This is a genomic window from Dialister micraerophilus DSM 19965, from assembly GCF_000194985.1.
GTDB lineage: Bacteria > Bacillota > Negativicutes > Veillonellales > Dialisteraceae > Dialister > Dialister micraerophilus.
This window is the reverse complement of record NZ_GL878519.1, coordinates 81,575-196,917: the sequence shown is the minus strand read 5'-3', so window position 1 is coordinate 196,917 and position 115,343 is coordinate 81,575. Positions and strand designations below refer to the sequence as shown.

The 115,343-nt window shown below is 30.5% G+C and carries 110 protein-coding genes, 1 tRNA gene, 1 other RNA gene, 3 pseudogenes, 2 riboswitches and 2 other annotated features (1 of these 119 cut by a window edge); of the genes and pseudogenes, 106 read left to right on the top strand and 9 right to left on the bottom strand.

Translation table 11 applies throughout. The features are described from left to right. Window positions 1-530 precede the first annotated feature (530 nt). The 16 genes and pseudogenes from HMPREF9083_RS00975 (at window position 531) to dapA (ending at window position 13,049) form a co-directional block, all read left to right on the top strand. A complete protein-coding gene (locus HMPREF9083_RS00975; RefSeq protein ID WP_035062536.1) occupies window positions 531-1,586 on the top strand; it encodes a M24 family metallopeptidase in 1,056 nt (351 codons plus the stop codon). A gap of 12 nt (window positions 1,587-1,598) precedes the next feature. Next, a complete protein-coding gene (gene efp / locus HMPREF9083_RS00970; RefSeq protein WP_007554321.1) occupies window positions 1,599-2,159 on the top strand; it encodes an elongation factor P in 561 nt (186 codons plus the stop codon). A gap of 7 nt (window positions 2,160-2,166) precedes the next feature. Continuing rightward, window positions 2,167-2,514 carry an Asp23/Gls24 family envelope stress response protein gene (locus HMPREF9083_RS00965; RefSeq protein ID WP_007555507.1) on the top strand — a complete coding sequence of 116 codons (348 nt, stop codon included), beginning with the start codon at window positions 2,167-2,169 and terminating at the stop codon, window positions 2,512-2,514. A gap of 15 nt (window positions 2,515-2,529) precedes the next feature. Beyond that, the gene (locus HMPREF9083_RS00960; RefSeq protein WP_007555506.1) at window positions 2,530-2,871 is read left to right on the top strand and encodes an Asp23/Gls24 family envelope stress response protein; all 342 of its coding nucleotides are present in this window, start codon (window positions 2,530-2,532) and stop codon (window positions 2,869-2,871) included. Between the two features lie 9 nt (window positions 2,872-2,880). Next, entirely contained in the window at window positions 2,881-3,282 is a 402-nt protein-coding gene (gene nusB, locus HMPREF9083_RS00955; RefSeq protein ID WP_007554428.1) for a transcription antitermination factor NusB, read from the top strand. Continuing rightward, on the top strand, window positions 3,275-4,231 hold the full coding sequence (locus tag HMPREF9083_RS00950) for a tRNA (adenosine(37)-N6)-threonylcarbamoyltransferase complex transferase subunit TsaD (protein WP_007555504.1): 957 nt from the start codon (window positions 3,275-3,277) through the stop codon (window positions 4,229-4,231). The genes nusB and HMPREF9083_RS00950 overlap by 8 nt, the downstream gene beginning before the upstream one ends. Beyond that, window positions 4,209-5,270: an exodeoxyribonuclease VII large subunit gene (gene xseA, locus HMPREF9083_RS00945; protein ID WP_007555503.1), complete on the top strand. Its 1,062-nt coding sequence runs from the start codon at window positions 4,209-4,211 to the stop codon at window positions 5,268-5,270. The genes HMPREF9083_RS00950 and xseA overlap by 23 nt, the downstream gene beginning before the upstream one ends. An 11-nt stretch (window positions 5,271-5,281) precedes the next feature. Then, window positions 5,282-5,545: an exodeoxyribonuclease VII small subunit gene (gene xseB, locus HMPREF9083_RS00940; RefSeq protein WP_007555502.1), complete on the top strand. Its 264-nt coding sequence runs from the start codon at window positions 5,282-5,284 to the stop codon at window positions 5,543-5,545. Continuing rightward, window positions 5,502-6,356 carry a polyprenyl synthetase family protein gene (locus tag HMPREF9083_RS00935; protein ID WP_007555501.1) on the top strand — a complete coding sequence of 285 codons (855 nt, stop codon included), beginning with the start codon at window positions 5,502-5,504 and terminating at the stop codon, window positions 6,354-6,356. The genes xseB and HMPREF9083_RS00935 overlap by 44 nt, the downstream gene beginning before the upstream one ends. A 17-nt stretch (window positions 6,357-6,373) precedes the next feature. After that, the gene (locus tag HMPREF9083_RS00930) at window positions 6,374-7,204 is read left to right on the top strand and encodes a TlyA family RNA methyltransferase (protein ID WP_035062533.1); all 831 of its coding nucleotides are present in this window, start codon (window positions 6,374-6,376) and stop codon (window positions 7,202-7,204) included. Then, entirely contained in the window at window positions 7,201-8,061 is an 861-nt protein-coding gene (locus tag HMPREF9083_RS00925) for an NAD(+)/NADH kinase (RefSeq protein ID WP_007555499.1), read from the top strand. Before HMPREF9083_RS00930 ends, HMPREF9083_RS00925 begins: the two co-directional genes overlap by 4 nt. A 108-nt stretch (window positions 8,062-8,169) precedes the next feature. Next, window positions 8,170-8,625, top strand: a complete 456-nt coding sequence (argR, locus tag HMPREF9083_RS00920; protein ID WP_007554435.1) for an arginine repressor — start codon at window positions 8,170-8,172, stop codon at window positions 8,623-8,625. A gap of 10 nt (window positions 8,626-8,635) precedes the next feature. Further along, complete coding sequence (gene recN, locus HMPREF9083_RS00915; RefSeq protein ID WP_007555497.1) at window positions 8,636-10,312, top strand: DNA repair protein RecN; 1,677 nt, start codon at window positions 8,636-8,638, stop codon at window positions 10,310-10,312. Window position 10,313: 1 nt separating this feature from the next. Then, window positions 10,314-11,099, top strand: coding sequence for a 4-hydroxy-tetrahydrodipicolinate reductase (dapB, locus tag HMPREF9083_RS00910; protein WP_035062531.1), 786 nt, complete (start codon window positions 10,314-10,316; stop codon window positions 11,097-11,099). An 11-nt stretch (window positions 11,100-11,110) separates the two neighbouring features. Further along, window positions 11,111-12,146: pseudogene (locus HMPREF9083_RS00905) on the top strand (aspartate-semialdehyde dehydrogenase). Between the two features lie 18 nt (window positions 12,147-12,164). Next, window positions 12,165-13,049, top strand: a complete 885-nt coding sequence (gene dapA / locus HMPREF9083_RS00900) for a 4-hydroxy-tetrahydrodipicolinate synthase (RefSeq protein WP_007555492.1) — start codon at window positions 12,165-12,167, stop codon at window positions 13,047-13,049. Window positions 13,050-13,116: 67 nt separating this feature from the next. On the opposite strand, the gene fba is transcribed toward dapA, so the two are convergent. Further along, window positions 13,117-14,049, bottom strand: a complete 933-nt coding sequence (gene fba / locus HMPREF9083_RS00895) for a class II fructose-1,6-bisphosphate aldolase (protein WP_035062528.1) — start codon at window positions 14,047-14,049, stop codon at window positions 13,117-13,119. Window positions 14,050-14,265: 216 nt separating this feature from the next. Here fba and HMPREF9083_RS00890 point away from each other — a divergent pair, with 216 nt between their 5' ends. The 29 genes from HMPREF9083_RS00890 (at window position 14,266) to HMPREF9083_RS00750 (ending at window position 42,816) form a co-directional block, all read left to right on the top strand. Then, window positions 14,266-14,760, top strand: coding sequence for a YajQ family cyclic di-GMP-binding protein (locus HMPREF9083_RS00890; RefSeq protein ID WP_007554273.1), 495 nt, complete (start codon window positions 14,266-14,268; stop codon window positions 14,758-14,760). 282 nt (window positions 14,761-15,042) lie between these two features. Next, entirely contained in the window at window positions 15,043-16,080 is a 1,038-nt protein-coding gene (locus HMPREF9083_RS00885; protein ID WP_007554335.1) for a rod shape-determining protein, read from the top strand. A gap of 3 nt (window positions 16,081-16,083) precedes the next feature. Then, window positions 16,084-16,992 (top strand): rod shape-determining protein MreC, encoded by a 909-nt coding sequence (gene mreC, locus HMPREF9083_RS00880; protein ID WP_007554441.1) that lies wholly within the window; start codon window positions 16,084-16,086, stop codon window positions 16,990-16,992. Window position 16,993: 1 nt separating this feature from the next. After that, complete coding sequence (mreD, locus tag HMPREF9083_RS00875; protein WP_007555489.1) at window positions 16,994-17,482, top strand: rod shape-determining protein MreD; 489 nt, start codon at window positions 16,994-16,996, stop codon at window positions 17,480-17,482. Continuing rightward, the gene (gene mrdA, locus HMPREF9083_RS00870; RefSeq protein ID WP_007555488.1) at window positions 17,479-19,344 is read left to right on the top strand and encodes a penicillin-binding protein 2; all 1,866 of its coding nucleotides are present in this window, start codon (window positions 17,479-17,481) and stop codon (window positions 19,342-19,344) included. The genes mreD and mrdA overlap by 4 nt, the downstream gene beginning before the upstream one ends. Before the next feature lie 2 nt (window positions 19,345-19,346). Further along, window positions 19,347-20,213, top strand: coding sequence for an AAA family ATPase (locus HMPREF9083_RS00865; protein ID WP_007555487.1), 867 nt, complete (start codon window positions 19,347-19,349; stop codon window positions 20,211-20,213). Window positions 20,214-20,216: 3 nt separating this feature from the next. Then, entirely contained in the window at window positions 20,217-21,332 is a 1,116-nt protein-coding gene (rodA, locus tag HMPREF9083_RS00860; RefSeq protein ID WP_007554305.1) for a rod shape-determining protein RodA, read from the top strand. 28 nt (window positions 21,333-21,360) lie between these two features. Next, on the top strand, window positions 21,361-22,776 hold the full coding sequence (locus HMPREF9083_RS00855) for an Rne/Rng family ribonuclease (protein ID WP_007555485.1): 1,416 nt from the start codon (window positions 21,361-21,363) through the stop codon (window positions 22,774-22,776). Window positions 22,777-22,789: 13 nt separating this feature from the next. Then, a complete protein-coding gene (locus tag HMPREF9083_RS00850) occupies window positions 22,790-23,113 on the top strand; it encodes a thioredoxin family protein (protein ID WP_007554275.1) in 324 nt (107 codons plus the stop codon). A 102-nt stretch (window positions 23,114-23,215) separates the two neighbouring features. Further along, window positions 23,216-23,467, top strand: coding sequence for a type B 50S ribosomal protein L31 (locus HMPREF9083_RS00845; protein WP_035062775.1), 252 nt, complete (start codon window positions 23,216-23,218; stop codon window positions 23,465-23,467). A gap of 99 nt (window positions 23,468-23,566) precedes the next feature. Beyond that, window positions 23,567-24,646 (top strand): peptide chain release factor 1, encoded by a 1,080-nt coding sequence (gene prfA / locus HMPREF9083_RS00840; protein WP_007555482.1) that lies wholly within the window; start codon window positions 23,567-23,569, stop codon window positions 24,644-24,646. Beyond that, complete coding sequence (prmC, locus tag HMPREF9083_RS00835) at window positions 24,639-25,505, top strand: peptide chain release factor N(5)-glutamine methyltransferase (protein WP_007555481.1); 867 nt, start codon at window positions 24,639-24,641, stop codon at window positions 25,503-25,505. Before prfA ends, prmC begins: the two co-directional genes overlap by 8 nt. A gap of 170 nt (window positions 25,506-25,675) precedes the next feature. Then, the gene (locus HMPREF9083_RS00830) at window positions 25,676-26,713 is read left to right on the top strand and encodes an L-threonylcarbamoyladenylate synthase (protein ID WP_007555480.1); all 1,038 of its coding nucleotides are present in this window, start codon (window positions 25,676-25,678) and stop codon (window positions 26,711-26,713) included. Window positions 26,714-26,773: 60 nt separating this feature from the next. After that, window positions 26,774-27,226: a ribose 5-phosphate isomerase B gene (gene rpiB, locus HMPREF9083_RS00825; protein ID WP_007555479.1), complete on the top strand. Its 453-nt coding sequence runs from the start codon at window positions 26,774-26,776 to the stop codon at window positions 27,224-27,226. Then, a complete protein-coding gene (locus tag HMPREF9083_RS00820; RefSeq protein ID WP_007554279.1) occupies window positions 27,219-27,764 on the top strand; it encodes a TIGR01440 family protein in 546 nt (181 codons plus the stop codon). The genes rpiB and HMPREF9083_RS00820 overlap by 8 nt, the downstream gene beginning before the upstream one ends. A gap of 141 nt (window positions 27,765-27,905) precedes the next feature. Beyond that, window positions 27,906-29,147 carry a serine hydroxymethyltransferase gene (locus HMPREF9083_RS00815; protein WP_007555478.1) on the top strand — a complete coding sequence of 414 codons (1,242 nt, stop codon included), beginning with the start codon at window positions 27,906-27,908 and terminating at the stop codon, window positions 29,145-29,147. A 75-nt stretch (window positions 29,148-29,222) separates the two neighbouring features. Beyond that, window positions 29,223-29,419: a binding site (T-box leader), on the top strand. Between the two features lie 35 nt (window positions 29,420-29,454). Beyond that, window positions 29,455-30,759 carry a serine--tRNA ligase gene (serS, locus tag HMPREF9083_RS00810; protein WP_007555477.1) on the top strand — a complete coding sequence of 435 codons (1,305 nt, stop codon included), beginning with the start codon at window positions 29,455-29,457 and terminating at the stop codon, window positions 30,757-30,759. A gap of 161 nt (window positions 30,760-30,920) precedes the next feature. Beyond that, window positions 30,921-31,643, top strand: coding sequence for an NfeD family protein (locus tag HMPREF9083_RS00805; RefSeq protein WP_155800557.1), 723 nt, complete (start codon window positions 30,921-30,923; stop codon window positions 31,641-31,643). Window positions 31,644-31,732: 89 nt separating this feature from the next. Further along, complete coding sequence (gene floA / locus HMPREF9083_RS00800) at window positions 31,733-32,635, top strand: flotillin-like protein FloA (protein WP_007555475.1); 903 nt, start codon at window positions 31,733-31,735, stop codon at window positions 32,633-32,635. A gap of 11 nt (window positions 32,636-32,646) precedes the next feature. Beyond that, window positions 32,647-33,066 (top strand): hypothetical protein, encoded by a 420-nt coding sequence (locus HMPREF9083_RS00795; protein ID WP_007555474.1) that lies wholly within the window; start codon window positions 32,647-32,649, stop codon window positions 33,064-33,066. Between the two features lie 2 nt (window positions 33,067-33,068). Further along, window positions 33,069-33,527, top strand: a complete 459-nt coding sequence (locus HMPREF9083_RS00790) for a hypothetical protein (RefSeq protein ID WP_007555473.1) — start codon at window positions 33,069-33,071, stop codon at window positions 33,525-33,527. Window positions 33,528-33,601: 74 nt separating this feature from the next. Continuing rightward, window positions 33,602-33,835, top strand: a complete 234-nt coding sequence (locus tag HMPREF9083_RS00785) for a YdbC family protein (protein ID WP_007554385.1) — start codon at window positions 33,602-33,604, stop codon at window positions 33,833-33,835. Window positions 33,836-33,939: 104 nt separating this feature from the next. After that, window positions 33,940-34,686, top strand: a complete 747-nt coding sequence (locus tag HMPREF9083_RS00780) for a C40 family peptidase (RefSeq protein WP_007555472.1) — start codon at window positions 33,940-33,942, stop codon at window positions 34,684-34,686. 164 nt (window positions 34,687-34,850) lie between these two features. Beyond that, window positions 34,851-37,460 carry an alanine--tRNA ligase gene (alaS, locus tag HMPREF9083_RS00775; RefSeq protein ID WP_035062523.1) on the top strand — a complete coding sequence of 870 codons (2,610 nt, stop codon included), beginning with the start codon at window positions 34,851-34,853 and terminating at the stop codon, window positions 37,458-37,460. A gap of 13 nt (window positions 37,461-37,473) precedes the next feature. Continuing rightward, window positions 37,474-37,740, top strand: a complete 267-nt coding sequence (locus tag HMPREF9083_RS00770; RefSeq protein WP_007554361.1) for an IreB family regulatory phosphoprotein — start codon at window positions 37,474-37,476, stop codon at window positions 37,738-37,740. A gap of 1 nt (window position 37,741) precedes the next feature. Further along, complete coding sequence (gene ruvX, locus HMPREF9083_RS00765) at window positions 37,742-38,179, top strand: Holliday junction resolvase RuvX (protein WP_007554417.1); 438 nt, start codon at window positions 37,742-37,744, stop codon at window positions 38,177-38,179. Further along, window positions 38,169-38,438, top strand: coding sequence for a DUF1292 domain-containing protein (locus HMPREF9083_RS00760; protein WP_007555469.1), 270 nt, complete (start codon window positions 38,169-38,171; stop codon window positions 38,436-38,438). Before ruvX ends, HMPREF9083_RS00760 begins: the two co-directional genes overlap by 11 nt. Window positions 38,439-38,570: 132 nt before the next feature. Next, window positions 38,571-39,845: a metallophosphoesterase family protein gene (locus HMPREF9083_RS00755; protein ID WP_007555468.1), complete on the top strand. Its 1,275-nt coding sequence runs from the start codon at window positions 38,571-38,573 to the stop codon at window positions 39,843-39,845. Next, window positions 39,832-42,816: an AAA family ATPase gene (locus HMPREF9083_RS00750; RefSeq protein WP_007555467.1), complete on the top strand. Its 2,985-nt coding sequence runs from the start codon at window positions 39,832-39,834 to the stop codon at window positions 42,814-42,816. Before HMPREF9083_RS00755 ends, HMPREF9083_RS00750 begins: the two co-directional genes overlap by 14 nt. 126 nt (window positions 42,817-42,942) lie before the next feature. Here the strand turns inward: HMPREF9083_RS00750 and HMPREF9083_RS00745 are convergent, their stop codons facing one another. Continuing rightward, window positions 42,943-43,569, bottom strand: a complete 627-nt coding sequence (locus HMPREF9083_RS00745) for an HD-GYP domain-containing protein (RefSeq protein WP_007554346.1) — start codon at window positions 43,567-43,569, stop codon at window positions 42,943-42,945. 213 nt (window positions 43,570-43,782) lie between these two features. Here HMPREF9083_RS00745 and HMPREF9083_RS00740 point away from each other — a divergent pair, with 213 nt between their 5' ends. From HMPREF9083_RS00740 to ligA, 12 genes are all read left to right on the top strand, one after another. After that, window positions 43,783-44,487, top strand: coding sequence for an MBL fold metallo-hydrolase (locus HMPREF9083_RS00740; RefSeq protein ID WP_035062520.1), 705 nt, complete (start codon window positions 43,783-43,785; stop codon window positions 44,485-44,487). Window position 44,488: 1 nt separating this feature from the next. Next, entirely contained in the window at window positions 44,489-44,797 is a 309-nt protein-coding gene (locus tag HMPREF9083_RS00735; protein ID WP_007554424.1) for a hypothetical protein, read from the top strand. A gap of 132 nt (window positions 44,798-44,929) precedes the next feature. Further along, window positions 44,930-46,525, top strand: coding sequence for a ribonuclease Y (rny, locus tag HMPREF9083_RS00730; RefSeq protein ID WP_007555464.1), 1,596 nt, complete (start codon window positions 44,930-44,932; stop codon window positions 46,523-46,525). A gap of 113 nt (window positions 46,526-46,638) precedes the next feature. Next, a complete protein-coding gene (locus HMPREF9083_RS00725) occupies window positions 46,639-47,760 on the top strand; it encodes a S1C family serine protease (RefSeq protein ID WP_007555463.1) in 1,122 nt (373 codons plus the stop codon). Next, complete coding sequence (locus HMPREF9083_RS00720; protein WP_007555462.1) at window positions 47,754-48,230, top strand: 23S rRNA (pseudouridine(1915)-N(3))-methyltransferase RlmH; 477 nt, start codon at window positions 47,754-47,756, stop codon at window positions 48,228-48,230. The genes HMPREF9083_RS00725 and HMPREF9083_RS00720 overlap by 7 nt, the downstream gene beginning before the upstream one ends. Before the next feature lie 69 nt (window positions 48,231-48,299). After that, on the top strand, window positions 48,300-48,791 hold the full coding sequence (locus tag HMPREF9083_RS00715; RefSeq protein WP_007554470.1) for a CBS domain-containing protein: 492 nt from the start codon (window positions 48,300-48,302) through the stop codon (window positions 48,789-48,791). A gap of 136 nt (window positions 48,792-48,927) precedes the next feature. Continuing rightward, window positions 48,928-50,181, top strand: a complete 1,254-nt coding sequence (gene murA / locus HMPREF9083_RS00710; protein WP_035062517.1) for a UDP-N-acetylglucosamine 1-carboxyvinyltransferase — start codon at window positions 48,928-48,930, stop codon at window positions 50,179-50,181. Continuing rightward, window positions 50,171-51,262 (top strand): rod shape-determining protein, encoded by a 1,092-nt coding sequence (locus HMPREF9083_RS00705; protein WP_007555460.1) that lies wholly within the window; start codon window positions 50,171-50,173, stop codon window positions 51,260-51,262. Before murA ends, HMPREF9083_RS00705 begins: the two co-directional genes overlap by 11 nt. A gap of 67 nt (window positions 51,263-51,329) precedes the next feature. After that, window positions 51,330-52,034 carry a TVP38/TMEM64 family protein gene (locus HMPREF9083_RS00700; protein WP_007555459.1) on the top strand — a complete coding sequence of 235 codons (705 nt, stop codon included), beginning with the start codon at window positions 51,330-51,332 and terminating at the stop codon, window positions 52,032-52,034. Window positions 52,035-52,131: 97 nt separating this feature from the next. Next, the gene (locus HMPREF9083_RS00695) at window positions 52,132-53,073 is read left to right on the top strand and encodes a manganese-dependent inorganic pyrophosphatase (RefSeq protein ID WP_007555458.1); all 942 of its coding nucleotides are present in this window, start codon (window positions 52,132-52,134) and stop codon (window positions 53,071-53,073) included. 75 nt (window positions 53,074-53,148) lie between these two features. Beyond that, window positions 53,149-55,356, top strand: coding sequence for a DNA helicase PcrA (gene pcrA / locus HMPREF9083_RS00690; RefSeq protein ID WP_007555457.1), 2,208 nt, complete (start codon window positions 53,149-53,151; stop codon window positions 55,354-55,356). 1 nt (window position 55,357) lies between these two features. After that, complete coding sequence (gene ligA / locus HMPREF9083_RS00685) at window positions 55,358-57,358, top strand: NAD-dependent DNA ligase LigA (protein WP_007555456.1); 2,001 nt, start codon at window positions 55,358-55,360, stop codon at window positions 57,356-57,358. Between the two features lie 59 nt (window positions 57,359-57,417). On the opposite strand, the gene lgt is transcribed toward ligA, so the two are convergent. Continuing rightward, window positions 57,418-58,188 (bottom strand): prolipoprotein diacylglyceryl transferase, encoded by a 771-nt coding sequence (lgt, locus tag HMPREF9083_RS00680; RefSeq protein ID WP_007555455.1) that lies wholly within the window; start codon window positions 58,186-58,188, stop codon window positions 57,418-57,420. A 205-nt stretch (window positions 58,189-58,393) separates the two neighbouring features. Here lgt and HMPREF9083_RS00675 point away from each other — a divergent pair, with 205 nt between their 5' ends. The 13 genes and pseudogenes from HMPREF9083_RS00675 (at window position 58,394) to rfaE2 (ending at window position 73,137) form a co-directional block, all read left to right on the top strand. Continuing rightward, complete coding sequence (locus HMPREF9083_RS00675) at window positions 58,394-58,612, top strand: hypothetical protein (protein WP_007555453.1); 219 nt, start codon at window positions 58,394-58,396, stop codon at window positions 58,610-58,612. 94 nt (window positions 58,613-58,706) lie between these two features. Further along, entirely contained in the window at window positions 58,707-59,813 is a 1,107-nt protein-coding gene (locus tag HMPREF9083_RS00670; protein ID WP_007555452.1) for a glycosyl hydrolase family 18 protein, read from the top strand. A gap of 91 nt (window positions 59,814-59,904) precedes the next feature. Further along, window positions 59,905-62,376 (top strand): leucine--tRNA ligase, encoded by a 2,472-nt coding sequence (gene leuS, locus HMPREF9083_RS00665; protein ID WP_035062515.1) that lies wholly within the window; start codon window positions 59,905-59,907, stop codon window positions 62,374-62,376. Between the two features lie 106 nt (window positions 62,377-62,482). After that, window positions 62,483-63,396 (top strand): annotated as a pseudogene (locus HMPREF9083_RS00660) (NAD(P)/FAD-dependent oxidoreductase). Continuing rightward, the gene (gene nth, locus HMPREF9083_RS00655; protein ID WP_007554450.1) at window positions 63,396-64,037 is read left to right on the top strand and encodes an endonuclease III; all 642 of its coding nucleotides are present in this window, start codon (window positions 63,396-63,398) and stop codon (window positions 64,035-64,037) included. Before HMPREF9083_RS00660 ends, nth begins: the two are co-directional and overlap by 1 nt. Before the next feature lie 99 nt (window positions 64,038-64,136). After that, the gene (locus HMPREF9083_RS00650) at window positions 64,137-65,261 is read left to right on the top strand and encodes an HAD family hydrolase (protein WP_155800554.1); all 1,125 of its coding nucleotides are present in this window, start codon (window positions 64,137-64,139) and stop codon (window positions 65,259-65,261) included. Between the two features lie 133 nt (window positions 65,262-65,394). Then, window positions 65,395-66,420 (top strand): AAA family ATPase, encoded by a 1,026-nt coding sequence (locus tag HMPREF9083_RS00645; protein ID WP_007555447.1) that lies wholly within the window; start codon window positions 65,395-65,397, stop codon window positions 66,418-66,420. Continuing rightward, the gene (locus HMPREF9083_RS00640; RefSeq protein WP_007555446.1) at window positions 66,408-67,256 is read left to right on the top strand and encodes a PSP1 domain-containing protein; all 849 of its coding nucleotides are present in this window, start codon (window positions 66,408-66,410) and stop codon (window positions 67,254-67,256) included. The genes HMPREF9083_RS00645 and HMPREF9083_RS00640 overlap by 13 nt, the downstream gene beginning before the upstream one ends. Continuing rightward, window positions 67,249-67,989 carry a tRNA1(Val) (adenine(37)-N6)-methyltransferase gene (locus tag HMPREF9083_RS00635; RefSeq protein ID WP_007555445.1) on the top strand — a complete coding sequence of 247 codons (741 nt, stop codon included), beginning with the start codon at window positions 67,249-67,251 and terminating at the stop codon, window positions 67,987-67,989. Before HMPREF9083_RS00640 ends, HMPREF9083_RS00635 begins: the two co-directional genes overlap by 8 nt. Before the next feature lies 1 nt (window position 67,990). Further along, window positions 67,991-68,839 (top strand): 16S rRNA (cytidine(1402)-2'-O)-methyltransferase, encoded by an 849-nt coding sequence (gene rsmI, locus HMPREF9083_RS00630; RefSeq protein ID WP_256998170.1) that lies wholly within the window; start codon window positions 67,991-67,993, stop codon window positions 68,837-68,839. A gap of 49 nt (window positions 68,840-68,888) precedes the next feature. Continuing rightward, complete coding sequence (gene metG, locus HMPREF9083_RS00625; protein ID WP_007555443.1) at window positions 68,889-70,793, top strand: methionine--tRNA ligase; 1,905 nt, start codon at window positions 68,889-68,891, stop codon at window positions 70,791-70,793. After that, window positions 70,790-71,560 (top strand): TatD family hydrolase, encoded by a 771-nt coding sequence (locus tag HMPREF9083_RS00620; protein ID WP_007554268.1) that lies wholly within the window; start codon window positions 70,790-70,792, stop codon window positions 71,558-71,560. The genes metG and HMPREF9083_RS00620 overlap by 4 nt, the downstream gene beginning before the upstream one ends. A gap of 128 nt (window positions 71,561-71,688) precedes the next feature. Next, entirely contained in the window at window positions 71,689-73,137 is a 1,449-nt protein-coding gene (rfaE2, locus tag HMPREF9083_RS00615; protein ID WP_007554308.1) for a D-glycero-beta-D-manno-heptose 1-phosphate adenylyltransferase, read from the top strand. A 62-nt stretch (window positions 73,138-73,199) separates the two neighbouring features. On the opposite strand, the gene HMPREF9083_RS00610 is transcribed toward rfaE2, so the two are convergent. Then, complete coding sequence (locus tag HMPREF9083_RS00610; protein WP_256998169.1) at window positions 73,200-74,429, bottom strand: MFS transporter; 1,230 nt, start codon at window positions 74,427-74,429, stop codon at window positions 73,200-73,202. A gap of 62 nt (window positions 74,430-74,491) precedes the next feature. Between HMPREF9083_RS00610 and HMPREF9083_RS00605 the strand changes: the two genes are divergently transcribed. Continuing rightward, on the top strand, window positions 74,492-75,097 hold the full coding sequence (locus tag HMPREF9083_RS00605) for a ribonuclease H1 domain-containing protein (protein ID WP_007554611.1): 606 nt from the start codon (window positions 74,492-74,494) through the stop codon (window positions 75,095-75,097). A 47-nt stretch (window positions 75,098-75,144) separates the two neighbouring features. On the opposite strand, the gene HMPREF9083_RS00600 is transcribed toward HMPREF9083_RS00605, so the two are convergent. From HMPREF9083_RS00600 to HMPREF9083_RS00590, 3 genes are read right to left on the bottom strand one after another with little or no spacing between them, the layout of a single operon-like run. Further along, window positions 75,145-75,954, bottom strand: coding sequence for a MetQ/NlpA family ABC transporter substrate-binding protein (locus tag HMPREF9083_RS00600; protein ID WP_007555441.1), 810 nt, complete (start codon window positions 75,952-75,954; stop codon window positions 75,145-75,147). A gap of 13 nt (window positions 75,955-75,967) precedes the next feature. Next, entirely contained in the window at window positions 75,968-76,621 is a 654-nt protein-coding gene (locus HMPREF9083_RS00595; RefSeq protein WP_007555440.1) for a methionine ABC transporter permease, read from the bottom strand. Beyond that, the gene (locus HMPREF9083_RS00590; protein ID WP_007555439.1) at window positions 76,602-77,639 is read right to left on the bottom strand and encodes a methionine ABC transporter ATP-binding protein; all 1,038 of its coding nucleotides are present in this window, start codon (window positions 77,637-77,639) and stop codon (window positions 76,602-76,604) included. Before HMPREF9083_RS00590 ends, HMPREF9083_RS00595 begins: the two co-directional genes overlap by 20 nt. Before the next feature lie 58 nt (window positions 77,640-77,697). Further along, window positions 77,698-77,796, bottom strand: a riboswitch (SAM riboswitch). A gap of 177 nt (window positions 77,797-77,973) precedes the next feature. On the opposite strand from HMPREF9083_RS00590, the gene HMPREF9083_RS00585 reads away from it, so the two are divergent. From HMPREF9083_RS00585 to rplT, 5 genes are all read left to right on the top strand, one after another. Then, a complete protein-coding gene (locus tag HMPREF9083_RS00585) occupies window positions 77,974-78,282 on the top strand; it encodes a YerC/YecD family TrpR-related protein (protein ID WP_007554528.1) in 309 nt (102 codons plus the stop codon). Window positions 78,283-78,321: 39 nt separating this feature from the next. After that, window positions 78,322-78,531 (top strand) — a binding site (T-box leader). Window positions 78,532-78,566: 35 nt separating this feature from the next. Then, the gene (gene thrS / locus HMPREF9083_RS00580; RefSeq protein WP_007554514.1) at window positions 78,567-80,471 is read left to right on the top strand and encodes a threonine--tRNA ligase; all 1,905 of its coding nucleotides are present in this window, start codon (window positions 78,567-78,569) and stop codon (window positions 80,469-80,471) included. A 171-nt stretch (window positions 80,472-80,642) separates the two neighbouring features. Beyond that, a complete protein-coding gene (infC, locus tag HMPREF9083_RS00575; protein WP_007554529.1) occupies window positions 80,643-81,167 on the top strand; it encodes a translation initiation factor IF-3 in 525 nt (174 codons plus the stop codon). Between the two features lie 17 nt (window positions 81,168-81,184). Continuing rightward, window positions 81,185-81,385, top strand: a complete 201-nt coding sequence (rpmI, locus tag HMPREF9083_RS00570) for a 50S ribosomal protein L35 (protein WP_007555438.1) — start codon at window positions 81,185-81,187, stop codon at window positions 81,383-81,385. A 23-nt stretch (window positions 81,386-81,408) separates the two neighbouring features. Then, a complete protein-coding gene (rplT, locus tag HMPREF9083_RS00565) occupies window positions 81,409-81,759 on the top strand; it encodes a 50S ribosomal protein L20 (RefSeq protein ID WP_007554585.1) in 351 nt (116 codons plus the stop codon). A gap of 145 nt (window positions 81,760-81,904) precedes the next feature. Here rplT and HMPREF9083_RS00560 read toward each other — a convergent pair. Together HMPREF9083_RS00560 and HMPREF9083_RS00555 are read right to left on the bottom strand one after the other, a co-directional pair. Next, window positions 81,905-81,993 (bottom strand) — tRNA-Ser (locus HMPREF9083_RS00560). 4 nt (window positions 81,994-81,997) lie between these two features. Further along, window positions 81,998-82,447 (bottom strand): nucleoside deaminase, encoded by a 450-nt coding sequence (locus HMPREF9083_RS00555; protein ID WP_007555437.1) that lies wholly within the window; start codon window positions 82,445-82,447, stop codon window positions 81,998-82,000. 174 nt (window positions 82,448-82,621) lie between these two features. Here HMPREF9083_RS00555 and HMPREF9083_RS00550 point away from each other — a divergent pair, with 174 nt between their 5' ends. From HMPREF9083_RS00550 to fmt, 30 genes and pseudogenes are all read left to right on the top strand, one after another. Continuing rightward, window positions 82,622-83,068, top strand: coding sequence for a YbjN domain-containing protein (locus tag HMPREF9083_RS00550; RefSeq protein WP_007554555.1), 447 nt, complete (start codon window positions 82,622-82,624; stop codon window positions 83,066-83,068). A gap of 113 nt (window positions 83,069-83,181) precedes the next feature. Then, a complete protein-coding gene (gene recJ, locus HMPREF9083_RS00545; RefSeq protein WP_007555436.1) occupies window positions 83,182-85,173 on the top strand; it encodes a single-stranded-DNA-specific exonuclease RecJ in 1,992 nt (663 codons plus the stop codon). A gap of 9 nt (window positions 85,174-85,182) precedes the next feature. Further along, window positions 85,183-87,534, top strand: a complete 2,352-nt coding sequence (locus tag HMPREF9083_RS00540) for a RelA/SpoT family protein (RefSeq protein WP_007555435.1) — start codon at window positions 85,183-85,185, stop codon at window positions 87,532-87,534. 10 nt (window positions 87,535-87,544) lie between these two features. Beyond that, complete coding sequence (gene dtd / locus HMPREF9083_RS00535; protein ID WP_007555434.1) at window positions 87,545-87,991, top strand: D-aminoacyl-tRNA deacylase; 447 nt, start codon at window positions 87,545-87,547, stop codon at window positions 87,989-87,991. A gap of 7 nt (window positions 87,992-87,998) precedes the next feature. Beyond that, window positions 87,999-88,634, top strand: coding sequence for an MBL fold metallo-hydrolase (locus HMPREF9083_RS00530; RefSeq protein WP_007555433.1), 636 nt, complete (start codon window positions 87,999-88,001; stop codon window positions 88,632-88,634). A gap of 1 nt (window position 88,635) precedes the next feature. Next, window positions 88,636-89,679 (top strand): AI-2E family transporter, encoded by a 1,044-nt coding sequence (locus tag HMPREF9083_RS00525; RefSeq protein ID WP_007555432.1) that lies wholly within the window; start codon window positions 88,636-88,638, stop codon window positions 89,677-89,679. 19 nt (window positions 89,680-89,698) lie between these two features. Continuing rightward, window positions 89,699-90,148 (top strand): Fur family transcriptional regulator, encoded by a 450-nt coding sequence (locus HMPREF9083_RS00520; protein WP_035062772.1) that lies wholly within the window; start codon window positions 89,699-89,701, stop codon window positions 90,146-90,148. 217 nt (window positions 90,149-90,365) lie between these two features. Then, window positions 90,366-92,165: an aspartate--tRNA ligase gene (gene aspS, locus HMPREF9083_RS00515; RefSeq protein ID WP_007555430.1), complete on the top strand. Its 1,800-nt coding sequence runs from the start codon at window positions 90,366-90,368 to the stop codon at window positions 92,163-92,165. 64 nt (window positions 92,166-92,229) lie between these two features. Continuing rightward, a non-coding RNA gene (gene ssrS / locus HMPREF9083_RS06200) (6S RNA) lies at window positions 92,230-92,406 on the top strand. A 51-nt stretch (window positions 92,407-92,457) separates the two neighbouring features. Next, window positions 92,458-93,765 carry a replication-associated recombination protein A gene (locus tag HMPREF9083_RS00510; RefSeq protein WP_007555429.1) on the top strand — a complete coding sequence of 436 codons (1,308 nt, stop codon included), beginning with the start codon at window positions 92,458-92,460 and terminating at the stop codon, window positions 93,763-93,765. Window positions 93,766-93,857: 92 nt separating this feature from the next. Beyond that, the gene (locus HMPREF9083_RS00505; RefSeq protein ID WP_007555428.1) at window positions 93,858-95,978 is read left to right on the top strand and encodes an FtsK/SpoIIIE family DNA translocase; all 2,121 of its coding nucleotides are present in this window, start codon (window positions 93,858-93,860) and stop codon (window positions 95,976-95,978) included. A gap of 19 nt (window positions 95,979-95,997) precedes the next feature. Further along, on the top strand, window positions 95,998-97,029 hold the full coding sequence (locus HMPREF9083_RS00500; RefSeq protein ID WP_007555427.1) for an ABC transporter substrate-binding protein: 1,032 nt from the start codon (window positions 95,998-96,000) through the stop codon (window positions 97,027-97,029). 3 nt (window positions 97,030-97,032) lie between these two features. Then, window positions 97,033-98,379, top strand: coding sequence for a 30S ribosomal protein S12 methylthiotransferase RimO (rimO, locus tag HMPREF9083_RS00495; protein WP_007555426.1), 1,347 nt, complete (start codon window positions 97,033-97,035; stop codon window positions 98,377-98,379). A gap of 1 nt (window position 98,380) precedes the next feature. Next, window positions 98,381-98,905 (top strand): CinA family protein, encoded by a 525-nt coding sequence (locus tag HMPREF9083_RS00490; RefSeq protein ID WP_007554574.1) that lies wholly within the window; start codon window positions 98,381-98,383, stop codon window positions 98,903-98,905. Then, window positions 98,887-99,942, top strand: a complete 1,056-nt coding sequence (gene recA, locus HMPREF9083_RS00485) for a recombinase RecA (protein WP_007554543.1) — start codon at window positions 98,887-98,889, stop codon at window positions 99,940-99,942. Before HMPREF9083_RS00490 ends, recA begins: the two co-directional genes overlap by 19 nt. Next, a complete protein-coding gene (locus tag HMPREF9083_RS00480; RefSeq protein WP_155800548.1) occupies window positions 99,932-100,369 on the top strand; it encodes a regulatory protein RecX in 438 nt (145 codons plus the stop codon). Before recA ends, HMPREF9083_RS00480 begins: the two co-directional genes overlap by 11 nt. Window positions 100,370-100,452: 83 nt before the next feature. Continuing rightward, window positions 100,453-100,887: a CtsR family transcriptional regulator gene (locus HMPREF9083_RS00475; protein ID WP_007554536.1), complete on the top strand. Its 435-nt coding sequence runs from the start codon at window positions 100,453-100,455 to the stop codon at window positions 100,885-100,887. Window positions 100,888-100,890: 3 nt separating this feature from the next. After that, a complete protein-coding gene (locus HMPREF9083_RS00470; protein WP_007555423.1) occupies window positions 100,891-101,313 on the top strand; it encodes a UvrB/UvrC motif-containing protein in 423 nt (140 codons plus the stop codon). 18 nt (window positions 101,314-101,331) lie between these two features. Then, the gene (locus tag HMPREF9083_RS00465) at window positions 101,332-103,752 is read left to right on the top strand and encodes an ATP-dependent Clp protease ATP-binding subunit (RefSeq protein WP_007555422.1); all 2,421 of its coding nucleotides are present in this window, start codon (window positions 101,332-101,334) and stop codon (window positions 103,750-103,752) included. 59 nt (window positions 103,753-103,811) lie between these two features. Next, complete coding sequence (gene radA / locus HMPREF9083_RS00460) at window positions 103,812-105,251, top strand: DNA repair protein RadA (protein WP_007555421.1); 1,440 nt, start codon at window positions 103,812-103,814, stop codon at window positions 105,249-105,251. A 70-nt stretch (window positions 105,252-105,321) separates the two neighbouring features. Beyond that, entirely contained in the window at window positions 105,322-106,410 is a 1,089-nt protein-coding gene (locus HMPREF9083_RS00455; protein WP_050784956.1) for a PIN/TRAM domain-containing protein, read from the top strand. Further along, window positions 106,407-106,993, top strand: a pseudogene (locus tag HMPREF9083_RS06365) (IspD/TarI family cytidylyltransferase); the annotation flags it as partial. The gene HMPREF9083_RS00455 and the pseudogene HMPREF9083_RS06365, both read left to right, overlap by 4 nt. Window positions 106,994-107,089: 96 nt before the next feature. Continuing rightward, window positions 107,090-107,587, top strand: a complete 498-nt coding sequence (gene ispF, locus HMPREF9083_RS06360) for a 2-C-methyl-D-erythritol 2,4-cyclodiphosphate synthase (RefSeq protein ID WP_256998191.1) — start codon at window positions 107,090-107,092, stop codon at window positions 107,585-107,587. Then, window positions 107,571-109,028, top strand: coding sequence for a glutamate--tRNA ligase (gltX, locus tag HMPREF9083_RS00440; RefSeq protein ID WP_007555417.1), 1,458 nt, complete (start codon window positions 107,571-107,573; stop codon window positions 109,026-109,028). The genes ispF and gltX overlap by 17 nt, the downstream gene beginning before the upstream one ends. 139 nt (window positions 109,029-109,167) lie before the next feature. Next, the gene (locus HMPREF9083_RS00435) at window positions 109,168-109,809 is read left to right on the top strand and encodes an amino acid ABC transporter permease (RefSeq protein ID WP_007554601.1); all 642 of its coding nucleotides are present in this window, start codon (window positions 109,168-109,170) and stop codon (window positions 109,807-109,809) included. Beyond that, window positions 109,809-110,546: an amino acid ABC transporter ATP-binding protein gene (locus tag HMPREF9083_RS00430; protein WP_007555416.1), complete on the top strand. Its 738-nt coding sequence runs from the start codon at window positions 109,809-109,811 to the stop codon at window positions 110,544-110,546. Before HMPREF9083_RS00435 ends, HMPREF9083_RS00430 begins: the two co-directional genes overlap by 1 nt. 67 nt (window positions 110,547-110,613) lie before the next feature. Beyond that, a riboswitch (SAM riboswitch) is annotated at window positions 110,614-110,712 on the top strand. Between the two features lie 54 nt (window positions 110,713-110,766). After that, on the top strand, window positions 110,767-111,954 hold the full coding sequence (gene metK / locus HMPREF9083_RS00425) for a methionine adenosyltransferase (protein WP_035062509.1): 1,188 nt from the start codon (window positions 110,767-110,769) through the stop codon (window positions 111,952-111,954). A gap of 69 nt (window positions 111,955-112,023) precedes the next feature. Beyond that, a complete protein-coding gene (gene priA / locus HMPREF9083_RS00420) occupies window positions 112,024-114,387 on the top strand; it encodes a replication restart helicase PriA (protein WP_007555414.1) in 2,364 nt (787 codons plus the stop codon). Window positions 114,388-114,424: 37 nt separating this feature from the next. Beyond that, window positions 114,425-114,886 carry a peptide deformylase gene (def, locus tag HMPREF9083_RS00415; RefSeq protein WP_007555412.1) on the top strand — a complete coding sequence of 154 codons (462 nt, stop codon included), beginning with the start codon at window positions 114,425-114,427 and terminating at the stop codon, window positions 114,884-114,886. A gap of 8 nt (window positions 114,887-114,894) precedes the next feature. Continuing rightward, a protein-coding gene (fmt, locus tag HMPREF9083_RS00410) for a methionyl-tRNA formyltransferase (protein ID WP_007554520.1) crosses the window boundary here: on the top strand, window positions 114,895-115,343 show its 5' end (the start). 499 nt of this gene lie beyond the right edge of the window; 449 of the gene's 948 nt are visible here — the first part of the coding sequence; it begins with the start codon at window positions 114,895-114,897; the stop codon falls past the right edge of the window.

The window sequence follows — 115,343 nt, the reverse complement described above, 5'->3', positions numbered from 1 at the left end:
TAGGAGTAAAAATGAAACCTTAAAATCACAAGTGGAGTATATAAAAACTGATACATTTGTGTAATACATAAAAATATAAAATAAAGGATAGCTTATAAATAACAAAAAAGAACTTATTAATGAAAGTAGATTAATACGAAACAAATATCTGAAAGAATAAAAACAGAAAATACAATCAGAAAATAAAATCAGAGAAGCTAGAAAAATATATATGTCAAGGTTAGACTTTATTATTATCCTTATTGCTTCTGGAAAATAATAAAAGAGTAATTTATATATAAAAAAGTGAAGCACTCAATTTTAAATTGCTGAAGTATTTGAAAATTATAAAATTGACTTAAACATGTAAATATCGTAATATTGAAATGTAAAAATTGGCAGAAAAAGCTTATTTTATAAGCGTAATATTTATAATCGGTCCATCGTGAGGATATTATAATTTTATAAAAATCAGCGTTTATCAGATGAGCAAAAGTTATGTAAATGGCTTACTGTTTGGATTTAAAAGTAATGGGAAAGCGGTAATTTTTATGTTGAAATCAGAAAAGATAAAAGATTTTTTAAATGATAATAATGTTGATGCCATATTTATTCAAAAAGATGAAAATTGTAGATATTTGAGTGAATTTACCGGCTCAGACAGTTATCTTTTTTTAACAAAAGAAAATAAATATTTGATAACAGATAGTCGTTATACCGAACAAGCTGAAGCGGAAACAACAAATTTTGAAATTATTAACCATAAAGGACAAATCGGTAAAGTTATTGCAAATATTGTAAAATCCGAGCATATAAGTAAAATCGGTGTTGAGCGTAATTTTACTTATCGTTTTTATATGATGTTTAAAGAATTGATGGGAAATGTAATTTTCAGTTTTTGTTCTCCGGAGGTATTGAGAATTATTAAAACCGAAGAGGAAATTGCATGTGTGCGTGAAGCTTGCAGGATTTCCGATGTCGGTTTTGAAAAAACAATTCCATTTATAAAAGCCGGAAAAACTGAAGCACAATTAAGATCTATATTGGAATGTGCAATGTTGGAAGAAGGTTCGGAAGGAAAATCTTTTGACACTATAGTTGCATCAGGGATAAGATCTGCTATGCCACATGGAATTGCAACTGAAAAAGTTATTAATGAAGGTGAAATTATTACATTTGATTTCGGAGCTATTTATAAGGGTTATCATTCGGATATAACACGTACCGTTGCAATAGGAAATGTTCCGGAAAAATTGAAAAAGATATATAACATTATTTTTAATTGTATTGAACAAGTAGAAAATATATTGAAACCGGGATTAAAGGCATCTTATGTAGATGAAATTGCACGTGAAATTTTAAGAAAAGAAGGTATGGAAGAATATTTTACACATGCACTCGGTCACGGTGTAGGCTTAGAGGTACATGAGCCTCCCGTATTATCTCCAAGAGATTCTTCGGTATTACAAAAAAATACGGTTGTTACCGTTGAGCCGGGAATATATATATCAGGTTTGGGTGGAGTTAGAATAGAAGACACTACCGTATTAACTGAAGATGGAATATCTGTTTTAACAAAATATTCTAAAAAATTTTTGACATTGTAACAGGAGGATATGATGATTTCCAGTAATGATTTTCGTAATGGTGTAACTATTGAAATTGATGGTATGGTATGGCAAGTTGTAGAATTTCAACATGTGAAACCGGGAAAGGGTTCGGCATTTGTTCGTACAAAATTGAAAAATTTGAAAACAGGTTCTGTTGTTGAACGTACATTTAATGCAGGTGAAAAAATGCCTTCTGCACAAGTAGACAGAAAGCCGATGCAGTACTTATATGCAGCAGACGGTTCATATTATTTTATGGATATTGAAACGTACGATCAAATGATGCTTACAGATGAACAATTAGGTGATGCACTTAACTATATAAAAGAAGAAATGGAAATTACAGTTCTTTTGTTTAACGGAGAAGTTATCGGCGTTGAACTTCCGAATTCAGTAGAATTGAAAGTTGTAGAAACTGAACCCGGAATTAGGGGAGATACTGCAACAGGCGCAGTTAAAAATGCAAAAATGGAAACCGGTGTTAATGTAAAGGTACCTCTCTTTATCAATGAAGGCGAATTATTACGTATTGACACAAGAACCGGAACATACATTGAACGTGTAAAGTGAGAAAATAATGGAGTTTGTCGAATTTAAAAATAAACTCGGTTCAATTCGGATTTCTGATGAACTTATTGCCGATATTGCTCGCGATGTTGCTTTATCAACAGATGGAGTAAATAAAATGGACAGTTCTTTTGTTCATAGAATTCCTTCCGTAATAAATTTTGAAGATGCTGACGGTGTACGTGTATCTATTAGAAATAATGAAGTTGTAATAGGCTTATATATTTCTGTCAAACATGGAAAACGTATTCCCGAAGTTGCATTGCATTTGCAAGAATCAGTCAAAGAACAAATTCTAAAAATTACAGATATTTCTGTAGAAGCTGTTCATGTAAACGTCGAAGATATTATTTTTTAGCCGATAAAAGTGAAAATGGATAATGATAAGATTTTAAAAGAAAGTAATATTGAAGAAATTTATAGCAAATTAGAAAAAGAAATATTAACAATTCCGGGAGTAGTGGAATTTACCGGAGGAGGATTTCAAAATATAGTTCAAGAAATCTCCAAAGTTATCGGTAAAAGAATGTGTAAAGGTATATTGATTAACTACAAAAAGGGATTTATAGATGTTAATATTTCAATATCGATAAAATCGGGATTTATGATTTTGGAATTGGGAAATGAAATTCAAAGAAAAGTTAAAGAAATTTTGAATGGATATACCGATAATATTGAGAACATAAATGTAACGATTACAGAAATTATCAAATAGGTGAAATATATGAAACGCAGATATTCCAGAGAATATGCATTAGAAGTATTATATGCTAATGAATTAAATCCTCAGACGGAAAAAATTAATTCTGAAATTTATAAAAAATTATCGGACTCAGGTAAGCAATTTGCTGAAAGTTTAATAAATTCTGTTAGAGAAAATAATGAAGAAATTGATTTATTGATAAAAAAACATATAAAAAAATGGTCAATTAATCAGTTGAATGTAGTAGATAAAAATATATTGAGGATTGCTATAGCTGAAATGCTTTTTTTGAAAGATGAAAAGCAAGAAAAAAATGTGATTTTTAACGAAGCAATTGAAATAGCTAAAATATATGGCGGAAAAAATTCTTTTAAGTTTATAAATGGTATTTTAGAATCGGTATCAGGTGATATAAATGGCTAAATTTTTAGGTATAGATACCAGTTGTTATACAACATCTGCAGCAATATATGATGGTGAAACAGGAAAGGTTTATGAAAAACGTAAAATTCTTTCTGTAAAACCGGGGAAACGCGGATTATCTCAATCAGAGATGGTATATCAACATGTACGTAATATTCCTGAAATTTTTAAAAATTTAAACACTTATATAAATGACATAAAAGGAATAGGTGTTTCAGCATTTCCCAGGAGGCGGGCAGATTCATTTATGCCTGCCTTTTTAGTAGGGAAAGGTTGTGCAAATGTTTTAGGAAGTACATTACACGTTCCTGTTTATGAATTCAGTCATCAGGAAAATCATACTATGGCTGCAATTTGTGATTTTCCGAATCTTTGGGGTAAAAAGCTTTATGTTATGCATTTATCCGGGGGAACAAACGATGTTGTTCGTGTGGATTGGGAAGATAATCAAATGATAATTTCCGATGTAATGCATTCATTGGATATTACTGCCGGACAGTATATAGATCGTATAGGTGTTGCATTGGGGTTGCAATTTCCTTGTGGTAAAGAACTTGAACTTTTATCAGCTGAAGGAGAACATTTATATAATCCTCCTATTGCTGATGTAAAAAATGCGTTTAGTTTTGCGGGACCTGAAACGCAAGTACAAAAAGATATTCTTTCAAAAAAATTTACTAAAGAAAATATTGCACAAGGAGTATTAAAAACAATAGCAGATGCATTGATAAAAGGATTGACAAGAGCAAATCTTGACAAAGAAAGAGGTTTTATTGCCATAGGCGGTGTTATGGCGAATATATATCTAAGAGAACGTTTGATGAAATTTGCTGAAAAATATGGAATTTCAATGTATTTTGCGCAAAGTAAATATAGTACCGATAATTCAACTGGAAATGCTTTCGGGGCATATATGAGGTATAAAAGTGAAAGTTTATACTGTAAATGAGTGCTCGGAAATAATTTCAGAGTCTATAAAGAAAAATTATCTTAATAAAAATATTAATGTAGAAGGAACTGTAAGTTCTTTGCGTGAGCATTTTTCAGGAAACTGTTATTTTTCATTGATAGATGAGTCATATAAAATATCATGTAAAATAAATCATATGCATTTAAGTTTTGTAAAGAGAAAACTTAAATCCGGAGAAAAAGTAATAATTTCAGGGAACATATTATATGATAAATATTTCGGTAAACCTTTGCTTTTGGCTGAAAGAGTAATCGTTTCAGGGAAAAGTCAAATTCAAATTGAAAAAGAAAAACTTTTTAAAGAACTTGAAGAAAAAGGTTATTTTTCTGTTTATTCAAAAAAAGCTTTGCCGGAATATGTTTTTATTGTAGGAATTATAACTTCTAAATCCGGAGCGGTTGTTCATGATATTATAAAGACCGGACGTTTAAGAAATAAAAATGTTTCTTACTACATATATAACTCTGCCGTGCAAGGAGAAAAAGCCGCATTAGGAATGTCAAAAATGATTAAATTGGCGAATAAAAGTGATGTAAAACCCGATGTACTGATTATTGCGAGAGGTGGAGGCTCAGAAGAAGATTTTAAGCCTTTTAATGAGCGGATACTTTTAGATGCAGTTTATAATTCTGAAATACCTGTTGTTTCTGCGATAGGTCATGAAGTAGACGATGTATTATTGGATATGGTTGCGGACTATAGAGCATCTACACCTACGCAAGCTGCTGAACTTGTTGTTGAAGAAGAAAAAGTTTTGTACAGTAAAATTGAATTTCAATTAAATTGTTTGAAACAGGTATTTAAGTTTAAAATGGAAAATAAAAAATCCTATTTTATAATAAATCTGTATAAACTTAGAAAATCAATTAATAAAACAGTGCTTTTTGATAAAATGAATGAAATTATAATATTTTGCAGAAATTTGAAACAAGGGTATATAAAAAATATTATAGCAATGCAAAAAAAGTGTATTGAAAATTTAATTAAATTGCAAGAATCATATATAAATAAGTTTTAAGGCGGTATTCGATGTCACAAAAATCCAATTCTTTTGAAAATGAAATAAAAAAGCTGGAGAATTCAGTTAATAATATAGAAAACAAAAATTTATCAATAGAAGAAATGTTGGTGGAGTTTAAATCCGGAACAATTGCAGCTAAAAAATGCTTGGAAATATTAAATGATGCTGAAAGTCAGATAAAACTTATATCTGAAGAAATTGATAATATTTTGGAAGAAAGTGTAAACGATGATAGAAAATATTTTGAAAGAAAAAAGGAATCTGATCAATAAACATTTGGCAGGTTTGTTAAAAACACAGAGACCTGAGCATAAAATATTATTTGATTCCATGAATTACAGTTTATTATCTAATGGTAAACGTATACGCGGATGTTTATTTTTGTTTATTTTAGAAATGTTTAAGGTTGATTATTTACAATATTTAGATATAGCTGCATCTGTTGAATGTGTGCATACATATTCTCTGATTCATGATGACTTGCCTTGCATGGATAATGATGATTATCGTAGAGGAATTCTTACAAATCATAAAAAATACGGTGAAGGAGTAGCTTTACAAGCAGGAGATGCATTATTGACATTTGCATTTCAATTAATTTCACAAGCAAAATTTTCTGCAGAGGACAGATGCAAATTAATTGAAATTCTTTCTATAGCTGCAGGTGCGGAAGGTATGGTAGCCGGGCAAGTACACGATATACAAATTGAAAATAAATCAATAGAATTGGATGAATTGAAATTATTGGATAAATTTAAAACCGGACGTATGATAAAAACACCCGTAGATATGGCTATTCAGTTAACACATATGTCTATATCCGATGCGGATCAATTAAGAAAATTTGCAAAACATTTGGGGCTTTTATTTCAAATTACCGATGATATACTTGATTATAAAGAAGATAACAATGAAATAAAAAACACTCATAAAAACACATATGTAAGTTTATTAGGACTTGAAAAAGCGAAATTGTCTGCAGAAGAAACGGCATATAAAGCAATTGAAGCATTGGAACTTATGCAAGTAGACAGCTATATATTGACGGAATTGGTGTTATATATACTTAACAGAAGAACATAGAAAGAGGAAAATTTTGTCTGAAAAAAAGTAAAAATAAAGTAAAAAAAGAAAGACTTGATGTTCTTTTAGTAGAACGGGGATTTTTTAACAGCAGAGAAAATGCAAAAAGACACATTATGGCGGGTATAATATTAGTTGACAATATGCCTGTGGATAAACCCGGAACAAAAGTATATATAGACTCCGAGCTTCGTATAAAAGGGAAAATCATGCCTTATGTAGGTCGAGGTGGATATAAACTTGAAAAAGCATTGGAATCATTTGATATAGATTTAAATAATTCAGTAATGATGGATATAGGTGCGTCTACGGGAGGATTTACGGATTGTGCACTTCAAAAAGGAGCAAGAAAAGTTTTTGCTGTAGATGTAGGAACAAATCAATTAGATTGGAAATTACGCAGTGATTGTCGTGTAGTAAATATGGAAAAGACAAATATAAAAGAAGTTACACTTGAGCGTATAGGTGAGAAAGTCGATTTTATTTCTACAGATATATCATTTATTTCAGTATTGAAGATTATACCGGCTGTAAATTTAATCTTAAAAGATGACGGAAATCTTGTTATTTTAATAAAGCCTCAATTTGAAGCGGGAAAAGAGAAAGTTCAAAAAGGTGGAATTGTTAAAGATTCACAAGTTCATCGTGATGTTATATTGAAGGTATTGGAAAAATTTGAAGAATCCGGTTTATATACATGGGGATTGACATATTCGCCTATTAAAGGTGGAAGTGGAAATATTGAATTTTTAGCTTGGTTGCGGAAAAATCAGTGTAGCGATATCAATAATAAATCTGTTGAAAATGTAGTACTTTCAGCGCATAAAGAATTGGAAGTGAACATATGAATGTAGGAATTTTTCCTAACATGAGTAAATCAAATTTATATAAATTTTGGAATGAATTTATTGAATATTTGAAGTTGAAAAACATTCAATATTATATTCCGAAAAGTTGTTTTGAAGAATTTAAAAAAAATAATATTGAAATTGATGAAAATCATTTCAAGTCCACAGAATGGATAGGAAAAAATTCAAGGTATATATTTTCAATAGGTGGAGACGGTTCTTTTTTGAATGCCTCAAAAAAAATGGCGGATTATTCCGTTTCAATTGCCGGTATACATTTAGGTGATTTGGGATTTCTTAATTCTATAGCAGTAAATGACTTTAAAAACAGAATCAACCAATTAATAGATGGTGATTATATAGAAGAGAAGCGTGCATTTTTAGAAGCGAAAATAATTTATTCCGATGGTAATTTAAAAATACTTCATCCTGCACTTAACGATGTAGTAATAGGTAGGGGAAGAATTGGAACAATGGTAAGAATGAATTTGTTTGTAAATCAAATTTTTGCAAAACAATATCCTGCAGACGGAATGGTTTTTTCAACTGCAACCGGTTCTACCGGATATTCATTATCTTGTGGAGGACCTATATTGTTTCCTTGTTCGGAACAGTTTTTGGTAGTACCGGTTTGTGCGCATGTATCTAAAAAATTTCCTATAGTTTTGAATCCTGATGATATAGTGACAATAACAATACCGGAAAGGCAAAAATCAATAGAAGTATCTATTGACGGAGAAATGTCCGAATCGTTATCATATGGAGACAGATTGGAAATATCTATTATTAAGAAGAATATCAATTTTATACGATTTAAAAATCAAAATTTTTTAGAAATGCTTAATGAAAAATTATAATGAAATTCATTCAATTATATTGAATATTTTTCCATTTTTATATATATATTTAGTTATAGTTATTTAATATGATACAGTAGTGTGTGCGATATGGAAGGAGTAAATCATATGAAGCGATACAGAAGTATGAAAATTAAAGAAATAATACAATCTCAAGTAATTGAAACACAGGAAGAACTCGCAGAAGCTTTACAAAAAGAGGGTATCGCTGTAACACAAGCAACGGTATCCAGAGATATTAAAGATTTGATGCTCGTTAAAATTCCTTATAAAGATGGAAAATATCGTTATGCATTATCTACAGATAATCAGCCGGTTATGTCGAAAACACATAAATCTATTTTGTTTCAAGAAGCAATTACTAAAATTGACAGTACGATGAATTTTGTTGTAATTCATACATTACCTGGTTCTGCAAATTCTGTCGCATATATAATTGATCAAGGACACGAAAAAGAAGTATTGGGAACTATAGCAGGTGACGATACAATTTTAGTTATTTTGAGAAGTCCTGAAGATATTGAAGTTTTTATGAAGAGAATTCAACAATTATTGGAAAGTTAAGAGGTAAAAAATGCTTCGAAGTCTTCATATTTCAAATTTTGCAATTATTAAAGATATTGAAATGGAACTTGGTGATGGTGTTACTGTATTTACAGGTGAAACTGGTTCAGGAAAATCTATTTTGGTAGATGCACTTTCACTTTTAGCGGGTAAGCGTGGCAGCATAGATTTAATTCGGAGTGGAGAAGATTTTTTTTGCGTTGAAGGAATTTTTTCAATAAATAAGTCAATTGTTTCCCTTCTTTCGGAATTTGAAGTGAATGATGACAATGAAGACATTATTATATCAAGAAAAATGAACAAATCCGGTAAAAGTACTTGTACTGTTAATGGATTTTTTTGTTCGGTAAAAAAACTTGAAGAAATAGGTAAAAAACTTTTTCGATTTCATGAGCAATTTGATAATACCGATTTATTGAATTCTGATTTTTGTAAAAGAATTATAGATAATTTCAGTGTAGAGATAAAAGTTGCATGGAATGAATATAGCAAGATTTATTCGGATTGGAAAACCACAAAAAGTAAAATTGAAAAACTTAATAAAGAAGAACAGGAATATCAGCGTAAGCTGGATGTTTTATTGTGGGAAACGCAACAAATAGAAGATGCTAGAATTTGTTTGGAAGAAGATAGTAAAATTGCACAAAAATTATCTGTTTTGCAAAATTATGAACGTATACAAGACGGTTTGCAAACAGTATCCAATATCCTTTCTGAAGAAAACGGCATACAAGATAAACTGTCAGTTGCTGAAAAGGAAATAGCTCGTATAAGTAAGTATGATAAAGATTTAGATTCAACAGCGTCAGAGCTGGAATCAATAAAATTTTCGATTGAAGAAATTATAAATAATATAGGAAATCATTTAAGCTTGCTTGATTTTTCCGAAAATGAATTGGATGAATTAAATCAAAGAGATGAAGTACTTAAAAATCTTATGCGTAAATTCGGACCTTCACTGGAAGATGTACTTAATTATTATGAAAAAGCACTTAAAGAAATAGATGAAATTCAAAAAATGTTTTTTGATAAAGAAAGTTTGTTGGAATTATTAAAAAAACAGAATGATGTTTTATCTGAAAAGTCAAAAATTTTATATAAATTAAGAGAAAAAGAAGGAAAGAAATTTTGCGATTTGTTGGTAAATTCTCTTAAAGATATGTCAATTAAAGCTGCTTCTATGGAACTTAGAATGATTCTCTCTCAAGAACCTACAGCTATCGGAGTAGACTCTATGGAGTTTTATTTTTCAGCAAATGAAGGTGAACCGTTGAAGCCGATGAAGGATATTGCATCCGGAGGAGAATTATCAAGAATTTCGCTTGCAATTGAAATAATTACATCAAACTTATGGGGTAAAAATACTATGATTTTTGATGAAATTGATACAGGAATAAGCGGGAAAGTTGCTGTTGAAGTTGCAAGTAAATTGAAAATGTTATCTAAAAACACTCAAGTTTTATGCATCACACACTTACCGCAAACTGCAAGTATAGCAGATGCACATTACAGAATTGAAAAATTTGTAGAGAATGGACGAACATTAAGTGTTTTGAAAAAATTGAGTCATGAAGAGCATTTACAAGACATAGCTTTTATGATTTCCGGCAGTGATTCAAGTAAAAGTGCATTGGATTCTGCTAAAGAAATTGAGAAAGTAATAAAGAACAGTGAAAGAAGGGTTTAGTATGATTCGAATTTTAGTTAACGGTGCAAGTGGGCGCATGGGAAGTGAAGTAGTGCGTGCATTGGTAAATGAAAAAGATTTATCATTAGTTGCTGCTGTTGATCCCAAGCAAGCAGGAAAAGATGCAGGTGAAGTTGCAGGTATAGCTGCAAACGGTATTAAAATAGTTGCCACTTTGGAAGAAGGATTTTTGTCAAAACCTGACGTAGTAGTGGATTTTACGACACCGAAAGTAATATTTGAAAATGCAAAAAAAGTATTAAATGCAAAAATTCATATAGTTATAGGTACTACAGGATTAACTGAAGAGCAGCGTAAAGCGTTATCGGAAATTTCAGAAAAAACAGGAGCTAATGCACTTATTGCTCCGAATTTTTCATTGGGTGCGGTACTTTTAATGAAAGCATCGGCTGAAATTTCAAAATATTTACCAAATGCTGAAATTATTGAATTACATCACAATAACAAATTGGATGCGCCATCAGGTACAGCAAAATTGACAGCTGAAAAAATGGCACAAGTAAGAACTTTGGATATGCTTGAAGATAAAACATCTGAAAGTTTGGAAGGGGCTCGCGGAGGAAAATATAAAGGAATTCATATTCATAGCGTAAGACTTCCGGGATTTGTAGCACATCAAGAAGTAATTTTCGGTGGATTTGGAGAAGTATTAACGATAAGACATGATTCTATGAATCGAACATCATTTATGCCGGGAGTTATGATTGCTTGCAGGAAAGTGGCTTCAGTTCATGGAGTTACATATGGCTTGGAAAAATATTTATGAAGAGGTAAATTATGGATAAAAAACCGAATATTGCTGTTTTAGGTGCAAGTGGAGCAGTTGGGAAAGAGTTCATTAAGTTGATAAAAGACAGAAATTTTCCATTTAATAAAATAAAATTATTGGCTTCGGAAAAATCTGCCGGAACAAAAATGCTTGTTTGTGGAAAAGTTCTTACTGTAGAAGAAGCTAAACCGGAATCGTTTGATAATATAGATATTGCTTTTTTTTGCAGGTGGATCTATAAGTAAAACATTGGCACCTGAAGCGGTAAAACGTGGTGCAATTGTTATTGATAATTCCAGTGCATTTCGTATGGAATCTGATGTTCCGTTAGTTATTCCGGAAATAAATGCAGATGACATTAAAATGCATAAGGGAATTATTGCAAATCCGAATTGCTCTACGATTATTATGTTGGTGGCTTTAAATCCTATTCATAAATTATCACCTATAAAACGAATAATAGTGAGTACATATCAAGCTGTGTCTGGTGCAGGTAAAGATGCAGTCGAAGAATTGATATTGGAAACAAAAGAATATTTTAAAGGCGAAGAATATCAAGCTAAAATTTTACCGTATGCATCTGCTGAAAAGCATTATACGATTGCATTCAATCTGATTCCGCACATCGATAAATTTATGGACAATGCGTATACAAAAGAAGAAATGAAAATGGTTAATGAAACTCATAAAATTCTTCATGACGATTCGATTGCTATTACGGCGACAACAGTTAGAGTACCTGTATTTAGAAGTCATTCAGAATCAATATATATTGAAACTCAAGATATAGTAGATATAGAAAAAATAAAAGAAATGATGGATGACTCTCCAGGTGTTGAATTGAGAGATGATATATCGGAAATGATTTATCCGATGCCGATTGAAGCAACAAATTTCTACGATGTATCTGTAGGAAGAATACGTAAAGATTTATATAATGAAAGAGGCATAAATCTTTGGATTTCAGGAGATCAATTGTTGAAAGGTGCAGCATTGAATGCATTGCAAATAGCAGAATATATAATTGAAAACAATTTAATTTAAAACGGGGAGTGTGAAAATATGAATAATTTCGGACGTGTAATAACGGCTATGATAACACCTTTTGATCAAGAAGGAAATGTAAATTATGGAGGAGTGGCAGAGTTATCCAAATACTTGGTTGATCACGGTTCGGAAGGTATTTTAGCAGGTGGAACAACAGGTGAAGGTGCTACGCTTTCTGAAGAAGAAAAGATTAAATTATATAAAACTGTAATTGAATCTGTGGGAGATAAAGCATATGTAATAGGTAATGCAGGCGGTATTGATACTGAAAGCATAATAAGATTTATAAAAAAAATAGAAAATATAGGACTTGATGCATTGCTTGTTATTGTTCCTTTTTATGTAAAACCTACTCAAGAAGGTATGTACAGACATTTTAAAAAGATTGCAGATTCAACAAAACTTCCTATAATTTTATATAATGTTCCAGGAAGAACAGGTGCGAATATATTACCTGAAACTGTAAAGAGACTTACGGATGTATGTGAAAATATAGTAGGAATAAAAGATGCTGTAGGTAATTGGGAACAAACAACCAAAGAGAGAATTCTTTTACCGGAGAATTTTTTGATTTACAGCGGAGATGATTCGTTCACATTACCTCTTATTTCAATTGGCGGTGCAGGAGTTATAAGCGTAGCAAGTCATATAATCGGAGATGAAATGCTTGAACTTGTGAAAGCTGCTGAGTCAGGTAACTTAAAAGAAGCTGCAAAAATACATTTAAAATATTACAGAATGATGAAAGAACTTTTCTTTATAACAAATCCTATTCCTGTGAAAACCGCAATAAATTTGATGGGACTTCCGGGAGGAACGTTTAGACTTCCTATGGTAGAGGCATCTGAAAAGGAAGAAAATTTCGTAAAAGATTTGTTGAAATTTTATGGTAAGATATAGTGTTTTAAAATAAAAAGAGTATCAGTTTGTAACTGATACTCTTTTTATTAGTTTAAGAGGTAAAAATTTATATAGAATTTGAAGAACCGACAACTTTTTCGATTTTATGCATAACCATTTCTTTTACTGCATTTCTTCCTTCTTTTAAATATTTACGCGGGTCAAAATTTTCTGGATGTTCAATAAGTGCTTGGCGAACTGCTGCAGTCATGGCTAAACGTATATCGGTGTCGATATTTATTTTACAAACTGCCATTGTAGCAGCTTTTCTTAGCATTTCTTCAGGAACACCTTTTGCACCGTTTACTTTTCCGCCATATTCATTACACTTCTTTACATAATGTTGAATGACTGTAGAAGCACCATGAAGCACAATCGGATAATCCGGCAACAACTTACCTATTTTTTCAAGTCTTTCATAATCAAGATAAGGTTCCCCACTGTATTTATATGCACCGTGGCTTGTTCCTATAGCTATTGCAAGTGAATCACATCCGGTTCTTTCTACGAATTCAACTGCTTGGTCAGGATCTGTAAAAATGGCATCTTTCGCATCTACACTTACCAAATCTTCGACACCTGCAAGTCTTCCTAATTCAGCTTCAACAACAACACCATGAGCGTGTGCGTATTCTACAACCTGCTTTGTAATTTTTATATTTTTTTCAAAATCATGTCTTGAACCGTCATACATTACAGAAGTAAATCCTCCATCAATGCATTCTTTACAAACTTCAAAGCAAGAACCATGATCCAAATGAATTGCAACCGGTATTTCAGGATATTGAGCGGAAGCTGTTTTTATAAGACTTACAATGTAATCTTGTCCGGCATATTGTCTAGCACCTTCAGATGCTTGTAAAATTACTGCAGATTTCTTCTCATGTGCAGCTTCCATTATTCCTTGTACAATTTCCATATTATTTACGTTAAATGCTCCTATAGCATACTTTCCAATATATGCTTTTTTGAGCATTTCTTTTGTTCCTACTATTGGCATTATAAACATCCTTTCGTTGTTCACAATTAAAATATAACGTGAATGATAGAAATAATATTAATCACTTTCATTATACTCGAGTAATATTTCTTTTTCCATAATCTAAAGTATATAAATAAAATTTGTATAATTTGCATATTAAGCAAAATTAAATTATATGTGGTAAAATTTAATTTAAGAAATGCGATTTAATTAATTTAATTAAGGAGATTTTATATGGCTAAGGATTATTCATTTGATGTTGTTTGCAGAACTGATTTACAAGAAGTTAATAATGCTGTTAATCAGGCTTCAAAAGAAATTGCAACAAGATATGATTTTAAAGGAAGTAAAAGTAAAATAAGTTTAACCGAAGAAAATGAGATTGTTTTAATCGGGGATGATGATTTTAAATTGAAGTTGGTCCGTGAAATTTTAAACGGTAAATTGGTAAAACGTGGAATATCTTTAAAAAATATTATAGAGCATAAAAAAGAAGCAGCTGCAGGTGGAACCGTAAGGCAAGTTTTGGAACTTAAAAATGGAATTTCCTCTGAAACAGCAAAAAAAATAGTGAAACTTGTAAAGAGTTCAAAAATAAAAGTTCAAGCTAAAATAAATTCCGATGAAGTAAGAATAAGCGGAAGAGATAAAGATAATTTGCAAGAATGTATTTCATTTTTGAAGGAGCAAGATCTTGATATTGATTTACAGTTTGTAAATTATAGATAATAAATATAAATTTTAAGTCGACTACTGAAAAATAAATTTAGCAGTCGACTTTTTTAATGCAATTTATTATGATGTTTATCAATAAGTAAGTTATAATAAAATTGTTTGTGATTTAAAAATTTGTAAGATATTAATTATTTTTGAAATTGTAAATTTAGCGATTATAAAATTTATTATATAAAGGTTTATTAATGCCATTTTAAGCCTGTTTTACGTCTATTGTTTTACAAGTTTATGAATATATATGATACAATATTGTTGTATGTCAGGAAGGATATTTAAATGAAATCTTTTTATGGAACAACAAAAAAATTAGGAATTGATATGGGTTCATCTCAAATACGTATATTTTCAGAAAACAAACTTATTTTATCTGAATCTTCTGCGGTAGCAATTGATTATATTGATAAGTCTGTTGTAGCTTTCGGAATTAATGCGATTGTAAGATATAACCAGGAGCCGGAAAAAATACAATTGATTTGGCCTATAAAATGTGGCGTTATGACTGATTATAATTTAGTAAAGTCAATGATGAATTACTTCATATCAAAGGCATTGAAAAAGTCTGCAAGTAAACCTATAGTCATGCTTTCTATTCCTTGTGATATGAGTGCTGTGGTAAGACATGCTCTTGTAGACGCTACTATTCATGCAGGTGTTCAAAAAGTATTTTTAATTTCATCTTCTGCGGCCGCAGCTATAGGTTCCGGTTCTATTTTGTATCTTCCGGAAACTATATGTTCTGTGGTTATTGGAAGTGAAGTTACCGAATGCGGAATTTTTGCAAGCGGTGGTTTGTTGCAATCGAATAATATAGAGTTCGGCGGGAAATTAATTGATAAAGGTTTACGTTCTTTTTTAAGAGAAGAGTATAATATTCATATAAGCTTAAATCAAGCGGAAATTTTAAAAAAGAATATTGGAGAATCTATTGCTGAAACAGGAGTTAAAAATTCACTTACTGTAAGAGGCAGACGTGTAAAAGACGGAGTAGAGGTTATTTGTGAGTTGAATTACAATGAAATTTACGGTCTTATGCATCATTTATTTGAGCCTGCAGTAAATTTAGTAAAAAAAATGTTTTATGAGATAACACCTGAAATGGCAGAAGATTTGATGATAAATGGAATACTGTTATCAGGGGGTACCGCATTGTTTCCGGATATAGCAGATTTTTTCGCTTCTGAATTGGGAGTTCCGGTATATGTTTCAGAAAATCCGGATATTTCAGTAGTTAAAGGTTGTTATTTGGCATTAACTGAGTTTAGTAAAAAATTATTGATAATTGAAAACGGCGAAAAATATTATGGAGGAGCATAAAAATTGTTCTTTTTTGATAAACGTAAAATAGTTTCTGTGATTGTCGTTTTATTGGTTTTAGGCTTTTGCGGATGGGGATGGAGACATCGTGAATCGGTCCCGTTTATTTCTAAATCTTTAGCATTTACGACAGCTCCGTTTGAGCATGGTATAAGTAGAGTTTCTTTTCTTGGTAAGACAGGAATTTCAATATTGGATCAAATAATAGACAATTGGAATGAACTTGAAGAGTTGAAACGTGAAAATGGAAGTCTAAAGGCTGAACAATCCGTTTATAAAGAAATTTTGGCTGAAAATATGCGTTATAAAACTCTCTTGGGATTTAAAGAACGCAGTAAAGAATATAAATTAATGGGTGCTACGACAATTATGAGAGATTATGGTGTATGGTCAAATACATTGGTAATCGATCATGGAGAAGATGCAGGTCTGAAAAAATATATGCCTGTAATTGTACCGGAAGGTATTGTAGGTTATATTACGGAAGTATATCCTACATCTGCAAGAGTCAAACTTTTGATTGATCCGGGATGTAAAATCGGTGTTTTGGTTCAAAGGCTTGATTCGCGAGTTGAGGCAATAGCTTCAGGTAACAGCACTAATCCCGGTAATTTGATTATTTCAGGCTTGGCGCGTGAGGCGGATGTTGTAAAGGGAGACCAAATTATAGCTTCCGGATATGGCGGTGTATATCCTAAAGGTGCGTTGGTAGGTGTTGTTGAAAATGTAATTGTAGACGAGGCCGGTTCAACACAATCTATAGAAATTAAACCTGCAGTAAATTTTGGACGTTTGGAAGAAGTGTTCGTTATTATGAATCCTATCGCAAGAACGGTATTACAAAAAGAAAATTCAGAAGAATTATTAAAAGAACCGCCTATGGATCCCAATATGAATAGAGTTGGAGAATAATATGAATTATTGGAAACTTTTCAGTATTTCTGTAGTTTTGTTTTTTTTGCAAGGTTCTTTTTTACCGTTACTTTTATTCGGTAAATGGCAGCCGGATATATTTTTGACGGTATTGATTATCTTTTCTTTAATTCTTGAGAAGAAAGAGATTTTTGTTTTTGCTGTTGTATTTGGATTAATTCAAGATTTGATAATAGGTAATTTTTTTGGACTACATATATTTCCATATGTAATTATTTCATGGTTTATAGTGCAATTTATAAAAGAAAAATATAATAAACATTGGTATGTTTCTTTTATTTCAGTTTTGATAGGAAGTTTTGTTTATTTTTTTATGTCAAGTTTTATTGTTTGGCAAAGCGGATATAATTATTTAACTGATTATTATTTAGTATTGGGTGTGCCGTTTGTTTTATGTAATGGATTGATTGCTCTTTTTTTACATAAATTATTATGGAAATTTAAACAAGAGAGGGAGATTCGTTGGTGAATCGTAAACATGTACCTTTAATTTTGGAAAGTCTTTTAAAAAAAAGAGAAGAATCACGTTATTCCAATTTAATTTATACTGCAGTGATTTTAATTTGCATATTGGGATTGCGTTTATTTTTTATGCAAGTTATTGATGCATCTTATTACAAGAGTGAAGCGGATGGAAACAGAATAAGACATTTACCGGTTCAGGCGGCAAGAGGCGTTATTTATGATAGAAACGGTATAGTTTTGGCAGGTTCCAAATCGTCTTACAGTATAACCATACCCGTAGATAGACAAGGTATTCAAATAAAAGATGAAGAATTGAAAAAAATATCTGACTTAGTACATGTTTCAGTCGATGATTTAAAGAAAAGAATTGAAGATTATAAGTCCAATTTCGGTGCAATCTATCTTGTAAATAATGTAGGTGTAGATGTTGCCACACAAATTGAAGAAAGAAAAGATGAATTCCCAGGAATAGAAATTGAAATTGCACCTATAAGAATATATCCTTTTAAGTCTGCCGGTGCTCAAATATTAGGTTATGTCGGTGAGGCCGGTAATGAAGATCGTGATAAGAACGGTAATCCGTATAAATCTTCAGCTATTATAGGAAGAGCAGGTTTGGAACAAAAATATAATCAATATTTGGAAGGCAAAAACGGAGTAAAAAAAGTAGAAGTAGATGCAGCCGGACATCCTGTTCGTTACATAACAGGTGAAGAGGTTGTTTCCGGACAAAATATAAGATTGACTATAGACGCGAAACTCCAAAAAGCTGCCGAAGATGCAGTTGAAGCACAAGTTAAAGAATTGAACGGAATGGGCGTTTCCCCTACAGGTGCATCAGTTATAGCTGTAGATCCTAATACAGGTGCAGTATTGGCTATGGTAAGTTGGCCTACGTATGATCCCAATATGTTCAGTAGAGGTATTAAGTCATCTGAATGGAATGACATTATTAATAATAAAAATCATCCTCTTCAAGATAGAGCTGTTTCATCAATGTATGCTCCTGGTTCTATTTTCAAAGTAATTACTGCTGCAACTGCGTTGGAATCTAAGGTTATGATGCCGGATGAAAAAATTTATGATAACGGTAAACATTGGATTATAGATAAAAGAAATGCCGAGGGGGAAGCTTTCGGATGGATTGATTTTTATGATGCTATGGCTAAATCGGATAATGTATATTTTTATGAAATGGGAAGAAGAACCGGTATTGATAGGTTATCTAAAATGGCAGGAGAGTTCGGTCTCGGTAAAAAAACAGGTATTGATTTGGATGGAGAATCGGAAGGCAATGTTGCAAGTGAGGAATATAAACTTAAAGTTTTTCATCAAGATTGGTATTTGGGGGAAACTTTTGATGCATCTATAGGACAAAGTTACACATTGACAACTCCTATTCAAATGGCAATGGTTTATTCTGCCATTGCCAACGGTGGAGTAAGATATAAACCGTATGTTGTAAGTAGAATTGATAATCTTGATGGAACACCGATGAAAATTTTTGCACCGGTAAGTTTAGGCTCAATTCCGGTATCAAAAACAAATTTAGGTTATATAAGTGAAGCTTTACGAAAAGTTATGACTAAAGAAGGTACAGGGGGATTTATTTTTAATAATTATCCGATACCTATTGCCGGGAAATCCGGTACTGCAGAAACTAACGGTGGTGAAAACGGATGGTTTATAGCTTATGCACCTTTTGATAAACCTGAAATTGTTGTTGTTGCATTTTTTGAGCATAGCGGATTTGGATCGCAATCTGCCGCTCCAGTTGTAAAAAAGATGATGGATGCATATTTTCATATTGGTGATTATGCAAAGAATAAGAAAAAAGATTACAAAATTGATACCGGAGGGAATTAATAATGGCAGAAGTTATATCAGTTGTATCCGGTAAAGGTGGAGTAGGAAAAACTTTATTGGCTGCTTCATTAGGTATAAGTTTTGCAAAAAAAGGTAAAAAAACATTACTTATAGACGGAGATATGGGGCTTAGAAGTTTGGATATTGTGTTGGGTTTGGAGAGTGAATCTTTATATCATTTTTGGGATTTGGCACAAGGTAAGTGTTTTGCACAAGAAGCCATACTTAAAGTAAATGAAAATTTAGATTTTTTACCGGGTACGGTAAAAGAGGGATGGAATGAGCTTTTTTCAGGTTCTGTAGATGCTGTAATTGAAGATGTTTCTGCATTATATGACGTTGTAATATTAGATTGTCCTGCGGGAATAGGATTTGAATTAAAAGGAGCAGAAAAATATTCTCATAAAATTTTTGTTGTAATGGCACCCTTGTGGACAAGTAAGCGTTCGGCAGAACGGTTATTACTTGAATTGAAATCCTCTTCATCTGTATTTTTTATATTAAATAGGATGAAAAATATTGATAAAATAGGCATATCGTTTAAAGAATTATATAATTCTATAAATCAAGATTTGTTTTTAGCTGCAATACCATATTCGATTAAAGCTGAAAAGTCTTATCAAAGTGGAAATTTATCGGAATTTGTTGATTTGGGTGCTTTTTCAAATTCTATAAATAAAATCACGGATTATCTTGTTTATGGGAAAACTACAGATTTTGATATATGGGAAAAAATTTTGAATGATGCTGAAAAAGATAATATAAATTATTTAAAAAAAGAAATATTTTTAAAAAGTGAACCTAAAATCTATAATAAATCTAAAATTTATGCAGGAACAAACTATAAATGGCGAAGACGGAGGTGGTAATTAATGTATTTAATACGGTATCTACGTAGAGTTGACAGTACATTGATTTTTACCGTACTTGGACTTGTATTTATAAGCTTACTGATAATAGGAAGTGCAACTCATGCCAATATCGCGGATAAGCCCGGGCAATTTGATTTTGTCATTAAGCAAGGTGTATTTTTGATTGTAGGAATAATATTTTCTATTTTTACTTTGCGTTTTGATTATAAAATTCTTTATAAATGGTCAAATTGGCTATATGTTATAAATTTAATTTTTTTACTGATAGTTAAATTTGCCGGAACAAGTGCATTAGGTGCACAGCGTTGGATTCAAATAGGTCCGATTACTTTGCAGCCGTCAGAATTTGCTAAGTTTTTTATGATAATATCTTTGGCAAAATTATTATCAAAACATCCTGAAGGATTTAAGACGTGGAAAAGCTTGATACCTGTAGTTGCACTTATGTTTGCACCAACTTTATTAATTTTTATTCAACCCGATTTAGGTACAAGTTTAGTTTTTGCCGCTATAACCATGGGAATGCTTTTTATATGCGGTCTTGAAATGAAACTTGTTAAAAGAGCATTGTTAGGATTAATGTTGGTTATGCCGTTTATATGGTTTTTTGTGTTACATTCTTATCAAAAAATGCGTATTATGGTACTTTTTAATCCTAATGTAGATCCTTTCGGATCCGGGTATCATGTAATTCAATCAAAAATATCTATAGGAAGCGGAGGATTTATAGGACAAGGATTATTTGCAGGAACACAAAGTCAATTAAATTTTTTACCTGAAAATCATACAGATTTTATATTTTCAGTAATAGGGGAAGAATTAGGATTTATCGGAGCAATACTTATATTGTTTTTATATTTTGTTTTGCTATATAGAGCAATTTCTATATCTAAAGCATCCGGTGACTCATTTGGAAGTTTAATTGCGTGTGGAATATTTTCTATGTGGTTGTTTCAAGTTTTCATAAATGTAGGAATGACACTCGGAATTATGCCGGTTACAGGAATTCCTCTTCCTTTTATGAGTTATGGAGGAAGCGCATTGGTAATGAATTTACTTTGTGTGGGACTTTTGATGAATATATATTTACGGCGTAAAAAGTTGATGTTTGATTGATTTTATTTAGAAATGAAAGCGATTGTATATGAATAAATATTTATTACTAAGTGTAAGTTCGGAAGAATCTATGCTTGCCGTAGTAGAAGATGAAATTTTAAATGATTTGATTATTGAAGATAATTCATCAGAAGAAGTTGCCGGAGAAATATACGTAGGTATAGTAAAAAATGTAGTAAATTCAATAAACGGAGTGTTTTTGGATATCGGTGGCGGTAAAAATGCTTATTTGCGCTATGATGATATTATAAATCGTGGTACATTACCCACTGAGGGGGAGACTCTTTTAGTTCAAATAAAAAAAGAAAGTACTTATACAAAAGGTCCTCTTGTAACTGAAAAAATTTCTTTCAAAGGGAAATATGCAGTTCTTATAAAAGGTACAAATTATATCGGAGTATCAAAAAAAATTCATGATGAAGATTTAAGAGAAAAATTTAGAAATATTACAAAAACAATACTTCCTGAAGGATATGGTGCGATTATTCGAACTGAATCAATTGAAACAAGTGTAGAATCTTTTCTGAAAGAACTAAAAAAACTTATTTACGAATCTGATGTTGTGCAAAAAAGATTTAAAAGAGAAAAAAATACTGGACTTCTATATAGGAATAGTGATTTATCAATGCGATGTATTAGAGATTATTTAGATAAAGATGTAAAAAAACTTCTTATTGATGATAAATCTACATACAATCGTATGAATAAATTAATATCAGAATATTTTCCCGAATATTCAAAAACTATAACTTTTTATAATGAGAAAAAACCTTTATTTGAAGTATTTAATATTGAAGATGAAATTCAAAAGTTATACAAAAGGAAAATTGAGCTGAAGTCGGGAGGAAGTATTATTTTTGATTATGCTGAGGCTCTTACTGTAATTGATGTAAATTCAGGCTCATTTAATAAAAATATGTCACATGAAGATGTAGCATTTTTTGTAAATAAAGAAGCTGCTTGTGAAATAGCAAGACAACTTCGACTTCGTGGAATCGGCGGAATCATTATGATAGATTTCATAGATATGAAAGATTTAAAGCGAAGAGAGCAGTTGATAGGATATTTAAAAAAAGAATTAAAAAAAGATTTTGTAAAAACGGTTATTTGCGGAATGACATCGTTAGGACTTGTAGAAATGACCAGAGAACGAACAGTACATAGTTTATTATATAAATATTATGATGATTGTTCTGTTTGTGGCGGAGTAGGTAAAGTTTTCACTTTAAAGCGAATTTCAAATAAAATTCACAAAGATTTGGAATTTATGAGAAAAACAGGAAATTCTTCATTTGATTTAACTATTGAGTGTCAGGTTGAAGTTGCAAATTATTTGAGAAAGTACATAGATTTGTGGGAAAAAGAATTCGGTAAAAAAATTTTTATAAAAGAAAATAAAAGTTTACATAGAGATGTTTATAGCATTTTACTTAATAAAGATTAAGAGGGGAGAAGCTATGATAGACATTCATTCAAAAGAAGCTTTGGAGGCATATGTATTTTCAGAAAAAGGATTGACAGTATTGGACATTTGGGCAGCATGGTGTCGTCCTTGCCAAGTTATGGAACCGACATTAAAGAAACTTGAAGAGATGTATAGCGGCAGAATGAAATTTTTTAAATTAAATAGTGAAGAACTTCCAGAATTGGCACAATCGTTTAAAGTGCAAGGATTTCCTACATTTGTTATTTATAGAAACGGTAAAGAGTTGGGAAGAATAATCGGTTATCATGCAAAAGACAGTTTTATAAAAGAAATAGAAAATTTTATGAAAAAATAGAATTTTGATTTGTAAATAATATGTATGTAGTGTCTTGCAATGAATTATTTATTTTGTTATAATCAGTAAGAATTATCTATGTTAAGAAGTGAGGTGCAAGAAGTGAAAAAAGGAATTCATCCGGATTATCATCCAGTCGTTTTCCGCGACACCGGTGCTGATTATTCATTTTTGACTCGTTCTACAGCTACGTCTGCACAGACAGTGAAATGGGAAGATGGTAATGAATACCCTCTGATTAATATTGATATCAGTAGTAAATCTCATCCGTTCTACACAGGACAGCAACGTTTCGGTAAAGCTCGTGGACGTATTGAAAAGTTCAATAAACGTTATGGAAAAACAGCAGAATAAGAAGCAGGGTAAGAGCCCTGTTTTTTATTTTGCTGCTTTTTGTATATTTAGCAGTTTTTTTGGTATACTAAAAAAGAATTATGTTGTATGGGGGAAAGTATGAAAACAGATAAATTACAAGGAATTGAAAATAGATATTTAACACTGGAAGATAAGTTGAGCGATCCGTCTGTAATAGAAAATCAAGAAAAATGGAGAAAATTTTCAAAAGAACATGCAGAATTGGGTGAAATTGTAACTTTATACAGACAATATAAAAAAGTAGTTGAAACCCAAAATGCCGCACTTGAAATTTTAAATGATAAAAATCAAGAAGAACTTTTTGAATTGGCAAAAGAAGATTTAAAAGAGGCTGAAAAAGAAATAGAAAAATTAGAACATCAGCTTCACTTACTTTTAATTCCTAAAGATCCGAACGATAGCAGAAATGTAATTTTGGAAATTCGTGCCGGAACAGGTGGAGATGAAGCTGCATTATTTGTAGCAGATCTTTTAAAAATGTATTTAAAATTTGCAGAACATAGAAAATGGAAATGTTCTATTGTAGACATGAATGAAACGGATCTTGGAGGATATCGTGAAGTTATATGTACTATAGACGGTCATAATGCATATTCTATTTTGAAGTTTGAAAGCGGAGTACATAGAGTGCAGCGTATACCTGAAACGGAAAGTTCAGGCAGAGTACATACTTCAGCAGTAACAGTTGCTGTACTTCCGGAAGCTGAAGATGTAGATATAGAAATATCTAAAGAAGATATACGTGTAGATGTATATAGAGCATCCGGAGCGGGCGGACAGCATATAAATAAAACTTCATCGGCAATTCGTATAACACATTTACCTACAGGAATTGTAGTAACTTGTCAAAATGAAAGAGATCAAAGACAAAATAGAGAAAAAGCGATGCAAATTTTAAAAGCCAGACTTTATGATGAAGCTTTACGTAAAACTAAAAGTGAAACTGCTCAAAACAGAAAAGAACAAGTAGGGTCAGGAGATAGATCTGAACGTATACGTACATACAATTATCCGCAAGGAAGAATTACAGATCATCGTATAGGCGTTTCAGTTTATCAAATGGATAGTTTTATGAACGGATATATGGAACCGATTATAGATCGATTGATAGAGGCAGATTTAAATCTCAAAATTAAAGAAGGGGAAGGTAATGGTTGAAAAAGAAATTTGGACAATAAAAAAATTACTAAATTGGACAACTGAATACTTTAAAAAGCATAAATTGGAAACCCCAAGATTGGATGCGGAACTTCTTTTATCATATGTTTTAAAAAAGACAAGAATATATTTATATACAGATTTTGAACAAATAGTTAATAAAAATGAATTGAAAGAATTTAAAAAACTTATTCAAAATAGAATAAATGGTTTTTCAGTAGCAACACTTATAGGCGAAAAAGATTTTATGGGATTTAAATTTTTTGTTAATGATAAGGTTTTAATTCCAAGACCGGATACGGAAACATGGGTAGAAAAAGTTATACAAATTCATAAAAATGATATAGAACTGTTTGTGGCTGATATAGGATGCGGAAGCGGAGCAATAATATGCAGCTTTTTAAAATATTGTAAAAATGCAAAAGGTGTAGGTATTGATATATCTGATGATGCTATTGAAATCTCCAAAAAAAATATAAAAAATTTATCATTGGAAAATAGAATAGAATTAAGAAAGGGAGATTTTTTTAACGCTTTAAAAAAAGGTGAAAAATTTGACGGTATATTCAGTAATCCTCCATATATACCTACAGATGATATTGAATTTTTACAAAAAGAAGTTAAAAATGAACCGTTGATTGCTTTAGATGGAGGTAAAGACGGGTTAAATTTTTATAGAAAAATAGCGGAAAATGCAGAAAAATTTTTAAATTCAGGCGGATTTTTAGCTGTTGAAGTAGGAATTCATCAAAGCTTGATTGTAAAAGAAATGTTTGAATCAACAGGATATTTTACCGATTTTGAAATAATTAAAGATTATGGAAATATAGAAAGAGCCGTTTATTGTATACGAAAATAAAATTGATGAAACCTCGGCAGATTCTTTTTTTATAAAGAATCTGTTTTTATTTGTTTAAATATTGTTGACTTAAACACATATTTGAGTGAAGATATAAAGTGAATATACAATATATAAGAGTGAATTTATTAAAAGCAAAATAAGAGTGAAATTTTGCGGAAAGAAAATTAATGAAAACAAAAAAAATAAATGTAAATAAAAAATATTATTCCGATTTGGTTAATAAATTAGGATACATAATAAGAAAAGGCGGACTTGTAGCATTTCCAACAGAAACAGTGTATGGACTTGGAGGAAACGCTTTAAGTTCAAAAGCGGCAAAAAAAATTTATAAAGCTAAAGGTCGTCCATCAGATAACCCTTTAATTGTTCATGTTGCAGATAAATCTCAAGTGAAAAATTTTGTAAAAAATATAAATGATTTGGAACATAAATTAATGGATTTATATTGGCCGGGACCTTTAACGATAGTATTTGAAAAAAAAGATATTATACCTTATGAAACATCAGGTGGACTTGATACAGTAGCTATAAGATGTCCAGATAACAATGCAACAAGAGCATTAATTCGTGCAGCGAAAGTTCCGTTGGCAGGTCCAAGTGCAAATATATCGACTAGACCGAGTCCTACATATGCAAAAAGCGTTTTGAACGATTTAGACGGTAGAATAAATGCGGTAATAGATAACGGTGACAGTAAGATAGGTTTGGAATCTACTATTGTTGCGGTAAATGAAGGAAAAATAATAATTTATCGTCCCGGTGCAATTACTCAAGAAATGTTATCGGAATTAGCACCAACTTCTTTAGATACGGCATTAAAAAAGAGTAATGAAAAACCGAAAGCTCCCGGAATGAAATATAGACATTATGCACCGTCGGCTCCATTGGAAATTTATGTAGGAAATGAGAATAAAGTTGAAGAATCTATACTTGAAGTTTCAAATGAAAATGATAAAATATATGGATTTTTTGTAAGTAAAGAAACAGCAGAAAAGTTACCGAAAAACAGTATAGTATTTTGCTGGGGTAAACGTTCCGATAAAAAAAGCATGGCAAGAAATTTGTTTAAAGGACTGTTGTTTTTCAATTCCAAAAAAATTGATCAAATCATTGGAGAAGGTACAGATAATAAAGGAATTGGTATGGCAATTATGAACAGATTGAAAAAAGCTTCAGGTCAGCATATTGTTTTTGTAGAGAAATAGAAGTATTATATAGTCAGAAACATTAATTTTTTATAAAAATATAAAGAGGTGAATGCATTTATGAAAATTGCCATAGCCGGAGATCATGGGGGATTTTTATTAAAGAATGAATTAATCAAGCATTTACAAGAATTAAAAATACCCTATATTGATTGCGGAACTGATTCTCAAGAATCTTGTGATTATCCTGATTATGCAGAGAAAGCATGTAAACTTGTATTATCAGGAAAAGTTACTTACGCCGTATTGATTTGCGGTACAGGAATAGGAATGTCAATTACAGCAAATAAAATTAATGGAATCAGAGCTGCATTGTGCAGTGATGAATTTTCAGCGCATTTTACGAGAGCACATAATGATGCAAATGTATTGGCATTAGGAGCAAGAGTAATAGGTCCCGGATTGGCAGTAAGTATTTTAGACGCATTTATAAATTCAAAGTTTGAAGGTGGTCGACATGAAAGGCGTCTTGAAAAAATCAGACAAATAGAAAGGAGCCATAATCATGTATGAGGAATTAAAAAAACAAAGTTTAGCTGCTTTTGAAGAACTTTGTCAAGTATCAAATTTTAAAAAAGGTAATTTGATAGTTATAGGTGGTTCATCCAGCGAAATACGAGGAGGAAGAATCGGTAAAGACAGTTCTTTTGAAATAGGCACTGCAGTTGTATCAACTTTGATGAAAGCGGCTGAAGAAAAAGGTTTATTGCTTGCTTTTCAGTGTTGTGAACACTTAAATCGCTCATTAATTGTAGAAAGAAAAACAGCTGAAAAATATAATTTGGAAGAAGTTTCAGTGGTTCCGTGGCTTCATGCCGGTGGAGCATTTTCTACAAATGCATATGAAATGTTTGAAGATCCTGTTGCAGTTATGAGTGTTAAAGCTCATGGAGGATTGGACATAGGATTGACAATGATAGGAATGCATTTAAAACGTGTTGCAGTTCCGATAAGATTGAAAAATAATAAAATCGGTGAAGCATTGGTTTGCGGTGCAAGAACAAGACCTATGCTTGTGGGCGGAGAACGTGCAAGATATACCAAACAATAACTGATTTAAAATAAAATGATCTCGAGTAAAATTTTCGAGGTCATTTTATTTTTGAGTAAGTTTTTAATTTAATGATATGATATACTGTTACTATATTATTTACTATAAATTATAATTTATTAAGAAAGGATACTTTTATATATGGAAAATTTAAAAAAATTAGATCCTGAAATTTTTTTCAGTATAAAAGAAGAATTAACACGTCAACGTGATAAATTGGAAATGATTGCTTCTGAAAATTTTGTAAGTGAAGCTGTTTTGGAGGCACAAGGAAGTATTCTTACTAATAAATATGCTGAAGGATATCCGGGAAAACGTTATTATGGCGGATGTGAATATGTAGATAAAGTAGAACAACTTGCAATTAATAGAGTAAAAACAATATTTAATGCAGAACATGCAAACGTTCAACCGCATTCAGGGTCACAAGCAAATTTTGCTGTTTATTATGCTATGCTTAATCCCGGCGATACGATTATGGGAATGAATTTAAATGACGGTGGACATTTAACTCATGGTAGTCCTGTTAATATTTCCGGAAAATATTTTAATGTTATTCCATATGGAGTACGTAAAGATGACGAATTAATTGATTATGATGCTTTGGAAAAAACGGCTAAAGCTGTAAATCCTAAACTTATCATAGGTGGAACAAGTGCATATTCAAGAATAATAGATTTTGAAAGAATTTCATATATTGCAAAATCTGTAAATGCTTTATTTATGGTGGATATGGCACATTTCGCAGGTTTGGTTGCAGGAGATGAATATCCTAATCCTATGAAATGGGCTGATATTGTAACGACTACAACTCATAAAACTCTTAGAGGGCCTCGAGGTGGAGTGATATTGTGTAAGGGAAAATATGCAAAACTTATAGATAAAGCTGTATTTCCGGGGATGCAAGGCGGACCGTTGATGCATGTTATAGCAGCTAAGGCGGTAGCATTCGGTGAAGCAATGCAAGATGATTTTAAAATTTATGCAAAAAAAGTAAAATTAAATGAAAAAGCTTTATCCGACACATTACAAAAAAATGGAATAAGAGTAGTTTCCGGCGGAACGGACACACATGTTCTCTTGGCAGATTTGACATCGCTTGGTATTACTGGTAAAGAAGCACAAAATATTTTAGATGAAATTGGAATTACTTGCAATAAAAATACAATTCCTTTTGAAACTTTAAGTTCTTTTGTTACAAGTGGAATACGATTAGGTTCCGCAGCACTTACTACAAGGGGTTTAAATGAAAAAGATTTTATTGAAATTGCAGATATTATATCTGTATCTTTAAAAAATTCTGAAAAGGAAGAAAAACAATCTGAATGTAAAAAACGTGTAAAAAAATTGTGTGAGAAATATCCTATGTATGAAAAATTATAAAATAAAGGTAAATGAATTATTTTATTCATTTACCTTTATTTCTTTACAAAAATTGATATATAGTCTATAATTACCTTGAAAGCGATGAATGAGAATATCTTTTTGAAAGTTTCAAGAGAGCAAATGTTTGGTGAGAATTTGTATCCGTAAAAAAGAGATCCGCTCAGGAGCAGTCGGTGAAGAATCGAACGAGTGATTTCGTTATAAAATCAATGAGGGAAATTTATTAAATTTCTGAATATGGGTGGCACCGCGATAACTTCGTCCCAATGAGGCGAGGTTTTTTTGTTTGCAAAAGGAGATTAAAATGCTTGATTTGAAATTTATAAGAGAAAATTTTGACCTTGTAAAGGAAAATTTGATAAATCGAAATAATAATTTTGATTTAAATAAAGTTTTGGAACTTGACCGAAAGAGACGTGAATTATTGCAAGAAACCGAAAAATTAAAAAGTAGAAGAAATATAGAAAGTAAAAATATTGCAATAGCTAAGAAGAAAGGTGAAGATGCATCTGCAGCTATTGCAGAAATGCGTAAAGTAGGTAATCAAATTTCTGAAATAGATATAGATTTAAATAAAATCGAAAAAGAATTACATAACCTATTACTTCATATTCCTAATATTGTAGATGAATCGGTACCGGTAGGTAAAGATGATAGTGAAAATCCTGAAATAAGACGTTGGGGTGTTCCGCGCAAATTTGATTTTCCTATAAAAGCACACTATGAATTGGGTGAATCACTTAAGATGCTGGATTTTGAACGTGCAGGGAAAGTTTCAGGAGCAAGATTTACTTTTTATATAGATGCAATAGCTAAATTAGAACGAGCAGTTTATAATTTCATGTTAGATCTTCATACTGTAGAAGGTACATTTACAGAAGTTATTCCTCCATATATTATTAATGAATCTTCAATGCAAGGTACAGGACAACTTCCGAAATTTGCGGAAGATATGTATAAAGTTGAAGGGGAAACAATGTATATGACACCTACAGCAGAAGTGCCTTTAACTAACTATTTTGCAGGTGAAATTTTAGATGCAAGTATACTTCCTGTGCATTTTACTGCACTTACACCGTGTTTTAGAAAAGAAGCAGGATCTGCCGGAAAAGATACACGTGGATTAATTCGTCAACATCAATTCCAAAAAGTTGAAATGGTTAAATATTGTAAACCTGAAGACAGCAAAGATGAATTGGAGTCTTTAACAAATGAAGCTGAAAAAGTTTTACAAGAATTAAATTTACCATATAGAGTAGTATGTTTATGTACCGGGGATATAGGATTTTCAGCATCAAAAACTTATGACGTTGAAGTTTGGATGCCGGCACAAAATAAATATAGAGAAATATCGTCTTGCTCAAATTGTTTGGATTTCCAAGCCAGACGTGCCAATATTCGTTTCCGCAGATGTAAAGGAGCCAAGCCGGAGTTTGTACATACGTTAAACGGATCCGGACTTGCTGTAGGAAGAACTGTTGCTGCAATAATGGAAAATTATCAAAATGAAGACGGTTCAATTACCGTTCCGGAAAAACTTCGTCCTTATATGAAAAATATTAAAGTAATCAGTGCATTAAAGGGTTACAAAAGTTCAAACATTAAATAAATAATCTAATTATATCAGACCTCTGAATTTCGATTTAATATGTAATTTTCGGGGGTCATTTTTTTAGAATATAATTAAACGTACTAATTATAATTACTTTGTAGTTTGAAACTTATAAATATAGTATAATTAAAGTAATAAAAAGTATGTTTGGAGGGTTAATGCATAAAATACAAATATCTTTACTTACAGCGTTATTAACGAGTATTTTATTCCCCATGAAAATACTTGCTTTTTCAGGTAATGATTATATTTTTATGAATAATTTTATAATGGAAATAACACTTGTTTCAGTAATTTTTATATCTATTTTTGCTGAGATAAAAACAGCGGGATTTTCAGGTGCCGGTATTGTTGCAATTATTTCGGGAAGTATATTGTTTTTTATACATGGAAGCGAACTACTTTACATGTGGGATATATTACTGTTTTTTTCGGGAATAATTTTATTATTTTGTGATTTATTAATTTTTTTTACCGGTGCGATTTCAATGGCAGGTATTTTGTGCATATGTATGGGATTATATATAAATTTAGGAGCAAATTTATATGCGTTTTATATAGTCTTTGCCGGCTTTGCATTTTCGATTATTGTTGCATACATTCTTTTAAAGAGAATGTCAAAAAGTATTTTATGGGACAAACTTTCACAAAAAGTAATTTTAAGTTCATCCAAAGGATATAAATCATCATCGTTGGATTTGAATAAATATATAGGTAAGCAAGGAATAACTACTACTGTTTTAAGGCCGACAGGAAAAGTAAAAATTGATAAAGCTATATTTGATGCTATATCTGACGGTGATTTTATTGAAGTCAATAAAAAAATAACGGTAATAAATATTAATGGAAGCCAAGTTGTTGTAAGATTAGATAATTTTTAAAGGAGAGCAGATATGGAAATATTTTTAGTACCCGGAATAGGTTTTGTTTTTTTGTATTTTTTATAGTTGTATTTTTAAATTTTATACCTTTGGGGTTGTGGATTTCGGCATTATCATCAAGAGTTTCAATTTCATTGTTTGATCTTGTAGGAATGAGATTAAGACGTGTACAACCTCGCATGATTGTTTTACCGCTTATAAAAGGGACAAAAGCCGGATTGAATTTAAATGTAAATCAATTGGAAGCACATTATTTGGCAGGAGGAAATGTTGATAATGTTGTTGATGCATTAATTGCCGCTCATAGAGCACAAATTTTATTATCATTTGAACAAGCGGCTGCAATTGATTTGGCAGGTAGAAATGTATTGGAAGCTGTGCAAATGAGTGTAAATCCAAAAGTTATCGAAACGCCCACAATATCTGCAGTAGCGAAAAACGGTATTGAATTGAAAGTGCGTGCAAGAGTAACTGTACGTGCAAATATAGACAGATTGGTTGGGGGTGCAGGTGAAGCTACAATTATTGCTCGTGTAGGGGAAGGTATAGTAACTACGGTGGGATCATCTGAAAAGCATACTGATGTGTTGGAAAATCCGGATCATATTTCAAGGACCGTTTTAGGGAAAGGGTTAGATTCCGGAACAGCATTTGAAATACTTTCTATTGATATAGCTGATGTGGATGTAGGAAGAAATATAGGAGCACAATTACAAACAGATCAAGCGGAAGCCGACAAGCAAATTGCACAAGCGAGAGCGGAAGAAAGACGTGCAATGGCTGTTGCTAAAGAACAAGAAATGCGTGCATATACACAAGAAATGCAAGCAAAAGTGGTAGAATCCCAAGCGGATGTTCCTCGTGCATTATCTGAAGCACTTAGAAAAGGTAATTTGGGAGTAATGGATTATTATAATTTAAAAAATATTAATGCAGATACAAAAATGCGTAATACAATTGCTGAAAATGATACAACTCATGATTTATTATAAGGGTGAAATGTATGTCGACTGAAATGGTTATAGCAATTTTTATATGGTTGGCATTTGTTTTTGTAAATGGATATATTAAAAAAAATAAAAATTCAGAAAACAAAGAAAAAGAATCATATGAAATTAAAAATTATGGAAAAAATTATGATTATGAAAAAGTAAGGAACATTATAAAAAAATCGTGGGATAAAACTTCAGAACAAAAACAAGAAGAAAAACAAAAAGAAAAAAATATTTATAATTTTGTGGAAAAAGATAAATTTAAAGAAGAAAAAAGAAATTATGTGAATTTGCAAATTTTAAATAACAATGAAATAAATTCACATAAGAATAAAAAAATAAATTTGAAGAAATGGATTGTTTATGACAGCATTTTCAATGAACCAAGAAGTAAACGACCTTTTATTGCACAAAAAAGAGTTGAAAGATAAAAATGGAAAATTTATATGAAGTGTTTAAAACCTGTATAGTGATTCGTCAAATGTATAGAAAAAAATCTGTAAGGATAGTTGCTTCATTGTTTTATTCAGTTGTTTCGGCTTATTGTATAAACTATATATACAATAATTATCAACATAATTATTATGTTGAATTAATTATTGTATTAATATCATTATGGAGAATATGTATATTAAATCTTCCGATTGTATTATTTTGTGAAAATGTATTATTTATTATGCCTTCTAATGAAAATTGGAAAATTTTACCTAAATATGAAAAGCTTTCATATAATGAAATTGCAGGTGTATCTGTTTATTGGAAAGATTTGTATTTAGGTAAACGAATAGATGGAGGGGTAGTTAAATTTTCTGTTTTGTTAAATTATTTATCAGCAAAAGACAAACAAAAATTTCAAAAAAATATTGAAAAAGAGATTAGGGGAAATAATTAATTTATGTTAAATAACATTGATTTTTTAATTAAATATATGCTAGTATAAAAACGTATGAAGTTGAGGTGAAATTAATGGCAACACAAATTACTATTACTATAGAAGAAGAGTTGGGAGATTTGTCAATCGGCTCAAATGGATGGAAAAAGCAGTTAACTTATACAAGTTGGAATGAACGTGAACCCAAATTTGATATTAGATCATGGGATGAAAATCATGAGAAGATGACAAAAGGTATAACGTTAACAAAGGAAGAATTGTTAAATTTAAAAGAAATTTTAAATAATTTGGATTTTGACAAATATTAAAAAAGTCGCCCGATGGCGATTTTTTTAATTGCAAAATAGAAGAAAAAATAATAATGTGCTATTATTTATAAGAAAGATTATTGATATTCAGGAGATAAACACAAATGAAAAAACAATGTATTATTGCAGTTTTTGTTACAGCACTTGTGTTTGGCACAGGGGATATAGGAAATTCTGCTTATAAAATTGGTAATAGCGGTGAAATTGTAAAATTAATTCAAAGAAAATTAGTTAAACAAGGTATAAAAATTGAAATTGACGGAAAATATGGAAAAGATACTGAAAACGCTGTGAGAATTTTTCAGAAAAGAAAAAAATTAAAAGTAGACGGAATAATAGGAGAAGAAACATATTTTGCTCTTGTAGGAAAGCATATACCGAATAAAAAAAATAAGCGTAAGAATAAGAATGTTTTTCATAATACTGAAAATATATACGGGATTGATGATCACATCGTAAGGTGGAAAGAAGCAGGCGTTTTAAAAGGTAAAGTAAAAAATATAACTGAAGAAGCTAAACGTTATATAGGTGTTCCATATAGATTTGGAGGTATTACTCCAGAAGGTTTTGATTGCTCAGGCTTTATTCAGTATGTATTTAATCGTCAAGGTATTGATTTACCCAGATCTGCAGATGAACAATTTGAAAGGGGTAATAAAATTAATATAAATTCTTTGAGACCGGGAGACTTGGTATTTTTTAATACTTATGATGAAGGTGTATCTCATTCAGGAATTTATATCGGTTCGGGAGATTTTATAAGTGCAACTACCAGTCAAGGTATAGCTATTGCAACTATGAAAAACGGATATTGGCATGACAGATATATAGGCGCGTCCAGAGTTTTATAAAAGAAGGTTAATAACCTTCTTTTATAATTTTCAAAAATTAAATATGAAATTGTTAAATCTGATATTAAGTTTCAGTGAATTTATATAGCTGATTTTACTTGTTATAAACGTTAAGTATGAAGTATAATAATAAGATAATAATCTGTCTTACAGGGGGAAAAATAATGAAAGGTAACGACATTCGAGAAGCATATCTTTCTTTTTTTGAAGAAAAAAAGAATCATTTACGTTTAAAAAGTTTTCCATTGATTCCTAAGGATGATCCTAGTTTACTGTTGATAGGTGCAGGAATGGCTCCTATGAAACCTTATTTTACAGGTAAAGTTGAACCACCATGTCATAGAATAACAACAAGTCAAAAATGTATAAGAACAGGTGATATAGAAAATGTAGGACGTACTGCAAGGCATCATACGTTTTTTGAAATGTTGGGTAACTTCTCTTTTGGAGATTATTTTAAAAAAGAAGCTATTGAATGGGCTTGGGAATTTTTAACGGAAGTTCTCAAAATGGATAAAGAACGTTTATATGTAACAATTTTCCCGGATGACCAAGATGCATATAATTATTGGCATAAAAATATGGGAGTTGCGGAAAATCATATTTACAGACTTGAAGATAATTTTTGGGAAATAGGAGAAGGCCCTTGCGGTCCTGATTCTGAAATATTTTTCGACCAGGGTGAATCTTTCGGAACAGATCCTGCAAATCAAATGGGTGGAGACGGAGATCGTTTCCTTGAAATTTGGAATTTGGTGTTCAGTCAATTTGATAGACAAAAAGACGGAACATATTTACCGCTTGCAAAGAAGAATATAGATACAGGTGCAGGTTTGGAGCGATTAGCTGCAGTAATGCAACAAAAGAAAAACAATTTTGAATCCGATTTGTTTTTCCCTATTATTTCAGAGGCTTCAAAATTGTCCGGCGCGGTATATGGTGTTAAAGAATCAGATGACGTTGCTTTAAAAGTTATATCTGATCATGCAAGAGCAATAACAAATATGATTTCCGATGGTGTACTTCCTTCAAATGAAGGTCGCGGATATGTATTGCGCAGAGTATTACGCAGGGCCATACGTTTCGGTAAATTAATAGGAATTGAAAAACAGTTTATGGGACGTATGATAGATGTAGTAGTGGATATGATGAAACCTGAGTATCCTGAATTGTATGAAAAGAGAGATTTTATAAAGAAAGTTGCAAGTGTAGAAGAAGAACGTTTCCAGTCGACATTAAATGCAGGCACTGAACTTTTATCAGAAATGATTGAAGACAGTAAGAAAAAACATATAAATAAGCTTTCAGGAGAATATGTATTTAAACTTTATGATACTTATGGATTCCCTTGGGAATTGACTGATGAAATTGCTAAGGAAGAAGGTATGAGTATTGATAAAGAAGGTTTTATAATATCAATGAATAAGCAGAAAGAAAGAGCAAGAAATGCAAGAGTAAAAATTTCTGCAAAAGTACTTACACCTGATACGACTAAATTGGATGCTAAGAATCTCACCGTAAAAGATGAAGATGTTGATACAACTATTGTGATGCTCGGTAAAAATGGTGAAGAAATACTATCCGCTACTGATGGCGAGGATTTAGTTGTAATTTTGAAAAATAATCCTTTCCATGCTGAAGGCGGCGGACAAATGGGAGATATCGGTATTCTGCGTAATTCTTCCGGTGTTTTTGAAGTTCACAACACAAAAAAATTACCTGATGGAATTGTATATCTTATAGGAACCATTACGGAAGGTAAAATTTCGGTAAATGATATTGTTGAAGTTAAAGTAGACAGAGTTCGTAGAGCTGCTTTGGCAAAAAATCATACAGGTACACATTTATTGCATGCTGCATTAAGACAAGTATTAGGTAAACAAGCTACTCAAGCTGGTTCTTTGGTGGCACCGGACCATTTGCGTTTTGATTTTACTTGGAATGAACCTCTTACTGCAAAACAAATTAATGATGTAGAAAAACTTGTAAATGAGAAAATTTTGGAATCGCTTACTTTAACTACAAAAGAAGTTCCTTTGGAAGAAGCAAGGAAAGCGGGAGCTTTAGCTTTATTCGGTGAAAAATACGGTAAAATTGTACGTATGGTAAGAATTGGAGATTTCAGTTTGGAATTATGTGGAGGTAGTCACACGCATACTACAGGTGAAGTAGGATCATTTAGAATTATAAGTGAAAGCGGTATAGGATCTGGCCTTAGAAGAATCGTGGCACTTACCGGAATATCAGCATATAAAGCAATGGTAAGTGATCGTAAATTAATAGAAAATTCAGCTGTTTTATTAAAATGCAAAAAAGAAGAAATTTTAAATAAAATTGATAAACTCAATGGAGATTTGAAAAAAGCTGAACATGATATTCTTAAATTAAAGAACGAACAGGCAAAAGGTGAATTATCAAGTTTGATGAGTGATATAAAAAATAAGAATGGCATATCATTCTTTGCATCTACGGCACATGCTGATAATATTAATGAACTTAGAAAAATAGCAGATATGATTAAAGATAAATTACCCAAAGGTGCCTTTGTTTTGAGTTCGGTATCAAACGGAAAAGTAAATTTTGTAGGTATGGCATCTAAAGAAGCTGTAGAAGCAGGAATTCACATGGGTAAAGTTGTTTCTCAAGTAGCAAAAATATGTAATGGCGGTGGTGGTGGAAAGCCTACAGTGGCTCAAGCCGGCGGTAAAGATATTTCAAAAGTTGAAGATGCAATTAAAGAAAGTGAAAAAATTATTGAATCGATGATTAAGTAAAGGAGGGATGCAAATGTCAGTATCAGATCAAACAATACTCTTTAGTAAAGGTGCTGAAGAAGGGGAAAATGTTAAGGCAACTATGGTTTTAAAAGAGGTATATAGTGCTCTTAAAGAAGCCGGACATAATCCTGCAGTTCAACTTGTAGGATACTTGGTATCGGGAGAACCTACATACATAACAAGCAGACATGATGCACGTAAACTTATTTCAGGTATAGAAAGAGATGAACTGGTTGAAGAGTTGGTTCGTTATTATGTAAAACATAAAGGTTTATAAAATGCGTATTATGGCGTTAGATGTGGGTTCGCATACAATAGGTGTAGCTATAAGTGACCTGATGGGATGGACAGCACAGGGCTTGGAAACTATTAGGCACAGTACGCGTGAAAAAGATTTTGAAAGACTTAAAACTATAATTGACAGCTATGATGTAAAAGAAATTGTAGTGGGAATGCCGTTAAATATGAACGGTACAAAAGGTATACGTGCAGAACTCACAGAAGATTTTGTAAAAGATTTGAAAAGTGCATTCCCCAATATACCATGCGCATTTTGGGATGAACGATTAACAACAGTTATGGCACAGAAAACATTAATATCTGCAGACATGAGTAGAAAAAAGAGAAAAAAAGTCATTGATAAATTAGCGGCTACAGTAATTTTAGAAGGATATTTAAGACATTTGGAATTCAAGAGAAAGGGAAATGATGGATAAAAAAATACAAGAAGAATCTGTTATTGTTACAATTGTAGGACCTGACAATGAAGAAAAAGATTATGTTCAAGAAACGGTAATACCTTTCATGGGGAAAAAGTTTGCAATTTTAGTTGCTATTCCGGAAACTGAAGACGGTAATGAAGAACTTGATATGATTCTTGCAAGAATGGATGAAGATGAATTTGGAGAAATTGAGTATCTTCCTCCAACAGACGAAGAATACGATGCGGTGATAAGTATTTACGATGCTATGTAAGTGTATACTGATCTCAAAATTGGATTTTAAATTCAAAATTTGGGATCAGTTTTAAATTTGTAAAAATTATTAAATATATTGATATGAAGTGTATGATAATATATAAATATAAACAATTTCGTAGGAGGAAGTATGAGAAAACATTTTTCTTTTCTTCATTGTGCAGATTTACATCTAGGTGAACCATTTGCCGGAATATGTCCTGAAATGTCAGGACCGTGGACATCTGCCATAAATAAAGCTACATTCAAATCTTTTGAAAAAATAATAGATGTTGCTATTGAATCACGTGTAGACGCTATTCTTATATCAGGAGATATTTATAATAGTGAAAATCATAGTTTAGCTGCACAAATGGCATTTGCAAGAGAATTATATCGTGCAGCACAGGTGGGTATACATACGTTTATAGTTCACGGAAATCACGATCCGAAAGAAGCATGGAGAGCAGATATACCTTTACCTGAATCTGTACATGTATTTTCATCTGATGATGTAGAATCTGTAATCTTAAAAAAAGATGGAGAAGATGTTGCTGCAATATACGGAATGAGTTTTAAAACAAAACATATAACTGAAAATCTTTCACTAAAATTTAAAAATAAAAACAAAAACTTGTTTTCTATCGGAATGTTACATACAGATGTAGGCAAATCTGAAGGTGTATATGCACCTTGTACAATAAATGATTTAAAAAAAAGTGGAATGGACTATTGGGCTTTAGGACATATACACAAAAGAAAAATAATTTCTGAAAAACCTTACATTATATATCCTGGTAATATACAAGGCCTTGATATAACGGAAACAGGCGCAAAAGGGTGCTATATAGTAGATGTAGGAGCTTTTGGCACTGTAACACCGAAGTTTGTTGAAACTGATGCTTTAAGATGGGTAGATTTAACAATAGATATATCAGAATTCAATCAAACTGAAGATTTATTAAATGAAATAACAAAAAGAAGATTATTACTTAGAGAACAAACGGGTAGACCAAACATAATACGTTTAATTTTTACGGGAAGAGGTATATTACATAAAGCAGTTTCATCAAAAGACGGGCAAGAATATATATTGCACATGCTAAACGATAAAGAACGTTTTCGTCATATATTTTCATATTTTGCGAGAATAGATGATTATACAAACATATCTATAGATTTGGAAGAACGTAGAAATTTACCTGATATAGTAGGAAATTATTTATTGGCTTATGATGAAATTAAAATGACGAATAAAGAAGATAAAATAAAAATTTTAAATGATATGTTAAATAAATCACCTGAATTTGAAAAGTTAAAAAAATCAATATATAAAATAGATGAAAAGTTATTAATTCGCGCTTTTGAACGAGCTGAAATTGCAGGTGTCGAAATGCTTGCGGAGGAAGAAAATGAAAATAACTGAACTGCAATTAGAAAAATATGGGATATATAAAGATATTTTATGGAAACCGGCCGTTAATGAACTCAATGTAATTATGGGTGCTAATGAAAGCGGAAAAACAACTTTACTTAGATTTATAAGAGATATGATATTCGGTTACAATCGTGGAAAATGGCAAGGTAAATCTGGAAATATGTCTTTTATAAGGGACAACGGTGATAAATATCGAGTATATAGAACAGAAAAAGAAAAGTGGTTTTTAGATTCGGAAATGAAAAAAAACGAAGATGAATTACCGCTTCTATGGTGGCATGGTTTAAACAGAAAAATGTATGAAAATATATTTGCAATCGGATTGGAAGATTTGCAAGGTGCAACATTTTTAAGTGATAATTCCGTAAGAAGCAGATTTTTTATGTTGCAAGGTGGAGATAAAATATCAAATGTAAAAAAAATAGTTAAAGAAGAAATGGAAAATATTTTTATATCATCTCCTCAAGGAAAAAGAAAAATAAATTCTCTTTTAAATAAACTGCATGAAACTGAAGAAGAACTGGACAAATTATCTTTACAAGAAAAAGATTTTTCAGATTTGCAAAAAAAGCAAGAATTGTTAAATGGTGAGATAAGTGAACTGAAGAATAAGTTGGAATATCAAAAAAAAGAAAGTAAAAAACTTGAAAAAAGACTTGGTGCTTGGGAATATTATAAAAGAGTAAAAGCACTTAAAAAACAAATAGATTTAAGTGAAAAAGTAAAAGTATTTCCATCAAATGGTAAAGAACAATGGAATCGTTTGATGAATGATATGAAAGTAATACATGAACAACAAGAAGCTTTGAAAGTTAAATTATCTGAGTATAAACCATATAAAAAAGAAGAAATAGTTCCATTAGTAAATCTTCAAGATAAACTTGAAAAATTATATATAAATCTTGGACAATGGCAGCAAACAATTAATGATGCAGAAGAATTGAAAAATCAAAAATCTGAATGGAAAATTCAATTTATGCATCTAGGATATGATCTTTCTTTATGGGACACAATGTTAAATCCGGAAAAAATAAATACGAACGTAGATTGGGAAGAAGGCAGAAGAATTTCACAGAGCGTAATTGTAAGAGATAATGAATTACATTTTTGGAAACAGCGTGAACCCGAAGTGGAAACAATTGAACCATTGGAACCTGTAGATACGGAAATTATTACGGAAGAAGATTGGAAAAATTTTGAAAATAAAGCAAATAAAATAGAGACATTTGTTGATCGGAAAAAAATTATTAAAGATGATTTACAAACATTAAACGAAGAAAAAGAACATAAATTTACAATATGGTTTTGGATAGGTACAGTATTATTATTGTTTGCAATTTTGAGCTTAGCTGCTTTTTATACATCATTTATAGGAGTATTTTCAATATATATTGCAATAATATGTATTATTTGTTCAGGCGCAGCATTTATTGTTAACAGAAAAAAATCACATTCAAAGAGGAATAAACAAGATAAATTTAATAAAGAATTATTGGATGTAGAAGAAAAAATAAAAATATTGGGAAGTGAATTTCCGGGGAAAATACCTGAGTCTGAAGAAGATATGATTGCATTTCATAACATGATGCAAGAAAAACGTGCGGATTTTTATAAAAATCAATTAAAAAGACAAGCAAATTTATGGAAAAAAGAAACAATAAAAAAACAAGAACTTGAATATAATAAATGGATTGAAGAAGGCAAGGAACTGAAAGAATTAGATGAAGAAATTCATAAAGATTGGAAAGCATGGCTTTTAAAATATAATTTACCTGAATGTAAAGCTGATGATCTTTCAAAACTACAAGAACAATGGCAGAAAATTTATTCAATACAAGGTAAAGGTAAAATACTTGATGTTAAAATAGAACAAATTGAACAAAAATTATCTGAATTTAAAGAACGAGCTGCTGTCATTATTAAAGCAACAGGAAAATCATGTGAAGTAATTCCGGCTGAAATTTTACAAATTTATGAAGAAAACAGAAGATGCAATTTAGAATGGCAAAGCGTTTTTGAAAGAAACAAGCAGCATTTATCCTATAAAAATGAACTTGAAAAATTAAATGAAAAATGGAATAAATGCCAAGAAAGTATGCAATCTTTATTTAAACTCGTAAATGCAGAGAATGCTGAAGAATTTGCTGCAAGAGTAAATGCATATGAAAAACAAGATCAGATTATGAAAGAGTGGAATGCGGTAAGACAAGATTTACGTTTATATGCAGGCAGTGAAGAAGAATTTAATAAATTATGGGGCTTTTTGGAAAAAGATGAATATGAGAAATGGATGAAAGAGTATAAACTTCTTGAAGAATCAACTAAAAAAGGCAATGAAAAACTTGGAAATATGCAAATGCAAGCAGGTGCTGTTGAAAATGAAATATTTAGGTTAGCCGAAGACGAATCAATGACAACCAAATTGCAAGAGAAAAAAGAAATAGAATCTAAGATATTACATTTGCTGGAAGAATGGATAACATATTTTTATATAGATAAAATACTTGAAATTGCACAAAAAAAATATGAAACAGGTAAGCAACCTAAAGTAATGGAACAAGCAAATTTATTTTTAAACTCTATGACAAGAGGTAAATATTCAATTTTATTGGATGATAAAGGAAAATCTATAAAAATTATTGATTATAAAAATCAAATAAAAGAGTCAAAAATATGGTCATCAGGTACAGGAGATCAAGTATATTTGGCTATTCGCCTTGCTTTGGCATTAGCGTTTGGAGAACAAGTTGAATCACTGCCTATCGTTCTTGATGATATATTTGTAAGATTTGATGAAGAGCGACAAAAGGAAACTTTAAAATTTTTAATGGAACTCGGCAAAAAACAGCAAATATTTTTATTTACATGTCATAAACAAACTATGCGTATAGCAGAAGAAATAGGAAGGGAGCGTAATTCCGGATTGTTTACATATATTAATTCCGGTGTTATAAATTAAAAACATTATTTAAAAATATAGTTTCAAGTTTATATAATAAAATTGGAGTAAAAATATTTTCTTTACCCCAATTTTATTTGCAAAATAAAACTCCGATAACATGGTTTGAGCAAAGTTATCGGAGTTTTACTTTACAGAAATATCACAACTATGAAATATAACTTTTAAAAAAGCTGTAATTACTTCCGGATCAAATAAAATACCTGAACCGCTGAATATCATTTGTGAAACTTCAGCTTTTGTTTTTTGTTTAAAATCCGCCGAGCTATAAATATTTGAATCAAAATAACTTGCAACGGCTATTATTCGTGCACCGAGCGGAATATTAACATTTTTTAAATGTTTAGGATAACCGGTACCGTCCCATCGTTCATGATGAGAACGTATATAAGGTAGAAGATCCTGACAACCCGGACACGATTCAAGCATGTTTGCACCTAATTCAGGATATTTTTTATAAAGAGAAAGTTCTCTTCTGCTTAAATAAGGTGCTTTGTTCAATATTTGATTCGGTAGTGCCAAATATCCAATTTTATGTAAAAATGCCGCATATCTTATTAATGTGATTTCATTTGCAGGTAGTCTCATATATATTGCCGTAGCTCCGGCATAATTTGAAACACGCACTGAATGAGCATATAAATCAGGTGATTTCAGTCGCAATAAATCACTAAAATAAGACGTTACGGTATCAAGAGCTTCCTGTATATTTTTAAAAGCTGAGGAAGATTGAAATAATGACGAACTATGCATTGTAACATCCTTAGTTAATAAATAAACGTATTTAAAATCTGTTTTTATTTTATATAAAAACAGATTTATAGTCAAAGTTTTTTTTATGATATATCAAAATTATATAGTTGAAAAATTTTATAGTATTTTTATTTAAATAGATATTTAGATTATATTATTAAATATGTATCGAAATTATTGTATGTTATAATATTCGACATGGAGGATATTAAGATGAAAATATCTATTACATATTTGTATCATAGTGGATTTATAGTAGAAACTTCGGAATGTATAATGGTATTTGATTATCATAAAGATAGTAACAATATTTTGAATAATATGATTAAAGAAAATAGTAAAGATTTGTATTTTTTTGTAAGTCATAAGCATTCAGATCATTTTAATTTTGAAATTGCAAAGTATTTTGACCGAGCAAAATTATATTTTTTACATTCAGAATGTAAATTGTTTAATGTAGATAAATCTAAAATTGTAAGTATGAGTGTATTTGACAGTTTTGAAAATGATTTATTTAAAATCAAGATGTACGGATCTACAGATATAGGTGGTTCATATTTTGTAAAATTAAAAAATTGCAGTTTATTTCATGCCGGAGATCTTAATTGGTGGCATTGGGCAAGTGAAAACAATTTTTATAATACTAAAGCAAGAGAAAATTTTTTTGAAGAGATAAAAAATATATCTCAAAATGAAAAAGAAGTAGATTTTGCATTCTTTCCCGTAGACTCAAGACTTGAAATAGCAAGTGAATGGGGAATTAAATATTTTTTAGATCAAATTAAAGTGAAGCATTTAGTCATACCTATGCATATGTCTGGTAAAAAATGGATTCCATCCTATGAATTCAAGTGGAAATATAAAAATATGAATGTTTGGATTCCTTCTAAAGAAGGAGATTTATATAAAGGAGAATAGTATGTCTAATACATGGGTATTTATTATGGCAGTTATGATTTTGGGGAATTTTATTTTGCAAATGTTGCCTACAAGTGTTTTTATTCCCGGAGTTATAATTGTTCATTTATTAATATTGCTTTTTTCTTATATTCTGTTAAAAAGAGATAAGTTTAGTGATATAAGAGCAAATATGCTTTTTATTTTCGGACTTACGGTTATAAATATTTTAGTTGATTTAAATATTATGTCACAATCTTTGTCGTGGATAGCATTCGGTGCGTTGCTTATGTGGTCAATGCTTGGTGGAGGAAGTTCCAAAAACGATTAGTTATATACAATAAAACTGTTTTGCATATTAATGCTGGATATTGTATTTATTTATCTTGACAATAAAATATAAAAATTTTAGAATTAAAGATGGTGTTTTGTGTATAGTAAATGATATGAATATTGAAATTATATGAATAGAGAGGTGAACTGGTTGAATATTGATGAAGTATTACTTATTATTATCATCGGTTGTGTAATTGCTGCTTTTGTAGGGGTAATTATAGGATATATATTGAGAAAACATTTGGCAGAGGCCAAAATAGGCTCTGCTGAAGAAAAAGCTAAACAAATATCTGAAGATGCAAAGAAAATGTTGTCTTCTGCAGTACATGATGCGGAAACAATGCGTAAAGAAGCTTTAGTTCAAACAAGAGAAGAAATACATAAAATTCGTGAAGATATGGAAGCTGAAAGTCGTGAACGTCGTGACGAACTTAAATGTTATGAACAACGATTGGTCCAAAAAGAAAACAACTTAGATTTAAGAAGTGGAAATTTGGAACAAAGAGAAACTTCTCTTAATAAACGTGAAATACAGGTAAAGCTTCAAAAAGAGAAAGTCGATGATTTGTATTTACAACAAGAGAAAAAGCTGGAAGAAATCTCATTATTATCTAAAGATGAAGCAAGAGACATGATTTTATCCAGAGTTGATGATGAATTGGAACATGAAAAAGCAGTTCGAATAAAGAATGCTGAAGATGAGATTAAAGAGAAGGCTGAAACAAAGGCTAGGGAAATTTTAGCAACAGTTATTCAAAGAAGTGCTGCAGATACGGTATCTGAAACAACCGTATCGGTTGTTTCATTACCGAATGAAGAAATGAAAGGACGTATTATAGGTAGGGAAGGGCGAAATATTCGTGCCATTGAAACATTAACAGGTGTAGATTTAATAATTGATGATACTCCTGAAGCGGTTATTTTGTCATGTTTCGATCCTATACGTAGAGAAATTGCAAGACAAGCATTGGAAAGTTTGGTTAAGGATGGACGTATTCATCCGGCAAGAATTGAAGAAATTGTCGAAAAAACAAAGAATGATATAGATAAAGAAATTAAAGAAGCCGGTGAAGAAGCTGTATTGGAATGTAACATCGGTGGTGTTCATCCGGAAATGATAAAAATGCTCGGTAGGTTGAAATTCCGTACAAGTTATGGACAAAATGTATTACGACACTCGGTTGAAACGGCATTTTTTGCCAGTCTTTTAGCGGATGAAGTCGGTGCAGATGCGGAAATGGCAAGACGTGGAGGGTTATTCCACGATATCGGAAAATCTATTGACAGAGAACAGGAAGGTACACATGTAGAATTAGGTGTAGCTCTTGCAAAAAAATACAAAGAACCTCTGAAAGTAATTAATGCTATAGCATCTCATCATGGTGATACTGAAGCTACTTGTGTTGAAGCTGTACTTGTTGCGGCAGCGGATGCTATTTCAGCTGCAAGACCTGGCGCAAGAAGAGAAACGTTGGAAAATTATATTAAACGTTTAACCAAATTGGAAGATATAGCCAAGTCATATCCTGGAGTTGATAATTGTTATGCAATTCAAGCAGGACGTGAACTCAGAGTTATAGTTAAACCTGAAAAAATAACAGAAGATCAGGCTATTATTTTATCTCACGATATAGTAAAAAGAATAGAAAATGAATTACAATATCCAGGACAAATAAAAGTTGTTACTATAAGAGAAACTCGTGCTACAGGATATGCAAAATAATGATAAAAGGAACATCTTAATTAAGATGTTCCTTTTATCATATATTTAAATAATAATAAATATGCTATATTAAAAGAATAAATATATAATTAATATTTTGATTTGGAGGGATTATGAAAAATCAAATACTTAATAAAATTTTAAAAGCAAGACTAAAATATTTATTATTGTTTATAATTGTACTGATTATTGCATGGATTAGCGGATTTTATTTCGGTAATACTTATAGTAATAAATTTAAAGGTGATTTTAACAAAAATGAAAATATAGAGCTTCCTGCCGTAAGAAATACACCGATAGTTGAAGCTGTAAAAAAAGTAGGGCCTTCAGTTGTAGGAATTACTTCTAAAATTTACGGACGTGATATATTTAATCGCAAATTTGAAATTAATCAGAGTACAGGTTCAGGTGTTATTTTTGATGAAAAAGGATATATTGTAACTAATAATCATGTTGTTTCCGGAAGTGATGATGTAAATGTTTTATTATCCAACGGTAAAACAATTAACGGTAAAGTTATAGGTAAAGATGCAATAACCGATTTGGCAGTTATTAAAATTGACACTCAAGATGATTTACCTACAGCTGTATTTGGTGATTCGGAACAGCTGCAAGTAGGTGAAACTGCTATAGCTATAGGTAATCCTCTTGGATTGGAGTTTAAAGGTACAATAACTGTGGGTGTAATAAGTGCATTGAACAGAACATTGGATAATATGGAACATCGTTTTAAGTTGATTCAAACCGATGCTGCTATAAATCCTGGAAACTCAGGTGGTGCTTTAGCAACAGTCGATGGAAAAGTTATAGGTATTAACAGCTCAAAAATAATAAAGCAAGGAATTGAAGGAATTGGATTTGCAATACCTATTAATCAAGTTAAAGATATTACATCACAATTGATTAAAAACGGTCGTGTTATACGTTCTTTTTTAGGTGCTTCTTTGATTGATGAAGACTTGGCAAACAGATATGGATATGATTGGAGTCGTGACGCCGGTGGTGTGTTGGTATTAAATGTTTACAGAGATGGACCGATTAATGCTTCGGGTATAGAAATCGGAGATTATTTAATGCAGATAAATGATAAACCGGTTAATAAAATTATAGAAATAAGAGAAATTTTAAGTAAGTATTCTCCCGGTGAAAAAATTAATGTTACATATGAATCTGACGGTGTTTTAAAAAGAACAATTGTTGAGTTGGGTGAATCTCCGGAGAATTTGAAATGGTAATTACAATATCTGCAATAGGTAAAATAAAAGAAAAATGGATGAAGGAAGGCATTGATGAGTACCTTAAACGTTTAAAACCGTTTGCTAAAATGAACATTATTGAACATGAAGAAGAAAAATTTTCTAAAAAATCTGAAGAAATTAAGAAGCAGGTTATGGAAAAAGAAAGTATTAAATTATTAAAATCTCTAAAATATACAGATTGTTGCATATTATTAGATACATCAGGTAAAGAAATGTCATCGGAAGAATTGGCTTCATGGTTTGAAAATAAAATGATTTCAGGTAAAAGTAGATTTCATTTTTTTATAGGAGGTCCTTTAGGTAATGGAGAGACTATCAGAAAAAATATTAAATTTAAATTATGTTTAAGTAAAATGACGTTGACACATCAAATGGCAAGATTGATATTAGTTGAGCAAATATACAGAAGTATAAAAATTATAAAAAATGAGCCTTACCATTTATAAAGAACTATAATAATAGTCAAAAATAATGTACAATTAAATAAAATATATTTTTACAATTTGGAGGATTTTATGGGAATAAAACAATATTTAGCGAAAGATTTCATGTCTAAAGATATTATTTCAGTTTCTGCAGATATAAATATTCATGATTTGGTGAAAATATTTGTAGAACATCCTGTAAGTGCATTACCTGTTGTAGGGGAAAAAAATACATTACTCGGAATTATATCGGAAGGAGATTTACTTTATAAAAAGGTAAGACCGTATGTACCTCAATATATGGATGTTTTAGGGGCAGGAGTCTATTATTGGGGCTATGGAAGATTTGCAAGTTCATTTAGAAAATTGCTTGCAACCAAAGCATCTGAAATTATGACAACAAATGTGCACTGTGTTGCTCCCGACACTAATTTGGAAACTGTTACTACTTTAATGATTGATGAGCATTTAAAAAGTGTACCTGTTGTTGAATCTCCGAATAAATTAGTAGGTATGATTACAAGACATGACATTCTTCAAGTTATTGCATCTTCTGAGAAAGATGAAAAATCTGAAAAATAAATTTAATCATTTTTATATATTTGGTGTTTTTATTTATTTTGTTGAATTTGAATATTAATTTTGCTATGATTACCTAAGATTTAAAATAGTAAAATTTAAATAAAATAATTATTTGAAATATATAGGAGTGATTCGTTTGGAAAGATTATTGATTAAAGGTGGAAAACCTTTACATGGATCCGTACGCGTATCAAGCGCAAAAAATGCAGTTTTACCTATTATTGTGGCGACGTTATTGCCTTCAACACCTGCTACAGTGCTTGATGTTCCAGATTTAGATGATGTAATAACTATTTGCAGCGTTTTGGAATCTTTAGGTGTAATAGTTAAAAAGCAAGGTAGCAGTCTTACATTTGATGCTTCAGGTCTTAATAAATCGGAAGCGTCTTATGAATTGATGAGCCGTATGCGTGCATCTTTTTTGATTATGGGTCCTCTTCTTTCTAAAATGGGCTATGCAAAAATCGCTTTACCCGGAGGATGTATGATTGGAAGTCGTCCTATTGATTTGCATTTAAAAGCGTTTGAGGCATTAGGTGCAAAAATAACTGTAGGAAACGGCTTTGTAGAAGGATATGCACCTCAAGGGTTAAAAGGAACAACTATATATTTAGATTTTCCTAGTGTAGGAGCTACTGAAAATATACTTATGGCAGCAGTACTTGCTGAAGGAAGAACAATTATTGAAAATGCTGCTGAAGAACCTGAAATAGTTGATCTTGTTACTTTTTTATCAAGTATGGGTGCAAACATAAAAGGTGCAGGAACAAATGTTATACGTATTGAAGGTGTTAAAGAACTTAGGGGAATATCGCATACAGTTATTCCGGATCGTATAGAAGCCGGAACGTATATGATTGCTGCTGCAATGGCGGGCGGCGATGTAACAATTGAAAATGTTTTAACGGAACATTTAAAACCTCTTTTGGCTAAACTTTCTGAAGCAGGTGTAAAGGTAATAAAAGACATAGATAGTGTTCGTGTAATTAGTGATGGAAATATAAGTTCAACCGATATTAAAACTATGCCTTATCCCGGGTTTCCTACAGATTTACAGGCACAATTTATGGCATTGATGACAATAAGTAACGGTGAAAGCAAGATTACCGAAACTGTTTTTGAAAATAGATTTATGCATGTAGGTGAATTAAGACGTATGGGTGCATCTATCCAAGTTGAGGGAAGATGTGCAACGGTTAGAGGAGTTCCTTTCTTAAATGGTGCATTTGTTCGCGCAACAGATTTGAGAGCAGGTGCTGCACTTGTACTTGCAGGTTTGGCGGCACATGGAGAAACTGAAATAGGTGAGTTGCATCATATTGATCGAGGATATGATCATTTAGTTGAAAAGTTACAAGGCTTAGGGGCTGAAATTTCTCGTGTCGAATAAGAAAAAAATATTAAGCAATAAATTCAAATTTCAATTAGATAAATATACTTTTATGGATTGGCTTGGATCGTTCGGGTCTGAAAATATAGGCGTTGATTTAGGGACATCGAATATGGTGGTATATTTAAAAGAAAAAGGTATTATCTTTTCTGAATCATCTGTAGTGGCCAAGCAAGAAAATAAAAATGATTTTTTTTCTTATGGAACTAAAACCGAAGAGATGGAAGGACGTACACCTCAAGGTATAAATTTGATTTATCCTGTGAGAAATAGTGTGGTAGTTGATTATAAAGCAGTTACGTACTTATTGAATTCAATTATGAGTTATTCATATTTGAAAGGATTATTTTTCCATCCGAGATTACTTATATGCGTACCACCGGGCATAAGTAAAGTTCAAAAACGTGCACTTCTTGAAGCTTCGGTTGCAATGGGAGTAAGAAAAACTGTTTTGATTGATCAACCTATAGCTACCTTAATGGGGATAAAAAATAAACGAAAAGATTGTCAAGGTTTTTTCCTGATAGATTTCGGCGGAGGATCTGTTAAAATATCAGTTTTATCCAAACGCGGAATAGTTATAAGCGATTCATTAAAATATGGCGGGATTTATATGGATCAAGCCATTATATCTTATATAAGAAAACAATATCATGTTAATATAAGTAGAAAATCAGCAGAATCACTGAAAATAACACTTGGTGTTACTTGGGAATTGGATCATGCGCAAAGAACAGCGGAAGTATCAGGGCAATCACTCGATACAGGATTGCCGGTAAGAATTTCTGTAACTTCAAAAGACATATACCAAGCTTTAAGTTCAATTTTAAACAAAGTGTTTTTACAGATAATAAATGTATTACAGCAGACGCCACCTGTTTTATTATCTGATATAAAAAATGACGGTATAATGATGTCAGGTGCTTTATCACAATTAAAAGGTTTGAGCAATATGATAGGTAATATAACAGGTATTTCAACTTATGTAATAAATCAGCCTTCCTATATTAATGCTATAGGTGCAGGTAAAGCTTTGGAATATATGCATTTATTTCGTGATTCATTACAAGATTTGCATTAGTAAAATAAAAGGGATGCATATGCATTCCTTTTACTTATTTTAAAATTTAATTATCAGGTCGTGAATTATGAGAGAAAATGAAGAGAAAAAGGAAAAACAATTTCGATTTATTTTAATAATATTATTATGTTTACTTTTTGTCGGTATTCACATTGCCGATCCGACTTTTTATTCAACGATTATAAAATTATCCAAAGATGGAAACCTTCAGGGAACTGTTGTATATCTACAAAGTTTTGGTATATGGGCGGTTTTTGTAAGTTTCTTTATAGATGTAATAATAAATATAGTGGGATTTTTGCCTTCTATATTTTTATCAACGGCAAATGGTTTGATTTTTGGTATTTTTTGGGGAACTGTTATATCATGGTTGGCTGAAACTACCGGAGTCATGATTTCTTTTTTTATAATGAGAACGCTTTTTAGAAATGTTGCAAAGGCCATTATTCAAAAAAGTAAAACTTTGACCAAATTAGACTCCTATGAGTCATGGAAAGCTGTTATGATTGCGCGGGCAATACCTTATATGCCTAACGGATTGGTTACTGCAATATCCGCATTATCAAGCATGACATTTTATGAACATTTATTAGGAAGCTTGATAGGTAAATTTCCGTCAGTTTTATTGGAAGTTGTATTAGGACATGATATAGTTACTTTTAAAGAACATCAACTAAGATTGGCTATAATTATAATTGTAGTAGGTATTGTTTATGGATTGATTTGGTTATATATGAAAAATAAAAAAAAGCAAGAGAAAAATAAGTGTTAATTTTATATAACAGTCCTTGATTCTATTGAATGATTTAAAACTATAGAGTAAAATATAAATAATAATTTTACGTTTGATGTAGAGAGGAGAATGTTTAATGAGTAAGGTTTATGTTGTCGGGCACAAGTCTCCTGATACGGACAGTATAGGTGCAGCAGTAAGTTATTCATACTTGTTGAGACAATTAGGTGTAGAAGCTGTACCGATTTGTGCAGGAGAAATTAATAAAGAATCACGTTTTGCACTTGATTATTTCGGAGTGGAAGCGCCTGTATATGTAAAATCTGTAGCAAGAAAAAATCCTGATGAAGAAAAGAAAAAATTAATTTTAGTAGATCACAATGAATCAAAACAGTGTATTGACGGATTTGAAGATGCAGATATTATTGAAGTTATAGATCATCATAGAATTGGAGATTTTGAAACATTAAAACCGATTTTTATATTGATTCGTCCGGTAGGATGCGTAAATACAGTTGTTTACGGTTTATATAAACAGCATGGAGTAAAACCTTCTCGTGAAGCTGCCGGCATGATGCTTTCTGCTATTATTTCAGATACCGTATTATTCCGTTCACCTACAACAACAGACGAAGATAAACAATCAGCTATTGAACTTGCAAAAATTGCCGGTGTAGATTATGAAAAATATGGTATGGAAATGCTTAGAGCAGGTGCGGATATATCGGATTATCCACCCGAAAAATTAGCAAATAATGATTCCAAAGAATTTAGTGCAGGTGATAAAGTATTTACAATAGGACAAATTTCAGTTATGGATGAAGCACCTATTGAAGCAAAAAAAGCTGAAATAATGAAAATTTTGGAAGCAAGAAAAATTGAAAAAAATTATGTTGCATCTTTCTTGATGGTTACAAACATTCTTACTGAAAATACTGATTTATGGTTTACTGAAGGGGCTAAATCTTTTGCTGAAAAAGCATTTGGTAAAGAATCAAAAAATAATGCGATTTTATTGGAAAAAGTTATGTCCAGAAAGAAACAAGTAGCACCGTTTCTTATTAAGGTATATGAATAGGAATTAAATAAAGTGAGACTCATAATGACTATCAAGTCATATATGAGTCTTATTTTTTAGATACAAAGGAGTAAAATGGATACATATTTAAACTCGTTGAATGAGCAGCAAAGAAAAGCTGTAGAACACTTATATGGGCCGGTACTTATTATGGCAGGTGCAGGATCTGGAAAAACAAAAGCTTTAACTTGTCGTATAGCGCATATGCTGAATAACGGTATAAAACCGGAAGAAATTTTAGCAATTACTTTTACAAATAAAGCTGCACAAGAAATGAAGGAACGAGTACAAAATTTAGTTGGTGTTATAGCGAATAAAATTTGGATGTATACATTTCATTCATTTGGTGTAAGGTTTTTAAGAAGAGAAATTGAAAATGGCGGAATTTATACAAGTAAATTTACTATTTATGATTCTGACGACTCAAAACAATTATTAAAAAATATTTTAAAAGAACTGAATTTGGATGAAAAAATGTTTCAAGTAAATCAAGTTCAATTTAAAATATCAGCTGCAAAAAACTCATTAATTGGACCAAATAAATTTCGTTATGAAAACAGTGGAAACTTTTATAATGAAAAAATTTCCGATGTGTATGAATTATATGATAAATATATGAAACAAAATAATGCTTTAGACTTTGATGATTTGCTTAAATTAACAACTGAAATGCTATATGAAAAAAATATAAGAGAAAAGTGGCAAAAAAGGTTTAAATATATTTTGATTGATGAATATCAGGATACAAATCATGCACAATATTTGATGGCAAAATATATTGCCGGTGAAGATTGTAATATATGTGCAGTAGGTGATGTGGATCAAAGTATTTATTCTTGGAGAGGTGCAGATTTAAAAAATATTATTGATTTTAAATCTGATTATCCACAAGCTGAAATTATTAAACTTGAGCAAAATTACAGATCTACAAAAACAATTTTAAACGCAGCAAATTCAGTAATAAAGAATAATATAGACAGGCCTTCAAAAAATTTGTGGACACAAAACGACAAGGGAGATTTAATACAAAGATATAAAGCATCTGATGAGCATGCAGAAGCGGATTTTATTATAAATACAATAAAAGAAGAACATGATAAAAATAATTGCAGCTATGGAAATTTTGCTATTTTGTACAGAATGAATGCACAATCACGTGTTCTTGAAGAAAGCCTTGTTAAAAAAGGTATAGGATATACAATGGTAGGAGGGACACGTTTCTATGATCGTGCAGAAATTCGTGATATTTTGGCATATTTGAAAGTAATATCAAACTATAAAGATGATATATCATTATTGCGTATAATAAATGTTCCTAAAAGGGGTATTGGTAGTGTAACCGTACAAAAGTTATTAAATTTTGCAAAAGATAAAAACATATCAATATTTGAAACCTTGATTATGCTTGAAGAATCTTCATTATCGGAATCAGTCCAGAAAAAAATACAAAAATTCAGTGCGTTAATATTTAAATTAGTTAATGAATCAATTCAATGTGATGTATTTGAATTGATTGATATGGTATTAAAAGAAACAGAATACATTGCGGCTTTACATGAATCTAATGATCCGAAAAGTCAAAGCAGAGAAGAAAATATAGGAGAATTATTATCTGTTGCAAAAGATTTTATAAATGAAAAACCTGACGGAACACTTTCCGATTTTCTTGAAAAAGTTGCACTTGTTAATGATGTAGATAACTATGAAACTGTAAACGATAAAGTAACGTTAATGACTGTTCACAGTGCCAAAGGATTGGAATTTCCCTTTGTTTTTTTAGCAGGAATGGATGAAGGTATATTTCCGGGAGTACGTTCACTTATGGACGAAAGTGCATTGGAAGAAGAAAGGCGATTGTGTTATGTAGCTATTACTAGAGCTAAAGAAAAATTATTTATTACAAGTTCGAATATAAGGACAATGTACGGACAATTAAAGCCATTTAAAGAAAGTAGATTTTTAGAAGAAATTCCCGGTGATTTAATAGAAGAAGTGAAAAGAAATAATTCATGCTATCAATATAATTCAAATGGCAGATTTATTGATAATATTAAAAGTAAATATGCATTGTCGGAATCCGGTATAAGAAATAAATTTCCTAAAAGAAATTCTTCTAACAATTATAATTGGAAAGTTGGAGATATAGTAAAACATAGATTATGGGGAAATGGAAAAGTAGTAGAAGTAAGTGGCAAGGGTAAAGATATGATGCTTAAATTGCAATTTAAAGGAAATAAAATTCGTCAAGTTATGGTGGCATTCGCACCGATTGAGAAGGCATAAAATGATAACAAATGAAATAATTTCAAAAGTTAAAAAATTACGTGAAGAATTAAGATATCACAGTTATTTATATTATGTATTGGATAAGCCTGAAATAAGTGATTTTGAATTTGACAAAATGTATCGTGAATTAGTAGATTTTGAATCTAAATATCCTGAGCTTATTACTCAGGACTCACCTACACAGAGAGTAGGTGGAAAAGCTACCGGAGATTTCAAAAAAGTAGAATTTAAAAAACCTATGTTAAGTTTGTCAAATGCATTTAACGGTAAAGAGTTAATAGAATTTGATAGAAGTGTGAAAGAAACTTTAAATACCGATAATATAGAATATATAACTGAACTTAAAATTGATGGATTATCAATGAATTTAATTTATGAAGAGGGTAAATTAATACGAGGTTTGACTAGAGGTGACGGTAAAGTCGGTGAAGATGTTACAGCAAATGTAAAAACAATAAAGTCAATTCCGTTGTACATTGAAAATGCACCGCCTTATATTGAAATAAGGGGTGAAGTATTTATGCCCAGATCGAGTTTCGTAAGTTTAAATGAAAAACGAGATGCTGCAGGTATTATGCCGTTTGCAAATTGCAGAAATGCGGCATCCGGGTCGATAAGACAGTTGGATCCGAATGTTACGGCATCTAGAAATCTTGATTTCTTTGCATACTCTGTAGGAGAAACTGAAGGTATTGAAATTAAAAATCAAGAATCTTTATTAAACTTGCTAAAAAAATTTCATTTTAAAGTAAATCCTAATTATAAAAAGATAAACAGTATTGAAAAAGTCATAGAAATTATTAATGAATGGCAAGAAAAAAGACATCATTTAGGATATGATACTGATGGAATGGTTGTTAAAGTAAACGATTTTGAACAACAAAATGTATTAGGAGCAACATCAAAAGATCCTAAATGGGCAATTGCTTATAAATATCCTCCGGAAGAAGCAGAAACAGTTGTTGAAAATATTATAGTTACAATGGGAAGGACAGGTGTTTTAACACCGTCTGCAGATTTAAAATCGGTACAAATAGCAGGAACTGTAGTAAAAAGGGCAACATTACATAATATGAATTTTATAGAAGAAAAGGACATAAGAATAGGGGATATTGTTAAAATTTATAAATCGGGTGAGATTATACCGGAAATATCTGTAGTTTTGAAGAATAAACGTACCGGAAAAGAGAAAAAATTTATTATGCCGTCCGAGTGTCCTTTGTGTAAACATAAAATTTATCGTACAGAAGGTGAAGTTGCATATAGATGTATAAATCCTGATTGCGGTGGGGTTATAAGAGAAAACCTTATACATTTTGCATCAAGAGATGCCATGAACATAGAAGGTTTGGGACCTGCAGTGATAGATGGTTTGTTGGCATACAATTTAATTGAAAATATTGCAGATTTTTATGAATTGAGAAAAGATGATATTATACAAATCGAGCGAATGGGAGAAAAAAGTGCTAAAAATTTATTGACATCAATAGAAAACAGTAAAAATAGAGGATTGTCAAAATTTTTATTTGCATTAGGTATAAGACATTTAGGCGAAAAAGGTTCCGAATTAATATCGGAAAAATTTAAAGATATTGATGTGTTAATGAATGCAAGCGTAGATTCTATAAAATCCGTTTCAGGTATTGGAAATATTACGGCCGAACATATTTATAAATATTTTAAAAATGAGAAAAACAAAAAAATAATAGAAAGATTGAAAAATCATGGAATATTAATGAAACTAAATGAGCGAAAATCTGAAGGTAATGCATTTAAAGGCCATAATGTAGTATTAACAGGTAAACTGAGTAATATAGGAAGAAGAGAAGCCGGAGAAATAATAAAAGCACTAGGCGGCAATTTACAATCAACAGTAACAAAAACTACAACACTTGTCATAGTCGGAGAGAATGCAGGAAGCAAATTGGAGAAAGCAAGGGAAAAAGGAATAAAAATAATAAATGAAAATGATTTTTTAAAAATCATTAATAATAAATAAATAAATGCTCTGAATTAAAAGAATTCAGAGCATTTATTTATTTTTCGGTATTTTAAGTATTAGTTTTGTTTTTTGATATTGAAATATATGAAAAAAACAGAAGCTAAAATAAATACAATTACTGAAGTTATTTGCGCACTTTTTAATCCGAATGCCAATATTGCATAATCTCCACGTAAATATTCCAAGAAAAAGCGTAATATGGAATAAAGCATTAAATAAAGGCAAAAAACAGTACCTTTAGGACGTTTTGAACATGAGAACCAAATAAGTAAAACAAAAATTATTAAATCACCTTGACATTCCCAAACTTCTGCAGGCCATAAAGGTTGACTGCCGAATGTTTTATAAGCTAATGTTGTTTTAGGATATAACAAACCAAAAGAACTTCCGGTTGGATGTCCAAATGCATCTCCATTCATAAAATTGGCAATGCGACCTATCGCTTGTCCTAAAATAATTGCGGGGGATATAGTATCTGCAAAAGGAAGTATTGGAATACCATGTTTTTTTAAGAAAAAGTATGCGGCAATTGCAGAAAATAATAATCCACCTTGTATTGCCATACCTCCTTGCCATATAAAAGGTATTTCCAAAAGATGGTTATGATAGTATTGCCAATCGAAGAAAAATACATCCCATAATCTGCCACCTATAATTCCGGAAAAAGAAATTACAAGTCCAAAATCAAATAAAATTTTTTCCCAACCGTGTCCTTCTTTTTTTAATAAAAAATATGCAATTATACACCCGGCAATAATGCCGAACGAGAAAAATATACCATAAAAACGAATAGGAAAATTTCCTATAAATGTAAGGTATTGATGCATTGTATCTCCTTTAAGTTATTTCATTTAATAAATCTGATTATATGTTAAATATTAAATTTAATTACCAAATTATATTATCAAAATAAAATAACAGCTGCAATAAAAAGAATAAATTACATAATTTTATTTATAAAAAAACCTATGATATACTACAAAAATAAGTGTACTTTATTTATTTAATTTTTTAATTTCGGGTAGGAGAAACATGAAAATAAAAAAATATAAGATTTTAATTTTATCAAGTTTGATTCTTACTGCTTTCATTAATGCAAATGCAATTGATAAATTGCATTTGGAAGGGAAAAATTTAAAAGGATTTTACGCCTATAAAGATGAAGATACTGTTTATGTTACACCTGAATTGCTTGAAAATGGCGGTAGATGGAAAATTCAAGAAGAAAAAATAAAACATTTGCAATTTTAAAAGTTGGAAATAAAGAAGAAAAAGTAGAGATACCGATTATTATAAAAACAATAAAAAATTAGTTGATTTCGATTTTTTCTCGAAACAAGCAGGTTTGAAAGGTGAAATCAACTTAAAAAGAAAAACATTTAAAATACAAAAAGATAAACAAATTAATTTAAAAAAGGAAAAATCCAATTTAAAACCGTTGATTATATGGGATCCTGATAGTGAATTCAACCAGAATTCTGCATTTTTTACGGAAAATGCAGGCATAAGAATAATATCTCCTACATTGGGAAGTATAAATGTTTTTAACAATGTATTCAGTAATGAATTTTTATCATATTTGAAAAATATTCAAAATTCAGGTATGGAAGTAATGCCGTTGATACATAATAATTTTGATCCGGACAAAACTCGTGATTTTGTAAAGAATTCAAAAAAAATAGATGAAATTACCAATCGTATGGCGGCATATTCTGAAGTATACAGATTTGACGGATATAATATTGATTTTGAAAATATGTATAAAGAAGATAAAAATCTATTTACAAATTTTATAAAAGAATTATCAAGTAAAATCCATGCCAAAAACAAAAAATTATCAATTGATATAACCGTAATTGAACAGCTAAGTGATTTTTGGAGTATGTGCTATGACAGAAAAGCTTTATCGAAATTTACCGATTATCAAATAATTATGGGATACGATGAAACTCCTGCAGGAAGTAAATATGCCGGATCTGTTTCATCATATAATTGGTTGAATCGGAAAATACCGGAATTATTAAATGAAGTTCCTGCAGAAAAATTAATCTTAGGTATTCCATTTTATACACGAGCTTGGATAGGATATGACGGAAGTGCAACTTCTTCGGTTTTAACGATAAAAAATAATAGAGAATTCATTATGAAGCATAATGTACGTTTAATTTGGCAAGAAAAAGAAAAACAGTATAAAGGTATATATAAAACAAACGGTTTGCCGGCACAAATATGGATGGAAGAAAAAAGGTCATTAGGAGAAAAAATTAAATTAGCAAAAAAATACAAACTTGGAGGGCTGGCATTTTGGAGATATGGATTTGAATCCAGTGATATTTATTCATACTTGGAGAATAAATGGATAAATAATTATTCCGAATATGATATATGGAATAATTCAAATGGAAGTATATTGAAAAAAATAAGAAAAAAGAATAGAATCAAAAATAGGTGACATATAAACTGAATTTGACTAATTTTATCTGCTAACCTATACTTAAAGGAATATCATTGGGATGTAAAGTTTTACAATGGAGGGCAATAAAATGGAAGAAAAATATATACCTCGTGAGATTGAAAGAAAATGGCAAAAATATTGGCATGATACAAAGTCTTTCAAAGTTGAAATAGATGAAAACAAACCGAAATATTATGTATTGGAAATGTTTCCTTATCCTTCAGGAAATTTGCATATGGGTCATGTAAGAAATTATTCTATAGGTGACGTTATTGCGCGTTTTAAGAAAATGCAAGGGTTTAATGTATTGCATCCGATGGGATATGACGCTTTTGGAATGCCGGCTGAAAATGCAGCGATTCAAAACGGTATTGCACCGTCAAAGTGGACATATTCAAATATCAAAAATATGATAAGACAACAAACGGAATTGGGACTTTCGTATGATTGGGATATAGATGTTTTAACATGTAAGGAAGATTACTATAAGCACACTCAAAAATTATTTGAAGTTTTTTATAAAAGAGGACTTGCTTATAAAAAAGAAGCTAAAGTAAATTGGTGTAACGGATGTCATACAGTTCTTGCCAATGAGCAAGTAGAAAACGGAAAGTGTTGGAGATGCAAGAGTATAGTAGAAAAGAAAAATCTTTCTCAGTGGTTTTTCAAAATAACTGATTATGCTGAACGTTTGCTTAAAGATTTAGATTTACTCGAAGGTTGGCCGGAGCGAGTAAAATCAATGCAAAGAAATTGGATAGGTAAATCCGAAGGTACCGAGTTTAATTTTAATGTCGAAGGAAGCAATGACAGTATTCGTGTTTACACCACAAGAGTTGATACTGTATATGGTGTAAGTTACTTGGTTATGGCGCCTGAACATCCGTTAGTAAAAAAACTTATTCAAGACAGTGATAATTTAGATGAATTGAATAAATTTATTTATACTGTAAAAAATATAAATGATATAGAAAGAACTGCGGAAGATGCACCGAAATTGGGAATGTTCACAGGCAAATTTGCAATACATCCGCTTACCGGAGAAAGAATTCCGATTTGGATAGCCAATTATGTATTGTTTGAATATGGAACCGGTGCAGTAATGGCAGTTCCGTCTTCAGATCAGCGTGACTGGGAATTTGCAAAAAAATATAATCTTCCTTTCAAGATTGTTATACAAAATGATGAAAAATCATTGTCCTTAGAAAATATGACCCAAGCTTATGTTGACGATGGAATACTTGTAAATTCAGAAGAATTTTCGGGTATGAATTCTAAGGAAGCCAGAGAAGCTATAACCAATAAACTTGAAAAGATGAATATAGGAAATAAAAAAATAAATTATAGATTGAGGGATTGGCTGATTTCACGTCAACGTTATTGGGGATGTCCGATACCTATAATTTGTTGTAAAGATTGCGGAAATGTACCGGTACCGGAAAAAGATTTACCTGTTAAATTACCGGAAGATGTTGATTTTATTTCAGGAACTTTGTCTCCTCTTGAAACCAATAAAGAATTCCTTAATTGTAAATGTCCTAAATGTGGAAAAGATGCATTAAGAGAAACAGATACAATGGATACATTTATAGATTCTTCTTGGTATTTCTTACGTTATACAGATTCGAAAAATGAAAATATTCCATTCGAAAAAGAAAAATCCGATTATTGGATGCAAGTAGATCAGTATATAGGCGGAATAGAACATGCTATATTACATTTACTTTATTCAAGATTTTTTATGAAGGTTTTATACGATGAAGGCCTTGTAAGAGATTCCGAACCATTTAAAAATTTACTTTGTCAAGGTATGGTTCTTAAAGATGGCGGGAAAATGAGTAAATCCGTAGGAAATGTAGTAAGTCCTGAAGAAATTGTATCTAAGTATGGTGCGGATACAGCACGTTTATTTATTCTGTTTGCAGCACCGCCGGAAAAAGATTTGGAATGGAGCGATAAAGGTGTTGAAGGTGCTTATCGTTTCTTGAAGCGTGTGTGGATTATTGTAGATAGATTTATTAACTTAAAAACCGAATCACGTGAAGAACTTAATGAAAACGAAAAAGCTTTGAGAAGACGTTTACATCGTTCTATTGCTAAAGTAACTTCAGATTTAAACGGTAAATTCAGCTTTAATACGGCAATCAGTTCAATTATGGAATTAGTTAATGACATGTATCATTTCAGTGAAACTGAATCCATAGTAAGCGAATCTGTTGTTAATGAATGTTTGCGCAATCTTATTATATTGCTTGCACCTTTTGTTCCACATATAACTGAAGAATTATGGCAGCATATACATCAAAATGAGTCCAGCGTTCATTCTGCGTTATGGCCTGAGGTTGATAATTCGGCATTGATTGAAAATGAAGTTGAAATGCCTGTTCAAATAAATGGACGTTTACGTGCAACAATAAAAGTAAATATAAATGATACAAAAGAAGAAATTATAAAAAAATGCCAGGAATCTGAAGATGTTAAAAAATGCTTAACAGACAAAAAGATATTGAAATTTATCGTTGTTCCTAAAAGAATAATTAATATTGTAATAGCCAAATAAACAGTGAAAAACTCCTTATTAGTAATAAGGAGTTTTTCTTGCATAAAGATAAATACTGGTATATAATTATCACAACGATAAAATTCGATTTAATAGGGGTGGGAATATGAAAATTTTTGACGTAGTTGTTATCGGTGGCGGGCCTGCAGGTTTGAATGCGGCAATGTATGCAGTAAGAAAAGAGTTATCTGTTGCGATTATAACTACAGATATCGGCGGACAGATGCTTTTGACAAATGATATAGAAAATTACTTAGGATTTTCATCAATTTCAGGTTTTGAACTTTCAGAAAAAATGGAATCTCATGTAAAAAATTATTCAATAGAATTTATAACAGCACAAGTTTTAAAAATAGAAAAAAAGAAAATTTTATTACATATTTGGATGATGAAACTGTAATTGAAGGGAAAACATGTATAATAACTTCCGGGAAACGCAGTAGACTTTTAGATATTCCGGGAGAAGCACAATTTACAGGAAGAGGCGTAAGTTACTGTGCAACTTGTGACGGTCCGTTTTATCGTAATAAAACGGTTGCCATTGTAGGTGGCGGTGACAGTGCGGTTCAAGCAGCAATAGAATTGGCAACTATTTCACCTAAAGTGTATTTGTTGGTCAGAAGTCGTATAAGAGCTCAAGAAATTTTAGTTAAGAGAATGGATGAATATAAAAATATTCAGGTAATGATAGGATATACTCCTGAAGAAATAAAAGGAGATAAAAAAGTAAATTCAGTTATAATAAAAAATAAAGAAAACGGACAATTGCAAAGTTTGGAAATTGAAGGTATTTTTGTTGAAGCCGGAGGTATTCCTAATGTAGGATTTGTACCTGAAAATTTAATCAGAAATAATTTGGGAGAAATTGTTACAGATAAAAATTCCGCTACAAATATACCAGGATTGTTTGCAGCAGGGGATGTTACAAATAATAAATATAAGCAAGTTATTATAGCGGCCGGAGAAGGTGCCGCCGCTGCTTTGTCAGCACATGATTATCTTTTGATGTCAGGCAAGTAATGAAAATAAATAAATCTGTTAAAGAAATACAATTGCAAAGATTGGAAAAATATTACGGCGAATATAATACCGCACTTGAATACACAAGTCCGTTTACTTTGTTGGTGGCAGTTATTTTATCTGCACAGTGTACAGATAAACGTGTGAATATTATAACGAAAAGAATTTTTCCTAAATTAGATACTCCTGCGAAAATGGTAAAATTATCACAATCCGAACTGGAAAAAGAAATCCGTGATTGCGGTTTATACAAATCTAAAGCAAAACATCTTTTAGGGATGTGTAATGTACTTCTGAAAGAATATAATGGAGAAGTTCCGCATTCATTTGAAGATTTGATAAAATTACCGGGTGTAGGTAGAAAAACGGCAAATGTTGTAAGAAGTGTTGCTTGGGGATATCCTGCAATAGCTGTAGATACTCATGTTTTTCGTGTATCAAACAGACTTAATCTTGCTAAAGGCAAAAAACCGTTAGATGTTGAGTTGGAATTGCAAAAGACAGTTCCGAAAGAAAAGTGGTCTGCATGCCATCATTGGTTGATTTGGCACGGAAGAAAATTTTGTCACGCAAGAAATCCTGATTGTAAAAATTGTTTTTTAAGTGATGTCTGTCCGTCCAATACATTAAAAAAGATATAATGAAGAATGCACTTGAAAGAGTGCATTCTTTTAAATTTGTCAAATGTTAAATATATTTGGTATTGTATATATAGTTATAATGCAAATCAGGAGATAAATATGAAAAAAGTTATATTTGATATTGACGGAGTTTTGTTCAGTGAAGAAAATTATTTTGACGTAGCTGCACTGACAATTCAAGAATGGTTGTACGATTCAATATATTTGGGATTACCGACAGAAGCAGATTTATGTAATATAAAAAATACTAATAGAGGAAATATTTCTTCAACTAGATACTATTTGTGGGGAAATGATAAATTAATTCATTTTCTTAAGAGCAAAGGTATAAATTCAGAGTGGGATATGGTGCATGCTTATTTGTCTACAACCATAGGATTAATGGCAAGAGAATATTTTTTAAAAACCGGGGAAAAATTAAATGTTTGTATAAGTACCGAAAAAGATATAAAAAAAGCAGGTCTTGTTTTAATGGGACTTTCAATACCTGGTTCCGAAGAAATATTGAGTTTTTGGCAAAATATTTTAAAAAATGATGCAAACGGAATAGAGATATTTGATTTTTTACTTTTTGAGTTCGGAAAATATTTAGAAAATGTTAAATGGTTACAATTACAAAGCAATTTTTGGAATATGCACAAAGAAACATTTTTAAATATTTATCTAGGTACAAATCTATTTATAAGTGAATTCGGTAAATTTCCATATAACGGTAGAAAAGAAGGATTTATAAAATTTGACAAATCGCTTGCACCTGCATCAAAAATAAAGGCAATGTTTCAGCAAATAAAACAAAAAGGATATAAAATTTCTATAGCAACAGGAAGAAAACTTATAGAAACAGAAATTCCTTTTAAGCAAAATAATTGGTTGGAAGAATTTGATGAAGAATATATAGCAACTGTATCAGATGCTGAAGATGTTTCGAAACTTTTAAAATGTAAAATACCTGATAAACCCGATCCATTTATTTATTATTGTGCTATGTTTGGAAGGAAAAAGGAAAATTATTTAAATTATTTAAATGGAGATATTTTATTGGATGAAAATGATAAATATATAATAGTAGGAGATTCAATAGCTGACTTTCTTGCTGCAAAAAAAATCGGAGTATCTTTTATCGGAATAACCGGCACATATAAATTTTCAAGTTTGGAGAATATTTTAAAAAATGAAAATTGCGTTTGTGTTGATTCAGTATTAAAAATATTAGATATTTTATAAAATCCGGATTTTCCGGATTTTATTTTAATTATATTTGATAAATTTAATAAATTTATTTTAAAAAATATATATATAAGTGCTTTTATGATAAAATATCAATATGATGTTGTATATTAGTTAAGAGGTACATATTTTGAATTTTCTTCCTAGAATATATGGACAATCAAAGATACAAAAATCACTTAAGCGTATGGTATCAGATGATACATTGAGTCATACGATTATTTTTTATGGAGATGAAGGTTTAGGCAAGACAACGGCCGCTATCGATTTGGCAGCTGTTTTAACCCATAAGAATGATAAATATCAAAAAGAAACTGAAATGTGGTTTTCTGAAGATGTTTCAAGATATCAAATTTTGACAACATCAGATAAATTATTATGGTATATAAGACCTTTAGGATTAGAATTAAAGTTTGAACAGTTTCGTATTTTTTTTGAAGAAATGAATTCATTTGATAATCAAGTTCATGTATGTATTATTGATGAAGCTCAAAGTATGATGCCTCCTGTTGCAAATGCATTACTCAAAACTTTGGAAGAACCATTGAATAATGTATATTTTATTTTGATTACTCATGAGTTAAATTCGTTGCTTCCTACTATTATTTCAAGAGCGGAATTATTTCCGTTTTTCCCTTTGAATAAGGAAGAATATATACAATTAATAAATGATTTCCATGATAAATTTACTTTACCTTTAAATTTAAGTGTTGAAGAATCTTTTAGATTGACTGAAGGCAATCCCGGAATGACATTGTCTTTTTCATCGGATAACAATTCTGTCGGATTTGAAGAGGCTTTGAAATTTTGGGAAATTTTTTCTGAAAATAAAACGGCATTTTACAAATTGACTGAAAAAGAATTTAAAGATCGAGTTGAATTCATTCGATATTTGAAATGTCTATCTTTGATTGGGCAAGATTTAATGGTTATTGCATCAACAGGTAAAACTGATTTTATAAGATGTGTTAATTTTAAAGATATAGAAAAAATAATTGTACAAAAATGGACATATGAAAAAGTTTGTAAAGCAATAAAAATATTAGACAAATCTTTGAAGGCGTGTAAGAGATATATATCAGTGAAATTGATTTGGGATATGATACTTGTTGAATTCGAACATATACAGAAAGGCGATATAGGATGGAAGGTGTAATAGGGGTAAGATTTAAGCGTGCCGGAAAAATTTATTATTTTAATGACAACAGTCTGGATTTACATTTAAATGACGGTGTTATAGTAGAAACATCCAGAGGCATGGAATACGGACACGTTGTTTTGAAACCGACAAGTATAAGTATTTCAGATGAAAATTTACCGCTTAAATCTGTTATCAGAAAAGCAACCGTTAAAGATAAAATACAGTTAAAAAGAAATAAAGAAAGAGAAGAATCGGCTTTTGATATTTGTTTAACTAAAATCAAAAAATTTAATTTTCCTATGCGCTTATTAAGAGTTGAATACACATTTGACAGGAATAAAATAGTATTCTTCTTTACAGCAGACGGGAGAATAGATTTTAGAGAATTGGTTAAAGAACTTGCTGCAGTATTTCATGCAAGAATTGAATTAAGACAAGTCGGTGTTCGTGATGAAGCAAAACAAGTAAATGGAATAGGTCCATGTGGGCGTCCGCTTTGTTGTGCTAATTTTTTAGGTGAGTTTGCTCCTGTTTCTATAAAAATGGCGAAAATACAAGGTCTCTCTCTTAATCCTTCAAAAATTTCAGGTGTATGCGGTAGATTAATGTGTTGCTTAAGATATGAAAATGATCAATATAAAAATGATCCTGAAAGACGCAAGACTTGTTGTAAAATGAAAAAAAGATATGATAATCCGAATTTTTTTGTCGGAATGAAGGTAATTACAGAAGAAGGTTCAGGTCAAGTTGTTTATGTGAATTCACAAAAACATACTGTTAAAATACAATTCGAAAGCAATCAAGTGAAAATTTTACCATGGAGTGAGGTTGAAGAAGCTGAAAATGAGTAACTGGATTTTAAAAGAAAATGAACGATTGGATGATTTGATTCGTGACGGGATGAAGATTATTCAACGTACGGACGGATTTTGTTTTTCTATCGATTCGGTGTTATTGGCACATTATGTTTCAATAAAAAATAAAGATAAAATAGCAGATTTAGGAACAGGAACCGGAATTATACCATTACTTTTATCGGCATTAGGTGCAAAAGATATTGCTGCATTTGAAATAAATCCTATTATGGCAGATATTGCGAAAAGAAATGTCAGCGGTAATAAAAAGAATGACATAATTAAAGTTTTGGAATGTGATTATAAAAAGATTAAAGAGTATTATCCGACCGGAAGTTTTACATCTGTAGTTGCAAATCCACCATATAGAGATATAAAAACCGGAAAAATAAGTAATAAAGAAGCTGTTGCAACTGCTTGTTATGAAATTAATGCTACAATTGAAGATGTATTTAAAACAGCTCAATATTTACTTAAATACGGTGGAAGGTTGACTATGGTTCACAGAGCTGACAGATTATGTGACTTGATAACATATGGTAGAAAGTATAAAATGGAAGCTAAGCGAATACGATTTATTTATGCACGAAAAAAACATAATGCTGTAAGAGTTTTAGTGGAGTGGAAGTACGGTGGAAATGTAGAAGTCACTGTTGAACCGCCACTCTTTTTACATTATGATGATGGAGCATATACGGAAGAAGTGCTTTCGATTTATGGAAAGGAATAAAATGAATGAAGTGAATAACGGTACATTATATCTTGTACCGACTCCGATAGGAAATTTATCGGATATAACTCAACGTGCAATAGATATTTTGGCAAATGTGGATATTATAGCTGCTGAAGATACAAGACATACCAAACTTTTGCTTAATCATTTTAATATCCATAAATGCATTATTGCTTATCATGAACATAATAAGCATGTGGCGGGAGAATATTTAATAGAGCAATTAAGAATCGGTAAATCGATAGCACAATGTAGTGATGCAGGTATGCCTGTAATTTCAGATCCCGGTTATGATTTAGTAAAAAAAGCATTGACAGAAAATATTTCTATAATACCTTTGCCGGGAGCAAATGCAGCTTTAACAGCATTGATTGCATCAGGATTGGATAGCAGACAATTTGTTTTTATAGGATTCTTGCCGAAAACAAATACCAAAAAGAAAAAAATATTAAAAGATATTTCAAACTTATCTATGACACTTATTTTTTATGAAGCACCACATAGATTGAAAGAAACTTTGGATATTTTATTAAGTGAATTAGGTAATCGTTATGCGGTATTGGCTAGAGAACTTACTAAAAAATTTGAAACATTTGAGCGAAATACCTTAAATGAATTACGCAAAAAATTGGATGAAGAATCGGCAAGAGGAGAATACGTTATATTGGTGGAGGGTTTTAAAGATACAGAAATAAAAAAAGAAGAAGTGGAAAAAGATTGGAAAAAAGTTGCACTTTCTTTAGTTGAAAGTGAACCTTTAAAAGATGTTTCACGCAAAATAGCTGTAGAATTTAATTTATCTCGAAGGGAAGTATATCAATATTTGATAAGTAAGAAAAATGATTGATATACTTGAAATGGTTGTTAGGATTTAAATAATATAAGGGGAGAATTTTATGTCTGAAAAACAAGCTTTTTATATTACAACGCCAATTTATTATCCAAGTGCAAAATTACATATCGGACATACATATTGCACAACAGTCGCAGATACTGTAGCAAGATTTAAAAGATTGGATGGAAAAGATGTTTTCTTTTTGTGCGGATCTGATGAACACGGTCAGAAAATTGAACAAAAAGCTACAGAAGCAGGGGTAACTCCAATTGAGTACGTTGATAAAATTGTTAAGGGATTCCAACAATTATGGAAAGAACTTAATATAAGCAATGATGATTTTATACGTACAACTGAGGAAAGACATATTAAAGTTGTACAAAAGTTATTTCATAAAGCTTATGACAAGGGTGATATTTATAAAGGTAAATATGAAGGTTGGTATTGTGTACCTTGCGAAACATTTTGGCCTGAAAGCAAATTACTTGAAGGAAATTTATGTGCAGATTGTAAACGTGAATGTAAACGGGTAAGTGAAGAAGCATATTTCTTTAAAATGTCAAAATATGCTGATAGATGGTTGAAATTTATTGAAGAAAATCCACATTTTATAGAACCTGAATCAAGAAGAAATGAAATGATTCAATTTGTGAAAAACGGTTTGGAAGATTTATGTGTATCACGTACAAGCTTTTCCTGGGGAATTCCTGTACCTTTTGATCCTAAGCATGTAGTTTATGTATGGTTTGATGCGCTTACAAATTATTTAACAGCTGTAGGTATAAAAGATGATAAAGAAAAATTTAAAAAATACTGGCCTGCAGATGTACATTTGGTAGGAAAAGAAATAGTAAGATTTCATACTATTATTTGGCCGATTATGCTTATGAGTTTGGATATTGAAATACCGAAACAAGTTTACGGACACGGTTGGCTTGTGGTTGAAGGTGAAAAAATGTCTAAATCAAAAGGTAATGTAGTAGATCCTATTCCTTTGATACATGAATTCGGTTCGGATGCAATACGTTACTATTTAATGAATGATATTCAACTTGGAAGTGATGGTAATTTCGGTAGAGATAGACTTATAAACAGAATAAATTCAGATCTTTCAAATGATTTAGGGAATCTTTTATACAGAACATTGTCAATGGTAGAAAAATATAGAAACGGAATTGTTTATAAAGGTGATATAACCGGAGATAAAGTAATTGAAGATGCGTCATTAAATATTGAAAATGATTTGATAAATGTTTTAGAAAATTATAAATACGGAATGAATAATTGGAAAATTAATGATGCTCTTAAATCAGTATGGACATATGTTCGTTCATTAAATAAATATATAGATATAACTATGCCGTGGACATTGGCAAAAGATGAAAGCAAAAAAGATTTATTGGATGCAGTATTATATCATTTGTGCGAAGGACTTAGAGTTGTATCTATATTTGTTTCCCCCGTAATTCCGATAGCAGCTGAAAAAATGTGGAATCAATTAGGGTTAAAAGATTTTAAATCTGTACAATTATCAGATGTTACTTGGGGAAAATTTGAAGAAAATACAAAAATAAATAAAGGTTTACCGATTTTTCCGCGTATTGAAGAAGAAAGTAAAACTGAAACTGAAGAAGTTAAAAATAATCACAATCAAATAACAATAGATGATTTTTCTAAAGTAGAATTGGTTGTAGCTGAAATTTTAGAAGCTGAAAAAGTAAAAAAATCATCAAAACTGATTCATTTAAAAGTTTCTTTAGGAAATGAAGAAAGAAGTGTAGTGAGTGGAATTGCGGCATTTTATAAACCGGAAGATTTAATAGGTAAATGTGTGATTTTGGTATCAAATTTAAAACCTATAAAATTAATGGGAATAGAATCTAAAGGTATGATTTTAGCTGCAAGTAAAGACGGTAAATTAGAAGTTCCATTTGTTAACATGCCGGCAGGAAGCAAAGTAAAATGATTTTTTTTGATACCCATGCGCATATGTATGATAAAGCATTTGATAAAGATAGAGATGAATTGTTGAAATTGTTGGAAAAACTGGAATATAAAATAGTTTGTCCATCAGAAAATTATGAAACATCTTTACAATCAATCGAGTTGTCAAAAAAATTTAAAAATTTATATGCTGCTATAGGTATACATCCATATTTTGCTGAAATTGATAAAAAATGTGATTTAAAAAAAATATTTGATTTGGTAAAGGCAAATAGTGAAGTTGTTGCTATAGGTGAAATAGGACTTGACTATTACGATAAAAATAATAATAGAGAAATTCAAAAAGAATATTTTATAAATCAAATAAATATTGCTCAAGAAACAGATTTACCGATTATTATTCATGATAGAAAAGCTCATGGAGACATATTTTCAATTATTAAAAAAATGAAAAAGCATAATTTGAGGGGAATAATGCATTCATTTAGCGGAAGTATTGAATTTGCAAATGAAATGATAAAATCGGATTTTTATATTTCATTTGCAGGTCCCGTAGCTTATAAAAATAGTAAACGAATAAAAGAAATTGCAAGAATTATTCCACTTGAAAGAATGCTTATAGAAACGGATAGTCCATACATGACTCCACCTCCGTTTACAGGACAAAGAAATACTTCGTTGAATTTGTATTATATTGCAAAAGAAATTGCTGCTTTACGTAATATTTCAATAGAAAAAATAATAGAAATAACATATCAAAATGCAATGGATATATATGGTTTGAGATAATGTAAAAATACGTGAATTTTTATTTCACGTATTTTTTTATTTTAGAAATATTTGCCGTTTATGTGTTTTTATGTAAAAATAACTATATAAAAGTAATGTTAATTTATTAATAAATGAGGTTTTATTAAATGAAAAGATTTTCATGGCTTGATGTAACAAGTCGGATTAATATAGCTGTTGTAGGTGACATAATGATGGATCGATATGTCAGGGGACGTGTAAATCGCATATCTGAAGAAGCACCTGTGCCTATATCAATATTCGAATCCTCGGAAAATATATTGGGCGGTGCTGCCAATACTGCTGCAAATGTAAAAGCCTTAGGTTGTAATGTGTACTTATCCGGAATGTTGGGTCAGGATAAAACCAAAGATGAAGTTTTAAATCTTCTTGATGATAAAAATATAAATAGAGACGCAGTTTTTGTAAGAAAAAATCATTATACAACAGTAAAAACAAGGTTTTTAAATAACAGTCAACAAATTATGCGTTTGGATAATGAAGAAAAATTGAAAATTTCAGAAGCAGAATCTGACAATATCTTATTATGGCTTGAAAGTTTATGTGAAAATTTGAATTCGGTAATTATATCTGATTACGGTAAAGGTGTAGTATCAAATGAATTAACATGTAATATAATTTCATTGTGTAATAAAAGAAATATTCCTGTTTTAATAGATCCAAAAGGAATCGAGTGGGAAAAATATTCAAATGCATTTGCCTTGACTCCAAATGTAAAAGAACTTTCAAAATATTGTGGATATTTAATAGAAAATAAAGATGAAAGTATTGTTGAAGCAGGGGAAAAAATTCGTAAAAAGTTAAACTTGGACTATTTAATAGTAACGCGTTCGGAGAAAGGTATAACTTGCATAGGGGAAAATAAAATTATTCATTGTCCTGCATTTGCAAAAGATGTATTTGATGTTTCGGGTGCTGGAGATACAGTAATCAGTATAATTGCAACTGCAATTGCATGTGGAGTTGAAATGTCGGAAATACTGGAGGCAGCGAATATAGCTGCAAGTATTGCTATTTCACACGTAGGTACATATCAAGTTAAAAAATCCGAATTAGAAAATTATTGTGGAGATTTCAAAGACTTTAAAAGTGTTTTCAATCAAAATGAAATGGATGAATTTATAAAATTAATAAAAAAGTGGAAAAATGAAGGTGAAAAAATAGTATTTACAAATGGATGCTTTGATTTATTGCATAGAGGACATGTGACTTATTTAAAAAAAGCCGCACAATTAGGTACACGATTTGTAGTCGGTGTAAATTCCGACAAATCCGTTAGCAGATTGAAAGGTAAAAAACGTCCTATACAAAACATTGAAGATAGAGTATACATACTTAATGAATTACCTTATATTGATGCTATAGTAGTATTTGATGAAGACACTCCGCTAAATTTGATTTCCTTATTAAAACCTGATGTTTTGGTAAAAGGCGGAGATTATAAAAAAGATGAAATTGTAGGGAAAAATTATGCAAAAGAAGTTATTGTAATTCCTTTTGTAGAAAACTGTTCAACAACGAATATAATAAATAAAATTTTAAAAATTAATAAATAACATAAAAAAACTGCACTTTTAAAATCAGCTATAATTTTAGGAGTGCAGTTTAAAATTTTGAATTAGTTGCATTTTATGTTTATTTTATTTGAAATTTGTTTTTTATAAAAAAAGACTAAAAATGTTATAAATACAGCATCAATTAAACCTGTTAAAAATAATCCTAAAGATGTTCCGAAGCTTTCTAACATCGAACTTACAAATAAACTGCCGAAAGGGGCACTTCCCAGATAAACAAATGTGTATAAACTCATAATTCTGCCCAAGTAATTTTTATTAGATGCAATTTGAATCGCAGTATTACAATTAACAAGGAAAAGTGTTACACTGAATCCCATAAAAATAAAAATTGTTATTGATATAAAGAAATTACTTATATAACTTACCGCCGACAGTTCAAGTCCGCAAAGAATAGCATTTATAAAAACCCATTTTTGGCTTAATTGTGTTTTTGCAGCAGCGGATATTAATCCTCCAATCATTGATCCGGTACCGAAACCGAAAAGAATAAACCCGAATCCGTTTACACCTGCATGTAAGACTCTATCTGCAAGTAACGGTCCGTATGAACCGAAGTTTAAGATTAATCCGCTAACTATAGCCAAAGCTATTAAATTGCATAAAATTATAGGTTTTGATTTTGCATGTGTTATGCCTTTTTTTATTTCTTGCGTTGCATTTTTTGTAATTGATGTGCTTATAGAAGATTGTGCTTTCATTTTTTTATATGCAATGAGTACGGGTATTATTGAAAGCGCATTTAAGAAAAAAATGATATCATAAGGAAAGAAATTTATAAGAAAAGCTGCTAATAAAGGACCAATCATTCTTGTTAAATTGAAATTTGTGGAGTTTAAACTTATTGCACTGTGAAGAGCATCTTTTCCGACAATATCAGGAAGAAAAGACAATCTTGTAGGCATGTCTATTGAATCTATTGTTCCTACAACGAATGCAAAGAATAAAATCCAATAATAATTTGCATGTCCGCTTAAAATAAGTATTCCTAAGCAAACAGATTGGATGATATACATACATTGTGTAACGGTTAAAATTTTTTTCTTGTCATGTCTGTCAATCCAGAAACCTATGAAAAGTGAAAAAATAAAACTTGGTAAAAATTGTACCGCTCCGAGTACACCAAGTAAAAATGCGGAATTTGTAATTTCATAAACAAGCCATTGTTGTGCCGTAAGTTGCATCCAAAATCCGATTAAAGCAACCCATTGACTTGACCAATATAACCTATAGTCCCTTACTTCAAGGGCAGGAAATTTGCTTATAAGATTCATTTTCACCTCTAAAATTATACTTTGATAAGAATATAATAGCATAAATTTGAAAGGATATATAAATGGCAAATAAAAAGAAATTATTTTATGCAGTTAAAGTAGGAAGAAATGTAGGAATATTTTCAGATTGGGAAATATGTAAACAACAAGTTATTGGTTATCCCAATGCTGTATATAAAGGTTTTTATAATAAAAAAGATGCTGAAGAATTTTTGTTTGAAAATAATTCTATAAAAGAAGAAAGTAATGAAAATAATATAATTGCATATGTAGACGGTTCTTATATACCTTCAAAACCGGAATGTTTTTCTTTCGGAGTGGTTTTAATTGAAAATGGAAAAATTGAAAAATATTCAAAAAAAATCATCAACAAAGAAGAAGCAATGATGCGAAATGTTGCAGGAGAAGTTTATGGGGCAATGTATGCAATAAATTTATGTTTAGAAAGAAAAGGTAAAGTGCTTAATTTATATTATGATTATACAGGTATAGAAAAGTGGTGTACGGGTGAATGGAAAGCAAATAAAATATTAACTAAAAAACTTAAATTATTTTATGAAACAATAAAAGATAAAATAGATATAAGATTTCATAAAGTCGAAAGTCATACGGGTGTTAAATATAATGATTTGGCGGATTCTCTTGCAAAAGACGCCTTATTTAATTAAAAAAGCATTTTCCTAAATCGTTAATGATTTGAGGAAAATGCTTTTTATTAATTCCATGCAGCTTCTATTGTACCTTTGAATGTTTCTTTTATAAATTGTTTTACTGCGTCGGATTGATATGCAGATACAAATGTTTTGTAGTTTTCATTATCTTTATCTTTTGCACGTGTAGCAATTATCATTACTGCAAGGGGATTGTCTTTATCTTCAAAGAAAATACCTTTTTCTTGTGGAGATATTCCGGCACTTTGTACAAAATTCATTGTAATAACTGAAGCATCAACATCATCTAAGCTTCTTGGTAATTGCGCTGCTTCTATTTCTTTAAAATTCAAATTTTTCGGATTAGAAACTATATCAGCAGGAGTAGCTTTTATTCCAACGCCTTCTTTTAATTTAATTAAACCTGCCTGTTCAAGTAATTGTAATCCTCTACCTTCATTGGTAGGGTCATTTGGAATTGAAACAGTTGCATTATCAGGTATATCATTTACATTCTTGTAATTGTTGCTATAAATACCCATTCTCATCAAAATAGCATTTCCTATATTAACTAAATCAGTATTATGCTGTTTGTTAAAATTTTCAAGAAAGGGCTTATGTTGATATACAGCGATATCTATGTCGCCATCTGATAAGGCCTGATCCGGAGTAATATAATCTGAAAATTCTTTTACATGTATAGTCAGACCATGTTTTTCCGCTTCTTTTGCTGCTGCTTCTACTACTTGCGCATGTGGACCGGCAGTTGCACCTACTGTAATTTCATTTTTAGTTGAGGATGCGGAACCACATCCTGATAATAAAATGGCTGCAGATAATATTGCAATGCCTCCTAATAAAAACTTCTTTTTCATAAAATAACCTCCATTATTTTTTATTCGTTTTACGTGATAAGTAGTTTCCTGCGAATTGAACAAGTTGAACTATCACGATTAACACTATTATTGTGACAATCATAACGTCTGCTTGAAAACGTTGATATCCGTAACGTATAGCAAGATCTCCAAGACCGCCGCCGCCAATTGTACCTGCCATTGCACTGGTTCCTATAAGAGTTACTATAACAACCGTTATATTTTCTATCATTGAGGGTAATGCTTCAGGAATAATTACTTTTTTTATAATTTGCAAAGGTGAAGCGCCCATAGATTTTGCTGCTTCAATCAATCCTACAGGAATTTCACGCACTGAAGTCTCTATTAATCTTGCAGTATAAGGTATAGATGCAATTGTTAATGGAATTATTGCTGCATTCGTTCCGATTGATGTTCCTGCAATCATTCGAGTTATAGGAATAATTGCTACCATAAGAATTATAAAAGGTATTGACCGAATTATATTTACTATAAACGATAACGGTTTATTGCAAAATGAACATGAAAGAATTTTTCCTTTTTCAGTAACTACAAGCAATATACCTAAAGGTATGCCAATAACTGCAGATAAAAGAGAGGAAACAAACAACATGTATAAAGTTTCTGCCAATGATTTAAATAAAAGATTAATTATTATTGGAGACATACCCTAAGACCTCACTTTCTATAGGAAGTGTTTTCAAATATTTAAATGAGTTTTCTACATTATTTTCAGCGCCGTCAAGTAAAATAATTAATGTTCCAAACGGTGTTTCTTGAATGTAATCGATATTAGCATATAATATACTGACATTTAAATTATAAAAACGAATTAAATGCTCAATAATAGGTTCATTTGTGACAGCACCTTTAAATGATAATGAGAGTACCATTTTATCGCCTGCAGCATGTTTTGTTTTTATCATGCTATAAAATTCTGAATCTTCAGGTAAGTTTAAACTTGTTGAACCTATAAATTTTTTTAGCGTTTCAGTTTTTGGATTGCTGAAAAGATTTATTACAGAGCCTTCTTCTATAATTTTTCCGTTTTCTATTACAGCTACATGATTTGCTATTTTTTTAATAACTTCCATTTGATGAGTTATTAAAATTATTGTTATTCCAAGTTTTTTGTTTATTTCTTTTAATAAATCTAAAATTGATTTTACAGTTTCAGGATCAAGTGCACTTGTAGCTTCATCCGATAAGAGAATGGAAGGTTGAGTTATTAATGCTCTTGCTATTCCTACACGTTGTTTTTGTCCTCCTGAAAGTTGTGAAGGATATTTATTTTTATGATTTGTCAAGCCTACTAATTCAAGCATTGAATTTATGCGTTTTTCTTGCTCTTCTTTAGGTGTATTTGATAATTCTAAAGGGAAAGCGATATTCTTATATACGGTACGATTTGAAAGAAGGTTGAAGTGTTGAAAAATCATTCCGATTTTTTTTCTTTCATTACGTAATTCTTTTTCTGATAATTTAGTAATATCTTTACCGTTTATGATAACTTCTCCCGATGTAGGAGTTTCAAGCATGTTTATGCAACGTATTAAGGTAGATTTACCGGCACCTGATTGGCCGATAATTCCAAATATTTCACCTTCTTTTATTTTTATATTTATATCGTTTAAAGCATTAGTTTTATTATCATAAGTTTTATAAACATTTTTCAGTTCTATCATGCGTTCTCCTTATAAATTTAATAAAAAAACTTTCAACGGAATGATGAAAGTTGTTTAATGTTCATCTTTCGGGAAATCCGATGGAATTGGCACCGTTTCAGTATGAATGGTTGCCGTAGCTTCATAGGGCCAATCCCTCAGCTACTCTTGATGAAATATTCAGTTGTTGTAAAGTTAGCTTATATTACTATTTATTTTCAAATGTGTCAATAGTTTTTATATTAGATTTTGATATAGTTTTGATATAGTTTTGATATAGTTTTGATATAGTTTTGATATAGTTTTATTTAATGATATAATCAATTAAAGAGATGTTTAAATAAAGGAGTATGCTATGGGAGTAAATCAGCGTTTAGTAAATCCTATTACAGACAAACTTTTTGATGCTATACTTATGCTTGAATCAAGAGAAGAATGTTATGAATTTTTTGAAGATTTATGCACTATAAGTGAATTGAAAGATATGTCGCAACGATTAGAAGTTGCAAGACTTTTAAAAGAAGGTGCAAAATACGATAAAATAGAAGAAAGTACCGGGGTAAGCACAGCAACTATTTCACGTGTGAAAAAATGTTTGAAATATGGTGCTGACGGATATGTAAAAATTTTGAAAAGAATGGAAGAGGCTTCTGACGATAAATAATTTAACTTGACAATACAATAATAAAGTTTTATATTATTGTTAAATGTAATGAAAGAGAAATGCGTTACAAATGAAATTATTAGAGAGTCTGTGGTTGGTGGGAACAGATAATTTTTTTGTAGACGATACCGCTCTTGAACAGAAAATTTGAAATTAAGTAGAATTTTCCGGTTTGCATCGTTATTTGCTTAGGAGAGAAGCATTTGCTTTAATTGGGTGGAACCGCGGAATTTAACTTTCGTCCCTTGAGGACGAAAGTTTTTTATTTTTAAAGGAGTGTAATTATGATTACTATTGAATTGAAAGACGGGAGTAAATTAAGTTTTGAAGAACCGATTACTCTGTTTGAAGTTGCAAAAAAAATTTCACGAAGCTTAGCTAAAGAAGCACTTGTTGCAAAAGTTGACGGTAATGTTACAGATTTAAGAAATTTAATAAAAGATGGTACAAAAATTGAGTTTTGCACAAAAAATGATCCTGAAGGTTTGGCTGCATTAAGACACACTGCTGCGCATGTTATGGCACAAGCCATACAGCATTTATATCCGGGAACAAAATTTGCTATAGGACCTGCAATATCTACCGGATTTTATTATGATATAGAATCTGAACACGTATTTAAACAGGAAGATTTTCCTGCCATTGAAAAAGAAATGTCAAAGATAATTAAGCAAAATTTACATCTTGATAAAAAAGTGGTTTCAAGAAAAGAAGCTTTGGATTTCTTTAAAAATAAAGAGCAAGATTACAAAATCTTATTAATTAATGATATGCCTGAAGATACAGAACTTTCTATCTATACACAAGGTGATTATGATGATTTATGTCGAGGCGGTCATGTAGATAATACAGGTAAAATTAAAGCTTTTAAGCTCTTAAGTGTTGCAGGTGCTTATTGGCGTGGTGACGAAAATAATGTTATGCTTCAACGTATTTACGGTACAGCATTTTTTAATAAAGAAGACCTGGAACATTTCCTATTTGTTCGTAGCGAAGCTGAAAAGCGTGATCATCGTAAATTAGGTAAACAATTAGATTTATTCAGTTTTCATGAGGAAGGTCCGGGATTTCCATTCTTTCATCCAAAGGGAATGGTTATAAGGAATTTGCTTATTGATTATGAACGCGAATTGTTTAGAAAATATGGGTACGAAGAAATAGTTACACCTATTATTTTATCTAAAAATCTTTGGCTGCAGTCAGGTCATTGGGATCACTATAGAGAAAACATGTATTTTACAAAAATAGATAACGAAGACTATGCAGTTAAACCTATGAATTGTCCCGGTGGAATATTATATTTTAAGACACAACAAAGAAGTTATCGTGATTTACCTAAACGTGTGGGTGAATTCGGTTTAGTTCATCGTCATGAATTACATGGTGCTTTACATGGTTTATTCCGTGTAAGAAATTTTACTCAAGATGATGCACATATATTTATGACACCTAAAGATATGGAAAGTGAAGTTATTTCCGTAGTAAATATGTTTAAAGAATTGTATGATGTTTTCGGACTTAAATATCATATTGAGTTATCTACAAGACCTGAAAATTCTATGGGTTCAGATGAACTTTGGGAAATTGCTACAAATGCATTAAGAAATGCAATTGAGAGTACAAACGTTTCATACAGAATAAATGAGGGGGATGGTGCGTTTTACGGTCCGAAATTGGATTTCCATATAGAAGATTCATTAGGACGTACATGGCAATGTGGAACAATTCAAATGGATATGCAATTACCTGAACGTTTTGATGTAACTTACGTAGGAGAAGATGGTGAAAAACATCGTGCAGTTATGATTCATCGTGCAGGATATGGTTCATTAGAACGTTTTATAGGTATATTAATCGAACATTACGCAGGTGCTTTCCCGACTTGGTGTGCGCCTGTTCAAGTTAAAATTATTCCGGTTTCAGAAAATTATCATAATTATGCTCAAGAAGTATATAAAAAGATGTTTGAACAAGGTATACGTGTAGAAATAGATAAAGGTAACGATACCTTGGGATATAAAATAAGAAAAGCACAAATGGAAAAAATTCCTTACATGGTTGTTGTAGGAGAAAAAGAATCAAATTCAGGAAATATATCAGTAAGAAGTAGAGAAAAAGGTGATGAAGGAACTGTAGATATAAATAAATTTATTGAGCTTATATTAAATAAGATGAAGGAAAGAAAATAATGTAAAGCTTGACAAAAGTTATATGTAAATGTTAATATTTGTATGTTATTGCAAGCAGAAGTCATCCGCTTCTCACCTTACAAGACGAAAAGTTACTAAGGTATTGAAAGGAATTTAAAGCGGGCGATTTGTTTCGTCCGTTTTTTACTTGCAATAGAATGTATATTCTAAATGGAGGTGAAAACAATAGCAAAGGAACTTAACATCAATGAACAAATTCGTGCTCGTGAAGTACGAGTTGTTACTGATGAAAATGAGCAATTAGGAATAATGAATATTGGTGATGCTTTAGCTGAAGCTGACGATAGAGGACTTGATTTAGTTGAAGTTGCTCCTAATGGAAGGCCACCGGTATGTCGTATTATGAATTACGGTAAATATCGTTATGAACAGCAAAAGCGTGAAAAAGAAGAAAAGAAAAAGCAAAAAGTTTTTCAAGTAAAAGAAGTAAAACTTCGTCCCAATATTGAAGATCACGATTTTTATGTTAAGTTAAAAAGTGCGCAACGTTTTTTATCCGATGGAAATAAGGTTAAAGTAACAATTATGTTCAGAGGTAGAGAAATGACGCATCCCGAGCTTGGGAGTAATGTGCTTGAACGTGTAATTAAAGAATTAGGTGATAAAATAATTTGCGAAAAATCACCTAAACTTGAAGGTCGTAATATGACGATGGTAATTGCACCTAAAGCTTAAAAAAGGAGAATAATGATATGCCAAAGATGAAAACCTGCCGTTCCGCGGCTAAACGTTTTAAAGTTACAGGATCAGGTCAAATTAAGAGAAATAAGGCTTTCCGTAGCCATATTCTTGAAAAGAAATCTCCAAAGAGAAAGAGAAATTATAGAAAAGCAGCATTAATTTCGAAGGCTGATTACAAACGTATAGCGAAATTATTGCCTAAGAACTTTTAATTGAAAAAAGGAGGAATTCGAGAATGGCAAGAGTAAAAAGCGGAATTACAAGTCACGCTAGACATAAGAAAATTTTGAAGTTGGCTAAAGGATACAGAGGTGCACGTCATGCACAATTTAGAAAAGCCAATGAATTAGTTATGAAAGCTCTTTACTATGCAAGAAGAGATCGTAGAGCAAAGAAGAGAGAATTTCGTAAACTTTGGATTGTTCGTATTAATGCAGCAGCTCGTCAAAACGGTATTAATTACAGTACATTAATTTCAGGTTTGACAAGAGCAGGTGTAGAAGTTAATCGTAAAATGATGAGTGAGTTAGCTATCAGCGATCCGGCAGGATTTACAAAACTTGTAGAAATTGCAAAAAATGCATAATAAAAATGTGATTATATAACAAATACCGGGATAAGGATATATTTCTTTACCCCGGTATTTGTTATATATAAAAAAGCTCGCAACAATGCGAGCTTATAACGCTTATCTACTTACTTGAACTTTATGTTACTTTGCAAAAAGTGAATGGCGGAGCGGGTGGGATTCGAACCCACGGTACCCTAAGGTACAACTGATTTCGAGTCAGCCCCGTTATGACCACTTCGATACCGCTCCATATTTAACGTATTTTGTTTTTAAAAAAATCACATACCAATTGTTTACAAGTGTTTTCTTCAATTCCTGATACGACAGATAAAGTATGATTCATCGATGAATCTTTACCTATTTTATATTTTGAGATAATGCCGCCATATAAATCATTAAAAGCACCGAAAACTAATCGATCAATGCGTGAGTGCATAATAGCACCGGCACACATAGGACACGGCTCTATGGTAACATAAAGAGTGCAACCCGTCAAACGAGAGGTATTTAGTAATTTAGAAGCTTTTTTTATGGCAAGTATCTCTGCATGATCAAAAATATTTTTGTTTTTTTCGCATTCATTATAACTGTTTGCAATAATAATATCTTTATAAGTTATTATTGCGCCTATAGGCATTTCATTATTCATATAGGCCTTTTTAGCTTCTTGGATAGCAAGTGTCATATAATCTTTATCATTCATAATTAGCCTCTATTTATATTTAGATTTTTATAATCAAATAAATGATAGCATAATGTTTTAGTTGCAACAATAAGTGAAAAAATAATATCCTTAAAAGAACTTGTACTGGATTATTTTAAAATAACGATGTACAATAAAAGAAAATTAGAATAAATATTATAGAGAGGTATATTTATGGAAAAAGAAAATCGCAAAAATTTAAAAGGTGAAAAATTTGAAAAATTCTTAAAAGAAAAAGAGATTAAATTTTTCTCTGTTGAAGAAGGAACGGACGCTAACAATACAAAAATATTTCGTTCTTTCATAGAAACTGAAGGACAAAGATTGCCGACAGTTATTATTACAGATAATACATTGTACAGTATTATAAGAGTTCAACTTATTCCATCTGTTGTAAAAGATGATAATAAAGCTGAAATATTGGAATATTTGAATAAATTGAATAGAAGCTATAAGGTTTTTAAATATGTAGTATCTGAAGATGGTTCAGTATTTTTAGATGCATGCATACCATGTACTGAAGATGGATTTGATGCAGAAGTTATTTGGGTGATTTTAGAAGTAATAGTTGATCACTTACAAGAAGAATTTAAAAAAATAATGAAAGAAATTTGGGACTAAACGAAAAAGCAACTCTGAAAAGAGTTGCTTTTTAAATGATAACAAAATATAGAAAGTGAGAATTAAACGTGCTAAAATAAAATAAGAAAATAATTATAAGGAAAGTTAAAATCATGTCTAAGTATAAATGGAATTTAGAAGAAAAAAATAAAGAAGTGGCAGTAATACCTGATTTTTTTAAAAAAGAAAATATTTCCGATGCATTGGCAAGAATAATGATAAGAAGAGGTATAAACAGTGAAGATATACTGATTCCTTTTCTTCATGGTAGTTTAAATGAACTTGAAAATCCATTTGTAATGAAAGGAATGAAAAGTGCAGTTGATCGAATTTTAATTGCAATAAATAAAAATGAAAATATTGTAATTTTTGGAGATTATGATGTTGACGGTATTACTTCAACATCTATTTTATATCGTTTCTTTAAAAATTTAGGTGTAAACGTAGGTTATTACATACCTGATAGAGAAACTGAAGGGTATGGACCTAATGTTAATGCGATAAATAATTTAGCAAAAAAATATGATTTACTTATAACGGTAGATTGTGGTATAGCCGCTGCCAAAATTTTTAAAGAAGCATCAAAAGATATAGATGTAATTGTCACAGATCATCATATGCCTCCTGATGAGCTTCCGGATGTTATTTCAGTAATAGATCCGCATCAAAAAGATTGTGAATATCATTTTAGTGAAATGGCAGGTTGTGGAGTTGCTTATTCTTTATGTAGAGCTATTTATTTAAAAAAGTTCAATAAAGATTATTTTAACGATATAGAATTAGTTGCATTAGGTACAATTGCCGATGTAGTTTCTTTAACAGATGAAAACAGAATATTTGTAAAAGAAGGATTAAAACGTTTAATAAATACTGAAAATAAAGGCCTTAAAGCATTATTATATGAAACAGGAATTTTAAAAGAAAACGAAGAAAATCAGAAAAAAATGATACGTTCAGAAAATATATCATTTATTATTGCACCGAGATTAAACGCGGCAGGAAGAATAAATCACGCAAAAATTGGGGTTGAACTTCTTACGTCAACAAATGATTGTAAAGCAAAAGAGTTGGCGAAAAAACTTTGTGAAATAAACTCTGAACGTCAAAAAATAGAGCGTGAAATTTACGGATATGCTCAAGATATTGTGAAAAAGAAAGATTTGTCCAAAGAAAAAACTATTGTTATTGCAGGTGAAAATTGGCATCCGGGAGTAATAGGAATTGTAGCATCAAGACTTTTAGATACTTACAATAAACCTTCTTTTGTAATATCAATTAAGGGCGGTGTAGGTAAAGGTTCTTGTAGAAGTATTCCAGGATTTAATATTTATGAAGCTTTAAAAGCACATTCTGATATATTATTACAATTTGGCGGACATAAAATGGCTGCAGGATTCAGTATAAAAGAAGAAAATATTAAACTATTTGAAGAAAGAATGATTAAGTATACAAATGAAAAAATAACGGATGAAGATTGTATTCCTATACTTGAAATTGAAGAGAATATATCTTTAAATGAAATTACATTAGATTTTATTCGTTCATTAGATATATTGGAGCCTTTTGGGTGTGATAATCCTAAACCTTTATTTTTAAGTAAAGAAATTCTTGTAAATAGGACACGTAGAATAGGAAATGAAAATAAGCATTTTAAATTCAGTACTTTTAATAATAAAGAAGAAATAGAAGGTGTTTTTTGGAATTACGAAAATAATTCATTTTGCAATCAAGGACAATTGATTGATGTAGTTTATGAACCTGAAATTCATAATTGGTATGGTGAACATGTACAATTAAATTGTAAAGATATTGAAATTTCGTATGAATCTACATTAAATAGAGATATTTTGGTTAAAATATATAATAGTTTGAGAAAATGTAATATAAGAGATTTAAACGAAAATAAATTAGTTGAATTCATTTTTGAAGATGTTAATTATTCTATCAATAAAGTTGTAATAAAATTGGGTTTGAAAGTATTCGTTGAATTAGGAATTTTATCGATTTTTTATAAAAAATATGAGCTTTTTTATAAATTGAATTTCTTTAATAAAAAATTTAATCTTGAAGATTCTGAAACATATAAAAAATATAATAATTGCTAAGGTGATTTAATGAATAAAAATTTATTTCTGAATGAAGACAAAAATTTAATAGCTAATGATTTAGTAGATACAACTATATATACGGATGCATCTGCATCAAAACTTGCAGATTTTTTGATGCGACATAATCAAAAATGTGAAAATAATAAAAATCTTTCTGAAACTTATTATGAAAAAGCAATTGAAGATGCATATAAAAAATTAATTAATAGAGTTAAAAAGTATATTTCAAATCAAGATGATATAAATTTTATAAAAAAAGCATTTGAATTGGCAAATAAAGCACATTCCGGGCAAAAACGCGCAACAGGAGAGCCGTATATATTTCATCCTTTATCAGTTGCATATATTCTTTCTGAGTTAGAATTAGATAGAAATGCAATTGTGGCGGCATTATTACATGATGTAGCTGAAGATACGGATACAACTTTAGAAGATATAGAGAATCAATTTGGTAAAGAAATAGCATTTCTGGTTGATGGAGTTACAAAACTTTCGCAATTCAAGTATAAAAATAAAGAAGATCAGCAGCTTGAAAATTTCCAAAAAATGTTTTTGGCTATGGCAGAAGACGTTCGTGTAGTTATTATTAAACTTGCCGACAGATTACACAATATGAGAACACTTTGGGTTTTTCGTAAAGAAAAAAGACAACGTGTTGCTAAAGAAACAATAGAAATTTATGCCCCTCTTGCACATAGATTAGGAATATATAATATAAAATGGGAACTTGAGGATTTATGTTTTCATTACTTATATCCTGAAGATTATTATGATTTAGTTAGTCAAATGCGAGAAAAAAGACAAGTTCGTGAAGCTATTGTAGAAGATACAATGCATGTTTTAAAGGAAAAAATTGATGAAACAAATATAAAAGCGGTTATTACAGGAAGACCTAAACATTTTTATAGTATATATAAAAAAATGAAGCGTGATAATCGAGAATTATCACAAATTTATGACCTTTATGCAGTTCGTGTAATTGTAGATACTATACCGCAATGCTATGCAGTATTAGGTATAGTGCATTCTCTGTGGAAACCTTTACCGAAACGATTTAAAGATTATATTGCGGTACCAAAACCTAATATGTATCAATCTTTGCATACAACTATCATAGGTACTAAAGGACAACCTGTAGAAATTCAAATACGTACATGGGAAATGCATCATGTTTCTGAATACGGTATTGCTGCACACTGGAGATATAAAGAAGGAAATTCAAATAATTCACAAAAATTTGACTCTAAAATAGGTTGGTTGCGCAGAATTTTGGAATGGCAAGACACCGAAAATCCCAAAGAACTTATGAATGCTGTCAAATTAGACGTATTTTCTGATGAAGTATTTGTATTTACACCTAAAGGAGATGTAATAAATCTACCTAAAGGATCTACCTCTATTGATTTTGCATATCGTATACATACTGATGTAGGCAATCATTGTGTAGGAGCGAAGATTAATAATAAAATTGTTCCATTGGAAACGAAATTAAAAAACGGTGATATTGTAAGTATAGTAACTTCAAAAACAGGCAAACCGAGTTATGACTGGTTAAATATGGTTTGTGCAACAGAAAGTAAGTCAAAGATACGCAATTGGTTTAAGCGTGAAAACCGTGGAGAAAATATACGTAGAGGAATTGAGTTACTTACAGCAGAAGCAACTAAGTTAGGCTATGATTGGAAAAAAATTTATACACATGATTGTATAAATTCAGCGGCTAAAATATATTCCAATTCATCTGTAGATGATATGATGGCATCTATCGGTTACGGAGGATTATCTTCACGAAGTGTTATTTTAAAAATAATAGATTTTTATGAAAAAGATTTGAATCCGGATAAAATATTAAAACAAAAAACACTAAAAACACTTGAAGGTTTAAAGGGAAATAATAAAAATAAAACACATAGCAACGGTATTTTAGTAAAAGGTGAAAAAGATTTACTTGTAAGATTGGCAAAATGTTGTAATCCGTTACCTGGTGATCCAATTATAGGGTATGTAACAAGAGGCCGTGGAGTATCGGTACATTGTGCCGATTGTTCAAATGCACTCAATCTGTTTGAACAAGGTCGTAGAATTTATGTAGAATGGTCTAATCAAATAGTAAGTAAATTCTTAGTTAATATAGAAGTAATAAGTTATGACAGAAGTGGACTAATGTCAGAGGTATTATCTGTATTTACCGAATTGAAAATGTCAGTTTCTACTGCCAATGTAAATGTAAATGAAAACGGTGTTGCAAAAATGGATTTGGGAATACAAGTAAAAGATTTGCAACAATTAGAATATATTATGACAAAAATACGTAGAATAAAAGGTGTACGTTTTGTAAGACGTATTCATTCAAAATAAAGGAGTAAATATGCGTGCGGTAATTCAAAGATGTAATTGGGCTCGTGTAGTAAATGATGGGGTTGAAACTTCAAAAATAAGTAAGGGTATGTTGGTATTATTAGGTGTAAAAAAGGGCGACACGGAAAAGGATTGTGAATATATTTGCAATAAAATTATTAATATGCGAATTTTTGAAGATGAAAACGAAAAAATGAATAAATCATTACTTGAAAGTGGTGGAGAATTATTATTAGTTTCACAATTCACATTATATGGAGATGTAAGACATGGTAGGAGACCGGGATTTATAGAAGCTGAATTACCTGACCGTGCTAATGAATTATATGAAAAGACTGTGGAAATGTGTTCAAAATATGTTAAAGTAGGAACCGGTAAATTTCAAACAGATATGAAAGTATCTTTAGAAAATGATGGACCTGTAACTATACTTTTAGATAGTCAAAAAATGTTTTAGGTAATATATGAAAATAGAAAAAGTAATTCTTGGCCCGCTTCAAAATAATACTTATATTATTTATTTTGAAAATATAAATGAAGTTGTCGTTATAGATCCTTCTTTTGATGTTGAAAATATTTTGTCTGAAATTAAAAAATCAAACATAAAAATTAAAGCTATACTTTTAACACATGCACATATAGATCATATTGCCGGAATTTTAAAAATAAAAGAAAGTTTTCCTGATGCAAAAGTTTATATGGGAGAAAAAGAACAAAAAACACTTTTAAATTCGAATTTTAATTTATCATATTTATTTCCAGGAACGTTAATTTATGATAAAGTAGATTTTTTACTAAAAGATGGAGAAAAATTAAATTTTGGAAATGTCGAATTTGAAATAATAACAACACCGGGTCATACAATAGGAAGTATTTGTTATTATATAAAATCTGAAAATATATTATTTACAGGTGATACTTTGTTTTATAAAACAATAGGACGCTCAGATTTTCCGGGTGGTAATTTTATACAACTTGTTAACAGTATAGTAAATAGATTGTTTACATTACCTGATAATACAGATGTTATGCCCGGACATGGAATTACAACTTCTATTAAATTTGAACGTGAAAATAATCCGTTTGTAAGAGGTACTTAGTATGAGAAAAGGAACCGAGTTTTGGCTTAGAGTAACAATAGTTGTTTTTTTTGGTATTTTATTATTTTTTGCCCCTGTTGTTGTATTCCCTTTCGGAATATCACTATTTTTAGCCATACTGTTAAATCCGCTTGCTAAATTTATACAAAAAAATATATTAAAGCTTAAAATTAAATGGTTTCCATATGATTTTTCGATAATTATTTCTTTTATAGTTTTTATTACGATTGTATATTCTATCGGAGTTCATATTTTTGTACCCTTTATTAATGAATTAAGAGCATTTATAAAAAATGTTCCTGACACATTAAATGCATTACAACAGCTTATGATGTCTTTAGAAAAGAATTACTCATTAAGTCTTTTACCTCCTGAAGTTAAAACGGTTATAGCAAGAGTAATTCAAAATATAGGTGAGTATACATTAAAATTGGCACAATTCAGTATATCTGCAGTGTTTAGCGTTGCAAGCACATTACTTGAATTGATTGTCGTTCCTTTTATAACTTTTTATTTTATGAAAAAAGGTAGTGTGTTTAAAGATTTATTTATTTCTTTATTTCCTGAAAGATATAGTAATCGTTTAAATATTTTATTTTCAGAAATATATAATGTTTTGCATGCTTATATAAGAGGACAATTATTGCTTTCTGTAATTATGACTATATTTGTTTGTATAGGAATGAGTATGTTTGACATACCATATCCTTTGGTTATAGGTTTATTGGCAGGTGTTCTTGAGATGATACCTATTGTAGGACCTATTATCGGAGCATTACCACCTATAGTTTTAGGACTTCTTCAAGGCACGTCTACAGCGATTCAAGTTACTATATTTTATATTTTTGTACAGCAATTAGATGCACATTTAATTATGCCGAAATTAATGGGGTCTATAATCAAAGTACATCCTATAGTAATTATTGCCGGAGTATTAATAGGAGGACAATTATACGGTGTAATAGGAATGATGGTTTCTGTACCGTTTATAGCTGTGCTTCAAATTGTATTAAGGCATATGTGGTTTTATGAACGTTACAAATAATTCTAAAGGAAGTGTAATTATGAAAAAATCTACGGCCATGAATATTTTAAAAAAGAAAATTCGTGAACACAAATTTAAATTTACAACGCAAAGACAAACTATATTGCAAGCATTTCTTGATAGTTCTGAAAATCATTTAAGTGCAGAAGATGTGTTTGAAATAGTACATAAATCTAATCCTGAAATAGGATTGGCAACAATATATAGATCTTTGGAATTATTTACTTTTTTAGATTTATTAAAAAAGCTTGATTTTGGCGACGGTAGAAGCCGTTATGAATTAAATGATCATAATTTAGCAAATTCACATTATCATTTAATTTGCTTGAATTGTGGAAAAATTTTTGAATTTTCCAGAGATTTTATGGATGATGTAAAACATAAGATTAAAAACGAAACAGGATTTAATATTGTCGACTATCAACTTAAATTTTATGGATACTGTGAATATTGTGCTTTAAACGAATAATTACTGTTTGATTATGATTATTTACAACATTTTACATAATGTAGTAAAATGTTTATGTTATTTTAATCTAAATGATGCGATTTATTTAATATCACTAAAATTAAAATTATTACAGTACTTAAAATGTGTATATAATAATTTTGAATTTTGATATTTTCTTGCAAAAGAATTAACTAAAGGATATTATTATTAATAAATATATTGAGAGGTGCAAAACATGGAAACAATGACAGGCATGCGTAGAACTTGTGAATGTAGCAATGTATCTATTGCTGAATGCGGAAAAGAAGTTACATTGGCAGGTTGGGTTCAAACAAGACGTGATCATGGCGGTTTGATTTTTATAGATCTTAGAGATCGTTCCGGTATAGTTCAATTGGTATTCAGTCCACAACATGGTGAAGAAGCTTTCCATAAAGCGGAAGATGTTCGTTCCGAATATGTACTTGCTGTAAAAGGTGTTGTTCGCGAGCGAAGTGAAGATACAATAAATGAAAAGATGAAAAACGGTAATATTGAAGTAGTTGTATCTGAAATGAGAGTTTTAAACAAATCAAAAACACCTCCTTTTTACGTAGAGGATGGAATTGACGTAGATGAGAATATCCGTTTAAAACATCGTTATATTGATTTAAGACGTCCGGAAATGCTTAATCATTTAATTATGAGACATAAAATTGTTCATAACATAAGAGAATATATGAACAAGCATGGATATTTAGAAATTGAAACACCTATATTGACTAAGAGTACACCTGAGGGTGCTCGTGACTATTTAGTTCCTAGCAGAGTAAATCCCGGAGAATTTTTTGCATTACCGCAATCTCCACAACTTTTTAAACAATTGTTAATGGTATCAGGTGTTGAAAAATATTTCCAAATAGCAAGATGTTTTAGAGATGAAGATCTTCGTGCGGACAGACAACCTGAATTTACTCAATTGGACATAGAAGCTTCATTTGAAGATCAAGAGTACATTCTTTCATTGATGGAACGTATGATGCAGCAGTTATTTAAAGAAATATTAAATATAGATGTGCCGGTTCCATTTAAGAGAATTAAATGGGATGATGCTATGAATCTTTATGGCTCTGATAAACCTGATTTAAGATTTGACATGCATTTTTATGATGTGACAGATTTATTGCGTGAATGTGACTTCAAAGTTTTCCGTTCGATTGTAGATAACGGTGGTGTTATTAAAGCAATCAATGTTAAAGGATATTCAGATATACCTAGACGTGATTTAGATGATCTTGTTGATTATGTAGGTCGTTATGGTGCTAAGGGCATGGTTTGGATGGGATTCCAAAAAGACGGAAAATTAAAATGCCAAGTAACCAAATTCTTAGGTGAAGAAAAAGTTAGAGAAATTGGAAGATTCTGTGAAGCCGAAGAAGGTGATTTGTTATTATTAATCGCTGATAAACCCAAGATTGTTGCACATGCATTGGGAGAGTTACGATTGGAAATGGCTCGTAGAAGAAATCTCATAAATGAAAATGAATTTTGCTTCCGTTGGGTTACGGATTTCCCGATGTTCGAATATAATGAAGATGAAAAACGTTATGTAGCAGAACATCATCCGTTTACCGCACCTAGAGATGAAGATATACAATATTTAAAAACAGATCCTTCGAAAGTATATGCAAAAGCTTATGATATGGTTCTTAACGGAACTGAAATCGGTGGAGGTAGTTTGCGTATATATCAACCTGAATTACAGAAACAAGTATTTGAGGCAATAGGATTAAGTGATGAAGAAGCTGAAGAAAGATTCGGTTTCTTATTAGAAGCTTTCCAATACGGAGCACCGCCTGAATTAGGTATAGCATTCGGATTGGATCGTTTAGTTATGTTAATGCTTAAATGTAAGTCAATTAGAGATGTTATTGCGTTTCCTAAAACGCAAAGTGCAATTGATCCGTTGACTCAGGCGCCTTCAGGAGTATCTGATAAACAGTTGAGAGAACTGCACATAAAAACATCAATAAAAACAGAAAAAGATTTGTTTTAATCGGTAAACGTTTTGGTGCGTATACTTGAAAAAAAAACATACCTTTGATAAACTGAAATTAAGAAAACCCCTGCTGTGCACGTGCAGCTTTATATTTTGAACCAACACCTTTATTTAGGGAGTTCAAGTTGAATTGTGGCGTTAAAGCCCCTTAAAGGGGACTAACAAAATGTTTCAGGAGAACACCCACCTGCAATTATGCAGACTCAAAATACAGCATCAACGACATGGTGGGGATTGTGAATTATTAGCCGCTAAGGGAACTTAGCGGCTTGTTTTTATAGAGGCAATTATGGATTCTTTATTTGATATTAAACAAGATAATACTTATATTCCGCTTGCAGACAGAATGCGTCCCGATAAACTTGAAGATATTGTAGGTCAAAAAAATTCAATAGGAAGTCAATCTTTTTTATATAAAATGATTTGTAAAGATTTAGTACCGTCTTTATTATTATTCGGACCACCCGGATGCGGTAAAACAACTATTGCAAAAGTTATAGCAAGTACTACAAAATCAAATTTTATAAAGTTTAATGCTACTGAAAATGGAATTAAAGAAATTCGATTAATAGCAATAAAAGCTGAAGAAAATTTAAAATTTTATAATAAAAAGACAATTCTTTTTATAGATGAAATTCATAGATTTAATAAATCTCAACAAGATGTATTGCTTCCATATACAGAGGACGGCACCTTAACACTTATTGGAGCAACTACTGAGAATCCTTACTTTTCATTGAATCGAGCATTACTTTCGAGAATAAGATTAGTAAGACTTACAGAATTATCAATAGACGATATAATATCTATTTTAAAAAATGCTCTTACAAACAAAGACAAAGGTTTAGGAAAATATAATTATGAATATAATGAAAAAAGTTTAAAAGAAATAGCAGTTTTTGCTAATGGCGATACAAGAATTGCATTAAACTTATTAGAACAAGTCACATCATTAGTCGCTCCGAACGGAACAATAACAGAAAATTTAGTAAAAGAAGTTGCCGGCGAACAAATATTCTTATATGATAAGAAAGGTGACAATCATTATGATGTAGCTTCAGCATTTATAAAAAGTATGAGAGGCAGTGATGTAAATGCCGCACTTCATTATTTATCAAGAATGATAGAAAGTGGAGAAAAACCGGAATTTATATCAAGAAGAATAATTATATCTGCGGCAGAAGATGTAGGACTTGCCAATCCAAACGCTTTGGTATTGGCAACATCTGCAGCTGAAGCGGCAGATAGAGTAGGATTTCCTGAAGCAAGAATAATTTTATCAGAAGCTGTTATATATATTTGTCTTTCTCCCAAAAGTAATAGTGCATATAAAGCTATAAACATAGCACAAAAGCGAGAAAAAGAAACAAAAATCAGAGAAGTACCTATCCATTTAAGAGATTCTCATTATTCAGGTGCTGAAAAAATGGGATATGGAAAAGAATATAAATATCCACATGATTTTGGAGGTTGGGTAAATCAATTATATCTTCCGGAGACATTAAAACAAGATATTTATTATAAACCTATACTTAAAGGTGAAGAAAAAAAGTTATATAAAGAATGGATTTCTTTTACCAATGATAAACACGACTAAGGAGATTTTATGAATAATAAAAAGAATCATAGTTCTGTAATAAAAAGGAAAAAAATAAAAGCAAATTATCTTATGAATTAACAGGATTATTTTTGTTATTTTTAGGAGTTTTTGTAATAATTTCAATATTGAGATTTAATACGGGAGTTATAGGTGATCTTATTACACAAGCTTTTTCTGTACTGTTTGGAATTTTATCAATATTTCCGGCAATAGGATTAGTTGTGTGGGGAGGATATTATACATTAAAAGCAAGTAATTTTTCATGGAATAGAAAATTACTTCTTGCTTTTTTTTCATATTTTCTAATAGCTACACTTTATACACATATTATGGTTCCTACCGGATATGAGTTTGATATGAAATATATTACGGAATATGGTGGAATAATTGGAAGTTCAATAACATGGTCATTCAGATGGATGATTGGCGAAATCGGAACAACAATATTAATAACTTTATTATTAGTAATAGATATATTGTTTTTGACAAAATGGTCTCTTTCTTCAGGTGTTCAAAAAATAAGTAAAAAAACTGAAGAAAAATTAATTTTAGTGAAAAAGACAATTAAGAAGAAAAGTCAAACTTTAAAAAAACCTGAATTTTTTTCTGAAAATGAAGAAGAATCAAATGATTTTTTATATAAATCGTCTAAGAAAAAACATATAAAAGAAAACTCAATTTCTGAAGTTAAAAATAAATCTATAAAAAAATATATTGATGAAACATTAAATGATAAAAATGAAGAATTGGATAAAGATGATTCAAAAGAGATAAAAACACGCTCAGGATATAAATTTCCTCCTATTGAATTACTTCATAAAAGTATCAAAATTTCAGAAAATTATTTTGATATAGCCAAAGAAAAAGCGGATTTATTAGAAAAAACATTAAAAAGTTTCGGTGTTTCCGCAAAAGTTATTAATATAAGTATAGGTCCGTCCGTAACACGCTTTGAAATAGAACCTGCACCGGGAGTAAAAGTAAGAAAAATTGAAAATTTATCTGATGATATTGCACTTCAATTAGCTGCCACTCAAATTCGTATAGAAGCACCTATTCCAGGTAAATCTGCTGTTGGAATAGAAATTCCAAATGAAAAAAACTCCGAAGTGGCATTAAGAGATGTTCTTGAAGATAATAAATTTAAACGTGGGAAAGGAAATATTTTAGTAGCATTGGGGAAGGATATAGCAGGTAATGCCGTAGTTGCCGATTTGTCTAAAATGCCTCATCTTTTAATTGCCGGAGCAACTGGTAGCGGAAAAAGTGTATGTATAAATACTTTGATTACCAGTATTCTGTATAATAGTTCTCCGGACGATGTTAAATTAATTTTGATAGACCCTAAAGTAGTGGAACTTTCAATTTATAATGGAATTCCTCACTTAAGAATTGATGTAGTTACAGATCCTAAAAAAGCAGCAGGAGCATTAAATTGGGCTGTCAGAGAAATGGAACACAGATATAAATTATTTTCGGAAAATAAAGTTAGGGATATTAAAGGTTTCAATATAGCAAAACCTGAATTGAAATTGCCTTATATGGTTATAATAATAGACGAATTGGCAGATTTAATGATGGTTGCATCCGACAGCGTAGAAGATTCTATATGTCGACTTGCTCAAAAAGCACGTGCTGCAGGAATTCATTTAGTTTTGGCGACACAAAGACCGTCGGTAGATGTTATAACAGGTGTTATAAAAGCCAATATTCCAAGTAGAATTTCGTTTGCTGTATCATCTCAAATTGACTCAAGAACAATTCTAGACAGAGCCGGCGCTGAAAAATTACTTGGAAAGGGTGATATGTTGTTTGATCCTTCAGGTGTTGCTTATCCTATACGTGTACAAGGAGCTTTTATAACAGATAAAGAAGTAGAAAACATAACAAATTTCATCAAAGAAAATTCATCAGGGTTAATTAAACTTGATAATAAACCAATTGATTTATCAATACCGGAAATAAAAGAAATTGTTCCATTTGAATCACAACAAGATGAACTTTTAGGAGAAGCTGCAGAATGGATTTTAGATACTAAACGTGCATCAGTATCAGCATTACAAAGAAGATTTAGAATAGGATATACTAGAGCCGGCAGATTAATGGATACAATGGAAGCAATGGGGATTGTTTCGGGTGCAGATGGTGCAAAGCCACGAGAAATTTTAATTTCTAAAGATGAATTGGAAATTAAGTTAAAAAATACTTGATTTTAGAAAGAGGATAATTGTGAAAAGAATTTTTGCCATTGTTCTTTTATTAGTTATTACATTATCGGCATGTTTTTATATTTTTTATTATGCTGATGAACACAAGAAAAAGGAACAAGAAGTAATTGCAGATGCAAAAAAAGTTGTAGTTATCACAGACTTACCATCTGATATGTTTGAACCGATTAAGCAATCTTTTTATAATTCTAAAAAAATAAATGTTGAAGTTAATTATATAAATACTGTTAATTTAAAAAATATTGATCCTGTTATATTGAAAAAAAGTGATATAATTATAACATCTCAAGAAAATTTAAATAAATTAAAATCTATGCGGAAAATTTATAAATTTACTTCAGAAAAAACAGATACAGTTCTTAATATTTTTAAAGATAAAGATGGTTTTTGGACAGGAATTTGGATTAATCCTACTATTTTTATAGTAAATAAAAAATTTGCAGATAATAATCCTGATTTTGTATATAGTTGGGATGAAATTTTTAATCATATAAATATCAGATTAAGTGTGACGGATTTTATTGCATCGGATATAACAAAAGATTTATTGATGTCAATGACGGAGCATTTTGGAGAAGATGGTATTTTTGATAGATTATGGATTGCAAATAAACATGTAATTCAATACGGAAAATATCTGTCTACACCTTCTCGTATGGCAGCAATGGATAAATGTGATATAGGAATTTCTGATTATAATGAAGCTAAACGAACAGAAAAAGAAGGACTTCCCGTTATTATTTCATATCCAATTGATGGAACTGCATGGTATTTATATGGTATAGCAAGTTTACAAGAAAATAATAGTAAAGAAAGTGTTGAATTTATAAATTGGATTTTAGATTCTTCAAATTATAAAAAGAATATGGAAGATAATAAAAATTATTATCTTTATAGTAATGATATGAAAGTTAATTCAGATAAATTCGGAAAGGATCTTATATTTTGGGATTTAGAAAAAAATTATAGTGATGAGGGTAAGAAAACTTTATTGGATTTATGGGTAGAAAAAATAAGATTTGGGAGGAATTAGCTGGTGAAAGCTAAAAAGTTGGGATTTATAAGTTTGGGTTGTTCAAAAAATCTTGTAGATACTGAAATGATGGTAGGGATTTTGCAAAATGCAGGATATGAATTGACAAATGATTTATCAGAAGCACATGTAATTATTGTTAATACATGCACATTTATAGATCCCGCAAAACAAGAGTCTATTGAAACTGTCTTGGAAATTGCAAATTACAAAAAAACCGGTAAATGTGAACGTCTTGTGGCTGCCGGATGTCTTACACAACAATATAAAGAAGCTTTAGCTAAAGAAATACCTGAGATAGATATATTTATCGGAACAGATTCATGGAGAAATATATTAAAAGCCGTACAAAAATCTTATGAGAAAGAAAATGAAAAAATATATGAATTTAATTGCACACCATGTGCATCTGAAGAACTTATTCCACGTAAGTTAACAACACCATCATATATGTCCTATATAAAAATATCTGAAGGTTGTAATAAAGGATGTACTTTTTGTTACATACCTTTTGTACGTGGACCCATGAGAAGTAGAACTATTTCATCAATATTGTCTGAAGTAAGAAATTTAGCTAAGCAAGGTGTTCGTGAATTTAATTTAATTGCACAAGATTTAAGTTGTTATGGTCAAGATTTAAGAGACGGAACTTCATTAATTTTATTACTTAAACAATTAGTAAAAATACCTGAAGTAAAGTGGATTAGATTATTTTATTTATACCCTACAAATTTTACTGATGAATTACTTGATTTAATTTCAAAAGAAAGAAAAATTTGTAAATATATAGATATACCATTGCAACATATAAGTGATAATGTTCTCAAGAGAATGAACAGAAAAGACACAAGTGAAAGTATTCTTAAATTATTAAATAAAATTCGCAACAATATTCCTTATATAACAATACGAACAACATTAATGGTAGGATTTCCCGGAGAAACAGAATCTGATTTTGAAGATTTATGCGAATTTATCAAAAAAATTAAATTCGATAATATGGGGGCATTTAAATTTTCCCCACAAGAAGGTACCGCTGCAGCACTCATGCAAAATCAAATTTCTGAAGATGTTAAAGAAAAACGATATGATAAACTTATGTCAATTCAAGCAGGTATTTCTGAAGAAAATAATGAATTACTTATAGGTAAAGAAGCAGAAGTTTTAATAGAAGATATAATTAAAGATGGAGAAAAATTAATAGCTAAGGGAAGAACTTCTTTTCAATCACCTGATGTTGATGGTAATACATATATTTATAATTTCGGTGATGCTTGCCCCGGTGATTTCATAAAAACAAAAATAATAGATGGGTATTCATATGATTTAATAGCAGAAAGAATTGATTAAAATGGAAAATGCTATAGATATTAAATTAAAAGAATTAAAAAAAGTATTATTAGAAAACAAGTTTTTAATATCTGTTGCCGAATCTTGTACAGGCGGATTAGTATCAAAAACAATTACAGATATTCCCGGAAGTTCAAATTATTTTGTAGGTGGAGTTGTTACATATCAAAATACTGCAAAGGAGAAAATTCTTAATATACCTATAGATTTAATAAACAAATTTACTGCTGTAAGTGAACCTGTAGCTAAAGAAATGGCGCAAAGTGTACGTAAATTATATTGTTCGGATTTTTCAATATCAACTACAGGATATGCCGGTCCACATCTTATGAATTCAAATGAACCTACAGGTTTGGTTTTTATAGGAATTTCAAGCAAAAAGGGCGTTAAGGTATATAAAGAGTTTTTTTATGGAAACAGAAATCAAATAAGAATTAAAGTTACTGAAAAAGCAATAGAATATTTAATTAATTATATTAACAATGAAATTTTAGAAAGGAGCTTTGTATGTCAAAAAACGCTATAGAACAAGAAAAAAATAAAGCGTTAGAAAGTGCTTTAAACCAAATAACCAAAGAATTTGGTGCCGGTGCAATTATGAGATTAGGTGATATGCGCGGTAAATTGGATATCGAAGTTATATCAACCGGTTCTTTAGCTATAGATATAGCAGTAGGTGTAGGAGGATATCCGAGAGGTAGAGTAACAGAAATTTACGGTCCGGAATCTTCAGGTAAAACAACATTAGCATTACACGCTATAGCAGAAGCACAAAAAATCGGAGGCGTGGCAGCTTTTATAGATGCCGAACATGCATTGGATCCTATTTATGCACATCATTTGGGTGTAAATACAGATGCATTATTAATTTCTCAACCTGATTGCGGTGAACAAGCTTTAAGTATTTGTGAATCTTTAGTAAGAAGCGGAGCTGTAGATATAATAGTTGTAGATTCAGTAGCGGCTTTAGTACCACGGCAAGAAATTGAAGGCGATATAAGCGATCAATCTGTAGGATTACAAGCGAGATTAATGAGTAAAGCTATGAGAAGATTAACAGGTATAATCAGTAAATCTCGCACTATCGTTATATTTATAAATCAAATAAGAGAAAAAGTGGGAATAGTTTTTGGTAATCCTGAAACTACAACAGGTGGAAGAGCATTAAAGTTTTATTCATCAGTTCGTATAGAAGTAAGGCGTGGAGAAGCTATAAAAAACGGTACTGATGTTGTAGGAAATCGTACAAGAGCTAAAGTTGTAAAAAATAAAGTTGCACCGCCATTTAAAGTAGCTGAATTTGATGTTATGTACGGAGAAGGTATATCTAGAGAAGGTACATTATTAGATATTGCAGTAAATATGGATATTATAAAAAAGAGCGGTGCATGGTATTCTTATAAAGGTGAAAGAATAAGTCAAGGACGTGAAAATGCAAAAAAGTATCTTCATGATAATACTGAAATTGCTAAAGAAATCGATAAAATAATAAGAGACACTCTAATGGTTGAACCTGAAACATTTAATGATGAAGTAATTGCCGGAAACGATGATGAAAAATAAAAAAGATGTTTATCAAGCCGCTTTAAGGCTTCTTAACTATAAATCCCAAAGTGAATATGAAATAACTTATAAACTTAAAAATAGAGGATATACCAATGAAGAAATAAATAAAACTATTGAAAAGTTAAAAAAATTAAATTATATAAATGACGAAAAATTATCAATAGAATTATTTAATTATTATAAAAATCAAAACATATTAAGTAATAAAATGATTCATCAAAAGTTAAAACAAAAAGGACTTTATATTAATTTGGATTTATCGGAGACTGAAGAATTAAATGCTGCAAAAAAAATAGTAAATTTGAAGTTTAAAATTTCAAATTTATATAAAAATAATCCTGATAAATTAATTATTTTTTTAGCAAGAAAAGGTTTTTCTCAAAAAATAATATATAAATTAAATCTAAAAAAACAGTCGGATTAAAACGACTGTTTTTTTGACTTTTAAACCTATTGACTTTTTGACTTTTGAGCTTTATACTTAATTTAGTAAGAGGTGAGTAAATTATGAATAACATTTTATCAGATCAAATTGAAAAAATAATTCTGGAAATGTTACGTAGCAGAGAAGATGAAGGAATTATTTTAAAAAGAAGAGAATTGGCAAATGAATTGGAATGTGCTCCATCGCAAATAACATATGTAATAAATACAAGATTTTCAGATAATCAAAATTTTATAGTTGAATCAAGACGTGGTAATGGGGGATATATAAAAATTTCTTCCGTTAAAAATTATCCTGTTATCGTAAAACCGATAAATGAAAAAGAAATATTAAATAAACTTTTAAATGATTTACAAGAAAGTAATATTTTTGATGATGTACAATTTTCATTATTTATGACAGCTGTACATACATTTCTTGATTATTGTCCTGATTCTAAAATTAATAAAGGAATAAATACTTTAACAAAAAGGGTAAAAACTATATTGGAGGGATGAATTATGAATTGTGAAAAATGTGGTAAAAATAGAGCTTCAATACATAAAATTCTTATAATAAACGGAAATAGAACTGAATATAATTTATGTCATGTTTGTGCAAATAAAGAAAATTTCCAAATTAGCGGAATTAAAGATCCATTTTACATGATGAATAAATTTTTAGATAACAGTTTTTATGAATTTGAAGATGTTGATGATATATCAAATTATTTTAGGATAGATAATAAAAATTCAAGTTTAATAAAAAAAGATAGATATACTGAAAATATATCTGATTTATTTACAAAGAAGTTGGATTCAAAAGAAAAAAAATCAGATATTGATATTTTAAAAGAAAAATTAAAAAAAGCTGTTGAAGTTGAAGATTACGAAGGCGCTGCAGTTATTCGTGACAAAATTAAATTGAAAAATAAAGAAAATTAAAATTAAGGAGTGATACTAATGGAAGACAGATATACTGAAGGCGTAAAAAATGCATGGAAATACTCGGCAAAAATTGCATCGAGTTTAAATTCCGAATACATTGGGTTGGAACATCTTTTGGTCGGTATTGCACATGAAAAAGACGATGCCGGTAGTAAAATTTTATCTATTGTAGGAATAACGGAAGAAAACTTATTAGAAATTTTAAAAAGCTATAAAAAACATTCAATTCTTTCAGCTGATGAATTATATGTAGCTCCGCAAACTAAACGTATTTTAGTTACTTCTGTAGAAGAAGCAAATAGAATGCATATGCAATATGTAGGAACGGAACATCTTCTTCTGGCTATACTTCATGAAGGTGATAACTTCATAATGCAAATTATGGATTATTTCAATGTTACACAAGAAAAAATAATAGATGCATTTAACAAGGTTTTATCAGAAGATTCATATAACAAGAAAGATTCATCATTAGGTGAACTCAGCGAATTTGCAATTGATTTAAATGAACGTGCAAAAGAAGGTAAAATAGACCCTGTTATAGGTAGACAAGATGAAATAAATCGTGTTATTCAAATCTTAATGCGAAGAAATAAAAATAATCCGGTATTAATTGGAGAACCGGGTGTAGGAAAAACTGCAATTGCTGAAGGTCTTGCACAAAGAATAATAACTCAAGATGTACCTGAAATGTTGAAAAATTGTAAAATTATATCTTTAAATATTGCTTCTATTGTTGCAGGTACAAAATATAGGGGTGAATTTGAAGAACGATTAAAAAAGATAATAGATGAAATAAAAAAACATAAAGATTGGATTTTATTTATTGATGAAATTCACACCTTGGTGGGTGCAGGTTCAGGATCCGGAGAAAGCGGATCGATGGATGCCGCCAATATAATGAAACCGTCTCTTGCAAGAGGAGAGTTACGTTGTATAGGTGCAACTACTCTTAATGAATATAAAAAATATATTGAAAAAGATGCCGCATTGGAACGTCGTTTTCAATCTGTAATAATCGGAGAACCAAACCGTGAAGACACAATAAAAATTCTTAAGGGTTTAAGAGATAGATATGAGGCATTTCATAATGCCAAAATTACTGATGAAGCTATTTTAAATGCAGTAGATTTATCAACCCAATATATAAATGACAGATTTCAACCGGATAAATCAATAGATTTGATAGATGAAGCTTCAGCAAAAGTAAAAATTCAAGCTTCATTATCACCTGACAATATAAAGTTATTGGAAAACAAATTGAAATCTGTTCAAAAAGAAAAAACAGCTGCAGTTTCTTCACAAAATTTTGAAAAAGCTGCCGAATTGCGTGATATTGCTAAAAGTTTATCAGATAAAATTGCTGAATATAAAAAAGCTAAAAAAGATGATAATCTAAAACCGTTAGTTGTTACAGGTGAAGACATAGCAGAAGTAGTTTCAAAATGGACAGGAATACCGTTGCAAAGTTTAAAACAGAGCGATTCAGAGCGTTTGTTACATTTAGAAGATGAGTTGAAAAAAAGAGTTATAGGACAGGATGAAGCGATTCATGCAGTAGCTCAAGCTATTAGAAGAGCAAGAGCCGGAATGAAAGATCCGAAACATCCGATAGGTTCATTTATATTTTTGGGATCTACAGGTGTAGGAAAAACTGAATTGGCACGCGCACTTGCAGAATACATGTTTGGTAATGAATCTGCTTTAGTAAGATTTGATATGTCCGAATATATGGAAAAACACGAAGTATCCCGTTTAATAGGAGCACCTCCAGGATATGTAGGCTATGATGAAGGAGGACAATTAACTGATGTAATACGTCGTAAACCGTACAGCATTATATTATTTGATGAAATAGAAAAAGCACATTCTGATTTTTTCAATATTCTTTTACAAGTATTGGATGACGGTAGACTTACTGACGGACAAGGAAGAACGGTTGATTTTACAAATTGCATCATTATAATGACAAGTAATTTAGGTGCTAAATATTTAAATAAAAACATTAAATCTTTAGGATTTGAAATAACCGGAAAGGATATAAAAGAAATATCATTTGAAAATCAAAAAACACAAATTCTTGAGGAGGTAAAAAATACATTTAGACCTGAGTTTATAAATAGAATTGATGAAATGATAGTATTTAAACCGCTTGAAGAAAAAGAATTAAAATCTATAATAAAATTACTCCTTAAAAATACTGAAAATAAAATGAATAGTTTACATGTTAAATTATCAGTATCTGATAAAGCTGAAGAATATCTGATAAAAGAAGGATATAGTTTTGAGTATGGAGCACGACCTTTAAAAAGACTTATTCAGAAAAAAATTGAAAATAATATTTCAGATATGATTATAAAAGGAGACCTTAAAGGTAAACGTCAATTGAATATTGATTTAAATAATGAAAAACAATTAGTTTTCAATACATTGTAATTTTGTGTAGTATAATAAGACATGAGTGAATTCATGTCTTATTATTTTGGGGTAATATTATGGTTGCAAAGAATATAAAGAAAACAAAGTTTGTTTGTAGTAATTGTGGAAATATAAGTTCTAAATGGGTAGGAAAATGTTTGCAATGTAATGAATGGAATAGTATGCATGAAGAGAGCGAAATTAATATTACAAATCCTAAAACATTTTTTAGTTCAAAATCAGATTTAAAAAAGCCGCTTAAAATATCAGAAATAAATTCAAAAAGCAATGAACGTATAAATTTAGAATTTCCCGAAATAGATCGAGTTTTGGGTGGAGGAATCGTTCCGGGATCTGTGATATTATGCGGTGGAGAACCAGGCATAGGTAAATCAACTTTAATATTACAAATTTGTAAGTTTGTAGCGCAAAAAAATAAAAAAGTTTTATATTGCAGCGGAGAAGAATCCGAATTTCAAATAAAAATGCGTGCAGAGCGCATTGGATTGTTTGAAGACTCTTGCTATATAATGTCTGACGGTAATTTAGAAAATATAATAAACGCAACACAAAAAATAAATCCGTCATTACTCATAATAGATTCAATACAAACTGTTTTTATAGCAAATTCGAATGCGTCAATAGGAAGCATTACACAAATTCGTGACGTGACTTCCATTTTAATAAATTTAGCCAAAAGAGATAATATTGCACTAATTATAATAGGACATGTAACAAAAGAAGGAAACCTCGCAGGACCTAGAATGTTGGAACATATGGTTGATGCTGTAGCGTACTTGGAAGGTGATCGAAGTTATCAATTTCGTATGCTCAGAATGGTAAAAAATCGTTTTGGTTCTACAGATGAAACAGGATTATTTTCAATGAATAAGACAGGACTTTCAGCTATAAATAATCCTTCCGAATTTCTATTAAGAGAAAGAGCATCAAATATTCCCGGAAGTATAGCAACAACATTATTAGAAGGAATGAGAGCAGTTATCATTGAAGTACAAGCACTTACAGTAGCAACAGTCCTGAATATGCCGCGCAGAGTTACTGTAGGATATGATTACAATAGAATAACTATGTTACTTGCTGTACTTGAAAAAAGAGCAAATCAATTATTTAGTAGAAATGATGTATATATAAATATTCCCGGTGGAATTTATGTACGAGAAACAGCTGTAGATCTGGCAGTTGCTTTAGCTGTAGTTTCTATAAATAACGATGTACCTATATCTGCAGAAATGATTGTTTTAGGTGAAGTAAGTTTAACAGGAGAAATATTACCTGTTTCAGGAATAATAATACGTATAAAAGAAGCGATAAAAATGAAATTTAAAAAATTTATTTTACCAATGGGTAACAAAAAAGATGTAGAAAAATATTTTAAAGAAAATGATTTATTATATTTATTAAAATATACACATTTTATAGCACATATAAATGATGCAATTAATTTAATAAAAAATAATAATACAAATAAAATAAGTACAATTGTACTCAAAGCTTAATTTATGTGATAATATAATTATTGTATTAACTTAATGTATGCAATATAAACTATTTATTAGAGGAATTTATATGTCAGAAAAAATTTTAAGGGTTATTTTTATAATACTCTTTACAATATTAGGAATTGCATTATCTACACAAACATCATTTATATTATCGTTAATAGTGCCCGAAAACATATTAAATTTTATGATTTTAGGAATTACGATAATATCAGGTGCATCAATAATTATAAATGCAATAATAGGTGCATTTATAGGTTTTTTCATAGCGCCATATTTAATAAACAAACTTTTTAAATTAACATCACATGTAGAAAAATCATTAACGGCAAATTCATTACAAGATTTATTAATTGGGACATCCGGACTTTTTATCGGACTGATAATTGCAAATTTAGTTGGACTTGCATTTAGAAGTGTACCTTATATAGGACCTTATATATCTGTAGTACTCAGCATAGTTTTAGGATATATAGGTATGCACTTGGGAATTAATAAAAAAGCTGAAATCTGGGAATGGATAATTTGTCACGGAAAAGAGTCAAAAAATAAAAAGATCGGGAAATTATTAGATACAAATATTATAATTGACGGAAGAATTGCAGATATTTTTAAGACAGGATTTTTAGAAGGACCTTTAGTTATTCCTGTTTTTGTATTGGAAGAATTACAAAAAATATCTGACTCATCTGATATTTTAAAACGAAACAGGGGACGCAGAGGCCTTGATATATTAAATCAAATGAGAAAAAAACAAGAAGATGAAGTTATCATTATAAATGATGATTTTGAAGATGTAAATGAAGTCGATTCTAAATTAATAAAATTAGCAAGACAAAAGAAATATAAAATAATAACTAACGATTATAATTTAAATAAAGTTGCAGAATTACAAGAAATAGAAGTATTAAATATTAACGATTTAGCTATAGCAGTAAAACCTGTATTGATTCCCGGTGAAGAAATAGTTGTACAACTTATAAAGCACGGAAAAGAAGAAGGTCAAGGTGTTGCATATCTGGACGATGGAACTATGATTGTAGTTGAAAATGGAAGTAAATCAATAGGAAAACAAGTCTCAATTATGGTTACATCTGTATTGCAAACCGCCGCCGGAAAGATGATTTTTGCAAAAATAGGAGAAAAACAAGTATGAACAGCATGATTCTTCTATGTGCAGGCGCAGGTAGCAGAGTAGGACTTTCTTTAAATAAGTTATTATTAAAACATGAAAATAAAACGTTGGCGCAGTACACTTTAGAGAATATTTTTTCCTCAAATCAAATAGATGAATTAATTATAGTAGTTAAAAATTCTGAAATAGAGATTTTTAAAAATATACTTTCTAAAATTCGACATACTGTAAAAGTTAAGTTTACGTCAGGAGGAAAAACACGATTTGAATCTGTGAAAAACGGGTTGTTGTCTGTAGATCCAGAATCAGATTATTTATTAATTCATGATTGCGCAAGACCTTTTATAAACAATAAAATTATAAAGATTTTATTAAATAATATTGATAAAGATACGCCTGGTGCAATACCATTTTTGTCTTGTAGCGATACAATAAAAGAAAAAGAAAAAATATTGTAAAAAAAACTTTGAATAGAAATAATTTAATAAAAATTCAAACACCTCAAGTTTTTATTACTAAAATATTTAAAGATGCAATATCCAAAATACCTTCAAACAATATTGAAATAACCGATGATTCATCCATATTGGAATATTCAGGTTACAAAGTTAAAATTTGTAAAGGTTATGAAAAATTATTTAAAATTACAACAATTGAAGATTGGGAACATTTTTGTGAGATAATTGATAGAGATAAACTTATGTATAGAATAGGTCAAGGCTATGACATTCATAGAAAAAATTTAAAAAATACGCTTATCATAGGCGGTGTTAAAATTTTAAATGAAAAAGGACTTGAGGGTCATTCAGATGCTGATGTACTTATTCACGCTATAATAGATTCTTTATTGGGAGCAGCAGGATTATCAGATATCGGAACGTATTTTCCGGATACAGATATTAAATATAAAAATATTTCAAGTTTAACGATGTTAAAAAAAGTTTCAGAAATTATAGAAAAAGAAAATTTTGTTATTTCAAATATAGATACAACTGTAATAGCTCAATCACCTAAACTTATTAAATATATCCCGGAAATGAAAACTAATATATCAAAAATATTGAAAATAAAAATTAATCAAATAGGTATAAAAGCTAAAACAAATGAAAAATTAGATGCTGTAGGAAATGATAAAGCAATAATTGCATTATCAACAGCTTTGATTGTCAGGAGGCACTGTTATGCAGAAGAAAATTAGAGTAAGATTTGCGCCGAGTCCGACAGGACCTTTTCATATTGGAGGAGCAAGGTCTGCTTTATTTAATTGGTTACTTGCCAAACATATGAATGGTGATTTTATCGTACGTATTGAAGATACAGATACGGTACGTTCAACTAAAGAATCTGAAGAAAATATAAAAGAATCTTTAAAATGGTTAGGTCTTAATTGGGATGAAGGAATTGATGTAGGTGGTCCTCATGCTCCATATAGACAAACTGAGCGTTTAGAAAAATATAAAAAAATTGTAGAACAGTTAATAAAAGAAGATAAAGCATACTATGCATATGATACAGCTGAAGAATTAGAAGCAAGTAGACAAGCACAACTCAAAGAAGGAAAAACTCCTGTATATCAAGGTTACTGTAAAAATCTAACAGCTGAAGAACAAAAAAAATATAAAGAAGAAGGACGAAAGCCGGTTGTCCGACTCAGAGTTCCTACACATGGTGTTTTTGAATTTGATGATATGGTCCGATGTCATGTAGAATTTCAAGCATCAGGAGTGGGAGATTTCATAATTATGAAATCCGACGGAATACCTGTATATAATTTTGCTGTAGTAATAGATGATATAGACATGGAAATTACACATGTAATACGTGCAGAAGAACATTTATCAAATACACCGCGTCAAATAGCTATATATCAAGCATTAGGACACGAAGCACCTGTTTTCGGACATATATCACTTATACTAGGTTCAGATCACAAAAAGATGAGTAAACGACACGGTGCAACTTCTATTACTTCTTATAAAGATATGGGATACTTACCTGATGCAATAGTAAATTACCTTGCTTTGTTAGGTTGGGCACCTGAAGGTGAAGAAGAAATATTTACAAGAAATGAATTAATAGAAAAATTCACTATGAATCGCGTTTCATCAAATGATGCGGTTTTCGATATTGAAAAACTGAACTGGATAAATTCTCGCTATATAAAAGAATTATCACCCGATCAATTACTGGAATTTTTGATGCCTTTTATAGTTAAAGTCGGATACGAAACATTACCGATTTCTCCGGAGCGTAAAGAATGGCTTAAAAAAGTTGTTTGCTACGTTCAAGAAAGATTGTCATATGGTATGCAAGTAGAAGAAGAACTGAAAATTTTCTACAGAACAATTGGAGAAATTAAGAACGAAGAATATAAAGAAATTATGAAATCCGAATCAAGTAAAAAAATTCTTCAAGCTTTTATAGAAAATCTTGAAAAATTAGATTTATTTGAAGATGATTTTATAAAGAAATGCTTTACAAATGCAATGAAAACGACTAATATAAAAGGAAAACTTGCATTTGAACCTGTTCGAATTGCATTAACGGGAAAAACAAAGGGTCCCGGTATATATACAATGATTTCTTTATTCGGTAAAGATAAAACTTTAAATCTTTTAAAAAAAGGTTTAACTATTTAAGAGAATTAATGAACGAAGAGTTCAGTAAATAACTCTTCGTTTATTTTTTTAAATAATATTGTTGACTAACTATTCTCTTAAATGTAAAATTATACATGTTGTATTTAAATTTTATTTAAAAGGAAAAATAGGATAAATTATGAATTTTGAATTGATTCAACAGGCATTCCCATTATTACTTTTGGGGGCTGGAGTAACTATTGAAATAACAGCTGTAAGCGTTGCTATAGGATTAATTATAGGATTGATTATAGGAATATTACGTATCGGTCAGATTCGTGTATTGCGAATTATTGCAACAATTTATGCTGATTGTATCCGAGGTACTCCTTTATTGGTTCAGATATTTTTAATTTACTTTGCTTTACCTATGATTAGCGGACATAGAGTTGATCCGTTTTTGGCTGCAGTTACTGCATGTGGTATAAATAGCGGAGCTTATGTTTCGGAAATCATACGTGCAGGAATACAATCAATTGATATAGGTCAAATGGAAGCTGGAAGATCATTAGGATTAACATGGTGGCAAACAATGTACCATATAATATTGCCTCAAGCTTTAAGAAATATACTTCCACCGTTAGGTAATGAATTTATTGCAATGCTAAAAGATTCTTCACTTGTTTCTGTTATTGGATTTGAAGAATTAACACGTAGAGGACAATTAATTATTGCACAAACGTATGGTTCTTTTGAGATTTGGCTTACAGTTGCATTTTTATATCTTGTTATGACATTAGCTATTTCTCGTTTAGTATCATTTTTAGAACGGAGAAAATAATGGAAGCCACAAAAACTTTAATAAATGTAAATCATATAAGTAAATCATTTGAAAATACTTCAGTTCTTAATGATATATCATTAAAAGTCAATGAGGGTGAAGTTGTCGTTATTATAGGACCATCAGGTTCAGGTAAAAGCACATTGCTCAGATGTATAAACGGTTTGGAAACTCCTACTACCGGAATTATAACATTTGACGATATGCCTCTAAACGGAGAAGAAAACATTAACGCTGTTCGTACTGAAGTTGGTATGGTTTTTCAACGTTTCAATTTATTTCCGCATATGAGTGTCATAAAAAATTTAATGCTTGCACCTATGAAAGTAAGAGGATTATCAAAGGAAGAAGCTTATACCAGAGGTATGAATTTATTAAAAAAAGTTGGATTACAAGATAAAGAAAATGCTAAACCCTCTCAACTTTCCGGTGGTCAACAGCAACGTGTAGCCATTGCACGTGCTTTAGCAATGAAACCTAAAGCGCTATTATTTGATGAACCTACATCGGCATTGGATCCTGAAATGGTACATGAAGTTTTAGATGTTATGAAAGAAGTTGCAAACGAAGGTATGACAATGGTTGTTGTTACTCATGAAATAGGTTTTGCGCGTGAAGTAGCAACAAGAGCAGTTTTTATCGATCACGGAATTATAGTTGAAGAAGGAGAACCCAACAACTTATTTAAATCACCGAAAGAAGAAAGAACAAAAGCTTTCCTTTCACAAGTTTTATAAAAAGTCTTACTTGATAAATTATTAATAAAGATTTATAATGACTTTGAATTAAATATGAGACTTATGTCGCTCATCAAGAGTAGCAGAGGGACTGGCCCTATGAAGCTACGGCAACCATCATTAAGAAACGGTGCTAATTCCAACAGCAAAAGCTGGCAGATGAGAGGAAATATTCCTCCCTGTGCGGAGGTTTTTTTATTAAATAATAATGGAGGTTATTATGCCCAATAAAACATTATTCACTTCAGAATCAGTTACTGAAGGTCATCCTGATAAAATAGCCGATCAAATTTCTGATGCCATATTAGACGCAATTTTATCAAAAGATCCTGATGGACGTGTTGCTTGTGAAACAATTGTAACAACAGGACAAGTACATGTTTTCGGTGAAATATCTACCAAATGTTATATAGATATACCGAAAGTAATAAGAGATACTATTGAAAAAATAGGATATGTAAATTCAGATTATGGGTTTGACAGTAAAACATGCGGTGTACTTGTATCAATTGATGAACAATCTCCTGATATTGCAATGGGTGTTGATAAATCATTAGAAGCAAAGAAAAACAAGAACATTAAATATGATATCGGTGCAGGAGATCAAGGTATGATGTTCGGTTATGCAACAAATGAAACTGAAGAATTTATACCTCTGCCGATTCAATTGGCACAACAATTAGCTAGAAAATTAGCCGAAGTAAGAAAAAGCGGTGAATTAAATTATTTACGTCCCGACGGAAAAACACAAGTTACGGTAGAATACATTGATAATAAACCGCATCGTGTTGATACGGTTGTAATATCAACACAACACTGTCCGGAAGTATCTCATGATAAAATAGAAAAAGATATAATAGAACATGTTGTAAAGAAAATTATTCCTGCAAAGTATCTTGATAAAGATACAAAATATTTTATTAATCCTACAGGAAGATTTGTTATCGGTGGACCGCAAGGTGATGCAGGACTTACCGGACGTAAAATAATAGTAGATACATATGGCGGTATGGCACGTCACGGCGGCGGAGCATTTTCAGGAAAAGATCCTACAAAAGTCGATCGCTCTGCAGCATATGCAGCAAGATATGTAGCTAAAAACATTGTCGCTGCAGGAATTGCCGACAAATGTGAAATTCAATTAGCTTATGCTATAGGTGTGGCAAAACCCGTTTCAATAAGAGTAGATACATTCGGTACAGGTAAAATTTCTGAAGAAAAAATCGTTGAATTAATCAACAAAAATTTCGAATTACGTCCTGCCGGTATTATTGATATGCTTGATTTAAAGAGACCTATATATAAACAAACTGCGGCATATGGACATTTTGGAAGAAACGATTTGGATTTACCATGGGAAAAATTAGATAAAGTATCTGTATTGAAAAAAGAATCAGGTATAAAATAAAAGATGTGATAAAATAAAGAGATGTAGCAGTTAATGTTACATCTCTTTATTTTATAAAAGTAGGGTAAAATGAAAATAACTATAGCTGAAATACTTATAAATAGACCATCAAAGCATTTAAATCGTACATTTTCATATCGCATTCCTAAAAATTTAAGTTATATAAATATAGGTTGGAGATGTGTCGTTCCTTTTGGAAAACATAAAGAGGAAGGTATTATAATTTCAATAAGAGAAATTGAAGAAAATTCAGTATCATATAAAGTTTTAGACATTGAAAATACAATTGATTCATATAATTGGTTTTCAGATTCAATGATGCAATTGGCATATTGGATATCTTCATATTATTTATGTACTTTATTAGATGCACTCAGATTATTTTTAATTGACAAAAAAGGTATAAAAAAAGATATAAGTTATTTTATAAATTGGGACATAATACCTGAAAATCACAAAATAAAAGAACTAATAGATATTTCTGTAAAAACGGTACGTAAAGATGCAATAGAAAAGATATTATCAAAAAATAATATTCAAGAATATATAGATAAGCAATTTTTTTCTGTTCAAGAAATTTATGATTCTACATATAAACGTCCTTTAGATAAATGGATAAAATTAAATAATACCGATATAAATTTTAAACTCGGTCCAAAGCAATTTGAATTAAAAAAATATTTAGATAAAAACAAAGAAGCTTCTGTAGACAATTTAAAGGAAAAAGGATTTTCAAGTTCGGTAATAAATGCTGTTTGTGATAAAAATATAGCAAAATATTTTTACAAATACAGAAAAACGTTTTCTTTGATAAAAGATACAATAAAAAAGAAAGATAAAAAAATTTTAACTGATGAACAAAATAATGTTCTGAAAAATATACTAAAAAAAATAAAAGAAAATAAATATTCAGGAATTTTATTAAAAGGTGTAACGGGTAGCGGAAAAACAGAAGTTTATTTAAGAGCTACAGAAAACGTATTATTAAATAACGGTACTGTTTTAATACTTGTACCTGAAATATCAATGACGGATCAAATCATATCATACTTTACTGAATATTTCGGTTCGAATATTGTTTTTATGCATAGCAACTTAAATAAAAGTGAACGTTATAACAACAGGATGAGAATACAAAACGGCGAAGCACGAATTATTATAGGTTCTCGTTCAGCTTTATTCATGCCTTTTAATAATTTAAAGCTTATTATAGTTGACGAAGAATATGATTTTTCATACAAACAAAGTGATGGACCAAGATATCACGGAAGAGATGTAGCCAAAATGTTGGCAGTAATTCATAATTGCCCAATTATATTAGGTGCAGCTACACCATCAATATCTACATATAATTCTGCTGAGAATAAACAAATAGATTTACTTGAAATGAATTATAGGATTCATAAAACTCCACTTCCTAAGATAAATATAATAGATATGCAGGATGAATATCTTTTAGGAAATTACTCGTTATTCTCCGGATATCTTTTAAAAAAATTAAAAGATACCAAAACAAATAATAAAAAATCTATACTTTTTTTAAATCGAAGAGGTTTTTTTACATATCTCATTTGTACTAAATGTGGAAATACTGTAAAATGTCAACATTGTGACGTTTCATTGGTTTATCATAAAGATAAAAAAAGATTACAATGTCACTCATGTGAAAAATTTTTTGATGTAATTACAATTTGTCCGAAATGTAGTAATAAATTGATATATAAAGGATTCGGAACACAAAGAATTGAAGATGAAATACATAAATATTTGCCTGAGTTAAAATGTAAACGATTAGATATAGACAGTATTTCAAAAAAAGGAAGTTCGGCTCAAATATTAAATGATTTTCGTTCAGGATTATTTGATGTTTTATTAGGTACACAATTAGTTACAAAAGGACATGATATCCCCGATGTTAAAACCGTAGGAATTTTAAATGCTGATGGAATGTTGAATACTCCCGGATATTTATCTGCAGAAAACACTTTTAATACACTTACTCAATGTGCAGGTCGTGCCGGTAGAAATAAAGAACAAGGAGAAGTAATTCTGCAAACTTATAATCCATCTCATTATGTTATACAATCTATAGCAAAACATAATTATGAAGAATTTTACAGAAAAGAAATCGAATATAGAAAAGCTTTATTTTATCCGCCGTTTTCAAAATTAATTAAAATATCAAGTTTTAATAAAATATATGAAAAAGCATTATATAAAGCTAATCGTATATATAAGTATTTATCACAAAACAATCAAAATGACGTTATAATTGCACCGCCTTATGATGAAAATCTGAAAAAAATTCGAGACAAATATTATATTTCAATATTAATAAAAGGGAAAAATCTTTCTTCAATAAAAACAATAATAAGAAATTCTTTTATTTCTGAAGAAAATGATATAATTATAGATGTAGATCCTATATATTAAACTAAAAAGTTAATTTTATAAAGAAAGAGGTTATATTGTGAGTGAAGTAGTAAAAGTAGGTAAAGCCGTACTTAGAGAAGTTGCCAAGCCCGTAACAGAAGAAGAGTTTTTGCAACATAAAAAAATGAAACACTTAATTGCAGACATGAAAAAAACTATGTATGCGGAAAATGGAGTAGGACTTGCTGCTCCGCAAATTGGATTATCAAAACGTATTTTTGTTGCAGACTGTAACGAAGGATTTGATGTATATATAAATCCTGAATGGGAACCACTTGATGATTCAAAAGTAATTGAAACGGAAGGATGTCTTTCAGTTTCAGATTTATATGGAGAAGTCGAAAGATATGCTCATGTAATAGTTAAGTATCAAGACATTCGCGGTAAAAGAAAACAGAAAAAAGCAACAGGATTGTTTGCAAGATGTGTTCAGCATGAAATTGATCATTTAAATGGAACTTTATTTATTGATAAAGCTATTACATTAAACAAGAGGTAATCAAATAATTGCAAAATAAATATAAAATAATTTTTATGGGTACACCGGAATTTGCAAAACAATCTTTAGAAATGCTTTGTAAAAATGAATATACCCCCATAGCTGTATTTACTAAACCGGATAAAATAAACGGAAGAAACGGAAAAATTACTTTTTCTCCTGTGAAATTATATTCATTAGAACAAAATATTCCTATACACCAGCCGACAACTTTAAAAGATGAAAGCCAGTATAAATTAATTAGTGAATACAAACCTGATATTATTGTTGTAATAGCTTACGGTAAAATTTTACCTGAAAATATATTAAGAATTCCCAAATATGGTGCAATAAATGTTCATGCATCATTATTACCTAAATACAGAGGTGCAGCACCAATCCAAAGAGCCATAATCAACGGAGAAACAAAAACCGGAATAACCATTATGAAATTGGATAAAGGTATGGATACAGGAGA

What these genes read in the sequence shown, in the direction of transcription:
- HMPREF9083_RS00975 (WP_035062536.1), top strand. Translation starts at nt 531, where the DNA reads ATGTTGAAATCAGAAAAGATAAAAGATTTTTTAAATGATAATAATGTT.
- efp (WP_007554321.1), top strand. Translation starts at nt 1,599, where the DNA reads ATGATTTCCAGTAATGATTTTCGTAATGGTGTAACTATTGAAATTGAT.
- HMPREF9083_RS00965 (WP_007555507.1), top strand. Translation starts at nt 2,167, where the DNA reads ATGGAGTTTGTCGAATTTAAAAATAAACTCGGTTCAATTCGGATTTCT.
- HMPREF9083_RS00960 (WP_007555506.1), top strand. Translation starts at nt 2,530, where the DNA reads ATGGATAATGATAAGATTTTAAAAGAAAGTAATATTGAAGAAATTTAT.
- nusB (WP_007554428.1), top strand. Translation starts at nt 2,881, where the DNA reads ATGAAACGCAGATATTCCAGAGAATATGCATTAGAAGTATTATATGCT.
- HMPREF9083_RS00950 (WP_007555504.1), top strand. Translation starts at nt 3,275, where the DNA reads ATGGCTAAATTTTTAGGTATAGATACCAGTTGTTATACAACATCTGCA.
- xseB (WP_007555502.1), top strand. Translation starts at nt 5,282, where the DNA reads ATGTCACAAAAATCCAATTCTTTTGAAAATGAAATAAAAAAGCTGGAG.
- HMPREF9083_RS00935 (WP_007555501.1), top strand. Translation starts at nt 5,502, where the DNA reads ATGATAGAAAATATTTTGAAAGAAAAAAGGAATCTGATCAATAAACAT.
- HMPREF9083_RS00925 (WP_007555499.1), top strand. Translation starts at nt 7,201, where the DNA reads ATGAATGTAGGAATTTTTCCTAACATGAGTAAATCAAATTTATATAAA.
- argR (WP_007554435.1), top strand. Translation starts at nt 8,170, where the DNA reads ATGAAGCGATACAGAAGTATGAAAATTAAAGAAATAATACAATCTCAA.
- recN (WP_007555497.1), top strand. Translation starts at nt 8,636, where the DNA reads ATGCTTCGAAGTCTTCATATTTCAAATTTTGCAATTATTAAAGATATT.
- dapB (WP_035062531.1), top strand. Translation starts at nt 10,314, where the DNA reads ATGATTCGAATTTTAGTTAACGGTGCAAGTGGGCGCATGGGAAGTGAA.
- dapA (WP_007555492.1), top strand. Translation starts at nt 12,165, where the DNA reads ATGAATAATTTCGGACGTGTAATAACGGCTATGATAACACCTTTTGAT.
- fba (WP_035062528.1), bottom strand. Translation starts at nt 14,049, where the DNA reads ATGCCAATAGTAGGAACAAAAGAAATGCTCAAAAAAGCATATATTGGA.
- HMPREF9083_RS00890 (WP_007554273.1), top strand. Translation starts at nt 14,266, where the DNA reads ATGGCTAAGGATTATTCATTTGATGTTGTTTGCAGAACTGATTTACAA.
- HMPREF9083_RS00885 (WP_007554335.1), top strand. Translation starts at nt 15,043, where the DNA reads ATGAAATCTTTTTATGGAACAACAAAAAAATTAGGAATTGATATGGGT.
- mreD (WP_007555489.1), top strand. Translation starts at nt 16,994, where the DNA reads ATGAATTATTGGAAACTTTTCAGTATTTCTGTAGTTTTGTTTTTTTTG.
- HMPREF9083_RS00865 (WP_007555487.1), top strand. Translation starts at nt 19,347, where the DNA reads ATGGCAGAAGTTATATCAGTTGTATCCGGTAAAGGTGGAGTAGGAAAA.
- rodA (WP_007554305.1), top strand. Translation starts at nt 20,217, where the DNA reads ATGTATTTAATACGGTATCTACGTAGAGTTGACAGTACATTGATTTTT.
- HMPREF9083_RS00855 (WP_007555485.1), top strand. Translation starts at nt 21,361, where the DNA reads ATGAATAAATATTTATTACTAAGTGTAAGTTCGGAAGAATCTATGCTT.
- HMPREF9083_RS00850 (WP_007554275.1), top strand. Translation starts at nt 22,790, where the DNA reads ATGATAGACATTCATTCAAAAGAAGCTTTGGAGGCATATGTATTTTCA.
- prfA (WP_007555482.1), top strand. Translation starts at nt 23,567, where the DNA reads ATGAAAACAGATAAATTACAAGGAATTGAAAATAGATATTTAACACTG.
- prmC (WP_007555481.1), top strand. Translation starts at nt 24,639, where the DNA reads ATGGTTGAAAAAGAAATTTGGACAATAAAAAAATTACTAAATTGGACA.
- HMPREF9083_RS00830 (WP_007555480.1), top strand. Translation starts at nt 25,676, where the DNA reads ATGAAAACAAAAAAAATAAATGTAAATAAAAAATATTATTCCGATTTG.
- rpiB (WP_007555479.1), top strand. Translation starts at nt 26,774, where the DNA reads ATGAAAATTGCCATAGCCGGAGATCATGGGGGATTTTTATTAAAGAAT.
- HMPREF9083_RS00820 (WP_007554279.1), top strand. Translation starts at nt 27,219, where the DNA reads ATGTATGAGGAATTAAAAAAACAAAGTTTAGCTGCTTTTGAAGAACTT.
- HMPREF9083_RS00815 (WP_007555478.1), top strand. Translation starts at nt 27,906, where the DNA reads ATGGAAAATTTAAAAAAATTAGATCCTGAAATTTTTTTCAGTATAAAA.
- serS (WP_007555477.1), top strand. Translation starts at nt 29,455, where the DNA reads ATGCTTGATTTGAAATTTATAAGAGAAAATTTTGACCTTGTAAAGGAA.
- HMPREF9083_RS00805 (WP_155800557.1), top strand. Translation starts at nt 30,921, where the DNA reads ATGCATAAAATACAAATATCTTTACTTACAGCGTTATTAACGAGTATT.
- HMPREF9083_RS00795 (WP_007555474.1), top strand. Translation starts at nt 32,647, where the DNA reads ATGTCGACTGAAATGGTTATAGCAATTTTTATATGGTTGGCATTTGTT.
- HMPREF9083_RS00790 (WP_007555473.1), top strand. Translation starts at nt 33,069, where the DNA reads ATGGAAAATTTATATGAAGTGTTTAAAACCTGTATAGTGATTCGTCAA.
- HMPREF9083_RS00785 (WP_007554385.1), top strand. Translation starts at nt 33,602, where the DNA reads ATGGCAACACAAATTACTATTACTATAGAAGAAGAGTTGGGAGATTTG.
- HMPREF9083_RS00780 (WP_007555472.1), top strand. Translation starts at nt 33,940, where the DNA reads ATGAAAAAACAATGTATTATTGCAGTTTTTGTTACAGCACTTGTGTTT.
- alaS (WP_035062523.1), top strand. Translation starts at nt 34,851, where the DNA reads ATGAAAGGTAACGACATTCGAGAAGCATATCTTTCTTTTTTTGAAGAA.
- HMPREF9083_RS00770 (WP_007554361.1), top strand. Translation starts at nt 37,474, where the DNA reads ATGTCAGTATCAGATCAAACAATACTCTTTAGTAAAGGTGCTGAAGAA.
- ruvX (WP_007554417.1), top strand. Translation starts at nt 37,742, where the DNA reads ATGCGTATTATGGCGTTAGATGTGGGTTCGCATACAATAGGTGTAGCT.
- HMPREF9083_RS00760 (WP_007555469.1), top strand. Translation starts at nt 38,169, where the DNA reads ATGATGGATAAAAAAATACAAGAAGAATCTGTTATTGTTACAATTGTA.
- HMPREF9083_RS00755 (WP_007555468.1), top strand. Translation starts at nt 38,571, where the DNA reads ATGAGAAAACATTTTTCTTTTCTTCATTGTGCAGATTTACATCTAGGT.
- HMPREF9083_RS00750 (WP_007555467.1), top strand. Translation starts at nt 39,832, where the DNA reads ATGAAAATAACTGAACTGCAATTAGAAAAATATGGGATATATAAAGAT.
- HMPREF9083_RS00745 (WP_007554346.1), bottom strand. Translation starts at nt 43,569, where the DNA reads ATGCATAGTTCGTCATTATTTCAATCTTCCTCAGCTTTTAAAAATATA.
- HMPREF9083_RS00740 (WP_035062520.1), top strand. Translation starts at nt 43,783, where the DNA reads ATGAAAATATCTATTACATATTTGTATCATAGTGGATTTATAGTAGAA.
- HMPREF9083_RS00735 (WP_007554424.1), top strand. Translation starts at nt 44,489, where the DNA reads ATGTCTAATACATGGGTATTTATTATGGCAGTTATGATTTTGGGGAAT.
- rny (WP_007555464.1), top strand. Translation starts at nt 44,930, where the DNA reads ATGAATAGAGAGGTGAACTGGTTGAATATTGATGAAGTATTACTTATT.
- HMPREF9083_RS00725 (WP_007555463.1), top strand. Translation starts at nt 46,639, where the DNA reads ATGAAAAATCAAATACTTAATAAAATTTTAAAAGCAAGACTAAAATAT.
- HMPREF9083_RS00720 (WP_007555462.1), top strand. Translation starts at nt 47,754, where the DNA reads ATGGTAATTACAATATCTGCAATAGGTAAAATAAAAGAAAAATGGATG.
- HMPREF9083_RS00715 (WP_007554470.1), top strand. Translation starts at nt 48,300, where the DNA reads ATGGGAATAAAACAATATTTAGCGAAAGATTTCATGTCTAAAGATATT.
- HMPREF9083_RS00700 (WP_007555459.1), top strand. Translation starts at nt 51,330, where the DNA reads ATGAGAGAAAATGAAGAGAAAAAGGAAAAACAATTTCGATTTATTTTA.
- HMPREF9083_RS00695 (WP_007555458.1), top strand. Translation starts at nt 52,132, where the DNA reads ATGAGTAAGGTTTATGTTGTCGGGCACAAGTCTCCTGATACGGACAGT.
- pcrA (WP_007555457.1), top strand. Translation starts at nt 53,149, where the DNA reads ATGGATACATATTTAAACTCGTTGAATGAGCAGCAAAGAAAAGCTGTA.
- ligA (WP_007555456.1), top strand. Translation starts at nt 55,358, where the DNA reads ATGATAACAAATGAAATAATTTCAAAAGTTAAAAAATTACGTGAAGAA.
- lgt (WP_007555455.1), bottom strand. Translation starts at nt 58,188, where the DNA reads ATGCATCAATACCTTACATTTATAGGAAATTTTCCTATTCGTTTTTAT.
- HMPREF9083_RS00675 (WP_007555453.1), top strand. Translation starts at nt 58,394, where the DNA reads ATGAAAATAAAAAAATATAAGATTTTAATTTTATCAAGTTTGATTCTT.
- leuS (WP_035062515.1), top strand. Translation starts at nt 59,905, where the DNA reads ATGGAAGAAAAATATATACCTCGTGAGATTGAAAGAAAATGGCAAAAA.
- nth (WP_007554450.1), top strand. Translation starts at nt 63,396, where the DNA reads ATGAAAATAAATAAATCTGTTAAAGAAATACAATTGCAAAGATTGGAA.
- HMPREF9083_RS00650 (WP_155800554.1), top strand. Translation starts at nt 64,137, where the DNA reads ATGAAAAAAGTTATATTTGATATTGACGGAGTTTTGTTCAGTGAAGAA.
- HMPREF9083_RS00640 (WP_007555446.1), top strand. Translation starts at nt 66,408, where the DNA reads ATGGAAGGTGTAATAGGGGTAAGATTTAAGCGTGCCGGAAAAATTTAT.
- HMPREF9083_RS00635 (WP_007555445.1), top strand. Translation starts at nt 67,249, where the DNA reads ATGAGTAACTGGATTTTAAAAGAAAATGAACGATTGGATGATTTGATT.
- rsmI (WP_256998170.1), top strand. Translation starts at nt 67,991, where the DNA reads ATGAATGAAGTGAATAACGGTACATTATATCTTGTACCGACTCCGATA.
- metG (WP_007555443.1), top strand. Translation starts at nt 68,889, where the DNA reads ATGTCTGAAAAACAAGCTTTTTATATTACAACGCCAATTTATTATCCA.
- HMPREF9083_RS00620 (WP_007554268.1), top strand. Translation starts at nt 70,790, where the DNA reads ATGATTTTTTTTGATACCCATGCGCATATGTATGATAAAGCATTTGAT.
- rfaE2 (WP_007554308.1), top strand. Translation starts at nt 71,689, where the DNA reads ATGAAAAGATTTTCATGGCTTGATGTAACAAGTCGGATTAATATAGCT.
- HMPREF9083_RS00610 (WP_256998169.1), bottom strand. Translation starts at nt 74,429, where the DNA reads ATGAATCTTATAAGCAAATTTCCTGCCCTTGAAGTAAGGGACTATAGG.
- HMPREF9083_RS00605 (WP_007554611.1), top strand. Translation starts at nt 74,492, where the DNA reads ATGGCAAATAAAAAGAAATTATTTTATGCAGTTAAAGTAGGAAGAAAT.
- HMPREF9083_RS00600 (WP_007555441.1), bottom strand. Translation starts at nt 75,954, where the DNA reads ATGAAAAAGAAGTTTTTATTAGGAGGCATTGCAATATTATCTGCAGCC.
- HMPREF9083_RS00595 (WP_007555440.1), bottom strand. Translation starts at nt 76,621, where the DNA reads ATGTCTCCAATAATAATTAATCTTTTATTTAAATCATTGGCAGAAACT.
- HMPREF9083_RS00590 (WP_007555439.1), bottom strand. Translation starts at nt 77,639, where the DNA reads ATGATAGAACTGAAAAATGTTTATAAAACTTATGATAATAAAACTAAT.
- HMPREF9083_RS00585 (WP_007554528.1), top strand. Translation starts at nt 77,974, where the DNA reads ATGGGAGTAAATCAGCGTTTAGTAAATCCTATTACAGACAAACTTTTT.
- thrS (WP_007554514.1), top strand. Translation starts at nt 78,567, where the DNA reads ATGATTACTATTGAATTGAAAGACGGGAGTAAATTAAGTTTTGAAGAA.
- infC (WP_007554529.1), top strand. Translation starts at nt 80,643, where the DNA reads ATGGAGGTGAAAACAATAGCAAAGGAACTTAACATCAATGAACAAATT.
- rpmI (WP_007555438.1), top strand. Translation starts at nt 81,185, where the DNA reads ATGCCAAAGATGAAAACCTGCCGTTCCGCGGCTAAACGTTTTAAAGTT.
- rplT (WP_007554585.1), top strand. Translation starts at nt 81,409, where the DNA reads ATGGCAAGAGTAAAAAGCGGAATTACAAGTCACGCTAGACATAAGAAA.
- HMPREF9083_RS00555 (WP_007555437.1), bottom strand. Translation starts at nt 82,447, where the DNA reads ATGAATGATAAAGATTATATGACACTTGCTATCCAAGAAGCTAAAAAG.
- HMPREF9083_RS00550 (WP_007554555.1), top strand. Translation starts at nt 82,622, where the DNA reads ATGGAAAAAGAAAATCGCAAAAATTTAAAAGGTGAAAAATTTGAAAAA.
- recJ (WP_007555436.1), top strand. Translation starts at nt 83,182, where the DNA reads ATGTCTAAGTATAAATGGAATTTAGAAGAAAAAAATAAAGAAGTGGCA.
- HMPREF9083_RS00540 (WP_007555435.1), top strand. Translation starts at nt 85,183, where the DNA reads ATGAATAAAAATTTATTTCTGAATGAAGACAAAAATTTAATAGCTAAT.
- dtd (WP_007555434.1), top strand. Translation starts at nt 87,545, where the DNA reads ATGCGTGCGGTAATTCAAAGATGTAATTGGGCTCGTGTAGTAAATGAT.
- HMPREF9083_RS00530 (WP_007555433.1), top strand. Translation starts at nt 87,999, where the DNA reads ATGAAAATAGAAAAAGTAATTCTTGGCCCGCTTCAAAATAATACTTAT.
- HMPREF9083_RS00525 (WP_007555432.1), top strand. Translation starts at nt 88,636, where the DNA reads ATGAGAAAAGGAACCGAGTTTTGGCTTAGAGTAACAATAGTTGTTTTT.
- HMPREF9083_RS00520 (WP_035062772.1), top strand. Translation starts at nt 89,699, where the DNA reads ATGAAAAAATCTACGGCCATGAATATTTTAAAAAAGAAAATTCGTGAA.
- aspS (WP_007555430.1), top strand. Translation starts at nt 90,366, where the DNA reads ATGGAAACAATGACAGGCATGCGTAGAACTTGTGAATGTAGCAATGTA.
- HMPREF9083_RS00510 (WP_007555429.1), top strand. Translation starts at nt 92,458, where the DNA reads ATGGATTCTTTATTTGATATTAAACAAGATAATACTTATATTCCGCTT.
- HMPREF9083_RS00490 (WP_007554574.1), top strand. Translation starts at nt 98,381, where the DNA reads ATGGAAAATGCTATAGATATTAAATTAAAAGAATTAAAAAAAGTATTA.
- recA (WP_007554543.1), top strand. Translation starts at nt 98,887, where the DNA reads ATGTCAAAAAACGCTATAGAACAAGAAAAAAATAAAGCGTTAGAAAGT.
- HMPREF9083_RS00480 (WP_155800548.1), top strand. Translation starts at nt 99,932, where the DNA reads ATGAAAAATAAAAAAGATGTTTATCAAGCCGCTTTAAGGCTTCTTAAC.
- HMPREF9083_RS00475 (WP_007554536.1), top strand. Translation starts at nt 100,453, where the DNA reads ATGAATAACATTTTATCAGATCAAATTGAAAAAATAATTCTGGAAATG.
- HMPREF9083_RS00470 (WP_007555423.1), top strand. Translation starts at nt 100,891, where the DNA reads ATGAATTGTGAAAAATGTGGTAAAAATAGAGCTTCAATACATAAAATT.
- HMPREF9083_RS00465 (WP_007555422.1), top strand. Translation starts at nt 101,332, where the DNA reads ATGGAAGACAGATATACTGAAGGCGTAAAAAATGCATGGAAATACTCG.
- radA (WP_007555421.1), top strand. Translation starts at nt 103,812, where the DNA reads ATGGTTGCAAAGAATATAAAGAAAACAAAGTTTGTTTGTAGTAATTGT.
- HMPREF9083_RS00455 (WP_050784956.1), top strand. Translation starts at nt 105,322, where the DNA reads ATGTCAGAAAAAATTTTAAGGGTTATTTTTATAATACTCTTTACAATA.
- ispF (WP_256998191.1), top strand. Translation starts at nt 107,090, where the DNA reads ATGTATAGAATAGGTCAAGGCTATGACATTCATAGAAAAAATTTAAAA.
- gltX (WP_007555417.1), top strand. Translation starts at nt 107,571, where the DNA reads ATGCAGAAGAAAATTAGAGTAAGATTTGCGCCGAGTCCGACAGGACCT.
- HMPREF9083_RS00435 (WP_007554601.1), top strand. Translation starts at nt 109,168, where the DNA reads ATGAATTTTGAATTGATTCAACAGGCATTCCCATTATTACTTTTGGGG.
- HMPREF9083_RS00430 (WP_007555416.1), top strand. Translation starts at nt 109,809, where the DNA reads ATGGAAGCCACAAAAACTTTAATAAATGTAAATCATATAAGTAAATCA.
- metK (WP_035062509.1), top strand. Translation starts at nt 110,767, where the DNA reads ATGCCCAATAAAACATTATTCACTTCAGAATCAGTTACTGAAGGTCAT.
- priA (WP_007555414.1), top strand. Translation starts at nt 112,024, where the DNA reads ATGAAAATAACTATAGCTGAAATACTTATAAATAGACCATCAAAGCAT.